We start from the raw sequence: 114302 nt of genomic DNA, 5'->3' as shown, positions 1-114302 counted from the left end.
ATACGATGTGTGCCGGGGTGCCCTCCGCGTCGGCGCGGACGACAAGGTCCTCCTGCAGCGTCGGAGTCCGGTACTCCCACCCCTGCGGCAACTTCAGGCGCTCCCCGAGTGTTGCCAGCCGGTCCACGGTGTTGGCCGGGTCGACGTGCTGGGAGGCGCTCTGCATGATGTAAACGCTGCCGGCCGGGGAGACCAGCTGGTAGACCTGCCGGCCGGCGTTGAAGAACCATTCCGTGGTCCGGCCGACCGTTATCTCGGTGTACGGCGGCCGCTCGCTGGCGACGAAGGCGTCCAGGTCGGGGACGCTCACGGTGGCGACCGTGCGCATCGGGATCGGGCCGACCATGCTGACCTTGGCGTCCTCGAAGACCACCAGTGTCATCCGGTCCATCAAGGCACGGCGTGGGCCGTTCAACCAAACCACGTCCCCGCCGAAATCCTTCTTCAGCTCTTCCGGATCAAGGGCCCGGAACCGGGCATCTAACTCCTCGTCTGACACGTCATCGGCCAGCCCCAGGGTGTTGTAGATCATCCCGAACGCTCCCGGTCCGTCCGGGTCCCGGGTAAACACGACGATCTCGGCGTGATGCTGCCCGTGGAGGTTCTCGGCGGAGACATGAACGGCTCCCCCTAGCTGGCTGGTCGACATGGGAAAGCCTTTAGCGTCAGGCGACTTGCACACGGCTTTTGCCCCGCGGACGAGCCTCCGCGTACTAACGATGGATGATTCCAGCGTCGCAAGATCTTCCCGCCGCTTCATCACCCCCGGAGGATGACCTGTTGGGTCCCTCGGACATGGGCTAGATCCCGCCTCACCAAGCCTCCTGTGGGAAGTATCTGGTCAGAACGCCCGGTACATGGTCCGCTGCGGGCCGGCGTCGCCGCCGAGGTACCGGCCGCGGTCCTCGAACCCGGCCTTCCGGTAGGCGGCCTGCCCGGCGGGATTCTGCTCGTTGACCGAGAGCACGACGCCGGCCTGGCCGCCGCCGAGGGCTGCCGTCAGCTTCTCCGCGGCGCGCACGGCGGCATCCGCGGCCAGCGTGCCCAGGCCTTTGCCCTGGTGCCGGCGGTCAATCAGGAAACCGCGCAGGAGCCAGACCGAGCCGTCGTCCGGCCAGCCGGCCAGCGTCGCGGCCCCCGCCTGCAGCGTCAGCACTCCCACCGCCGACCCGCCCGCGTCAATGGCGAAGGGGTGCCGGGAATCTTCCTCCAACCCGATCAGCACCATCCGCAGCGGCTCGCCGACGAACCTGCGCTGGTCCCCGGTGACCTCAAGCCCGGCGATCTCCCCCAGCTTAATGGCGCGGGCGTCGTGGTCGAGGTTGTTCAGCGGCAGCAGCCACACGTGTTCAGCCATACACGAAGCCTACCGACGACGGCGGGTGCCCGCCGGGCGCTGCCTCAGCTCAGAGCGCGGCGTCCTTGGGTGGGCCCGCCGGGTCCATCCAGAACACTTCCCAGAGGTGGCCGTCCGGGTCCTGGAAGCTGTGGGTGTACATAAAGCCGTAGTCCTGGGCTTCCTCCGACGGCGTCCCGCCGGAGGTGAGTGCCTTCCGGACGAGGTCATCCACGGCCTCGCGGCTCTCCAGGGAAAACGACATGATGACCTCGGCGGCGCCCCTTGCATCGGCGACGGATTTCGACGTGAAGGTCTTGAAGTACCCCTCGACCAGCAGCATCACGAACGCGCCGTCATTGACGATCATGCAGGTGGCATTCTCGTCGGTGAAGTCGGGATTGAAGGAGAACCCCAGCGCGGTGAAGAATTCCACCGTTTTGTCGAGGTCCTTGACGGGCAGGTTCACAAACAGTTGTCTGGCCATGCGGCCAACCTAGCACCGCACTCCCGGGGTGTCAGCCCCGGACAGGAGCGCGGCCGGCGGCAGCACCCGGGGACCACACCGCACTCACTGGCCGTAAAACACCCGCTCAAACACGCCCCGCGCCCGCCGGCTCAGCCGCAGGTAGTCTTCCTCGAGCTCCGCGGCGTTGCCCTGCCCGTAGCCGCACCAGCGGGCCACCGCTTCCAGGTCGCGGCGGGAGGACGGCAGGAGATCGGAGGCCCGGCCGGTCCAGATCACGTTGGCGGAGCGGATCCGGCTCGCCAGGCGCCACGCCCGGAGCAGGATGTCCACGTCGTCGTGCTCCAGCAGCTCCAGTTCGGCTGCGGCTTCCAGCGCCTCCACCGTGGAGGTGGTCCGGAGTTCCGGGTGCCGTCCGGCGTGCCGCAGCTGCAGCAGCTGGGCCAGCCACTCGACGTCGCTGAGCCCGCCGCGGCCCAGCTTGAGGTGGCGGGCGGGATCGGCTCCGCGCGGCAGTCGCTCGGACTCCACCCGGGCCTTGACCCGGCGGACTTCCCGCACGTCCTGCTCGGAGAGGGCATCGGGGTAGCGGATGGGGCCGATCAGGGCCACGAAGTCGGCGGCCAGCCCGTCGTCGCCCGCCATGGGCCGGGCCCGCAGCAGCGCCTGCGCCTCCCAGACCAGCGACCAGCGGCGGTAGTACTCGGCATAGGATTCCAGCGACCGCACCATCGGCCCGTTCTTGCCTTCGGGCCGCAGGTCGGCGTCGACCATCAGGACGCGTTCGGCGAGGATGGCGGGTTTCAGGGGCTGGGTCAGGAGGGTGGAGAGCCGGCCCACGATCTGCAGCGCCTGCTGCTGTGCCTCGTCCTCCGGGACGCCGGGAAGCCCGCGGTGCACGTACATTACGTCGGCGTCCGAGCCGTACCCGATCTCCCGGCCGCCCTGCCGCCCCATCGCGACCACCAGCACGTGGGTCTTGAGCGGTTCCTCGGCGGTGACGACGTTTTCGGCCACGCGCAGGGCGCCCAGCACCGCGGCGCGGTCCGTGTCGGCCAGCGCCGCGCCGACCTGGTCCTGGTCCAGGAGCCCCGCGCTGTCCGCGATGGCGATGCGCAGGATCTCGCGGCGCCGGATCAGCCGGATCAGGCGCATGGCGCTCTCCGGGTCCGCGTGGCGGGACATCTTGGAGACGATCTCCAGCCATTGCGCCTCGAACGTCAGGGGCACCAGGTCCTTGTCCGAACCGAGCCAGGCCACGGATTCGGGCGATACCTCCAGCAGGTCGGCGATCAGCCGTGAGTTGGACAGGACGTGGCAGAGCCGCTCGGCCGCCGCCGTCGAGTCCCGGAGCAGGCCGAGGTACCAATGGGTGGTGCCGAGCGCTTCGCTGACCCGGCGGAAGGCCAGCAGGCCGGCGTCGGGGTCCACGCCCTCGGCGAGCCAGCCGAGGAGGATCGGCAGGAGCTGGCGCTGGAGCGCGGCGCGCCGGCTCACGCCGGCGGTCAGCGCCTCGATGTGCCGCATCGCGCCGCTCGGATCGAGGTAGCCCAGCGCGGCGAGGCGCCCTTGGGCCGCTTCCGGGCTGAGCCGTGCCTCCTCGCTGCTGAGCGCCGCTGCGGTGTTCAGCAGCGGGCGGTAGAAGATGCGTTCGTGCAGCTCGCGGACGGAGCGTTTGGTCTTGCGCCAGGCCTCCACCAGGGCGTCGGGCTTTGGCCGTTCGCTGGAAAAGGGCCCGAGCACGGCCTTGGCGAGGGACCGCAGCGACTCCTCCCGGACGGGCATCAGATGCGTGCGGCGCAGCTGGTAGAGCTGGATCCGGTGTTCGAGGAGCCGGAGGTAGCGGTAGTCCCGGTCAAACTCGGCGGCGTCGGAGCGGCCGATGTAGCCGCCGGCGGACAGCGCGGCGATCGCGGAGGTGGTGTCGCGGCAGCGCAGGCTTTCATCGGACTTGCCGTGCACCAGCTGCAGCAGCTGGACGGTGAACTCGACGTCGCGCAGCCCGCCGCGGCCCAGCTTGATCTGCCGCTGCTCCTCGTCGGCGGGGATGTGTTCGGTGACGCGGCGGCGCATGGAGCGGACGGACTCCACAAAGCCCTCCCGGCCGGCGGACGACCAGATCAGCGGCGCGACGGCGGCCTCGTACCGGGCGCCCAGCTCGGCGTCCCCGGCGATGGTGCGGGCCTTGAGGAGGGCCTGGAACTCCCAGCTCTCGGCCCAGCGGGCGTAGTAGCTCTCGTGCGAGGCGAGGGTCCTCACCAGCGGCCCCGACTTGCCCTCCGGTCGCAGGTTGGCGTCCACCTCCCAGAGTCCGGGTTCGCGGCCTACGGACATGATCGCCCGGGAAATGCCCGAGGCGAGGGCGGTGCCGATCGTGTTGGCGCGCGGGTCGTCGAGTTCGCCGGATTCGATCACATAGATGACGTCGACGTCGGAGATGTAGTTGAGTTCGCGGGCACCGCACTTGCCCATGCCGATCACGGCCAGCCCGACGGCGGCCACCTCGGCGGCGCTGAACTGTTCGGCAGCCTCGGCGCGGGAGACGGCCAGGGCCGCCTCGATCGCGGCACCGGCGAGGTCCGCGAGTTCAGCACCGGCGGCGGGCATAAAGTCCAGCGGGTCCGCGGCGCAGAGGTCCTTGACGGCGAGCTCCACCAGTCCGCGCCGGTATTCCGTGCGGAGCGCCGCGTAGCCGTCCGGGCCGGCCAGGGCGGCCACCGGCCGGGCGGATTTCGGGTCCGCCTGCACGGACTGCAGCAGCCGGGCCCGCAGCTCGGCGGCATCCGCGGCGCGCGGTTCCGGGCTGGCTGTCACCTCGAAGGCATCCAGGTGCTCGGGGTGGCGGATCAGGAACTCACCGAGGGCCTCCGAGGCGCCGAGCACGCGGTACAGCGGCTCACTGCGCTCAGGCTCGGCGGCCGCGAGCGTCCGCAGGTCGGGATGCTTCTCGATCAGCCGGACCAGGGACTGCAGTGCAGTGTCCGGGTTCGCGGCCAGCTGCAGCCCCGCGAACAGGACGTCCTGGTCCAGGCCCTCCAGTTCGGGGGCCGCGAGGAACCGTTCGCCCTTCTCGAGGTCGCTGAAGCCGGCGGCAATGAGGCGGCGTGCCAGGCTCATGCGGGACGCCTAGAGGATGCCGAGGTTGCGCTGCAGCTCGTAGGGCGTGACCTGCAGGCGGTAGTCCTGCCACTCGGCCCGCTTGTTGCGCAGGAAGTGCTCGAAGACCTGCTCGCCGAGGATCTGCGGCATCAGCTCCGAGTCCTCCATGGTGCGGATGGCGTCGTGCAGGCTGGCCGGCAGCGGGTCGTGGCCCATGGCGCGGCGCTCGGCCGAGCTCAGCGACCAGATGTCGTCCTCGGCGGCGGCGGGCAGCTGGTAGCCCTCCTCGATGCCCTTGAGCCCGGCACCAAGGAGCACGGCGTAGGCCAGGTACGGGTTGGCGGCCGAGTCGATGCCGCGGTACTCGATCCGTGCGGACTGGCCCTTGCCCGGCTTGTACAGCGGGACACGGACCAGCGCGGAGCGGTTGTTGTGGCCCCAGCTGAGGTAGCTGGGCGCCTCCCCGCCGCCCCAGAGCCGCTTGTAGGAGTTCACGAACTGGTTGGTGACCGCGGTGAATTCCGGGGCGTGCTTGAGGATGCCCGCGATGAACTGCCGGGCGGTTTCGGAGAGCTGGAACTCGGCGCCGGCTTCGTAGAAGGCGTTGGTGTCGCCCTCGAAGAGGGAGAAGTGTGTGTGCATCCCGGAGCCCGGGTGGGCCGTGAACGGCTTCGGCATAAACGTCGCGTACGTGCCCTGCTGGAGCGCGACCTCCTTGATCACGGTGCGGAACGTCATGATGTTGTCAGCGGTCTGCAGCGCGTCCGCGTAGCGCAGGTCGATCTCGTTCTGGCCGGGGCCCGCCTCGTGGTGGCTGAACTCGACGGAGATGCCCACCGATTCGAGCATGGTCACGGCGGTGCGGCGGAAGTCCTGGGCGACGCCGCCGGGCACGTGGTCAAAGTAGCCGCCTTCGTCCACGGGCACCGGAGAGCCGTCGGGGCCGGGGTGCTGGGACTTCAGCAGGTAGAACTCGATCTCGGGGTGGGTGTAGCAGGTGAAGCCCATGTCCGCGGCCTTGGCGAGGTTCCGTTTGAGGACGTTGCGGGGGTCCGCGGCGGAGGGTTCGCCGTCGGGCGTCAGAACGTCGCAGAACATCCGGGACGTCGCTTCCGTCTCGCCGCGCCACGGCAGGATCTGGAAGGTGGCGGGGTCAGGCTGGGCCAGCATGTCGGATTCGAAGACACGGGCGAGACCCTCGATCGAGGAGCCGTCAAACCCGAGGCCCTCCTCGAACGCTCCCTCGACCTCGGCCGGGGCAAGCGCCACAGACTTCAGCGACCCCACGACGTCGGTAAACCACAGCCGCACAAACCGCACGTCGCGCTCCTCGATTGTCCGCAGGACAAACTCTTGCTGGCGGTCCATACTGGCCTCTTTCCGGTTCTTTCGTCCGTGCTCCGGGCCGCGCCGACTCCCGTCAGGCATGATCCCGCAACTGCTCAGGGTTCACTTTACTAATCATTGCGGGCGATTGCTGGCGGGGCCGACTCACGTAACGCAGCGTTAACACAAAGTCCCCCGCCCCGCCTCCCGGGAGCGGCAGCTGCGGACCTGCCCCGACGTCCGCCGCGGACGGCGCACGCACCCGGGGTGTGACGTGTTTCACCGGACCGCCGGCCGGGGCCCGGTAGCTAGTACGCGCGGTATCGCACTACGCTCGTGGCATGGCCATGAGCAAAAGCCCCGATTCCAGCACGCCCGCAGACGAAGTGCCGGCTCCCTACGGCACCGGACCGTCCGCGGCCGGTTCCGCGCAGCCGGGTGCCCCGGCCGCGGGCCCCGAGGCACGGAAGCCGGTGGCAAAAATCCGTACGCACCACCTGCGCCAGGCGAAGCTCAACGGCGAGCGCTTCGCCATGCTGACCGCCTACGACCAGTACACGGCGGAGATCTTCGACCAGGCCGGCATCGAGGTGCTCCTTGTGGGCGACTCGGCCTCGAACAACGTGTTCGGCAACGAAACCAGCCTGCCCGTCACCGTGGATGAACTGCTCCCCCTGTGCCGCGCCGTCACCCGCTCGGCCAAACGCGCCCTGGTGGTGGCGGACCTGCCCTTCGGCAGCTACGAGGTCTCCGCGCAGCAGGCCGTGGCCACCGGGGTGCGCTTCCTCAAGGAAGGGCTCGCCCACGCGGTCAAGATCGAGGGCGGCAAGTTCTACGCCGACACCGTCCGGGCCATGGTCCAGGCCGGGATTCCGGTCATGGCGCATATCGGCTTCACCCCGCAGAGCGAGCACGCCCTCGGCGGCTACCGCGTCCAGGGCCGGGGCGACGATGCCCGGCGGCTGGTCGAGGACGCCGTGGCCCTGGCCGACGCGGGCGCGTTTTGTGTGCTGATGGAAATGGTTCCGGCGGACACAGCGGCTGCCGTGGACGCCGCCGTCGACGTCCCCACCGTCGGCATCGGCGCAGGCAACGCCACCACCGGCCAGGTGCTGGTGTGGCAGGACATGGCGGGCCTCCGCGGCGGCAGGATGGCAAAGTTCGTCCGGCAGTACGCGGATCTGCGCTCCTCCCTCAGTGATGCCGCGAAGGCCTACGGTGACGACGTGCGGTCCGGCCAGTTTCCCGGTCCCGAACACTCCTTCTAGGGCGCTGGCTCTCCGGGCGCTGCGGCCCCGTGACCTCCCGCAGCTCCGGCGACTCATCCTTCACGAAGGATGCGTCACCTTCCCGGTCCGGGCAGGCTGACCACTAGAGACCCGCACCAGGGGCTCGGCAAATGCTCCGCCGTTCCGGACGGTCCCGCGCCTGACGCGACGGTCCGGCCGACGGCGGACACTAGTGGAGGAGTAGCGATGGACTCACTTACGACTGACTTCTGGGATATCCTCCTGTGGAGTTTTTGGTTCTTCATCTGGATCTCCGCGCTGATGATCTGGTTCCGCTGCCTGTTTGACCTGTTCGGCGACCCCGAGCTCAGCGGCTGGGGCAAGGCCGGCTGGGCGATACTGCTGATCTTCCTCCCCTGGCTCGGCGCGCTGATCTACCTGATCGCCCGGGGCCGCAGCATGGGCCGCCGGCAGATGGCCGCCGTGGCGGAGCAGCAGGCCGCCCAGCAGGAATACATCCAGCAGGTCGCCGGGAAGGCGTCGTCCCCGGCCACCCAGATCGCCGATGCCAAGGCCCTGCTCGATTCCGGGGCCATCAACCAGGCCGAGTTCGACTCGCTCAAGGCGAAGGCGATGGCCTGACCTGGTTCCTGCCAGGCCAAGCCCGCCATACACCCGTTCATGAGATTCACCTGGCTGGGCCACTCGTCCGTGGTCCTGGACCTGGACGGGGTCCGGGTCCTCACCGACCCGTTGCTCCGTTCCCATGCCGGGCTGCTGCGGCGGCTGGCACCCCGGCCGGACCCCGCCTCGTGGAGCCGTCCCGACGTCGTGCTCCTCTCCCACCTGCACCACGACCACGCCGAGCTCCGCTCCCTCCGCATGCTGGAGGGGGCGGCGCTCATGAGCGCTGCGGCGAACGTCGCCTGGCTGCGCCGCCGCGGGCTGGCGGACACGGTCCCCCTCGATGACGGCTGGACGCCGGCACGCAACCCGTCCGGCAGTCCCGTACGCGCCGGGGTCGAGGTCCGCCAGGTACCGGCCGAACACCGCCACCGCCCCATGCCCCACCGTCCCAACGCCGCCCATGGCCACCTGGTGCGTGGGCCGTCCGGCACCGTGTGGTTCGCCGGCGACACAGGGCTGTTTCCGGAGATGGCGGCGATGCCCGCCCTGGCCGGTGGCCCCATCGACGTCGCCGTGGTTCCCGTGTGGGGGTGGGGGCCCAGGCTCTCGGCGGGACACCTGAACCCCGAAACCGCCGCCCGGGCCGCAGCCCTGAGCGGCGCGCGCTTCGCCATCCCGGTGCACTGGGGAACGCTGCACCCTCCGCTGGTGACGCGCTTTGCCCGGAGCTGGCTGGAGCTGCCCGGGGAGCGGTTCGCCAGGGCGGTGGCGGAACAGGCGCCCGGCTGCACGGCAGTTATCCTCGCCCCGGGCGGCTCGTGGGCGGCAGCCGCGGGCGAGCCCTGAACCGGCGCGGCGTTCCCGGTACTCCCGGGGTTCCCTAGGACGGGACGTCCCGCAGGGCGGCCCGCTGGCCGGACGCCTCAAGCATCTTCACCAGGACGCGGTGGAGCTGGTCCGCACCTTCGATCCGTTCGGGCAGGTCCGCCATCAGATCAGCGGGGCCCAGCAGGACCGCACGGTCCTGCCATCCGCCGAGGCCGCCGTGGGACCCCACCAGGCCCTCGAAGGCCGCAACATCGCCGGTCACCGGATCGAGGGTGCTGTTGACGTACAGGTCGGGCGCTTCGGGCAGCAGCAGCGCGCGCCCGAGCACCCGTGCCGCGTGCGGGCCGTAGGCGGCCAGCGGGTCCTCGCCCTCCACCGCGCCGCCGGCGATGTCGTGGCGGCCGCGGGCGCCGATTGCCCAGGCGCGGCCGCCGTCGTCGACGCCGGCAACGAACCCTATGCCGGGGTGGCCGGCCAGGCCGGGAATCAGGGCCGGCCACTCGCGGGCCAGGTCGTCGAGCGTCCAGCGCCGCTCCCCCCGGATGTACACCAGGCCCAGGTTGCCCGAGCCGAGCACGACGACGGGCTCCTCGGCCGTGTCCCCGGGCGCCGGGGTCCCTTGGGCACGGACCAGCCCCTGGTTGGCCCGGACAGCCAGTTTGCCGGTCATCCCGTCAGAAGCGAGGTCGCCGGCCAGGGAATCCGCTCGCCCCAGCCCTTCGACGGAGGCGTCCAGGTTCTGCACGTGCTCATCCATAAGCCCGGCACACAGGTCCCCGAGCGTGACGCCGTACCGGTCGGCAAACGGGGTGCCCTGGGACTGGCCATGGTCCGAGAGCACCACCAGCCGGTAACGGCGCGGAGCGGATGCCGCGAGCTGGGCCAGGGAGCCCAGGGTGCGGTCCAGGCCGTCCAGGGACGCGAGAGCCTCGGGCCGGAACATGCCGGCATGGTGGGCGATCTCGTCGTAGTCGACGTAGTCGACATAGATGCTCTTCGTGCCGCGGCGCAGCTCCTCCGCCACCAGGGCCGTGTTCAGGTCCCGCAGAAGGCTGTTGGTCACCGCCCGCAGCAGGGCGAACGTCCAGTCCCGGTGCACCCGCGGGTTAAGGTCCCGCCGCACCTGGCGCCGTGCCTGCCACCGCTCCTTGAGGATTTCCCCGACCGTCCGGCTAAAGCTGCGCATGAACCCCGACGGCGAGTTGAAGAACCAGGCGAACGCCCGGCGGGTCTCGGTGGAGCCGCGGCTGACCTCCGCCCGGCTCATGGTGAGGAGGGAACGGGCAGCGTCCCCGCTGAACAGGTTGGAAATGGAGACCCCGTCGTCGCAGAGCAGGCCCCGGCCGGTGCTGTGCCGGTCCTCGATCACCCGGGCGTCCGCCGGGCGGTTGGCCACCAGGACCCGGTTGAGCTCCCGGTCGTACCACCGGAACGCCGGGATGCCCTCCACGGTGCCGTTCAGGATCCCCAGCTGGCTGGCCGGCGTGGTGCACGGCAGCTGCGGCGTCCATTCGCGCAGCCGGTAGTCCCCCGATGCCAGCCAGTGCCGGAGGTGCGGCACGGCCCCGGACTGGAGGGCCCACTGCAGCACCGGGAAAGGGAGGCCGTCGAGCTGCACGAACAGAACGCCGTCGACCTCCGGGTCGGCAACTGTGGCCTTCCGGCGCGCCCTTCCGGCCAGCGAGGTGATAAGGCCGTCATCGGTGCCCGCCGTGAAAGCCCACGAAATGATGGTGCCGGCGGCGGCGCTGACCCACGTGGCGGCCAGGGCGGTCCACCCCGTTGACTCGATGCCGGGCACCAGGCGGATCGCGGCATACATGATCACGGCCTGGCCGAGGAGAGCGGTGAGAAGCACCGCCACCCAGCCCACCCTGGCCGAGACCTCCACCAGCGCCGGGCGCAGGGCCAGGCCGACGATGCCGGCCGCTGCTGCCACCGCGGCATAGGACCACCAGCTCGCCGCCGAAAATCCCGGCAACAGCGCACCCGTGATGATGAGGGCCACGGTCGAGCCGGCCCAGGCCGCGGCGAGCCGGGCCAGGTCGGTGATTCTGACGCCGCGGGTGCGGGGAACGCTCGTCGGCATTTTCCCAGTATGTCCGGCTGCGGCAGCCGGGCACTCATCCTCACCGGGTGAGAATAATCAGGGTGAGAAAGTCAGCCCCGGGCGGCGTCCACCCGGCGGGGCTAATCGTCCTCGTCGCCCTTTTCCCAGGACTCGTTGCGGGCCTTGACCTTTTCGAGGGCGTGTTCGGCTTCTTCCCGCGTCTTATACGGCCCGATCAGCTGGCTCCAGTCGGACATCGCGTCCTCTTCCACCTCGTGGGTGTTGACGTTGTACCAGTACTCCGGCATCGATGCTCCTTGCGCTGATGTTTTGGCGTTTGTTTAATTGCCTTCGGCATCGCCTTATATGATCAATCTATGCCTTCCATCGCCTCGACTGCACCCATCGGCACCCTCGTCCCGGGAACAGTCAGTCCACAGCTTTCCGTTCCGGCGTCCATCCCGCGCCCCGAATACGTGGGCAAACCCGGACCGGCCAAGTTCACCGGCTCCGAGGTCAAGACGGCGGACACCGTCGAACGGATCCGCATCGCCTCGAAGATCGCCGCGCAGGCCATCGTCGAGGTCGGCAAGCACATCCAGCCCGGGGTCACCACGGACCAGCTGGACCGGGTGGGCCATGAGTTCCTGCTTGACCACAACGCGTACCCCTCCACCCTCGGCTACCGCGGCTTTCCCAAGTCGCTGTGTTCGTCCCTGAACGAGGTCATCTGCCACGGTATCCCGGACAGCACCGTGGTCCAGGACGGCGACATCCTCAACATCGACATCACGGCGTTCATCGGCGGCGTGCACGGCGACACCAACTACACGTTCCTCGTCGGCGACGTCGACGAGGAGTCCCGGCTGCTCGTCGAGCGTACGCAGGAGTCCCTCAACCGTGCCATCCGCGCGGTGGCCCCCGGCCGCGAGATCAACGTGATCGGCCGCACCATCGAGTCCTACGCCAGGCGCTTCGGCTACGGGGTGGTCCGCGACTTCACCGGCCACGGCGTGGGCGAGGCCTTCCATACCGGCCTGATCATCCCGCACTATGATGCGGCGCCCGCCTACAGCACGGTGATGGAGACCGGGATGGTCTTCACCATCGAGCCCATGCTGACGCTCGGCACCGTGGACTGGGACATGTGGTCCGACGACTGGACAGTGGTCACCCGTGACCGCAAACGCACCGCGCAGTTTGAACACACCCTCCTGGTCACCGAGTCCGGCGCCGAAGTCCTGACCCTCCCCTGATTCCCGCTTTACCCGAAGATCTTAGGTCTTCACCCGCCGGCCCTGGGCCGCACCCTGCCAGCCCCGCCCCCTGCCACGAACGGAACCACATTGGCCAAGAAGGACGAGAAGTTGAAGAAGAACGCCCCGCTGATCGGCATTGACGTCGGCGGCACAGGCATCAAGGGCGGGATCGTGGACCTGAAAAAGGGCAAGCTGATCGGGGACCGGCTGCGCATCCCTACCCCGCAGCCCTCCACGCCTGAATCCGTGGCCGAGGTTGTGGCACAGGTGGTTGCCGAGCTGGACCGCCGCCCGGACGCACCCGCCCCTGACTCGCCTGTGGGGGTCACCTTCCCCGGCATCATCCAGCACGGCGTGGTCCACTCCGCCGCCAACGTCGACAAGTCCTGGCTGGAAATGGACATCGACGCCCTGCTCACCGCGCGGCTGGGCCGCCCGGTGGAGGTCATCAACGACGCCGACGCCGCCGGCCTCGCCGAAGCCCGCTTCGGCGCCGGCGAATTCGTCGAAGGCACCGTCCTGGTCATCACGCTCGGCACCGGAATCGGTTCCGCGTTCATCTTCGACGGCAAGCTTGTCCCCAACGCCGAGCTGGGCCACCTGGAGATTGACGGATTCGACGCCGAAACGAAGGCCTCGGCCGTGGCCCGCGAACGGGACGGCCTCAGCTGGGAAGAGTACAGCGTCCTGCTCCAGCGGTACTTCTCCCATGTGGAGTTCCTCTTCTCCCCCGAACTGTTCATCGTCGGCGGCGGCATCTCCAAGCGCGCCGACGAGTACCTGCCGCGCCTGAAGCTGCGCACGCCGATCGTTCCGGCCGAACTGAAGAACGACGCCGGCATCGTCGGCGCCGCGCTGGAGATCGCGCTGAAGCACAAACTGGCGAAGTAACCCATGGCTGCAGCGGGGCCCGCGGTAGTCATCGTCACCGGCGCAAGCCGCGGGATCGGCGCTGCCGTGGCGCTCCGGGCAGCCCGTGCCGGGTACGCCGTGGTGGTGAACTATGCCAGAGACGCATCCGGCGCCGCCGCCACGGTGGAGGGGATCACCGCCGACGGCGGCACCGCGGTGGCCGTCCAGGCGGACGTCAGCGACCCGGCCGCCGTCGGACGGCTGTTCGATGCTGCGGCCGCGCTGGGAAGGCTCACCGCCGTCGTGAACAACGCCGGCATCACGGGGAACCTGATCGGCCCCCTGGTGGAGGTCCCGCCCGCAACCCTCCGGCGCGTCCTGGACGTCAATGTGGCCGGGCTCGCCTTCGTTTGCCAGGAGGCCGTCCGGAGGCTCAGCACCCGCCATGGCGGGGGCGGCGGCTGCATCATCAACATCTCCTCGACCGCCACCAAGGCCGGCTCACCGGACACTTGGGTGCACTATGCGGCGTCCAAGGGTGCGGTGGATGTGCTGACTGTGGGCCTTGCGGCCGAGGTCGCGGCGCAGGGCATCCGGGTGAACGGTGTGGCGCCGGGCAGCACCAGGACGGGACTGCACGCCGCCGCCGGCATGCCGGACCGGGTGGAGAGACTGAACCCCACCATTCCGATGGGCCGCGGCGCGGAACCGGACGAGGTGGCTGCAGCGGTGCTCTGGCTGCTCTCCGACGAGGCGGGGTACATCACAGGGGCGGTGCTGCCCGTCTCGGGCGGCCGCTGACTGGAGGCCAGGTGTGGTGCCGGTGGTGGCTTCGGCTTCCCCTCCGCTGCCACCACCGGAGTCTGTGCGCCTGAAGGCTAGAGCGGGCTCTTCTGCTGGCTGGTGCCCTCGCGCCCCTTGGTCTCGGCCTCATGGCGGAGCAGGGAAATCGCGGATTCAAAGTCCTCAAGGGACTCAAAGGCCTGGTAGACGCTCGCGAAGCGCAGGTACGCCACCTCGTCCAGCTTCTGCAGCGGGTTGAGGATGGCCAGGCCCACCTCGTGCGCATCGATTTCAGCAGCTCCCGCGGCCCGGATGGCCTCCTCGACTTCCTGGGCCAGCAGGGCCAGGTCGTCCTCGGTGACGGGGCGGCCCTGGCAGGCCTTGCGGACGCCGTTGATGACCTTGCTGCGGCTGAAGGGCTCGCCCACGCCGGACCGCTTGATCACGGTGAGGCTGGTGGTTTCGACGGTGGTGAAGCGGCGCCCGCACTCGGGGCACTGCCGGCGGCGCCGGATGGCCGAGCCGTCGTCGGCTATCCTGCTGTCGACGACGCGGGAGTCAGGGTTGCGGCAAAACGGGCAGTACACGTCGTTTTTCCTTCCCTGTCCCAAGTAAGCGGCACCGCATATATCTCGGCATCGCAAATTCCGGCATTGGCTAATACCGGCCGAGCGCTGATCGGCTCTGCCCTCAGTTTACGACTAGATGTAGCTGAATAACAAGCCTGTAATTACTACATGTTGTGGTCCGGGTCCCCGGAGAACCGGGCGGTGACTGCCTCGCCGTGGGCCGGCAGGTCCTCTGCCCCGGACAGGCTGACGATGTGCCCGCTGACTTCCGCCAGGGCGGCCCGGGTGTAGTTGACCACCTGGATGGCACGAAGGAACGTGGTGACGTTCAGCCCGGAGGAAAACGCCGCCGTGCCGCTGGTCGGCAGCACGTGGTTGGAGCCGGCGCAGTAGTCGCCCAGGCTGACCGGGCTGTAGTCCCCGACAAAGATCGCACCCGCGCTGCGGATCCGGCCCGCCACGGCCGCGGCGTCCGCCGTCATGATTTCCAGGTGCTCCGCAGCGTAGGCGTTGCAGGCCGCGATGCCCTGCTCCAGGTCATCCACCATCACAGTGCCGGACTGCGGCCCGGACAGCGCCTCGCGGACCCGTCCGCTGTGCTTGGTCGCGGCCGCCTGCCGGTCCAGTTCAGTCCGGACGGCGGCGGCGAGGTCCTCGGAGTCCGTGATGAGCACGGACGCTGCCTTGGGGTCGTGCTCGGCCTGGCTGATCAGATCGGCGGCGACCAGGTCCGGCTGTGCGGTGCCGTCGGCCAGGATGGCAATTTCGGTGGTGCCCGCCTCGGAGTCGATGCCGACGACGCCCTTGACCAGGCGTTTGGCCGTGGCGACGAAGACGTTCCCCGGGCCGGTGACAACGTCCACCGGGTCCAGCCCGGTGTGGTCCCCCGTCGCCGGGATGCCGTAGGCGAAGGCCGCGATGGCCTGCGCCCCGCCGATCGCGTACACCTCGTCGATCCCCAGCAGGCACGCTGCGGCCAGGATCGTGGGGTGCGGCATCCCGCCAAAGCCCTTCTGCGGCGGAGAGGCCAGCGCGATCGACTCAACGCCGGCCGCGAGGGCAGGGACGACGTTCATGATCACTGAGGACGGGTAGACGGCCAGGCCGCCGGGGACGTAGAGGCCCACGCGCGCCACGGGCACCCAGTTCTGGCTGACCACGGCCCCAACACCCAGTTCCACGTCGGTGTCGGCCGGGCGCTGCGCGTCGGCAAATTGCCGGGCACGCCGGATGGACTCCTCGAGTGCCGCCCGCACGGAGGGATCGAGGCCTGCCAGGGCCGCCGTCAGGGCTTCCGCGGGAACCCTCGGGTGCACCTGCTCCACACCATCGAAGGTCCGGGCCAGTTCGCTGAGCGCCTCAAAGCCGCGGGCGCGGACCGCACCGATGATGTCCAGGACTTTCTGCTCGGCATCCGCGATGGTGCCGGGCTGCGCCCGGGGCACGGCGGCCCGGAGCTCTGCGAGGGACAACCTCCGGCCGCGCAGGTCGACGGTGCGGAAGTGCACGCCGGCGGGAGCCGGGGGCGCGGCGGCGGAAGCGGTGCTGTCTGCTGTTGGGGTCACCCGTCCATTTTACGTGCCGCCCGGGGGTGCCCCGCGCCTGTTACTCCGGCCTGCATTTGTCCAGCCCGCATTTGTCCGGCCCGCATTTGTCCGGCCCGCACTTATCCGGCCTGCGGCCGGGGTGTTGCGAACACCGTGTTCAGGAAGATGGCCAGCGCGGTGGCAGCCGGCCAGATCGCGAGGACGGCCAGGGACCGCAGCGAAAAGGCGATGCTGGCACTGGCCGAGGTGTCCTCCGGCGTGCCCCAGACCAGGCCGCAGAGCACACCTGTTCCCCAGGCCGCCAGGGCCCCCAGCACCCCGGCGCCGACGGCGAGGAACACGTCCCGCCCGGAGGGTTCGGAGTGCTTGCTGCCGGAGGCCACCGCGCCGGAAATGCAGCCGGCGAGCAGGAACAGGGCGGCGAGCACAAGGTCGCGCGGCAGCCACCCTTCCGTGTTGCCGCCGCTGCGCAGGTCCGGATTCCCCGAGAGCAGGTTCAGCCCCGACGGCGCCAGGATCCACCACAGCAGCCCCACCACAATCCCGGCGGCGGCAATGACGGCGGCCTTCCGCCAGGACACCACAGGGTTCGCCGGCAGGCCCGTGCCCCCGTCCGGCCCGGCCCCGCGGCCCTCGTCGGGGCCGGAATGCGGAGCCCCGTCCAGCCCGGCTTCGCGGCCCTCGTCATGGCCGGGGTGCGGGACGCCGTCCCGGCCGTGCGGCCGGATGGCGTCCTGCGGGCCGTTGTGCCGGAACTGGCCGTGAACTGCTGGCTGTGTCATGACTCAAACCTTAACAACCTTTGTGCCCGGAGCACGACGCCGCGCGTCGGCAGGTGTCAGCCCGCACCACCGTCCGCGTGACGGCGTGCGGCACAGAAATTCGGCCGGCCGCCTCCGGCGGAATACGCTGGCAGGATAGGAACAACACACACCGGCAACAGGGAGTTGGATCGCAGTGGCCACAGAGGACCAAGCCTTCGAGGGGACCTTCCGGGAGATGTTCCGCCGGCACGCGGCCGGAGTGGCGATCATCACCGCCAACTACAACGGTGTTCCCTACGGCTTCACCGCAACATCCGTGGCCTCCCTTTCTGCGAAGCCGCCGCGGTTCACCTTCAACATGGCCCGCACCTCCAGCTCCTGGCCGGCCGTGGCCAACACCACCTACATCGGCGTGCACATGCTGGGACTGGAGAACCAGGCACTGGCCGACCGCTTTGCGCGGACGCGCGACCGGTTCGAGGGCGACCACTGGGCGCTGGGGCCCCACGAGGTGCCGATCCTCAAAGACGTGGCCGGCTGGCTGATCGGCAAGGTCCAGATGCGGCTCTCGTTCGAGAACAACGCCGTGGTGGTGGTTGAGGTCGTGGAAGGCGAGGTAGGCCCCGACGGCGCTCCCCTGCTCTACCACGCCGGCTCCTACGGCCAGCCCGCACCCCTCGACTACGAGATCTGAGGCCCTTTCCCCCGGGCGGGGTCAGTTGTCCAGGCAGGTAGGGCCGAGGAGGACCTTCAGGTCACCGAACAGCGACGGGCTGGGATTGACCCGCAGATGCACGGGCAGCCCCATGACCTCCACCCGGGAGTCGCCCTGCAGGTGCAGGCGCACCTCGGACTTGCCGCGGTGGGTCCGGAGCACGTCGCCGAGCTCGGTCACCACGGCCTCGGTGGCTTTGTGCGTCGCCATGGTGATCACCAGCGGGCCGCTCAGGCCCTCGCTAAGGTCCGGGACGGACAGTTCCATGCAGTTCAGGGCGACGGCGCCGTCGTCGCGGCGCTGCAGCCGGCCCTTGACCACAACAATCAGGTCCTCCGCGAGCACGGAGGCGATGGGGCCGTAGACCTGCCCGAAGAACATGACCTCGACGGAACCGCCCAGGTCTTCGATTTCCGCGCGGGCGTAGGCGTTCCCGCTGGCTTTCGCGATCCGGCGGCTGAGCGAGGTGATCATGCCGGCGATGGTGACAATCGCGCCGTCGTGCGGGCCGTCCTCGGCGATCAGCGACGTGATGGACTGGTCGGCGTGCTGGCTCAGCAGGCCTTCCAGCCCCTGGAGGGGGTGGTCCGAGACATAGAGCCCCAGCATGTCCCGTTCGAAGGAGAGCTTGTCCTTCTTCTCCCATTCGGGAAGGTCCGGGATTTCGATGCTCAGGGACGCCTGGGATTCCTCCTCGTCGAACCCGGCGAACAGATCGAACTGGCCGATCGCCTCGTTGCGCTTGAGGGTGATGACGGAGTCGATTGCTTCTTCGTGGATCATGGCGAGGGCGCGCCGGTGGTGGTTCAGCGAGTCGAAGGCGCCGGCCTTGATCAGTGACTCGATGGTGCGCTTGTTGCAGACGACGGCGGGGACCTTCATCAGGTAGTCCTTGAAGGACGTGTACGCGCCTTCCTTCTCGCGTGCGGCCACCATGGCTTCGACGGCGTTCACGCCGACGTTGCGGATGGCGCCCATGCCGAAGCGGATGTCGTTGCCCACCGGGGTGAAGTTCAGCGCGGATTCGTTGACGTCCGGCGGCAGCACGGTGATGCCCATGCGGCGGCATTCGTTGAGGTAGATCGCCGACTTGTCCTTGTCGTCGCCGACGCTGGTGAGCAGGGCCGCCATGTACTCCGGGGCGTAGTGCGCCTTGAGGTAGGCCGTCCAGTAGGAGATCACGCCGTAGGCGGCCGAGTGCGCCTTGTTGAAGGCGTAGTCGGAGAAGGGCAGCAGGATGTCCCAGAGGGTCTTGACCGCCTCCATGGAGTAGCCGTTGTCCTGCATGCCTTGGGAGAAGCCGGCGAACTGCTTGTCCAGCTCGGATTTCTTCTTCTTGCCCATGGCACGGCGCAGGATGTCGGCCTGGCCCAGGGTGTAGCCGGCGAGCTTCTGCGCCACCGCCATCACCTGCTCCTGGTACACGATCAGGCCGTAGGTGCCGCCCAGGATCTCGGCGAGCGGCTCCTCGAGTTCCGGGTGGATCGGAATGACTTCCTGGATGCCGTTTTTCCGCAGCGCGTAGTCAGTGTGGGCGTTGGCGCCCATGGGCCCGGGCCGGTACAGGGCCAGGACGGCGGAGATGTCCTCGAAGTTGTCAGGCTTCATGAGCTTGAGCAGGGACCGCATGGGCCCGCCGTCGAGCTGGAACACCCCGAGGGTGTCGCCGCGGGCCAGCAGCTCGTAGGAGGCGGCGTCGTCGAGGGCCAGGGACTCGAGGTCCAGGTCCACGCCGCGGTTCATTTTAATGTTCTCCAGGGCGTCGGAGATGATCGTCAGGTTCCGCAGGCCCAGGAAGTCCATCTTGATCAGGCCGAGGCCCTCGGAGGTCGGGTAGTCGAACTGCGTGATGACCTGGCCGTCCTGGAACCGGCGCATGATCGGGATGACGTCGATGATGGGGTCCGAGGACATGATGACGCCGGCCGCGTGGACACCCCACTGGCGCTTCAGGCCCTCAATGCCGAGGGCTGTTTCGAAGACCTTCGCGGCTTCCGGGTCGGTACTGATCAGCTGCCGGAAGTCCGCGGCCTCGCTGTAGCGCTTGGAGTCCTTGTTCTGGATGTCCGCCAGCGGGATGTCCTTGGCCATCACGGCCGGCGGCAGGGCCTTGGTGAGCTGCTCGCCCATGCTGAACGGATAGCCCAGTACGCGCGAGGAGTCCTTCAGCGCCTGCTTGGTCTTGATGGTGCCGTAGGTGACGATCATGGCCACGCGCTCGTCGCCGTACTTGCGGGTGACGTAGTCGATCACCTCGGACCGGCGCCGGTCATCGAAGTCGACGTCGAAGTCGGGCATGGACACACGGTCCGGGTTGAGGAAGCGCTCGAAAATCAGGCCGTGGTGCAGCGGATCAAGGTCGGTGATGCGCATGGCGTACGCCACCATGGAGCCGGCGCCCGAGCCTCGTCCGGGACCCACCCGGATGCCGTTGTTCTTGGCCCAGTTGATGAAGTCGGCCACCACCAGGAAGTAGCCGGGGAACCCCATGGAATTGATAACGCCGAGCTCGTAGTCGGCCTGGGTGCGGACTTTGTCCGGAATGCCCTGGGGATAGCGGTAACGGAGGCCCTTGTCGACTTCCTTGACCAGCCAGGACGTCTCATCCTCCCCCTCCGGGCAGGGGAACCGGGGCATGTAGTTGGCGCCGGTGTTGAAGGAGACTTCGCAGCGCTCGGCGATCAGGAGGGTGTTGTCGCACGCGTCGGGGTGGTCGCGGAAGAGTTCGCGCATTTCCTGCGGGGACTTCAGGTAGTAGCCGCTGCCGGAGAACGCGAACCGGGATCCGCCGTTGTCGTAGGTGGGTTCCAGCAGGGTGGAGCCGGACTGGATGGCCAGCAGGGCCTCGTGGGCCTTGGCGTCGTGCTCGTGGGTGTAGTGGAGGTCGTTGGTGGCCACCAGCGGCAGGTTCAGTTCCTTGGCCAGGCGCAGCAGGTCGCCGGTGACGCGCCGCTCGATGTCCAGGCCGTGGTCCATGAGTTCGCAGAAGTAGTTTTCGGCGCCGAAGATGTCACGGAACTCGGCGGCCGCCTCAAGGGCTTCCCGGTACTGCCCCAGCCGGAGCCGGGTCTGGACTTCACCGGACGGGCAGCCGGTGGTGGCAATGAGCCCCTCCGAGTAGGTGTTGAGCAGTTCCCGGTCCAGCCGGGGCCATTTGCCGAAGACCGAATCCAGCGAGGCGATCGAGGAGGCACGGAACAGGTTCCGCATGCCCACGTTGTTGTAGCTCAGGAGCGTCATGTGGGTGTACGAGCCGCCGCCGGAGATGTCGTCCTTGCGCTGGTGCTCCTCGCCCCAGCGGACGCGGGTCTTGTCCCCGCGGGCCGTGCCTGGGGTGACATAGGCCTCGACGCCAATGATGGGCTTGATGCCCTTGTCGGTGGCCCGCTTCCAGAAGTCGAAGGCTCCGAAGAGGTACCCGTGGTCCGTGGTGGCCAGGGCCGGCATGCCCAGGCGTTCCGTTTCGTCGAACAGCTCCCCCAGCCGGGCGGCACCGTCCAACATGGAGTATTCGGTGTGGTTGTGGAGATGCACGAACGATGCGTTGCTGGAAGTCACCGAACCATTCTAGTGCCGCGCACCGACAGATCAGGCCTGCCCGGACTCCAGCACGTCGAGGGCGTAGCGGAGGTCCTGCGGGTACTCGCTGGTGACGGTGACCGGCTCCCCGGTCCGGGGGTGGGCGAAGGACAGCTTCCGGGCGTGCAGCCACTGGCGGGTGAGGCCCAGGGTGGCGGCAAGCCGGGGGTCGGCGCCGTACGTCAGGTCACCGGCGCACGGGTGGCGCAGCGCCGAGAAGTGGACCCGGATCTGGTGCGTACGGCCGGTCTCAAGGTGGACCTCCACTAGCGAGGCCTTCCCGAACGCCTCAAGAACCTCGTAGTGCGTGATCGAGTCCCGGCCGTCCTCAATGACCGCGAAACGCCAGTCGTGGCCCGGGTGGCGGCCGATGGGCGCGTCGATGGTGCCCGCCAGCGGGTCCGGCAGGCCCTGGACGACGGCGTGATAGACCTTGTCCACGGTGCGCTCCTTGAAGGCGCGCTTGAGGGCCGTGTAAGCCTCCTCCGTCTTGGCCACCACCATGACCCCGGAGGTGCCGACGTCGAGCCGGTGGACGATGCCCGCGCGCTCGGGCGAGCCGGAGGTGGAGATCCGGTAGCCGAGGCCGGCGAGGCCGCCCACGACCGTGGGGCCCACCCACCCGGGTGAGGGATGCGCGGCCACACCGACGGGTTTGTCGATGACAACGAAGTCGTCATCGTCCAGCAGGACGGACAGGTCCTCCACTACTTCCTCCACAACTTCCAGGGGGTCCCGGCGGGCCGGGACAACGACGTCGAGCACGGCGCCGGGGACGAGCTTGAGCGACTTTCCCACGGCCTTGTTGTTGCTGCTGACGTTGCCTTCGGCGATCAGCGTGGCGGCCTGGGAACGGGAAACGCCCATGAGCTTCGCCAGCCCCGCGTCCACCCTGGTGCCCGCGAGCTCCTCGGGCACCACATAGCGGTCCGGCGCAGGGTCCGGCACGGTGTCCTCATGAGTCATGCTTCACCGGGTCCTTCGTCAGGTGCGAGCCGTCCAGGGCGATGCCGCGCAGCGTCAGCAGGCAGATGATCACCACGGAGGACACCACGGCCGAGTCCGCGATGTTGAAGATGGCAAAGTTGGGCAGCTGGATGAAATCCACCACGTGGCCCATGGCGAACGAGGGTTCGCGGAAGAGCCGGTCGGTGAGGTTGCCCAGCGCGCCGCCGAGGAGCAGCCCCAGCGCCAGCGCCCACCAGACCGACCCGAGCTTGCGCAGCTGCAGCAGGATCGCGATCGAGACAGCGGCCATGATGATGGTGAACACCCAGGTGATGTTCTCGCCGATGGAGAAGGCGGCGCCGGAGTTGCGGATGTAGTACCAGTGCAGCAGCGGGGGCAGCACGGGGATCCGCTCCCCCTCGGTCATGGTGGCGGTCACCCACAGTTTGGTGAGCTGGTCGAAGGTGTAGGCGAACACGGCCAGGCCGAAGAATACGGAGAGCAGCAGGACCCGCTTCGGCCGTGGCGTCAGGGGGCCCGTCTCGGCGGTCCCGGCGGGCCGGGCGGCGTCGGGTGAGGGTGCGTCAGTCATAGGGCTTTCGTTCACGGGCCAGTGCGGGGACTGGGGGCTGGATGCTTGGGCGCGGCCGCCGGCGGAACCTGCGGTTAATGCCGAAAGCCGGCGGCCGAGGAATCCTCAGCCACCGGCTATCAGAATACTTGCTTTGGGGCTTAGCTGTTCGCTTCGACCTCAGGGGCTGCCACGGAGCCGCGGGCGTCCAGGTCACGCAGCTGGCCTTCGATGTAGGCCTTCAGGCGCGAGCGGTAGTCGCGTTCGAAGCCGCGGAGCTGCTCCACCTTGCGTTCCAGGACGGAACGCTGCTGCTCGAGGGCACCGAGGATCTTGCGGGACTTTTCCTGCGCGTCGTTGACGAGGCTGCTGGCTTCGATCTGCGCTTCGGCGATGATCTTGTCGCGCTGCTTCTCGCCGTCGGCGACGTGCTTGTCGTGCATCTGCTGGGCCATGGCGAGCAGGCCTGCAGCCGATTCGGCGGCCGGGGTGGCGGAGGCGCGTGCCGGGGCAGCTGCTGCCTGCTCGGCTTCCTTCTTCTTCGCAGCCTCGGCGGCCTTGGCTTCCTCAGCGGCCTTCGCCTCGGCTTCGGCCTTGGCACGGTCTTCCTTCTCGGCCTTGACGGGTGCCGGAACCTTTTCCACGACGGGGGCCGCGGCGGCGGAGCTGGCAGGCGTGCCGGCGCCGGATTCGGCGAGCTTCTTGCGCAGCTCGTCGTTCTCCTGGTTCAGGCGTCGAAGTTCGACGACGATCTCGTCCAGGAAGTCATCAACTTCGTCCTGGTCGTAGCCTTCGCGGAACTTGGTCGGCTGAAAGCGCTTGTTGACAACGTCTTCTGGCGTCAAAGCCATCTGGTCACCTCGTTGGTCTAGTTAGTCAGGAGGCCTTCCGGCCGTCAAAACTACGGTACCTAAATATGGTCTGGTTCCTCTAATTCAACACCGCAGTGTCAAACCGGAGTTTCTTTCTGTGCGGCGGCGGACCCGGTCCGCTGCCTCGTTACGCCGTGATCGGCTGGGAGAACACCATGAACTTGGCGACTGCCATGGCGATCGTTACTGCCACGAACAAGAGCAGGAAGCCGAGGTCCAGCGACATGCCCCCCAGCCGCAGCGGCGGAATGAGCCGCCGCAGCAGGTTGACGGGCTTGTCTGTGACCGAATACACGGTGTGGGCGGTGACCAGCGCCACACCGCGCGGCCGCCAGCTCCGTGCGAACATCTGCACCCAGTCGAAGACCAGGCGGATGATGAGGGCAACCAGGAACAACAGCAGGGCGATATAGACGAGTCCGAAAACAATTCCCATGAGTTAACTCATATCTCCATGTTCATTCCGGATACCGCAGTGTCCTCTTGATGGTTACGCCTCTATTTCAACACGGATAATTCAGCAGTGATGCCAGGCAGGGTGTCCCTGCCTGGCATCACGCAAAAAATCCCGGCCTAGCTCTGGTTGAAGAAGCTCGCCGTTGTCTCGCTGGCCTTCTTGTCATCGCCAATGACTTCGACGTACGACGGCGAGAGCAGGAAGACCTTGTTCGTTACGCGCTCGATGCTGCCGCGCAGTCCGAAGACCAGCCCGGCGGAGAAGTCGACCAGGCGCTTGGCGTCTGCCTCGCCCATGTCGGTGACATTCATGATGACGGGGATGCCGTCACGGAAGCTTTCGCCGATGAGCTTGGCATCGTTGTAGGACCGCGGGTGGATCGTGGTGATCTGGCGGAGTCCGGTCTGCTCGTCGCGGCTCGATGCCGCTCGCTTGATGGGTGTCACAGGTGCGCGGTATTCCTCTTCAGCGGCGGAGGGCTCTTCCTTGGGGGCCTCGCGGACAGGCGCCGGTGCACGGCGCTCCTCGCGGTCATGCTCCATGGGATCGTCCTCATCCTTGTGCGATGTTTGGTGCTCGGACTCATAGTGTTCGTCGCCGTCGGCGAGCCCAAGATAGATCATTGTCTTGCGCAGAGCGCCGGCCATGGTCGACTCCTAATCGTGTCCGTGGGCGGGCCGATCAATGCCTTCACAGCCTTGGAATCCCCGCCATTACCTTCCAATACGTTGAACCTACCCCAACGCCGGACGCGGACCGAGAATATCGGAACCAACACGAAGGTGTGTCGCCCCGAACCGGATGGCCTGTTCCAGGTCCTGGCTCATGCCCGCGGAAATGCCCGTGGCGCCGGGATGGACGGCGGTCAGCCGGGCCGACAGGCCGGCGAGTTTCTCGAAGGCGGGGGCGGGATCCGCGCCCAGGGGCGCCACGGCCATCAGCCCGGCCAGGCGGAGCCCAGCGGAACCGGCCAGCTGGTCCGCCAGTCCGGGGATGGCGTCCGGTGCGGCGCCGCCCCGGTGGCCGGCGGCGCCGTCGTCAGCGTCGTTTAGGTTTACCTGGATGAAACAGTCCAGCGGCGGGCGTCCGGTGCGCTCCTGCTCGGCGGCCATGGCCTTCTCCAGCGCAGCGGCCAGCTGCGGGCGGTCCACGGAGTGCACGGCGTGGGCGTACTTCACCACGGATTTCGCTTTGTTGCTCTGGAGCTGGCCAATGAAGTGCCAGCGGAGATCCAGCCCGGGGAGCGCGGCGGCCTTCGCCGCGGCTTCCTGGTCCCGGTTCTCCCCCACGTCGGTGACGCCGAGTGCGGCGAGCCGCCGGACGTCCTCGGCGGGGTGGAACTTGGTGACCACAATCAGCCGGGGCGGACGTTCCTGCCGGCCCGCGGCGCCGGCGGCACGGTCAATGCGCGCCCGGACCGCGGCAAGGGCGTCCCGGAGCTGGTCCAGCCGGGGGTCCGGCCGTGCGCCGGCGGGCTGCTCCTCAGGCACTGGTGGCTCCGTCCGGCCGTCCGGCGCGGCCTGGCTGAGCCGCTGTCCACACCAGCCCGGCGAAGCGCCCGGTGCCCGGGTCCCGGCGGTACGAGAAGAGCCGGGGGTCCTCCAGCGTGCAGCCCCCGGTGTATTCAATCCGCACCCCGGCGTCCTGCAGCTGGCTGCGGACGGCCGCGGGCAGGTCCAGTCCGGGGGTGCCGCGGGAGGTGGTGCACCAGGCCGCGGGCACGCGGGCGGCCACGTCGTCGCGCATGGCGCCGGGGACCTCGTAACATTGCCCGCAGACCGACGGGCCGATCCAGGCGCTCAGGCCGGTGGCGCCCAGTTCACGCATCCGTGCCACGGCTGCCGGAACCACACCGGATGCGACGCCGGGGCGTCCGGCGTGGGCCACCGCCAGGACCGGGGCTTCATCCCCGGCCCGGTCCCCGACCAGCACCACGGGAACACAGTCGGCCACCATGACGGCGAGGGGCTCGCCCAGGGAGACCATGGCGTCGGCGGTGGGGACGTCCGTGCCGCCCCCGGCAACAGCGGCCGCGCCAACGCCGGCCACCTCGTTGCCGTGGACCTGGTTCATGTACCGGAAGGGCCTGCCGCCGAGCCCCAGGTCCGCTTCGATGCCGGCCCGCCGGTGCCGCACCGCCACCGGGTCGTCGCCGACATGGAGCGCCAGGTTTCCGGCCGCGGCGTCGGTGAAGGCCACCCAGACGCCGGGCCGGACTTCCGCCCGCCACGAAAACACTTATAACCCCACCACATCGTTGCCGGACTTGTTTGCAGAACTTAAATCGTACGAGAAAGCACCATGGCACTGCCATCCGGCAGTGCCATGGTGCTTTTCGGGCCTACTTGAGGAAGTCGGGGACGTCCAGGTCGTCGGAGTGGCGGCCGGACAGGTCCGGCTCCACAACCGTGGGCAGGTCGACGTCGAATCCGGAGTCAGCCGGGACGGCCGACGGGCGCTGCTGGCCCCATCCGCCATAGCCGGAGGCACCGACCGTTGCGTGCAGGGGCTGGACCTGGGCCGAGGACGGCGCCTGGGCCGGGGCAGGGGCCGCCGCCGGCGCTGCGGGGCGCTGCGGTGCCGCCTGCGGGAGGGACTGGTCCATGGACGGGGACGTGGCCTTGACGTCGTCGAAGCCGGCAGCGATGACAGTGACGCGGGCCTCGTCGCCGAGGGCGTCGTCGATGACTGCACCAAAGATGATGTTGGCCTCGGGGTGGGCGACTTCCTGGACCAGGCGCGCGGCCTCGTTGATCTCGAAGAGCCCGAGGTCCGAGCCGCCCTGGATGGACAGCAGGACGCCGTGGGCGCCGTCAATCGACGCTTCCAGCAGCGGGGAGGCGATGGCCAGCTCCGCGGCCTTCACGGCACGGTCCTCGCCGCGGGCCGAGCCGATGCCCATCAGGGCCGACCCTGCGCCCTGCATAACGGACTTGACGTCGGCGAAGTCGAGGTTGATCAGGCCCGGGGTGGTGATCAGGTCGGTGATGCCCTGGACGCCGGACAGCAGGACCTGATCGGCGGAGCGGAACGCGTCCAGTACGGAGACGTTGCGGTCGCTGATGGACAGGAGCCTGTCGTTCGGGATGACGATGAGCGTGTCGACTTCATCGCGCAGGGCGTCGATGCCGGCCTCGGCGGAACCGGCGCGGCGGCGGCCCTCGAAGGTGAACGGGCGGGTGACGACGCCGATGGTGAGCGCTCCCAGGGAGCGGGCGATGCGCGCAACGACGGGGGCGCCGCCGGTACCCGTGCCGCCGCCCTCGCCAGCGGTGACGAAGACCATGTCGGCGCCGCGGATGACCTCTTCGATTTCGTCAGCGTGGTCCTCGGCGGCCTGGCGGCCCACCTCAGGATTCGCACCGGCTCCCAGGCCGCGGGTCAGCTCGCGCCCGACGTCGAGCTTGACGTCGGCATCGCTCATCAGCAGCGCCTGTGCGTCGGTGTTGATGGCGATGAATTCAACGCCGCGGAGTCCCACCTCAATCATGCGGTTGACTGCGTTCACGCCACCGCCGCCGATGCCGACGACCTTGATGACGGCCAAGTAATTCTGCGGAGCTGCCACGTTACGTGTCCCTTGTTCGTGTACTAATGCGAAAACTGATGGAGTCGGGCTTGAAGCTTTGAACCTTAACCTTCGACTTGAAGGTTATAGTTATGTCAAGTAACTCATGCTGTGACGCTATTTCCTTGTGTGATGACATTCAATAACCGAGTGCGCGTGTCGCGGTAATACCGCGAAAATAGCCGATGTTTCGCACGGCTGGATGCCTGGGCAAGCCGCCGCCGCTACCGGGTGACGGGGTGCCGCGGGACACTCACGTCGTAGATCCGGACCGGGTTCTTTGGGTCCGCGGGAGCCTTCAGCAGCGCCTCCAGGACCTTGGCTTTGAGCTCCTTCTCCCCCGCATTCCCCCAGACGATCGTCTGCCCATCAACGAGCTTAAGCTCCACGGCATCCACCGATTTCGCCGAGGCGTTGGAGAGCCGGGCGAGCACGTCGGCCGGCAGTGCCCCCAGCACCCCGGTGATGGCATGGAACAGGTCCTTGGGCAGGGTGCCGCCGCCGCCGTCGATGACCGGCAGCTGGGTCGAGGCCGGGTCGGCGTTGTCGCTGAGCTTGACGCCGTCGACGTCGACCAGCTGGTGCGCCTCCCCCTGCTTGACCAGGGCCACCGGCACGCGCTCAGTCACCTTGACCGCAAGGGTCGACGGCGGCCGGGCCTGCGTGGTGACGTCCCTGACCTGGACCAGGGGCTGCAGGAGGGCTGCCACGTCGCCATCGCCGATCTGCGGCAGGGGTTTGCCCTGCAGCGGCGCCAGGGCCTGCTGGACCTGTTCCTGGGTCAGGAGCTTCGTCCCCTCCACGGTGACGGTCTGCACCGCGAGGACCGGCGAGTACACGGCTGCGGCGATGAGTGCGGCGACCACCGCCACCAGGGCGCCGACGGTGCCCTGGAGGATGCGCTTGCGGCGCTTGGCCTTCGGTTCGGGGAAGGACAGCACATTGTCGCGGGTACCGGCGGCTGGCCCGGCCGCCGGTACCCGGGAACCGCTGTCCTTGGACGCCGTGATGACGTCGGACGGCGTATTCCCGGCCTGCTGGTTCCCGGGAGCGGGGCTTCCCGGAGCGGGGCTTCCCGTCAGCTGGTTTCCCGGCGGGGGCAACGGGCGGCGCGCGCCGGGCGTGTAGCTGGGGCGGCGGGTACTAGGCACCGGCGGACCCTTCATCGAGTGATGCACCGTTCAGTGCGGCGACGATCAGGGGCCCGTAGGCCGTGACGTCGCCGGCGCCCACCGTGAGCACAATGTCCCCCGGTCCGGCCGCGGACACGATGGACTGCACGGCGTCCGCCCCTTCCCCGACCAGGCGGCCGCCGGCGCCGAGGTGCGCGGCGATCAGCCCGCTGGTGACCCCGGGGATGGGGTCCTCGCGGGCAGGATAGATGTCCAGCACCAGCGCCGTGTCGGCGGTGTTGAGTGCAGCGGCGAACTCTTCGGCGAATTCCCGGGTCCGGGAAAACAGGTGCGGCTGGAAAAGCACGTGCAGCTTGTGCCCGCCGGCCACGGTCCGTGCCGCGGAGAGGGCGGCGCGCACTTCCGTGGGGTGGTGGGCGTAGTCGTCGTAGACGCGGACGCCGCGGCCCTCGCCTTTGAATTCGAAGCGCCGGGAGGCCCCGGTGAAATTGGCCAGGGCGCCGGCGGCCAGGGCCGGTTCGACCCCCAGCTCCAGGGCGACGGCGAACGCCGCCGCCGCGTTGAGGGCGTTGTGCCGGCCTGGGACGTGGAGGTCGAGGGGGAAGCGGCCCGCGGGCGTGGAGATCGAGACGTCCCCCGGCCCGCCGTCGTGCAGCACGAACTCGGCGTCCGCACCGGTGCCGTAGAGCACAACACGTGTGGCGCCCCGCTCCTGCGTCCGCTGGGCCAGCGCCTTGGCCCCGGGATCGTCCGCGCAGGCCACCAGCACGCCGTCGGCCGGGAGCAGCTCCGTAAACCGGTCGAAGGACGCGTACACGGCCTCGGCGGTGCCGTAGAAGTCGAGGTGGTCCGGTTCCACGTTGGTCACCACGGCGATCTTCGGCCGGTAGTTCAGGAAGGAGCCGTCGGACTCGTCGGCTTCGGCGACGAAGACCGGTGAGCTGCCGCTGGCGGCGTTGACGCCCAGCGCGGGAACATTGGCGCCGATGGCGAACGACGGGTCCAGGCCGGCGCCCTGCAGGAGGACAGCGATCATGGACGTGGTGGTGGACTTGCCGTGCGTGCCGGCCACGGTCACCGCAGTGTCTTCGGCCATCACGGCGGCGAGGGCCTCGGAGCGGTGGAGCACCGGCAGCCCGGCAGCCCGTGCCGCGGCCAGTTCCGGGTTGTCGGGGCGGATGGCGGAGCCGGCCACCACGGTCTGCGCGTCGCCGAGGTGTGCCGCGTCATAGCCGACACAGATCCGGGCCCCGGCCGCGGCCAGGTCTGCCATGACCGGCAGGTCTTTGGCGTCGGAGCCGCTGACCGGCAGGCCGCGGGCCACCATGATTCGGGCCACGGCGGACATGCCGACGCCGCCGATGCCGATGAAATGCACCCGGCCCAGGGCTTCTGCGGTGGGCCCTGCGGCGGGAGTGTGCTGTTGTTCGGTCCGGGTCATTCCTCTACCGCTTCCTGCCTTGTGGGGTGTTCCGGCCGGCGCCGGCCGTGCCCCGTCGGAGGCCGCCGCCCCAAGGACAAGATCGGCCATCCGCCGGTCGGCGTCGCGGATGCCGAGGTGTTCGGCGCTGGCCGCCATGCGGGCGAGCCGGCCTGGGTCCTGCAGCAAGGGGATGATATTCGCCCGGACCCAGTCCGGGGAGAACATGCGGTCCTCCACGAGCAGGGCGGCACCGGCGTCGACGAGTCCGGCGGCGTTGAGCGCCTGTTCGCCGTTGCCGATGGGGAGCGGCACGAAGACGGCGGGAAGGCCGACGGCGGCCACCTCGCAGACCGTCGCGGCGCCGGAACGGGCCAGCAGCAGATCGGCGGCGGCGTACACGGTTTCCATGCCGTCGACGTACTCGCGCTGCTGGTAGCCGGGGGCGGTGAGCGGCTTGCCGTCGGCGTCGTGGACGGCTTTGCCGCGTCCGGTGATGTGCAGCGTCTGGATGCCGGCCTCCGCGAGGAGGCCAACGGACGCGGCGATGGTGCGGTTGATGCTCTGGGCGCCGGAGGATCCGCCGGTCACTATGAGGGCAGGGCGGTCCGGATCCAGTCCAAGGGCAGCCCGCGCGGCGGACCGTGCGGCGGCCCGGTCCAGGCCGGAGATTTCCTTGCGCATCGGCATTCCGACGTGGCGGGAGTCGCCCAGCCTGGTGGCCGCGAAGGCCACGGCCACCCGTCCGCCGAGGAGTGCCCCCACCCGGTTCGCCAGCCCCGGGCGGGTGTTCGCCTCGTGGATGACAATCGGGATCTTGCGGCGCCGGGCGGCGAGATACATCGGCGTGCACACGTAGCCGCCGACGCCGACCAGGACGTCGGCATGGGCGTCGTCAAGGATCACGCCGGCTTGCTTCACCGCACCGGCCAGGCGCCCGGGCAACCGGAGCAGGTCAATGGAAGGGCGCCGCGGAAAAGGAACCCGGCTGATGGTGGCAAGGTCAACCCCGGCGGCCGGGACCAGCCGCGCTTCCATGCCTCCCGGGGTTCCCACGGCCAGCAGACGCACTCCGGGGCGGGCCTCCCGGACGGCGTTGGCGATGGCCAGGAGGGGGCTGATGTGCCCGGCTGTTCCGCCGCCGGCAAGGACGACGGACAAGGACGACTCGGTGTTCATGGAGGGCTATCTGCGCTTTCGTGCGGGATTGCTGGGGGCGGGTGTTCTGGTTCCGGGCTTGCGGGGAGCCGATGTTCCGGGGGCCGCCGGACTGGCTGCGGCCTTGCTGGTTCCGGCAGTACCCGCTGCAGCCTTGCTGGTTCCGGCTGTCTGGCTGTTGGTCCTGCTGGTTCCGGCCTTGCCGGCTGTCTGGCTGCTGGTCTTGCCGACGCTCCCGGCCGGGTTCCCTGCTGCGGAACGGGCCCGGTTCCGCTTCCGCAGGGATGCCGCCAGTCCGGCCGGGCCGAACCTGAACAGCCGCTTCGGCTGGAGTCCGGGTGCCATCTGGGCCCGAGCCAGCGAAAGGACCACGCCGATCGCGCACAGCGACATCAGCAGGGCGGAGCCGCCGTAGGAAATGAACGGCAGCGGGATTCCCACCACGGGGGCGAGGCCCGTGACCACCGCCATGTTGACGGTGGCCTGGCCCAGCAGCCAGACCATGATGGTGCCGGCGAGGACACGGTGGAACATGTCCTTCTGGGCCACCACCACCCGGTAGATGGCGGTGCCCAGGATGGCGAACAGCACCAGCACCACGAACGTGCCAACGAGCCCGAGCTCCTCGCCGATGATGGCGAAGATGAAGTCGTTGTGGGCTTCCGGAATCCAGCTGTACTTCTGCCGGCTCTGGCCCAGGCCGACGCCGAACCATCCGCCCGAGGCCAGGCCGTACAGGCCGTTGGTGGACTGGTAGTTCAAATCGGAGCCGTCGGCACACGTCTGGCCGGTCCAGGACAGGATGCGGCAGACGCGGTTGGGGCTGGTGATGGCCAGGACGGCTGTGCCCGCCGCGAGGACAATGCCGGCGATCCCGAACAGGTACAGCCGTACGCCGGCGAAGAACAGGGCGGCCGCCGTGATCATCATGACGATCATGGCGGTGCCGAGGTCGTTGCCCATCAGGATGAGCCCGATCACGCCGGCGGCGCCCGGGAGCACCACGGGAACCAGGGCGTGCCAGGTGTGGGACAGCAGCCTGGCCTTCCGGTCCAGGACCGTGGCCATCCACAGGGCAAGCGCAAGCTTGGCCGCTTCGGACGGCTGGAACGTGAAGGGTCCGACGTCGATCCAGTTCTGGTTGCCGAGGGCGCTGCGGCCGACCAGCAGCACCAGCACCAGCAGGACGAACGCGGCGATGATCGCGACCCAGGCGCCGCGCTTGAGCCACACCACGTTGACCCGCGAGAGCAGGAACATGCCGAACAGGCCGATCCCGGCGAACAACCCCTGCTTCAGGGCGGCCGTGTACGGCGATTCGCCGGCGGCGATGGCCTCGACGCTGGAGGCAGAGAGCACCATCATGATGCCGATCGCCGTCAGGGCAAGCGTGGAACCCAGGATCAGGTAGTAGGTGGAGCCGTTGCGGGACTTGCCCGTCCCCTCGAGGGCGGACCAGAAGCCCCGGTACCAGCTCCGGACCTTGCGGCCGGCAGCCTGCGGGCCGCGGGCTGCCGGGGACTGTGTTTTGCTCGACGGCGGTTTGCCCGACGCCGTTTTCACCGGAGGTGTTTTGCCTGACGGCGTTGACGACCCTGATCGTGCCCGTGCCGGGCCTGTGGACGCGGCGGTACGTGTGGGCGTGCTGACCATTGTTACTCCTTGCTGGTCGAAGCCTGCCCTTCCACGAGCTCGCGGACCGCTTCGATGAAGGCGTCGCCACGGTGAGCGTAGGAAGAGAACTGGTCCATGGATGCAGCCGCCGGGGCCAGGAGCACAGTGTCCCCGGAGGCGGCTAGCTGCGCCGCCGCGGCAACGGCCTGGGCCATCACAGTCTCTCCGAAAATCGGTGAGGGTCCTGCGCCGGCGTCGGCCGTCCCGGCAGTCTGTACCTGTCCAGTTTCGCCTTTACCTTCCCCGATCACGGGGACATCGGGCGCGTGTCGCTGCAGTGCGGCCCGCAGGTCCCCGGAGTCCGCGCCGATCAGCACCACGGCCTTCAGGCGTTGCGCATGGTCCTGGACGAGGGCGTCGTAGTTGACGCCCTTGGACAGGCCGCCGGCGATCCACACGACGTTCTCGAAGGCGGAGAGGGACGCTGCGGCCGCATGCGGGTTGGTGGCTTTGGAGTCGTTGACCCAGAGGACGCCGTTATGCCGGGCGACCAGCTGGATGCGGTGGTCCCCCGGCAGGTGGTTCAGGAGGCCCTTCCGGACGTCGGCCGGCTCGACGCCGTAGGCCCGGACCAGGGCCGCCGCAGCCAAGGCGTTGGCCACCATGTGGCGCGGAGCCACCGGGCCGAGGTCGGAAACGGACGCCAGTTCGGCGGCACTGTCCTTGCGCTCGGCGATAAAGGCACGGTCCACCAGCAGCCCCTCCACGACGCCGAGCATGCTGACGGCGGGCGTGAGCGTGGTGAAGGCCACCGCGCGGCAGCCCTCGACGACGTCGGCTTCCTCGACCATGCGTTCGGTTTCGATCTGCTCCGCGTTGTAGATGCAGGCTTTCTGGGTGCGTTCGTAGACCTTGGCCTTGTCCGCGAGGTAGGACGCGTAGGAGCCGTGCCAGTCGACATGGTCCTCGGCGACGTTGAGGCAGACGCTCGCCACCGGGGAGACGGAGTCGCTCCAGTGCAGCTGGAAGCTGGAGAGCTCGACGGCGAAGACGTCGTAGTCCACCGGGTCCCGCAGGGCGTCGAGGATCGGAGTGCCGACGTTGCCGACCGCGATGGCTTTGAGCCCCGCCGCCTGCAGCATCGATTCGGTCAGCCCCACGGTGGTGGTTTTTCCGTTGGTCCCGGTGATGGTGAGCCAGTCGGCGGTCTTGCGTCCTGCCCGCCGCCGGACCCGCCAGGCAAGTTCGACATCGCCCCAGATGGGAATGTGGGCCCTGGCCGCGCCGGCCAGCAGGGACTGGTCCGGACGCCAGCCCGGGGACGTGACGATCAGGTCGGGCTTTCCGCCGTCGACCGTGGGAACGGTTTCCACGGCGTCCTCGCCCAGCAGGACGTCAGCGGCCCCGACGATCCGCAGGGTGTCCGCCTGGGCCTGCGCCCTGGAACCCGTGGCCGCGTCCACGACGACCACCCGGGCGCCGAGTTCGATCAGCGTGTCCGCGGCGGCGAAGCCGGAGACCCCGATGCCGGTGACCACCACGCGGAGCCCGGCCCAGTCGGAATCCCACGTGGTCAGGTCGCGGAGCCGGGGTGAGGTGGTGAGGGGCGCGGGAATCGGACCAGTCACAGGAGTACCACCCATTCGGCGTAGAAGATGCCCAGTCCGGCGGCGACGAAGAGGCCGCAGAGGATCCAGAAGCGGACCACGACCGTGACCTCGGCCCAGCCCTTGAGTTCGAAGTGGTGCTGGAGCGGGGCCATCTTGAAGAAGCGTTTGCCCTTGGTGAGCTTGAAGTAGCCGACCTGGATGATCACCGAGAGGGTGATCAGGACGAAGAGTCCGCCGATGAAGGCCAGCAGCAGTTCGGTGCGGGACAGGATCGCGAAGCCGGCGACGGCACCGCCGATGGCGAGGGACCCGGTGTCGCCCATGAAGATCTTGGCCGGCGAGGTGTTCCACCACAGGAAGCCGACCAGCGCCGCGCTGAGGATGGCGGCGAGCAGGGCCAGGTCCAGCGGGTCACGGACGGTGTAGCAGCCGGCGCCGGCCTGCCGCGGCGAACCGCAGGACTGGTTGGACTGCCAGATGCCCATCAGGGTGTAGGCGCCGAAGACCATGATCGAGGCGCCCGCGGCGAGGCCGTCGAGGCCGTCGGTGAGGTTCACGCCGTTGGTGGCGGCGGTGATGATCAGGTTCGACCACAGCACGAAGAGGATGGCACCGAGGAGGGTACCCGCGAAGGCGAGGTTCAGCCACGGGATGTCGCGCACCAGGGAGATCTGGTAGGAGGCGGGCGTCACCTGGTTTTCGTCCGGGAACTGCAGGGCCAGGACCGCGAAGATGATGCCCACCGCGGCCTGCAGGATCAGCTTTGCCTTGGCGTTCAGGCCGAGGCTCCGCTGCCGGGAGATCTTGATGAAATCATCCAGGAAGCCGACGAGCCCCATGCCGACCATCAGGAACAGCAGCAGCAGGGCCGAGGCGGACGGGCCCGGCGAGGATGGATTGATCATCCACATGACCAGGTGCGTGAGGCCGTAGCTCGCGAGCACAGCCAGGACGACGACGGTGCCTCCCATGGTGGGGGTGCCGCGTTTGGTGTGGTGCGTGGTGGGTCCGTCGTCCCGGATGAACTGGCCGTAGCCCTTCCGGACCAGAAAACGGATAAAGAGGGGGGTGCCCAGGAAGGCGAACAGCAGGGCAAGGCCCGCGCCCATCAGCAGTGCAATCACAGCAGCGCACTCCCTTCAGTGGCGGTCCGGCCGGGGGCCTGTGGGGGTAATGCTATCCGATCGCCCAGATGGCGCAGGCCGATGCCGTTGGAAGACTTGAACAGCACCAGGTCCCCGGGCTGCAGCTCTGCCTGCAGCAGGTCGTAGGCATCCTCCACGGTCTCGGCGAACACGCATTCGTTGCCCCAGGACCCCTCGTTGACGGCGGAGACGTAGAGCGAACGCGCCTCCCTGCCCACAACCACCAGCCGGGAGATGTTGAGCCGGACCACCTGGGTGCCGACCGCCATGTGTTCGCGGATGGAGTCCTCGCCCAGTTCGAGCATGGCTCCGAGCACGGCCCAGGTCCGGCGGCCCCTGCCAAGGTCGGCGAGGGTCCGCAGCGCGGCCCGCATGGACTCCGGGTTGGCGTTGTACGCGTCGTTGATGATGGTGACGCCGTCGGCCCGCTCGGTGCGTTCCATCCGCCATCGGCTGGCCGCCGCCTGGGCGCTGAGGGACTCGGCGATGCGGCCGGCGGGGACGCCGGCGGCGTGGGCCGCACCCGCCGCTGCCAGCAGGTTGGTGATGTGGTGGGCGCCGATCAGCTTGGCTGAGACGTGATGCCCGTTGGGGTCGCCGGGCAGGAAGAGGTCGAATTCGGGGCTGCCGCCGGGGGTCAGTCCGACCTGCCCGGCGCGGACCTGCGCGTCCCCCGCGCTCTGCGCCGTGCAGCCGAGCACGGTGGCCCGGGTGCGCCCGGCCATGGCGGCGACCCGGGCGTCGTCGAGGTTGAGGACGGCGGTGCCGGTGGCCGGGAGCGCCTCGACGAGTTCGCCCTTGGCCAGGGCAATGTTCTCGACGCCGCCGAATTCGCCGGCGTGGGCCGTGCCGACGCACAGGACCACGCCGATGTCCGGCCGGACCATGTCCGCAAGGTAACTGATGTGTCCCACGCCCGTGGCGCCCATCTCGATGACGAGGTAGCGGGTGTGGGCGTCGGCCTTGAAGACGGTCAGCGGCACGCCGACTTCGCCGTTGTAGGACCCCTGCGGCGCGACCGTCGGGCCCTCCGCCGCGAGGATGCCGGCCAGCAGGTCCTTGGTGGTGGTCTTGCCGGCGGACCCGGTGATGCCGATCACCGTCAACGGCTGGCCGTCGGCTTCCCGGGCCGCGCGGATGCGCCGGACGGTTTCCGCGGCGAGGGCGCCCATCGCCAGGACGGAGTCCTGGACGACGACGGCGGGATAGTTGTGCCCTGCGGCGTCGGCGACGTCGTGTTCGACAAGTGCCAGCACGGCTCCGCGGTCGAAGGCTGCCGCGACGAAGTCATGGCCGTCGGCCGTCTCCCCCGGCTTGGCGACGTAGAGGGATCCCGGGGTCGCTTCCCGGGAGTCGGTCACCACGGAACCGGGGATGATCCCCGGTTCGGCGGCCAGCCGGCCGTTGGTTATATCGGCGATTTCCGCCGCGGTAAATGCAATCATGTCGGTTTAGGACTCTATCCGCTGGTCTTCGAGAACGGTGAATCCCCGAGCTGTCAAGGCAGAGCGGAGCTCCACCCTGTCGTCAAGGGCGAGATTGACGCCCTTGACCTCCTGCCAAACTTCGTGCCCCCGGCCCGCGACCAGGATGGTGTCTGCCGGGCCGGCGAGTTCCACGGCTTTCCGGATGGCCGCGTCGCGGGGGAAGACCTCGAGGATGCTGCAGGCCAGGTGCTCACGCTCACGGGCCTCAACCGCGCCGGCCATCACGTCCGCGCGGATGGCCGCGGCGTCCTCGTCGTGCGGGTCGTCGTCGCTGACGATGACGGTGTCAGCGAGGCGTGCAGCGATCGCGCCCATCGCGGGCCGCTTGAGCTGGTCCCGCTGCCCGGTGGCGCCAAAGACGATGATCACCCGGGATCCTGCCTCCGGCGACCGGACCGCTTCGAGGGCCCGGGCCAGGGCGTCCGGGTTGTGGGCGAAATCGACCACGGCCGCGGGGGCGGTGGCCACGAGCTGCATGCGGCCCGGGACGGCGACCGTGAAGGGATCCCGCGCGTCGAGGGCGGTCTGGACGGCGGCGGGATCGTGGCCTGCGGCGAGCACCATGACGGTGGCCAGCGCTGCGTTGGCCACGTTGAAGCTGCCGGGCAGCCCGGTGTGGGCGCGGAGTTCGGTGCCGTCGCGGTGGCGGAGGGTGAAGTCCGTGCCGAGCCCGCGCGCGGCCGTGCCGGTGACCGTCCAGTCAGCCGCTGCAGCCGTCCCGCCGGTGCCGTGAGTGGCCAGCGTGGTGACCGGGATGCCGGCTGCGGCGGCGAGCCTGACGCCCCAGTCGTCGTCGACCGTCACAACGGCACGGCGGGCCCGTCCGGGGGTAAAGAGCTGCGCCTTGGTCTGGAAATACTCGTCCATGCTCCCGTGCAGGTCCAGGTGGTCCTGCGTCAGGTTGGTGAAGCCGGCGACGTCGAACTCGACCCCGTCCACACGGTGGAACGAGATGGCGTGCGAGGAGACCTCCATGGACGCGGCGTCGAGGCCGCGTTCGCGCATCAGGGCCAGCAGGGCGTGGACGTCCGTCGATTCCGGCGTGGTGAGGAGGCTCGGGATCGGCGCACCGCCGGCCAGGATCTCGATGGTGCCGATCAGCCCCGTCGTCTGCCCCAGGGCCTGCAGCAGGGCGTTGATGAAGTAGGTGGTGGTGGTCTTGCCGTTGGTGCCGGTGACCCCGTACAGGGCAGGCGCCGGGGCGTCCTGGGGCCGGCTCCGGTAGATGAGCGCGGACAGCCCGCCCACCAGGCTGCGGGGCTCCCCGGCCACCAGTACCGGGACCGCAATATCGTGGGAGAACGCCAGCAGGCGTGCCCCGGCCTCGTCGGTCAGCACGGCGGACGCGCCGGCCTCCACGGCCTGCGGGACAAAGTCCGCGCCGTGGCGGGCCGCGCCGGGCAGGGCGACGTACAGGTCCCCGGCCTGCACGGTGCGGGAGTTGAGGGAGATTCCGGTGACGGTCACGGAGCCGGAGGCGCCGGGCACCACGACGCCGATCGACTCGCCGATGGTTGCGAGCGGCACGGCCTCGACAGCAGCGGGCCGGAAGCCCGGGGTGGATCCGGTCCCGGACGGCGCGGCTGGACTGCCGGGGGCATTCTGATCTGACACGTGGATCTCCGTTGGTGGTGCTGGTGGATCTGGCGCCGCGCGCGGAGGAGTGCTCCGGCCGGCAGGCTCAGCTTCCGGGTACAGGGTTCTGGGTGGACGGGCTGGTGCTGGGTGGTTCTGGCGCTGGTGCTACTTGGCGTACTGCGGCAGCCGGACGGGCTCACCGGTGGACGGCGGAACGTTGTACGTCCGCAGCGCCTGGCTCATCACCGACCGGAAAACCGGCCCGTTCGAGATTCCGTAGATATCGCCTTTGGGCCGTTGCAGGACCACTTCAACAATAAACCGCGGATCGTCCATCGGCGCCATCCCCACCATCGAGGCGGTAAAGCCGCAGAACCCGGCAGTGCCGTCGTCGCAGGGCGACTGTGACGTACCGGTCTTCGCTCCCACCCGGTAGCCGTCGAGCCCGGCTTCCTTGATCTGGCCTTCCGTGACGGCGCTCTCGAGGATGTCCCGGACCTGGCGGGCGGTTTCCGGGGAAACGATCTCGCGGGGCTCCTTCGCCGGGACCTTCTCCTCCGTGCCGTCGGGGTTGATGTAGCTGTCGATCAGCCGGGGCTGGAGCATCACGCCGTTGTTGCCGATGCTTTGGAAGGCCCGGACGGTCTGCAGGGTGGACTGCGAGACGCCCTGGCCGAACAGCACGGTGTACTCCTGCCGGCCGTCCCATTGGTCGTACGGGGTGAGAATGCCCTTGGCCTGGGCCGGCAGGCCGACGTCGGGCGCCTCGCCGATGCCGAACTTCCGCAGCCAGTTGTAGCGCTGCTCCTTGGTGAGCCGCTGGCCGGCCATCACCGTGCCGGTGTTCATCGACCAGCCGAGGATGCCGGCCAGGGTCCGGTCCTCTGTCCCGTGCGCGAAGGCGTCGTTGAACGTCTGCCCGTCCACCGTGTACGACGACGGGATGGTGAACTTCTCCAGCGGGTGCGACTTGCCTTCTTCGATCAGGGCCGCGGCCGTGATCATCTTCTCCACGGAGCCGGGTTCATACGCTGCGGTCACGGCGCGCACGCCGCGGTCCTTGGCGTCGGACTTGCCGGGATCGTTGGGGTCCGGGGAGTTGGTGTCCGCCATGGCGACGATGTCGCCGGTCTTGATGTCCTGGACAATGACCACGCCCCACTCGGCGCTGAGTTTGTCCCGCTGGCTCTGGATGGCCTGCTGGGCGAAGTACTGGAGGTCGGAGTTCAGGGTGAGCTTGATGTCCTTGCCGTTGACGGCGGGCGTCAGCTGGTCCACGCCGACCGGGATGCGGAGGCCGTCGGCCCCGATTTCGAACAGCCGTTTGCCCGGGGTTCCCTTGAGGATTTCGTCCTGGGTCTGCTCGAGTCCGGCCTGGCCGGTGGTGCCGTCGACCAGGAACCCGACAATCCCGCCGGCCACCGAGCCGTTGGGGTACACCCGCTTGCTGGTGCCCACCGTGACGATGCCCGGAATCTGCAGCTTGGAGATGCGGTCCTCGACGTCGGGCTTCAGGTCCTTCGCCACGATGTAGTAGGGCTTGTCCCCGGTGAGGGCCTTCTTGACCTCGGCCGGTTCCATGCCGAGCAGCGGGGCGAGCTCGGAGATGCCCTGGTCCCGGGTGACCTGGACCAGTTCCTCCGTGCTCTCGTCGAAACGGCGGAACGTGTCGGTCTTGGTGTTGACCCGCTGGTCGACCACCACGTTGTAGCGGATGACGCTGCTGGCCAGTACGGCGCCGTTGGCGTCGAGGATGCTGCCGCGTTCTGCCGGCAGTTCGATCGGGGTGAGCCTGTTCTGCAGGGCGGCCTCGGCCATCCCGCCGACGTCGAGGCCCTGGACGAGGAACAGCTTTCCGCCGACGACGAGCAGAAGCGTCAGCATGAGTCCAAGGCCGAGGCGCAGACGCCGGGTCGCGTTCGGCTCTTTCGCCTTGCGTGCCTTGCCGGTGTTCTGCGCCACGATGTTTCCTTGCTGCTTGCCTGGCTGGTGGTCCGTCCTGCTTACTGTCCCGGGACTTTTTGCGCGGGGGCCGGGACGGAGCCGCCGTGGAGTTCGACGGCGGGTGCCGCGGGCGCGGCCGGGGCGGGCACGGCGTCGGCGGGTTCCGCAGCGGCGGCAGCTGCCGGTGCGGCGGCTCCACTTGCCGGCCCGGCGGTGTCGGCCGGCTTGCGGTTGGCGAGGGGCTCGTTGACGGTGGCCGGCGGAACGACCGTGAGCTGCCCGGCAACGGCCGGGGCGGCGATGATGGCGCCCGGGGCGTCACCCTTGACCGCAGGCTTGGCCTTGCCGGTGACAGTCAGGGTGGACAGGTCAATCTGGCCCTTGGTGGTGGAGGTAACCATGCCCAGCTCGGTGGCTTTCGCCGCGAGGTTCTGCGGGGCGTCGAAATTCTGCACCTGCTGGGTGAGGTCCTGGTTCTGCTTCGTCAGGGTGGAGTGCTCGGCCCGCAGCTGCACCAGCTGGTACTGCGCGGTGGAAACCGAGATGTTGAGGACCAGTACAGCCATGAGGGCGACCGCGAGGATGCCGAAGCAGAGCACAACGAACGGGGCGCGCCGCTTCCGCGGGGCCGACTGGACCAGCGAGAGCGGAGTGCGCGTTTTCCGGGAGGGGCCCGTGCCGGGGGTGGCCCCGGGCAGGGCGTGGGCAGTCGCCCCGGTGGCAATGGGGAAACTGCTGACAGCAGCGGTGCTCATGCGGCCCTCCTGGCTTTGATGCGTTCCACTGCGCGTAGTCTGGCGGAAGCTGCGCGTGGATTCTCGGCGATTTCGGCGGCGGTGGGCACTTCCGTGCCCTTCGTCAGGGTTTTCAGTTCGGCCTTGTGCTCCTCGAGCTCCACCGGGAAGCCCAGGGGGGCGGAGGACTTGGACCCGGCCTGGAAGAAGCCCTTGACGATCTTGTCTTCGAGTGAGTGGTAGGACATCACCACCACGCGGCCGCCGACGGCGATGGCGTTGATGGCGGCGGGGATGGCGCGTTCCAGGACGTCGAGTTCTTCGTTGACCTCGATCCGGAGGGCCTGGAAGGTCCGCTTGGCGGGATGCCCGCCGGACTTTGCGGCACCCGCGGGGACCACACGGCGGATCTGCTCCACCAGCTCCCCGGTCGTGGCGAACGGCTTCTCGGCGCGGGCTGCGACGATCCGGTTGGCGATGCGCCCGGCGAACTTTTCCTCGCCCCACTTCCGGATGATCCGGACCAGGTCCTCTTCGCTGTAGGTGTTGACGACGTCGGCGGCGGTCTGGCCGCGGCTCGTGTCCATGCGCATGTCCAGCGGGGCGTCGAAGGAGTACGCGAAGCCGCGTTCCCGTTCATCCAGCTGCAGCGAGGAGACCCCGAGGTCCATCAGGACCCCATGGACCTCAGCGAAGCCGAGGTCGTCCAGGACCTCGGGAATCTCGTCGTACACGGCGTGCACCAGGTCGGTTCGCGCGGCGAACGGCTTGAGCCGCTCCCCCGCCAGGGCCAGGGCTTCCTCGTCGCGGTCAATGCCGATCAGGTGGAGGTCCGGGAAGCGCTGCAGCATTGCCTCGGAGTGGCCCCCCATGCCCAGGGTGGCGTCGATGACCACGGGGGTCTCGCCGCGGCTGCGGGCCACTTCGAATCCGGGGGCCAACAAATTGATGCACCGGTCCCTGAGGACCGGTACATGCCGTTCGGACGTGGGCTTCGCCTGGTCAGGGTCAGTCATGCCTGCGTCCTCTCGTTGTCCGGCTGGGTCCTGGGGTGCCGTTGCCGGCGGGGATGCCCGCTTCTTGATCCAGATCCCCATCCGCGCCTACCCGTCGCAGGCCTGGCTCCGGGGAAGTGAGCCAGGACAACAACCGGTGGGCGGCTGGAGATCTCGGTCAAGAATCGTGCGGTACTGCGTGGTGCGGACGGGGATTCAGAGAATCCCCGGTATGGCGTCGTCGGTCTCCGAGAAGGCCGTCTCCTTTTCGGCGAGGTATTCGTTCCAGGCCTGGGCGTCCCAGATCTCCGCACGGGTTCCTGCACCGATGACGGCGAGTTCCCGGCCGAGCCCTGCGTACTCCCGGAGCGCCGGCGGAATCGTCACGCGCCCCTGCTTGTCAGGTACCTCGTCGGAGGCCCCAGAGAGGAAGACGCGGATGTAGTCGCGAGCCTGTTTGTTGGAGATGGGAGCCTCCCGCATTTGCTCGTGAACACGGCCGAATTCCGCCTCACTGAAGACGTAGATGCAACGTTCCTGGCCCCTTGTGAGAACCAGGCCGCCGGCAAGTTCCTCGCGGAACTTGGCGGGAAGGATGATTCGACCTTTTTCGTCAAGACGCGGCGAATGTGTGCCGAGAAACACGGCTCACCGCCCGTCTGTTCGTAGGAAGTCCAACGTCCCCTGTGCTGCCACTACCCTCTTACGTCCTCCACATTACTCCACATCCCTCCACAGTCAACGACACGCCGAGCGTTTCCGCGTCTATTTGTGGGACTTCCTGCCGCCCCGATCCTTGGTGTTGCAGGGGAACAGGCGCCGTGGTGCGAAGTGGAGGGAACGGGGAGGATCCGGCGCGGCTACCGGCAGGCGGTTGGCCGGCAACCGGCGGCGGACCAGCCGCTTAACGGCAAAAGACCCGCCGGAGCGGGTCTTTTGTGCCACCTGGTGTGTCCCGGTGGTGGGGAATGGAGGATCAGGGATCAGAACAGAGTTCAAGGTCCAGGTATTTCCAAACAGGGGGCCGGGGGTGCCCCGGCCGCAGGTCAGGGTTCGCCGCGGTGCCGTTCGTCCCAGCGTTCTTCCAGATTGCTCATGAATGAGCTTCTGGGCTTGCCCGGCTTCCTCGAGGTGCCGGCGTTCTTGGCTTTCCCGGCGGCGGAGCCCCGCATGGTGGCATAGTAGACCCCCGCCCCCATGACGACGAAGCCAAGCACCCCAACGAAAATGTTCTGGATCGTCACGCCCAGGAGCAGGAGGACGACGCCGGCCAGTGTGGTCAGAACGCCGATCACCAAATGGCGGGTTGACCATGAACGTCCCGCGTCCGAGCCCATCGAGCTGGCGAACTTGGGATCGTCCTCATGCAGCTGCTTCTCAAGTTGCTCCAGCAACTTCTGTTCGTGCTCCGAGAGCGGCACCACGACCTCCTTAAGTCGGCCAACGTCCAGACTGACGCGGCCAGTGTCCCTAAACCCACAACGTGCGGGATTCCCGCGTGGTTCCCGTTCGCCGCCATTGGTCGAAGCCGGATTTCCACGCCCCCTTGCGGGGTGATCAGCTGGTCCTGCATGAGTCCGAACGCTCGATCCGGTCGTTCCAAACTTACGTATAAATAAGGATAGTTTGTTACGCCCTGTTCTGAAAGATGCCGAACGTCCCCTTGACTTCGCCTGCGGGGCGGCGTCCAGGCCGCGGGTCAGCCCGCCGTGTTCCCGGGGTCCAGAAGCCGGGCCGGCAGCACCGATTTGGTGCCGAATTTCCGGGTCACCTGATCGAGCGCCTGCTCGGCGGCGCGCCAGTTGTCATCCCGGCGGTCAAGGCTCAACTGGAGGGGCGCCTGGGCCGCCTCCTCAAGCTGTTCGGCCCGGATGCCGACGAGCCGGACCGTCATGGGCCGGCTGCCCAGCGACTCCAGCAGTTGGACGGCGACCGCATAAAGCAGCTGGGCGCTGTCGATGGGAGTGCTGACCGTGCGGCTGCGGGTCACGGTTGAGAAGTCTGCATAGCGGAGCTTGAGGGCCACGGTACGGGCGTGCATCCCGGCGCTGCGGAGCCGCGACGCTGTCCGGTGCGAGAGCCGCAGCAGTTCCCGGTGCAGCAGCGCCTCGTCCGCCGTGTCCACTGCGAAGGTCTCCTCCGCGCCGATGCTCTTTTCGAGCCGGACGGGCGTCACCGGGCGGGGGTCGATCCCCCACGACAGGCGGTAGACGTGTTCCCCGGAGGCACCGAGCACTTTCCGGAGGGACGGCAGCGGGGACGCCGCGACGTCCGCGACGGTGCGGATGCCCATCCGGGCCAGGACCTCTACTGTTTTGGCGCCGACGCCCCACAGTGCACTGACCGGGAGGCTGTGCAGGTAGGGGACCGTCTCCTCCGGACTGATGAGAAGCAGCCCGTTCGGCTTGCACCGGGTGGAGGCGATCTTCGCCACGAACTTGCTGGCGGCGATGCCCACGGACGCCGTGATGCCCAGTTCACTGCGGACCTGGGTGCGGATGAGTTCGCCGATGACCCGGGGCGGGCCAAGCCGCCGGATCGCTCCCCCGACGTCGAGGAACGCCTCATCCACACTGAGGGGCTCCACGAGATCGGTGGTTGCACCGAAGATTTCCATGATCTGCCCGGACACCTCGTAGTACAGCTTGTGCCGGGGCTCAATGACTACTGCCGAGGGGCACATCCGCATGGCCACCGCCATCGGCATGGCGGACCGGACGCCGAAGCGCCGGGCCTCGTAGGAGGCGGACAGCACCACGGAACGGTCGGCCGGGTAGCCCACAATGACGGGCTTTCCCACGAGTTCCGGACGGCTGCGCAGTTCGACGGAGACAAAGAAGGCATCCATGTCGACGTGCATGATGCTGCTCCGCCGAAGGTCGCTTACCTGCGCTTCGCTGAGCCGCCCCGCCGCGTGCCCGGGAGCGAGCTCCCGCTGTTGTTTATCCTGGTCCGGCCGCACGACTTCAATCCTATGCCCCGGGACTGACTAAACTGGAGGCTGCATCCGGCGTCAACACCAGGAGGAATGTCCCTGTGAAGGTATTTGGACAGCACAAACGTGCTGCGGCAGCGGTTATGGCGGCGGGCACGCTGTTTGCCCTGGCCGCGTGCGCACCCGGCACGCCCGACGCCGCTTCCTCGGACTCCTCGACGGCTGCAGCGCCGTCCCCGGCCCAGCCCTCCACTACCGCGCCGGCCAGCCCCTCCGCCGAACCCGGCACGTCGGCCACCGTCGGTGCCATGGTCCCCGGGTTCCCGGAGACGCTCCTGCCCGTGATGCCCGGGGCGAAGGTGGTCTCCAGCAGCTTCGACAAGACCACGGCGCCCGCCACCGTGGCGCTGGTGGGCAGCATCTCCGCGCCGTCCGCCGAGGTGCTCGCCTACTACACCAAGGAACTCGAGGCGCAGGGCTTTAAAGCCGTTCCCGGCGAAACCGTGGGCGCCGTCCCCTCGAAGGACTTCCTCCGCGGCGACAGCGAAACGGTCAACATCTCGGTGCTGGAAACCGCCGGCGTTTCCACGTTCACCATCGGCGCGAACGTCGCCCCCGAGTCAGTCAAGTGACCCTCGCGGAGCAGCTGCGGATTGAGCAGGCGGCCTATGTTGCCGACGTCGCCGGCAAGCTCACCGACTTCCTGACCAGCCGCCAGGCGGTGATGTCCTCGATCTCCCCTGACATCGATCCGCTGATGGGATCCATCTCCAACCTGGTCACCGGCGGGAAACGCCTGCGGGCTCTGATGTGCTACTGGGGCTGGCGCGGCGCCGGCGGTGAGGCCGGAGCCAGCGAAGTGGTGACAGCCGGCTCGGCCCTGGAGCTCTTCCAGGCCGCCGCCTTGATCCACGATGACATCATTGACCGCTCTGACACGCGCCGGGGCGGCCCCAGTGTGCACCGGCGCTTCAGTGAACTGCACGAGACGCAGGGCTGGGCCCTGGACAGTGAACGGTTCGGCCACGCTGCCGCCATCCTGACCGGCGACCTCTGCCTGTCGTTCAGCGAGGAGTCCTTCACCGAAATCGGGGACAGTGCCGCGTCGGGGAGCCGGGCACGGCTGATCTTCAACCTCATGCGGGCCGAGGTCATGGCGGGACAGTACCTGGACATCCTCGAGGAAGTTGCCGGCCCCCGGCGGGACCGGGCAGGAGCCGTCAGCCGGGCCCAGTCCATCATCCGGTTCAAGTCCGCCAAGTACTCGACGGAACACCCGCTGGCGTTGGGCGGCGCCCTGGCCGGCGCGCACGACGAGCTGCTGCGGGGCTATTCAGCCTTCGCACTCCCCCTCGGCGAGGCCTTCCAGCTCCGTGACGATGTGCTGGGCGTTTTCGGCGATCCGGTGACCACCGGCAAACCCGCCGGGGATGATCTGCGTGAAGGCAAGCGCACGGTCCTGATCGCCTTTGCCCTTGACCTGGCCAGCCCGGCCGAGTCGGCCTTCATCGATGCGAAGCTGGGCAGCCCCCAGCTGGACGAGGCCGATGTGGACGAAATCCGCCGCATCATCATGGAGTGCGGCGCGTTGCAGGCCACCGAAACCCTCATCGAGGAGTTCGGACGGGCAGCCTATGCCGCTTTGGACCTTCTGCCGCTGGACGAACTGCCCAAGACGGCGCTCCGAAAGCTGGCCGAGGCGACGGTCAGCCGCGCGGCCTGACCCGCCGGCCAGCCACCGCAGTTAAACGGCCACGGCAGTTGGCAGGCACAACAGATAACAGCCACTGCAGCTCACAAAGCAGGCCCTGTACCTCCTCAACGAGGGACAGGGCCTGCTTTGTGGTTAGTAGCTGATGGCGGGGAACTCCGCGGCGCCTACCAGGCCAGGGACTGGGCGCGGCGACGGATTTCCGTTTTCCGGCCCTCCCGCAGGGCGTCAATAGGCCGGCCGCGGAGGGATTCATCCGCCGTAAACAGCCAGACAATCAGCTCTTCGTCGGAATAGCCGGCGTCCGCGAGGACCACAATTGTCCCCTTCAGGCTTTCAACCGCGTGGCCGTCCTGGATGAATTCCGCAGGAACGCAGCGGATCCGGCGCTCGCCCACCCGCAAGGCAGCCAACGCGCGTTCGTCAAGGAGCGCATGGACCTTGGTAATCGGAACGTCCAGGAGTTGTGCGACATCGGGCAGGGGCAGCCATTCGCCCACCAGGCTTTCTACATTGCTCACGGATCAAGATTGCCATGCCGGCGGGCTTTGCGCCTAGTTTGACGGCATCCCACCAGCGGACTTTCCCCGCTTTCCCCGAGTCTGCCCGGACGGTGTTCCGGCGATTCCGGCGGGCACCCCGCATTACTCCCGGTAAGCGGCCCTTCCCCGGTAAATCACAGACTTCTTGTGCTGGCAGGCAATTCGTGAGAGATTCTCATAGATCACATTTGTAACAGTGATAACTTTAATCACACTGTTACCAGCAGTAACAGGAATAACTTAAGTAACAGCGTTACCACAGGCCAGCCCCGCAGCGTTCGCCGCTGAGAAGAGGATCTTCCCCATGACGACGTTCCGTTCGCCAAAGCCCAACCCCAGGCCCAGCCTGCCGATGCTTGCGGCCACGACGGCAGCCCTTCCCGCCGTCGTTCTTTCCTCTCTGGCGATCGCGGAGCCGGCATCTGCTGTTGCGCCCCGCGCGCTGCCTGCCACGCTGGCGGCCGCCATCCAGGCCCAGGCTGCCACTACGCAGGCCCCGGCACTCATCCCGTCCGGGTCTGTCCCGGCGACTGTTCCTTCCGCGTTCCGCCCCGCCGAGGTCGCCGCTCCGGCGGAATACACCATTGCCCGCGGCGACACCATCAGCGCCATTGCCGGCAGGTTCGGCCTGGACACGCACCAGGTCCTCGCCCTGAACGGGCTGCAGGCGAACACCATTATCTACCCCGGCCAGAAGATCAAGCTCGGCGGAGAAGCATCCGCCCCCGCTCCGGCCGCCCCGGAAACACCCGCTGCGGCTGCAGCCGGCGGGGTCTACACCGTCAAGTCCGGTGACACCCTGGGCGCGATCGCAGACCGCCACGGCGTCAAGCTCTCCGAGGTCTTCAGCTGGAACGGGCTCTCCATGAGCTCCATCATCTACCCCGGCCAGCAGATCAAGATCGGCGGCGGCACCGCCGCCCCGGCACCGTCCGCCCCCGCACCGGCACCTGCCCCGGCAGCACCCACCGCTTCCGCCCCGGCGGGCTCGTACACCATCAAGTCCGGCGACACGCTCTCCGGCATTGCCGCGAAAAACGGCGTCAAGCTCGCCGACGTCCTCTCGGCCAACGGCCTGACCATGAGCAGCATCATCTACCCCGGCCAGAAGCTGGCCCTGTCCGGCGGATCCGTGGCACCGGCTTCGACTCCGCCCGCTGCTCCCGTGACACCGCTGGTCCCCAACAGCTTCCTTGGCTTCACCTACCCGGACGCCGTGGTCAGTTCCGCCAACCAGAACAAGGCCCTGCTGAACGCCGCCCCGGTGCCCAGCCGCGAAGAAATGAAGTCGATCGTGGCGGACACCGCCCGCCGCATGGGCGTCGATCCCTCGCTGGCTTTGGCCTTCGCCTTCCAGGAGTCCAGCTTCAACCACCGCTCGGTCTCCCCCGCGAACGCGATCGGCACCATGCAGGTCATCCCGTCCTCGGGCGAATGGGCCTCGGACCTGGTGGGCCGCCAGCTGAACCTCCTGGACCCCTACGACAACGCCACGGCCGGCGTCGCCATCATCCGCCAGCTGATCCGCACCAGCCCGGACCTCGACACCGCGATCGCCGGCTACTACCAGGGCCAGTACTCAGTCAGCAAGTACGGCATGTACGACGACACCAAGGCCTATGTCGCGTCCATCAAGGCGCACCAGAAGAACTTCGGCTAACAGTCCAGGCCGCCCCGGCGCCAGCCGACCCGCCGGCGCCCTGCCCACGCCCCGTCGGATAACAATACGGGTCCGGATCACACGTTGGTTCGGACCCGTTTCCGTGCAGCGATTAGGATCGTATAGTGCAGGAATACTCGTCGGACCCCCTCGTCGGCACCCTGGTGGATGGCCGGTACCTGATCCAGTCCAGGCTCGCCAGCGGCGGGATGTCCACTGTCTATGTGGCCACGGACCGCCGGCTGGAGCGCGATGTAGCCCTCAAGGTGCTGCACCCCCACATGGCCGGCGACCCGCAGTTCCTCGACCGGCTGGGCCGCGAGGCGAAAGCCGCCGCCCGTTTGTCACACCCGCACGTCGTCGGCGTCCTGGACCAGGGCGAGGACGACCGGGTGGCCTACCTGGTGATGGAATACATCAAGGGCCACACCCTGCGCGATGTCCTCAAAGACAAGGGCGCGCTGCCCCCACGGCTGGCGCTGGCCCTGATCGACCCGGTGGTTGAAGGGCTGGGCGCCGCCCACGACGCCGGCCTCATCCACCGGGACATCAAACCGGAGAACGTCCTGATTGCCGACGACGGCCGGATCAAGCTCGGCGACTTCGGGCTGGCCCGGGCCATTTCCACGTCCACCAGCACCGGTGCCCTGATCGGCACCGTCGCGTATCTCTCGCCCGAACTGGTGCTGGGCAAGCAGGCCGACGCCCGCAGTGACATCTATTCGGTGGGGATCATGCTGTACGAGATGATCACCGGCCGGCAGCCGTTCGAGGGCGAGGTTCCGATCCAGGTGGCCTACCAGCACGTCAACTCGGCTGTCGGCGCCCCCTCGGAACTGGTCCCCGGGCTGGCCGGCGAAATCGACGAACTGGTGCAGTGGTGCACCGCCAACGACCCGGACAAACGCCCCGTCGACGGAAACGCCCTGCTGTCCGAGCTCCGGCACATCCGGCGGAACCTCAGCGACGCCGATCTCGACCTGCAGCCCCCGGCGGCCCGTCCGGTCCTTCCCCCGGTGCCTCCCGCGCCTGCCCCGCCGGCCCGGCGCCCCGGCGGCACCGCCGAATCCCGTCCTGAGGCTGGCGCCACCGAGGTGATCGGCGTCCGGCAGCAGACCACCGAATTTATCGCCCGCGGCAGCAACCCCACCACGGTGATGTCCGCAGCCCCGCGGCATCCGGGCTACGGTCCGCTGTCCGCGCCGGACGAGGTGCCGTACCCGGACGGTTACGACGACGTTGAGGAGCCTGCCGCTCCGGCCAGCAAGAGGGCGCAACGCAAGTACGACCGGGACGAGGAAAAAGCCCGCCAGCGTGCCGCGGCCACACCGGTCCGGAGCCTGCGCGAGGGCAACCCGCGGCGCCGCGGACTGCTTTGGATCCTGGTGCTGGTCATTGCCGCGCTGCTGGCCGGCGGCGCCGGCTGGTTCTTCGGCATGGGGCCGGGTTCCCCCGGCACCATTCCCGAGCTCGCGAACAAGACCGTGGCCGAGGCCCAACAGCTGCTCCGCGCGGCAGGGTTCCAGTCGACCACCAAGGACGTCTTCGACGACGACGTCGCCGCCGGCCTGGTGGTGGCATCCGAGCCTGCCGCAGGCGAGGTCATCCGGAAATTCCAGCCCGTGTCCCTTGCCGTCTCCAAGGGCCCCGAGCTGTTCCCGCTGCCCGAGCTCACCGGGAAGTCACTGGACGAGGCCAAGAACGCCCTCAACGGCGCGGGTATGGCGCTGGGTAACATCTCCGAGACGTTCGACGAAACCGCGCCGGCCGGCACGGTGCTGGCCCAGGCGCCCCGCAGCGGCAACCCGGTGCGGCACGGCACACCCGTGGATCTCACCGTGTCCAAGGGCCCGCAGCCGATTCCGGTGCCCGACGTGCGTGGCCAGGAGCAGGGGGCCGCGGTCAAGGCCATTGAAGCTGCCGGCCTCAAGGCCGTGATCTCGCCGGAAACCGTCTTTGACCGGAACGTGGCCAAGGGCGGCGTGGTGGCTCAGGATCCGGCCTCCGGGAACCTCTCCCGGGGCGGGGCCGTGACGCTGACCATCTCCAAGGGGCCCCGGCTTGTTGACGTTCCGAGCTTCGTCGGTAAGCAGGTCGACGAAGCCCGCAAGGCACTGGAGGACCTGGGCTTTGAGGTCCAGGTGGAGGAGATCCTGGGCGGATTTTTCGGTACGGTCCGGTACCAGGACCCGGTGAACAAGCAGGTCCCGGAGGGCTCCGTCATCACCCTGACGGTGGTCTGACCGGACCAGGCCGGACCGGACCTCACCGGGACTGACCGGTCACGCTCCCTTAAACAGGCTCCGCCCGGCTGAAACCAGCCGGGCGGAGCCTGTCGTCATTTGATTCGTAGTTCCTGCCCTTAGCGCTTGGCCAGGGCGCCGGCCACCAGGAAGGCCATCTCCAGGGACTGCATGTGGTTCAGGCGCGGGTCGCAGACCGATTCGTAGCGGTCCAGGAATGCTTCCTGGTCCACGGGGTCCGCGCCGCCAAGGCACTCGGCGACGTCGTCGCCGGTCATCTCGACATGCAGGCCGCCGGGAACCGTACCGAGGGTGTGGTGGACCTCGAAGAAGCCGCGGACCTCGTCGATCACGTCGTCGAAGTTCCTGGTCTTGTACCCGTTGGGTGAGGTGACCGTGTTGCCGTGCATGGGGTCGGTTACCCACAGCACCTGGGCCCCGGACGCGGTGACGCGCTCCACGATCGGGGGCAGCTTCTCGCGGATATTGCCCGCGCCCATGCGGGAGATGAACGTCAGGCGGCCCGGTTCGCGGTCCGGGTCCAGCTTGTCGATCAGGCGCAGCGCGTCATCGCCGCTGGTGCCCGGCCCCAGCTTCACGCCGATCGGGTTGCGCACCCGCGAGAGGAAGTCGACGTGCGCGTGGTCCAGTTCGCGCGTGCGCTCACCGATCCAGAGGAAGTGCGCGGAGGTGTCGTAAGGGAAGCCGGTGCGGGAGTCGATGCGCGTCAGGGCGCGTTCGTAATCGAGCAGCAGCGCCTCGTGGCTGGCGTAGAACTCCACGCGCTTGAGCGCTTCGAAGTCGGCACCGCAGGAGGCCATGAACTTGATGGCACGGTCGATGTCGCGGGCCAGGGATTCGTAGCGCGCATGGGCCGGGTTTTCGGTGAAGCCTTTGTTCCACTGGTGCACCAGCCGCAGGTCGGCGAAGCCGCCCTGCGTGAACGCGCGGATCAGGTTCAGGGTGGAGGCGGAGGTGTGGTACGCCTTGAGCATCCGGCTGGCGTCGTGGGCGCGGGACTCCGGTGTGAAGTCGTAGCCGTTGACGATGTCGCCCCGGTAGGCCGGCAGCGTGACGCCTTCGCGCGTCTCATCGTTGGAGGACCGCGGCTTGGCGAACTGCCCGGCCATGCGCCCCATCTTGATGACCGGCATGGCGGCGCCGTAGGTGAGCACCACGGCCATCTGCAGGATGGTCCGGACGCGGGCGCTGATCTTGTCCGCCGTGGCGGCTTCAAAGGTTTCCGCGCAGTCCCCGCCCTGGAGCAGGAAAGCCTTCCCCTGCGCGGCGGCAGCGAGCCGTTCGCGCAGGATGTCCACCTCGCCCGCGAACACGAGCGGCGGCAGGACGGACAGTTCCTTGACGGAAGCTTCGAAGACGGCCTTGTCGGACCAGTCCGGCTGCTGGGAGGCGGGCAGCTCCCGCCAGTGATCCAGTCCCGGATAGTTTGCCGCACCGCTCTGGGCGGTGCTGGTCAACGCGGAACCCGCAAAAGGCGAGCCGCTCAGGGAACTGTTCAGGGGGAAGGCCGAAGGCGCAGATAGCTCAGTCACCCTCTAAGGATAGTTGCCCCGGCATCGATCGTCGGCCCCCGGCCGTCATTGACCGCGCCGGGTCCGTCACACGCCCGGCTTATGCACTTTCCGGTGCCGCGCCGCCGCCCGCCGCGCCATCGCCCGCCGTACCGTCGCCGGGAACCTCGGTGGCTTTTCCGGCGAGCCGGAGCTTAACGACGGCGGCGTACTCGTCGACGTATTCCTGGCCGGAGAGCCGCATCAGTTCGTACATGATTTCGTCAGTCACGGAGCGCTGGATGAGGCGGTCATCCTCCATGCCGTAGTACCGGCTGAAGTCGAGCGGCTCGCCGAAGATCATACCGATCCGCCGGATGTTGGGCATCCGTTTGCCGATCGGCTGGACCTTGTCGGTGCCGATCATTGCGACCGGGATCACGGGCACGCGGGCCTGCAGCGCCAGCCGGGCCACCCCGACTTTGCCCCGGTACAGGCGCGAATCCGGGCTGCGGGTTCCCTCGGGGTAGATGCCCAGGAGGGAACCGTTTTTCAGCACGTCCATGCCGGCGTCGAGTGAGCGGGCGGAAGCGGCCCCGCCGGAGCGGTCCATCGGCAGCTGGTTGGTGAGCCGGAAGAACGTTGCGGTCAGCCTGCCCTTGATGCCCCTGCCGGTGAAGTACTCCGACTTGGCAAGGAACACCACGGGGCGGGGCACCATCAGCGGCATAAAAATGGAATCGGAGAAGGAGAGGTGGTTGGAGGCCAGAATGGCGGCGCCCTCGGCGGGTACGTTGTCCAGGCCCTTGACCCAGGGCCTGAAAAGCGTCTTCAGCACCGGTCCGAGAACGAACGTCTTCATGAACCAATAAAACACGTGGTGAACCTCTCCCGAAGGCGTCTGGCCGGCCCTGCAGGGGAACCGGCCAGGACTTCAATGACACCCTACTCTAGTGAGTTTTGTCCGGAACAGTGACACGATGGGCACATGAGCCCAAGCACTCCCCTGGCGCCCGCAGCGTTCAGTTATTCCGGCCACGGCGAGAATGCGGGCATCGGCGTGGCCATCTGCCACGGCTTCACCGGCAGCCCCCACAGCGTGCTTCCCTGGGCCGACCATCTGGCCCGGCAGGGCTTCGCCGTGTCCGTCCCGCTGCTTCCCGGACACGGCACGGACTGGCGCGACCTCGCCCGGCACGGCTGGCGCGACTGGTATCAGGCCTTCGAGGACGCCTACCTCGACCTCGCCGCGGGATCCCGGAGCTGCTTCGTGGCGGGACTCTCCATGGGAGGGGCCATCGCGCTGCGCGCCGCGGCCCGCCACCCGGTCGCCGGCGTCGCCGTCGTCAATCCGGGGCTGAGCTTCTATGACCGCCGGGTGCGCTACGTCGGCCTGCTGAAGCACGTCCGGCGCACCACGGTTCCAGTCCAGGAACCGAATCCGGCGCCCGTCACCACCGAGGACGGCGACTACTCGCTCACGCCGCTGGAGGCCGTGCACCAGCTGAGCCGGCTCTTCAGGGCGGCGCGGCGCGGGCTGCCCGACGTCACGGCCCCGGCGCTCGTCTTCAAGTCGGCGTCCGACGTCGTGGTTCCGCCAACCTCGCTGGAACTGCTGCGGAAGCGGCTGGGGTCGAGGGAGCTGGAAGTGGTGGGTCTCCCGGACAGCGGGCATGTGGCCACGCTCGACGTCGACGCTCCCCTAATTTTCGACCGCTCTGCCCGGTTTTTCCTCCGCCACGCGGCTGCCGCGCCGCACGGGGCCCCGGACCCGGCACCAGCACCAGCACCAGCACCAGCACCAGCACCAGCACCAGGCCAGCCCGCCACCCGAGACCCGGAGACCCCATGACCGCTCTGCCGGACCACACCCCGTTCAGCAGCCCGTTCACCGGAACCGGCCCCCGGACCGGCGTCGTGGTGTCGCACGGCTTCACGGGCAGCCCGCACGGCGTCCGGGACTGGGCCCGCTCCCTGGCGGACGCCGGCTTCGCCGTGCGCATGCCGCTGCTGCCCGGGCACGGCACCAGCTGGCAGGAACTGGCCCGCACGCACTGGCGGGACTGGGCCGCGGCCATCGACGCCGCCTACGTGGAGCTCGCCGGCGAATGCGAGCACGTCGCCGTGGCCGGGCTGTCCATGGGCGGGGCGCTGGCGCTGCGGGTCGCGGCCACCCGCCCGGTGGCCGGGGCCGTGCTGGTCAATCCCGGCCTCGTCATCGACGATCCCCGGGCGCCGCTGGCCGGGATCCTCCGGTACGTGCTCAAGAGCACCCCTGCAATCGCCAACGACATCCTTAAGGAAGGAATCGACGAGGGTGCCTACCCGCGGACGCCGGTCGCCGCGGCGTACGAGCTGAACAAGCTCTTCAAGGACACGCGCCGGCTGCTCCCCCGGATCTCGGCCCCGGTACGGGTCTACCGTTCGACGGTGGACCATGTGGTCTCGGAGACCAGCATGGAGGCCTTACGGCGCGGACTGACCCGCGCCCCGCTGGAGGTGATCCGGCTGGAAAACAGCTACCACGTAGCTACGATGGACAACGATGCGCCGGAAATCTTCCGCGGCTCGGCCGAGTTCATCCGGTCGCTGGTCGCGGGAGGCACTCCGGGCGCCGCCCACGCTAGCCAGAAGGACACGGCAGATGACTAGACCGGACCCCGCTTCCCCTGACCCCGATTCCCCGGATCCGCGCGCCAACCAGGACGACGCGGTCTGGTTGGACCTGGTGGCGCGGCTGGAAGGCAAGGTTCCGGACGCCGGCCCCGGAACTGCGGAAGCCCTCGACGGCGGGAGCGGACCGGGTCGTCCTGCTGGATCCGGCACGGATGCCCCGGGCCCCGCGGCGCCCCGGCCCTTCAGCGACTTCGACCCCCTGGGCCTGTCCGTCGGGGCACCGGTTGAGCTGTCCGCCGAGGAGCGGCAGGCGCAGGCCCGGGCAGGCGCGGGAGTCCCCGACAGCGCAGCCGCCGGGGAGGACCGGCCGGCGGCATCCGGCCCGCGGGACTCCGAGGCCGGGGACGATGACCTGCAGCTCCCGGGCGACTTTGTGCCCGAGGAGCCGCCCAGCCTCGCCGGGGCCGACCCGATGACCGTGCTGGCCTGGCTGGGGGCCGTGGGCGGTCCCGTGGCGCTGGTCATGTCTGCCATGTTCTGGCGGTCCGCCCCGCTGATGGCCATCCTCGGCATGGTGGCCGCCTTCGCGGCGTCGGTGGTTTTCCTGATCATGAAGCTGCCGGGCGAAAAGGACGAATACGACGACGGCGCACGCCTCTAGGCTTGCCGACTGTCCGGCTGGCCAGTCCGCGGCTAGCCGTGCATGCGGCTGGTGACCCGGGACAGGTCCGCGGCACCGATGAGGCCGGCGTTCGGTCCCAGCGCAGCCAGCTCGATCTCCGCAGCGGGCCGGAAGCCGCGGCCGGTGAGGTTCCGGGCAAACGCCTTCCGCGCCGGGCCAACGAGGAGCTCGCCGGCGTCACAGAGTCCCCCGCCGATGACGAACTTGCCCGGATCCAGCGCGGCGGCAAGGTTGGCGAGGCCCAGTCCGAGCCATTCCCCGACGTCCTCGAGCAGCTCCCGCGAGGTGGGATCGCCCGCCTTGGCCAGCTCGGTGACCACCACGCCCGTGATGCGGTCGACGTCGCCGTCCACCGCCTTGAGCAGTTCCTGGGCCACCGGGGAATTGGCGGCGGCGAGTTCACGGGCTTCGCGTCCCAGCGCGTTGCCGGAGGCGTACTGCTCCCAGCAGCCCCGGTTGCCGCACTCGCACCGGTGGCCTCCCGGCATGATGATCTGGTGGCCGAACTCCCCCGCCACGCCGAAGCGTCCGCGTTCCAGCCGCCCGTCCATGACCATGGCACCGCCGATTCCGGTGCCGAGCGTGATGCAGACCAGGCGGTTTTGGCCCTGCCCGGCGCCGAAGCGCCACTCCGCCCAAGCCGCGGCGTCGGCGTCGTTGGTCAGCAGCACCGGACGGCGGAGCAGGCGCTGCAGGTTGTCCCGGAGGGGTTCGTTGCGCCAGGCCAGGTGGGGGCTGAACAGCACGGTGCCGCCGTCGAGGTCCATCCAGCCGGCCGCGCCGATGCCCACGGACCAGATCCGGTGGCCTGCGCCGAGTTCCTCGACCAGTTCGACGATCACACGCTCCACCGCGCGGGGGTCGTTGCCCGGGGTGGATCGCCGGGCCTGGGCCAGGATCCGGCCCTCGGCGTCGACCACGCCGGCCGCAACCTTGGTGCCTCCGATGTCGACGCCGATGGCCAAGCCTTTCCGGCCCAGCCGCAGATGCTCGCGGAACCCCTGTCCGGCCGGTGCCCCGGCCGCTCCGATGGCCCCTCCGCCAAGTGCCCGGCGCCGCCAGGCGGCCCTCCTGCGGTACGGGCCGGGCTGCTGGCCGGGCATAGGTGTGTGCATGGTTCCCCATCCTATTCTCCGGAGCGCTCCGGCTCGGCCGCGGGGCTGCCAAAATGGTAAGTTACTCGCCAGTACGTGTTGTAGAACACACATGCCTTGGGCCACATACTAGTGTTAGTCGTACCCCTTGCGGGTCTATGGATATCAAAGGAGCTACCGTGCGAGAAATCAGTGTCCCGCCCCTGGTCACCGTCCCCCCGGAATCGAACGTCACGGACTTGGTCCTGCGCCAGGCCGCCAAGGGATCGAACCCTGCCCTGTTCTCCCGCCTGGACGACGCCGGCCAGTGGCAGGACATCAGCGCCACCGAATTCCTGGCCGATGTCTCACTGCTCGCCAAAGGCCTGATGGCCAGCGGCGTCGGCGCCGGCGACAGGGTGGGCATCATGTCCCGCACCCGGTACGAGTGGGCACTGGTCGACTTCGCCATCTGGTTCGCGGGCGCGGTCTCTGTGCCGATCTACGAGACGTCCTCCCCCTCCCAGGTCGCCTGGAACCTCGGCGACTCCGGCGCCGTCGCCGCCTTCGGCGAGTCCGCCCACCACGAGAACATCATCCGGCAGGCCGCCACGTCCGAAGGCCTCACTGACCTCGCCCACGTCTGGCAGCTCGAAGGAACCGGCCTCGACGAGGTCCGTGCCGCCGGCGCGGCCGTCAGTGACGAGGACCTCGAGGCCCGTCGCAGCCTGGCATCCCTGACGGACCTCGCAACCATCATCTACACCTCGGGCACCACCGGCCGGCCGAAGGGCTGCGAACTGACCCACGGCAACTTCGTTGAACTCTCCGAAAACGCCCTGGCCACGTCGCTGAACACCATCGTCCACGAGCACGCGCGGACCATCATGTTCCTGCCCTTGGCCCACGTGTTCGCCCGCTTCATTTCGGTGCTGGCAGTCGCCGCCGGCGTCACCGTGGCGCACACGCCCGACATCAAGAACCTCCTGCCGGACCTGCAGAGCTACAAGCCGACGTTCATCCTGGCGGTACCGCGGGTCTTCGAGAAGGTCTACAACTCGGCGCTGACCAAGGCCGAGGACGGCGGCAAGGGCGCCATCTTCCACCGCGCCGCGGACACGGCGATCGAGTTCTCCCGGGCCCGCCAGGCCGGGAAGGTCGGCCTGGGCCTGAAGCTCAAGCACACCGTCTTCGACAAGCTCGTCTACAGCAAGCTCCGCGCCGCCATGGGCGGCGAGGTGGCCCACGCGGTGTCCGGCGGCGGCCCGCTGGGCGAACGGCTGGGGCACTTCTTCCAGGGCATCGGCCTTCAGATCCTCGAAGGCTACGGGCTGACGGAGACCACGGCCCCCGTCACCGTGAACACGCCCGACCTGATCAAGATCGGCACGGTCGGCGCCCCGATTCCCGGCAACGCGGTAAAGATCGCCGACGACGGCGAGATCCTCGCCAAGGGCGTGTGCGTCATGCGCGGCTACTACAAGCGCGAGGACCTCTCCGCCGAGTCCTTCGACGACGGCTGGCTCCGCACGGGCGACATCGGCCAGCTCGATGAGCAGGGATTCCTGACCATCACGGGCCGCAAGAAGGAGATCATCGTCACGGCCGGCGGCAAGAACGTGGTCCCCGCCCTCCTGGAGGACCAGATCCGCGCCGACGCGCTGGTCTCCCAGGTACTGGTGGTGGGCGACAACCGCCCCTTCATCGGCGCGCTGGTCACGCTCGACGAGGAGGCGCTGCCCGGCTGGCTGCACCGCCACGGGCTGCCCGCCTCGACCACCCTCGCCGAAGCCACCGAGCACCCCGTCGTCAAAGCCGCGGTGCAGGAGCTCATCAACAGCGCCAACCAGTCCGTGTCCCAGGCCGAGGCGATCAAGTCCTTCCGGATCGTCGCCGCCGACTTTACGGAGGCCTCCGGGCACCTGACGCCGTCAATGAAGGTCAAGCGGGCCCAGGTGATGAAGGACTTCGAGAACGTCATCGAGGAAATGTACGGCACACCGCGTCCCACGCAGGTCTAGCGCCCGCCACGCACCACACCAACGCGGGGTCACTTACCGCCCATCCGGAGTCCTTCGATGGGCGATATCTGACCCCGCGTTGCGGTTAAACCGGAAGGGCTCCCCCCTGCCGTGGTTCACGGCCGGGGGGAGCCCTTCTGCTTGTGCGCTACCGCTACTCGACGACCAGCAGCAGGTCCCCGCCCTGGACCTGTTCGATCGCGCCGACGGCGAGCCGCGAAACGGTGCCGGCCACCGGCGTCGTGATGGACGCCTCCATCTTCATGGCCTCGATGGTAGCGACCGTGTCGCCGGCCTTGACCGTTTCCCCGGCCTTGACGGTCAGGGTGACGGCACCGGCGAACGGTGCGGCCACCTGGCCCGGCTGGGACGTGTCCGCGCGTTCGGCGGCCTTGACGTTGCTGACTACGGAACGGTCGCGCACCACCACCGGCCGGGACTGGCCGTTGAGGGTGCACATCACGGTGCGCATGCCCTTTTCGTCCGGCTCGGACACGGCCTCGAGCGAGGCGATCAGGCGGACGCCCTTCTCCAGCTCGATCTCGTGCTCGGCCCCGCGCTGCAGCCCGAAGAGGTAGTCGCGGGTGTCCAGGACCGAGAGGTTGCCGTAGGTCTCCACGCTCTTCTGGTAGTCCTTCGTGGGACCGGCGAAGAGCAGCCGGTTGAGGGTCTGCTGCACGGTCTTGGAGTCGGACTTCAGTGCGGCGCTGTCCTCGGCGCTCAGCTCGACGTCGCGGACCTTGGTTTTGCGGCCCTGCAGCGCCTTGGTGCGGAACGGTTCCGGCCAGCCGCCGGGGGGATCCCCCAGTTCGCCGGACAGGAAGCCGATGACCGAGTCCGGGATGTCGTACTTCTGCGGGTTCTCGTTGAAGTCCGCGGGATCGGCGTTGAGGCCCACCAGGTGCAGCGCGAGGTCGCCCACCACCTTGGAGGACGGGGTGACTTTCACCAGCCGGCCCAGGATGCGGTCCGCGGCGGTGTACATGTCCTCGATCGCTTCGAACCGCTCCCCCAGGCCCAGGGCCATGGCCTGCTGGCGCAGGTTGGAGAGCTGGCCGCCGGGGATCTCGTGCTGGTAGACCCGGCCGGTGGGGCCCGGCAGCCCGGATTCGAAGGGGGCATAGACCCGGCGCACGGCTTCCCAGTACGGCTCCAGCGCGCAGACGCTGGCCAGGCTCAGCCCGGTATCCCGGGGCGTGTGGGCCAGGGACGCGACCAGTGCCGACGCCGAGACCTGGCTGGTGGTGCCGGCCAGGGATGCGGAGGCCACGTCCACGGCGTCCACGCCGGCCTCGACGGCCGCGAGCAGGGTGGCGAGCTGGCCGCCCGCGGTGTCGTGCGTGTGCAGGTGCACCGGGAGGTCGAAACGTTCGCGCAGTGCCGCCACCAGGCGGGCGGCGGCGGCGGGGCGCAACAGGCCGGCCATGTCCTTGATCGCCAGGATGTGGGCGCCGGCGTCGACGATTTTCTGCGCCAGCTCCAGGTAGTAGTCAAGGGTGTAGAGCGTCTCCTCCGGATCCAGCATGTCGGCGGTGTAGCACAGCGCCACTTCCGCGACGGCCGTTCCGGTTTCGCGGACGGCGCGGATGGCCGGGGCCATCTGGTTGACGTCGTTGAGGGCGTCGAAAATGCGGAAGATGTCGATGCCGGTCTTGGCGGCCTCGTTGACGAACGCAACCGTAACCTCCTCCGGGTACGGGGTGTAGCCCACCGTGTTGCGGCCGCGCAGGAGCATCTGCAGGCACACGTTCGGCAGCGCCTTGCGCAGCGCCGCGAGCCGGTCCCAGGGGTCCTCGCCGAGGAAGCGCAGCGCGACGTCATAGGTCGCCCCGCCCCAGGCCTCCACCGAAAGCAGTTCGGGCAGCAGCTTGGACACGGCGGGCGCGGCGGCGGCCAGGTCACGGGTGCGGACGCGGGTGGCGAGCAGCGACTGGTGCGCATCGCGGAAGGTGGTGTCAGTGACGGCGACGGCGTTCTGCTCGCGCAGGGCCCGGGCAAAGCCCTCGGGGCCGAGCTCCTGCAGCCGCTGGCGTGATCCGGGCCGGGCCTGCTCATCCTTGACGTCCGGGAGCTTGTCGGCGGGGTCGGTGTGCACAGTCAGCTCGCCGTTGGGCTTGTTGACGGTGACATCGGCCAGCCAGGTCAGCAGCTTGGTGCCGCGGTCCGCGGAGACCCGGGCCTTGAGCAGTTCCGGCCGCTCGTCGATGAAGGACGTCGCGACGTTGCCGGCGATGAAGTCCGGATCGTCCAGGACGGCCTGGAGGAAGGAGATGTTGGTGGAGACGCCGCGGATGCGGAACTCGGCGAGGGCACGGCGTGCCCGGGCGACGGCGGTGGCGTAGTCGCGTCCGCGGCAGGTGAGCTTGACCAGCATCGAGTCGAAGTGCGGGCTGATCTCGGCGCCGGAGTACACGGTGCCGCCGTCGAGCCGGACCCCGGCGCCGCCGGCCGAACGGTAGCCGGTGATCTTTCCGACGTCGGGCCGGAAGCCGTTGGCCGGGTCCTCGGTGGTGATGCGGGACTGCAGGGCGGCCCCGCGCAGCCGGACAGTGTCCTGGGACAGCCCCAGGTCCGCGAGGGTTTCGCCGGCGGCGATGCGCATCTGGGCCTGGACGAGGTCGACGTCGGTGACTTCCTCGGTGACGGTGTGCTCCACCTGGATGCGCGGGTTCATTTCGATGAAGACGTGCTGGCCGGCCCGCTCCCCCACGGTGTCGACAAGGAACTCCACAGTCCCCGCGTTGACGTAGTTCAGCGCCTTCGCGAACTTCACGGCGTCGCGGTACAAAGCCTGCCGGATGCCCTCGTCGAGGTTCGGCGCCGGGGCGATCTCAATGACCTTCTGGTGGCGGCGCTGGATGGAGCAATCGCGTTCGAAGAGGTGCATCACGTTGCCCTCCGCGTCAGCCAGGATCTGGACCTCGATGTGGCGGGGCCGGAGGACCGCCTGCTCCAGGAACATGGTGGGGTCGCCGAAGGCTGCGTCGGCTTCGCGCATGGCAGCCTGCAGCGCCTCCGGGAGGGCCTCGCGCGTGTCGACGCGGCGCATGCCGCGCCCGCCACCGCCGGCGACGGCCTTGGCAAAGATGGGGAAACCGATCTCGTCGGCCGCCGCGATGAGCTCGTCGACGTCCTTCGACGGGCGGCTGGACTTCAGCACGGGTACACCGGCCTTGCGGGCCGCCTCCAGCGCCGCGACCTTGTTGCCCGCGAGTTCGAGGACCTCCGCGGGCGGGCCCACAAAGGTGATGCCTGCCGCGGCCGCGGAGCGGGCCAGCTGCGGGTTCTCGGACAGGAAGCCGTACCCGGGATAGATGGCGTCGGCGCCGGCTTCCTTGGCCACCCGGACCACTTCGTCCACGTCGAGGTAGGCCCGGACAGGGTGGCCCTCGTCGCCAATCAGATAGGCCTCGTCGGCCTTCTGGCGGTGGATGGAATTGCGGTCCTCATGCGGGAAGACCGCCACGGTCTTGGCGCCGAGTTCGTAGCCCGCACGGAAGGCACGGATCGCGATTTCGCCGCGGTTGGCCACCAGAATTTTCGAAAACATACTTCTCCTGCATCATCGCGGGTGTATCGGTAATTGGTGACAGTGTCCAAGACCATCACGGGCAAACACAAACTATTGTGGCGACCATCACAGCGACGTGCGTCACGTACGCCGGATCAGGCAACCGCCACCGGCAGGGCCGGGCGCGGCCTTGGGGAAAGCTTATCCATGTTCTGCCGCCCCGGCACCCGATGAGACAGGTTTCGGCAGGGCGGCAACATATGATGAGGAGGTGGGTGGCGCACGTACGCCCCGGCTCCGGAGAACGCAGGAGCCGGCAGGACCCCGTCCCGGCAACCGGCGTTAGGTATTGGTTTTTCAAGTGCAAGTAGTCAGCATCAGCAGCCTCAAGGGCGGTGTCGGCAAGACATCGGTGACCACCGGATTGGCGTCCGCGGCGTTGGCCGCCGGCATCCCCACCCTCGTCGTCGATCTTGATCCGCACGCGGATGCGAGCACGGCCCTTGGAGTCCGGCCGGGCGACCAGCAGGACATCGGCCGGATGCTGAAGGCTCCCCGGCGGGCCCGGCTTGCCGAGAACGTGGTTCCCAGCGGCTGGGTGGAACGCGCCGCCCAGGGCGGCGCCCCCGCCGGTTCCGCGAAGCCCGTGCTGGATGTGGCCGTCGGCTCCGCCTACACCGGCATCTACGACCGCCCGGACCTCGGCCGCCGCGACCTGCGCCGACTCTCTGCAGTGCTTGCCGGCGCGCAGGGGTACGAGCTGGTCCTCGTCGACTGCCCGCCGTCCCTGAACGGGCTGACCAGGATGGCCTGGTCCGCCAGCGACAAGGTTGCCCTCGTCGCCGAACCGGGCCTGTTTTCGGTCGCGGGCACGGAGCGCACCATGCGTGCCATCCAGCTGTTCCGGCAGGAATTCGCCCCGAAGCTGGCCCCCGCCGGCATCGTCGCCAACCGGGTGCGCACGGGGTCCGCGGAGCACACCTTCCGGCTGGCCGAGATGGAGTCCATGTTCGGCGGCCTGCTCCTGTCCCCGCACATCCCCGAGCAGGCCAACTGGCAGCAGATCCAGGGCGCCGCCCACTCCATCCACCACTGGCCCGGGGAATCGGCCAAGAACGCCGCGGCACTGTTCGACGCCCTGCTCGAGAACCTGCTGCATCCGCAGGGCCTGGCCGCCGCCGGCAGCGTCCGCGACCGCAGCCAGCGCTGACCCCCTGGCCCTACAGCCGCCCGCCCGGCATGTCCGGCAACAGCAACGCGGGGTCACTTTGCGCCCATCCCGAAGGGATTAATGGGCGGGAAGTGACCCCGCGTTGTGTGGTGGCACAAACCTAGCCGGTTTTGCGTGCAGCGCGCCGCTTGCTCAGTTCGTCGTCGGGAAAGGACTGGTCGCTCGCGTGTTCGCTGGGCAGCGCCGCGAGGCTGCCTTCCACCTCGCGCCAGACCCGGCCGACGGCGATCCCGAACACACCCTGCCCGCCCTGGACAAGGTCGATAACTTCATCCGCGGACGTGCACTCGTACACGCTGGCGCCGTCGCTCATCAGGGTGATCTGCGCGAGATCCTCGACGCCGCGCTCCCGGAGGTGCTCGACGGCGGAGCGGATCTGCTGCAGGGAGACACCCGTGTCCAGGAGGCGCTTGACGACTTTGAGGACAAGGATGTCGCGGAAGCCGTAGAGGCGCTGGGAGCCTGAACCGGCGGCTCCGCGGACGGCGGGTTCCACCAGTCCGGTGCGGGCCCAGTAGTCCAGCTGGCGGTAGGTGATCCCGGCCGCTTTGCATGCGGTGGGGCCACGGTAACCCGCGTCCTCGTCCAGGACAGGGAGATCCTCGGTGAACAGCAGGCCCTGGGCACCGCTGGCGGGCACGGCAACGCCGGCCGTCGGGGTGTGCTTCAGCTCTCCCGCTTCGCCTTTCGGACTCACGTGGATCCTCCTTGTCTGGGCTCCCTGCGGAGATTGCAGCAATGACTGCTCATCCTTGGCGGTGCAGTCCACGGGCGGATAACATCATCCGTGTCATTCTGCCGGGGCTGCACCTTCCAGTGTGACCTGAGCGGTGCCTTGCGTGCAATGGGAACTTGTACTTCTGACGTTAGGCCCGCCGGGGCCCCAGGTCAAAGACGTTGGGGGTATTGCAGGGGCGTGTCGAAACTTTCATCCTCGGCTTTAACCTTTGCGGAACGTCAGCCGGCAAAATCCTCCGGCTCGACGTCGTCGAGGAACTCGCGGAACCGGCGCATTTCCCCTTCTTCGTCGACGGCAGGGCCCGGGTGGGTGTCTTCACCCTCGTCGTGTTCGGTGATGCGGACTCCGGCCTCGTCCATGACGGCGTCGGCGCACCAGATCCGGCATTTGGCGCGGAGGGCCAGGGCCAGCGCGTCGGAGGCGCGGGAACTCACGGTGGTCCCGTTGTCGAACTGCAGCTGGCCGTAGAAGATGTTGTCTTCGACGGCCACGATGTTCACGCTGACAATCGTGTGCCCCAGGGATTCGACGACGTCCACCAGCAGGTCGTGCGTCATGGGCCGCGGAGGCACCACCCCCTGCTGGGCCAGGGCGATGGCGCTGGCTTCGGGGGTCCCGATCCAGATCGGCACATGCCGTTCCCCATGGATCTCCTTGAGCAGCACCAGCGGCTGGTTGGAGGGAAGCTCAATCCGCACGCCTACAATCTCCACCTCAATCATCAGATGTCCATCCTCGATATGCGGTCCTGCACCAAAGCCCGGTGCAGCGTCAGGCACAGCTCGCTGATCTCCCGGGCGGCCTCGGCGGCACGGGCATGGGAGGCGGCGTCCTTGCGGGAGGTCAGCGTGGCCACCGCGCGTTCCACCAGCCCGAACTCGCGGTCGGCGGCTGCCTGGAACGGGCGCAGGTGCCGCGGCTCCAGCCCGTGGTTTTCCAGCTGGACGCAGGCGCGTGCCACCTGGAGCGCGTTCTCGTCGAATTTTCCGTTGACGTGGCCGATCAGCCCGAAACTGAGGAGCGATTCAACCAGCGGCACGCTGGCGCCGGACTCGGCCCGGAGCTGTTCCTCACTAAGCCGGCGGACCCGGTTCTGCAGCTCGGACGCCAGTTCCTCGGACACGATCCGCGGCGAGACGGTGACGCCCGGAGGCAAGGTGTCCGGGCGTTCCCCGCGGTCGATCGCGTCGAGGTAGTCCTTGATGACTTTCAGCGGCAAATACTGGTCCCGCTGCAGGGACAGCACAAAGCGCAGCCGCTCGACGTCGCTCTCGGCGTACTGCCGGTAGCCGGCGGGCGTCCGCTGGGGGTTGATGAGTCCCTTTTCCTCAAGGAACCGGATTTTCGACGCGGTCATGCTCGGGAAGTCATCGCTCAACTGAGCCAGGACTTCCCCGATGTTCAGAACCTGGGGTCCGCGCCGTTCCGCTTGTGCCATGGCCACAGGCAGCTACCCCGGAATCAGACGCTGCCTGCTGCGCGGGCAGGGCTCAGGTAGAAGGTGAGGCGGAACTTCCCGATCTGCACTTCGTTGCCGGACTTCAGCTCCACACTGTCGACGCGGTCGTGGTTCACGTAGGTGCCGTTGAGGCTGCCCGTGTCCACGACCTCAAAGCTCCGTGCCGTGCGGCGGAACTCGACGTGGCGGCGCGAGACCGTGACGTCGTCAAGGAAGATGTCGGCGTCCGGGTGCCGGCCCGCCGTCGTGATGTCCGAGTCCAGCAGGAAACGGGCGCCGGTGTTGGGCCCGCTGTGTGCGACCAGCAGCGCCGAGCCGTACGGCAGGGCCTCCACCGCGGACCGCTCCTCCGCCGAGAGCTTCGGGGTGATGGTCGGCTCATCGCGGACCGGGGTGAGGTTGATCGACGTGGTCTCCGAAGCCTTCACTCCACCCGTGCCAAAACCGTCACCGGTGTTGTTGCGTTCGCGCCCAAACATTGATTCCTCCATTCGCTGCAGGTGTCCCCCCTGCAAACAACGCTGCCGTCCGGAAAAGCCTGGCGATTCCGGCATTCAGCCAACCGGGGGGCGTGGTCCCGGCTGGTTTCCCAACCCATGTCCCAGCGCCCCAACCCGAAAAGGCTTTGCTTTAGCCTACCTGCTGTTCGTACTCCGATGCACTGAGGAGCGACTCGATCGCGTCGGCCTCCGCCAGCTTGATTTCCATCAGCCATCCCTCGCCGTAGGGATCTGAATTGATCAGGGCGGAATCCGTGTCCAGGGCCTCGTTCCGCGACACCACTTCACCGGACACCGGTGCGTAAATGTCGCTGACGCTCTTGGTGGACTCCACCTCCCCGATGACGTCGTTGGCCTTGACGGTGGTACCGGCCTCCGGCATCTGGGCATAGACGACGTCCCCAAGGGCGTCCTGGGCAAAATCGGTGATGCCCACGCGCACGACACCGTCGGCGTTCGGGGCGGAAACCCACTCGTGTTCTGCGGTGTAGGACAGCTCTTCGGGAATGATGCTCATGACGGGCCTTTCCTCGGGTCAATCGCCAGGGTCTTCGGCGGTCCGGTGAACGGGCCGCCGGTGAAAGTATAGGCATAACCCGCGGTGCCCGGGGAGGACTCTGGCATGATGAAGCGATGACGGAAAACGCCGGAATCGCCTAGGCCATGCCCGAACTTCCGGAAGTGGCTGCCCTCGCGGACTTTCTGGACCGGCACCTGCAGGGCGCCGTCGTCACGAAGGTCCAGATCGCCTCCTTCGCGGTGCTGAAAACCGCTGACCCGCCCTACACGGCGCTGGAGGGCCAGACGGTGACCGGTGTGCGCCGCTTCGGAAAATTCATCAGCCTGGAGGCCGGCGGACTGTCCTTTGTCTTCCATCTGGCACGGGCGGGCTGGGTCCGCTTTACGGAAACGCCGGCAGAGGGCCAATTGAAACCCGGCAAGGGCTACCTGGCGGCGCGGCTGTCCTTCTCCGGCGGTTCCGGGCCGCTGGCCCTCGATCTCACCGAAGCCGGCACAAAAAAGAGCCTGGCAGTCTATGTGGTCCGGGATCCCGCGGACGTTCCCGGAATCGCCGCCCTCGGCCCCGATCCGTTCAGCCCCGGATTCGACGCCGACGCCCTGGCCGGCATCCTCGCCGCCAGCCAGCACCAGATCAAGGGTGTCCTGCGGAGCCAGAGCGTTATGGCCGGCATCGGGAACGCCTACAGCGACGAGATCCTGCATGCGGCCCGGCTCTCGCCCTTCGCCCTCGCCGCCTCCCTGGACCCGGCCGCGGTCCGGCGGCTCTATGACGCCATCCACAGCGTTCTCGGGACAGCCCTCGACGAAGCCCGCGGCAAGGCGCCCCATGAACTCAAGGACACCAAGCGCAGCCACATGCGGGTCCACGGCCGGGCCGGCGAAGCGTGCCCGGTGTGTGGCGACACGGTCCGCGAGGTGTCCTTCGCGGACACGGCCCTGCAGTACTGCCCGGGTTGCCAGACCCAGGGCAAGATCCTGGCCGACCGGCGGACGTCGCGGTTCTTGAAATAGGCGCGGCCGGATACGGACCAGCCGGGTACGGGCATTCCGGCGCGTGCAGCCGGTACACCCCTTAAAGCAGAAAACCCCGCCATTCCCTGAGGGGGAATGACGGGGTACTTTCTGTTGGTCGGGCTGACAGGATTTGAACCTGCGACCCCTTGACCCCCAGTCAAGTGCGCTACCAAGCTGCGCTACAGCCCGCTGGTTCCGCCGTTCTCCGCTTGCGATTACTTCACTTGGTATCCCAAGCAGTTCATCGAAGCAGTCCGGCCGAACCACCTTGAAAAGCTTACACGACTCCGGAGGGTGCCCGTGACATTTTCCGGCTGTCACGGGAAGGTGTGTCGGAATTAACGCTTCTTGCCGCGCTTTTCCCGCACCCGCATGTTGACCTCGATCGGCGTGCCCTCGAAACCAAAGGTCTCACGGAGCCGGCGGGTGATGAAGCGGCGGTAGCCCGGGTCCAGGAATCCGGTGGTGAAAAGCACGAACTTCGGCGGGCGGCTGGAGGCCTGGGTGCCGAAGAGGATGCGGGGCTGCTTGCCGCCGCGGACCGGGTGCGGGTGGGCTGCCACGAGCTCGCCCAGGAAGGCGTTGAGCCGTCCGGTGGGGATGCGCTTGTCCCAGCTTTCCAGGGCGGTGTCCAGGGCCGGGACCAGCCGGTCCTTGTGCCAGCCGGTCTTGGCCGAAATGTTGACGCGCGGCGCCCAGGCGACGTGGGCCAGGTCTTGCTCGATTTCGCGCTCCAGGTAGGTGCGGCGTTCGTCGTCGAGCAGGTCCCACTTGTTGAACGCGAGGACCAGGGCGCGGCCGGACTCGATGGCCAACTGCAGGATGCGGACGTCCTGTTCGCTGAGCACCTCGTCCACGGCGAGGAGCACGACGGCGACCTCGGCCTTTTCCAGGGCGCTCTGGGTCCGGAGGGAGGCGTAGAAGTCGGCGCCCTGGGCCATGTGCTGGCGGCGGCGGATGCCGGCGGTGTCCACGAAACGCCACGTGCGGCCGCCGAGTTCGATGAACTCGTCCACCGGGTCGCGGGTGGTGCCGGCGGTGTTGTCGACCACGACGCGCTCGGAGCCGGCCAGCTTGTTCAGCAGGGAGGACTTGCCGACGTTCGGGCGCCCGATCAGGGCGATGCGGCGCGGCCCGCCGGAGCGTTCCAGGCCTTCGATGGTGGAGTACTCGGGCAGGGTGTCCATCACGTGGTCCAGGAGGTCGGCGACGCCACGGCCGTGCAGTGCCGACACCGGGTACGGCTCGCCGAAGCCGAGGCCCCAGAGCGTGGCCGAGTCGGCTTCCTGCACAAAGTCGTCCACCTTGTTGGCCACCATGATGACCGGCTTCTTGGACCGGCGGAGCATCTTGACAACGGCTTCGTCCGTGGCGGTGGCGCCGACGGCGGAGTCCACGACGAACAGGACGGCGTCGGCGAGCTCTACGGCCATCTCGGCCTGTTCGGCGACGCGGGCGTGGATGCCGCGGGCATCGTGCTCCCAGCCGCCGGTGTCCACCACGGTGAAGTTCCGCCCGTTCCAGGTGGCCGAGTACATCACGCGGTCACGCGTGACGCCGGGGGTGTCCTCCACCACGGCTTCGCGGCGGCCGAGGATCCGGTTCACCAGGGTCGACTTGCCCACGTTGGGCCGGCCGATGATGGCCAGGACCGGATCCAGCTTGACGGGACCGTCGAAGTCCTCGTCGCTGTACTCGCCGCTGAGGAGGGCGGCGTCGTCCTCATCGAGTTCGTAGTCGTCCAGGCCGGCCCGGAGGGAGGCCGCGCGGAGCTCTGCTTCCTCATCGTCCAGGGCGGCAAGGTGCTCAGCCACCTGGTCCGTGCCGGTGGGCGTGTATTCGTCTTCGCCGGCGCCGAACTGGCCGGAGGTTTGAGTCGTATCGCTCATTGCACATTCCTTAGGGGGTGATCTGCCGGCGTCCCGGCTACTGCTTCATGACGTTCTTGCGGGGAATCCGCGTCGGGCAGGGGCTGCCCGGTTCTTTGGATCGAGTCCTGGACGTGGCGGGCCAGCGCGGCGCGGATCTCGGTGCCGGCCCTGTCCATTGAAACACGCCCGGTCTCGCCGGGCCTGCGGCTGACATTGAGGGCTCCGCCGAAGCTGACGTGCAGCCGCCGGCGCAGCCGCGGCACGGCGTCGCGGTGTTCGGAGCCGGTCCGGGTGCCGAGGATGGCGACGGGCACCACTGTCGCACCGGAGTTCAGTGCGAGCCAGGCCACCCCCTTGTTGATGGCGGCGGCTTCGCCGTTCCCCCGCGTGCCCTCGGGCAGGATGCCGACGCAACGGCCGGCGTCGAGGATGCCCTTGGCCGCGAGGAGGGCGCCCCGGTCGCCGGTGCGGTCCACCGCCAGCTGGCCGGAGGCCTGGAGGACTTTGCCGAGGAAGCCGGAGAACATCTCCTTCTTCACCAGGATGTGCATGGCACGCGGGGATGCGCCGAACATCACCGGCCCGTCCAGGAAGCTGATGTGGTTTCCGGCGAAGATCACCGGGCCGGTTGCGGGGACGTTGGACCGCCCCGTGACCGAGGTCCGGTAGAGGACGTGGTCCAGGGCCCACCCCACGGGCCGGCTCCAGAGGGTGGTCCACCGGGCCGGCACCTCGACGTCAGCCTGGGACCGGGCGGCCGGCTGCTGCCTGGGATCAGTCACGGCTGAAGTCCTGGTGGTTGACCACCCGGTCCACGATGTTCAGTGCCGCGTCGACAGTCTCGGCGAAGTCCAGGTCCGAGGAGTCCAGCGTCACCACCCCGTCCGCGGCGCGGGTGAAGTTCACCACGGTGGAGTCTTTCGCGTCGCGCTGCGTGACCTGGGCGGCGAGCTGCTCGGCGCTCTGGCTGCCGCCGAGCTGGATGCCCCGGCGGCGGAGCCGCGCCTCTTCACTGGCGGTCAGCAGCATCCGGACTTCGGCGTGGGGCACGACGACGGTGGTGATGTCCCGTCCTTCCACCACCATCCGGCGGTGGTGCTGTTCGATCAGTGCTCGCTGCCGGCGGATCAGCTCCGTGCGGGCGCCGAGGGTGGTGGCGACGGCGCTGACGGCGGCAGAGATCGAAGGCTCGCGGATCGCGAGGGTGACGTCGGCGCCACCGACGCGCACGTACTCCTCCAGCGGGCTGGTGCTGATGTCCAGCTGGAGGCCCTCGGCGGCGGCCTCGACGGCGGCGGCGTCGGCCAGGTCGGTGCCGCTGTCCAGGCAGAACCAGGTCAGGGCACGGTACATGGCGCCGGTGTCGAGGTAGGCCAGCCTGAGCCGGCGTGCCACCTCTTTGCTGACGCTGGACTTGCCCGAACCGGATGGCCCGTCGATTGCGACGACAAGGCTTTTTCCGGGACGGAGGATGTCCACGGTTTCAAGAAGTTCCTGGGTCATTACTGGAGTACCCGCCATCCACGGTCATTGAGGGCTTCGATTAGCATTTCGTGTTTGTTGGGCAGCACGGAGATTTCCACCATGCCCACGTTCTGTCCGGAGGAATGGTCCAGCCGGAGGTCTTCGAGGTTGACGCCGATTTCGCCGATCTCGGTCAGGAGCCGGGCGATCTGGCCGGGGGTGTCATCCACCAGCACCGTCAGCCAGGAGTATGCCTGCGGGGGCCCGCCGTGCTTGCCCGGGATGCGGGACTGCCCGGCGTTGCCTTCGCTGATGAGCTGGGCGAGGTCGAGCCGCGCGCCGGGCGCGGCCGGGTCCTCCAGCGTGCCGATGAGCCGGTTGAGGTCCTCGCGGACCCCGTGCAGGATCTCCACCACCTTGCCGGCGTTGGCGCCGAGGATCTGCACCCACAGGGTCGGGTCGCTCGCCGCGATCCGGGTGACGTCGCGCAGCCCGTTGCCGGCCAGGGACAGCGCGTGCAGGGGCGTGCCCTGCAGCCGGCTGGCCACGAGGGAGGACACCACCTGGGGAAGGTGCGAGACGAGCGCTACCGCCTCGTCGTGTTCCTCGGCTCCGAATTCGGAGACAACGGCGCCCAGGTCCGCGGCGAGTGAGCGTGCGGCCTGCAGGGCGTGCGGCCCGGTCTCCTCCGAGGGGCAGATGACCCACGGCATCGACGTGAAGAGCTCGCCGCGGGCAGCGACGGGCCCGGACTTTTCGCGGCCCGCCATCGGATGGGTGCCCACGTAGCGGACCAGGTCGGCGCCGCGCGCGCGGAGGTCGGCCTGGATGCCGGCTTTGACGCTGGCAATGTCCACGACGGTGGCCTCCGGGTAGTCGGCAAGGGCCTTCGCCACCACATCGGCGGTGACGTCCGGCGGCGCGGCAACCACCACAAGTTCGGGCTGCTCGCCGTGAAGGCGCGCCAACGGCAGGCCGGCGCCGATATCGACGGCGACGGCCTGGTTGGTGGGCGACGGGTCGGACAGGAAGACTGCCACCCCGCGGCCCCGCAGCCCCAGCCCGATGCTGGTACCCAGGAGGCCGGTCCCCAGGACCACCACCGGGCCGTTGAGGTGGCCGCGGCCGTGGGTGCGAAAGGCGGACATGCCTACAGCCCTACGGATGCCAGCAGGTGGCCGACTTCCTGCTTGCCGAGGTTGCGGATGCTGCCCTGGCGCTGGTCGCCCAGGCCGATGGGGCCGACCTTCACGCGGACCAGGCGCAGCACCGGGAATCCGACTGCGTCGAACAGGCGGCGGACAATCCGGTTCTTGCCCGAGTGCAGCACAACCTCGATCAGCACGTGGCCCGGGGTGGAGTCCACCAGCCTGAAGGAGTCCACCGAGGCGATGCCGTCTTCGAGTTCGACGCCGGCCTTCAGTTCCGCGCCGATACCCTGCGGGAACGGCCCACGGACCTGCACCAGGTAGGTCTTGGGGACCTCGTAGGACGGGTGCGTCAGGCGGTTGGCGAGTTCGCCGTCGTTCGTCAGCAGCAGCAGCCCTTCGGTGGCGACGTCGAGGCGTCCGACGTGGAACAGGCGTTCGCCGTGGTTGTTGCGCACGAAGTCGCTGATGCACGGGCGGCCGTCCGGGTCCTCCATGGTGGAGACAACGCCCTTGGGCTTGTTGAACACCATGTAGACCATGTTCTCGTCGAGCTGGATGCGGAGCCCGTCGACGTGGATCACGGCGGTCTTGGGGTCGACGCGGACGCCGAGTTCGGTGACCACTTGGCCGTCGACCTCGACCCGGCCCTCTGCGATCATTTCCTCGCAGACACGCCGTGAGGCGACGCCGGCCGAGGCCATGACCTTCTGCAGGCGGATGCCGTCCTGGTCGTGCAGGTCGGACTGGGGCACCTCGGCGCGGGGGCCGCGCTTGCGGCCGGGCTTGCGCACGGGCCCGAGGTTCTGGCCGAAGCGTTCGCTGCCGAAGACACGTGAACCGGTGGCCTTGGCCGCTCCGGCGCCGACGCGGGGCTTGGGCTTGAGTGCTCCCGGTGTGCCGGGGGCCTTGCCGGCGCCGGGCTTGCGGGCGGCGGCTTTGCGGGCTGCTTCCTTGCCGGAGGGCGCCTTGGACTTCCAGTCGCCGGCGGATTTCTTTCCAGCCGACGCTGCAGAGGACTCGGGCCCCTGGAGGTCCGGATCGATGAAGGCTTCTTCGCGCGGCTTGGGGCGCTTGAACGGGCGGTCTCCGCCCGCGTAGCCTGCTCCCCCGCTGCGGCCGCCCTGGCCCTGGGTTCCGCGCGGCGCGCCGCCCTGTGCAGGGCGTCCTGCCCTGTTGTGTCCGGCACTGCCCTGTCCGGAGTTGGTGTGTCCGGCGCTGTTGCGTCCCGAACCGTTACGTGGTGAACCCTGGCGTCCCGCCTGTGTCATGACCCGTCCTTCGTTTGGTGGCCGGCGGCGGCTGTCTCCCGACAGCATCCGCCGGCCGGGGCGAAACGTTTCCGCCCCGGTGGATACTTGCGCGCAGGCCGTTGTGCCTGCATCTGTCCTGCCTACATTCGTCCTGCGTCGTAAAACTCTTCGATGCCTTCCAGCCCCGGCAGATGGGGGGAAAGTTGCGGCAGTTCCGCCACCGAGCCGATTCCCATCCGCTCGAGGAAATACGACGTCGTGCGGTACAGGATGGCCCCGGACTCGGGATCGGTTCCCGAATCCTCGATCAGCCCCCGCTGCGTCAGCGTCCGCACGACAGAGTCAACATTGACTCCTCGAATTGCAGACACCCGCGCCCTGGAAACGGGCTGGCGGTAAGCGATCACGGCGAGCGTTTCGAGCGCCGCCTGCGTCAGCCTGGCTGTCTGTCCCTCGAGCACGAACCCGGCGACAATGTCGGCGAACTCCGCGCGCGAATAGATCCGCCAGCCTCCGGCGATATTCCGCAATTCAAAACCCCGGGGGGTGGCCGTCGCGCCTTGGGAACTGGCGCTGTCCACATCCGGGGCCTTTCCAGTATAGCCGTTGTACTCCCGCTGCAGATCCGCGAGCAGCTCCTCGACGACGTCGACCGTCAGGTTGAGCCCGGCAGCGAGCCCGGCTGCCGTGGCCGGCTGATCGATCACCATCAGCACCGCCTCCAGCGCGGCGCGGGCTCCTCCGGGGAGGCTGCCGACGTCGGGGCCGTCGCCGGCGGCGGGGCCGGGGGAACCCGCCGCCGCCCCCTGGCCGGATGTCTGGCCGGCTGCCTGTCCGGGTCCGGTCTGGTTCACGGCTGCTCCTCGTACTCTTCGCTCAGGTGGTCACTGCTCCAGCCCTCGGCGCCGGCTATCCAGCGGACCGTCAGGTCCCCCAGCGGAAGCAATTGTTCGAAGGCTACCGCCTTGTCCCGGAACAGCTCCAGCAGCGCCAGGAAGCGGGCCACGACAACGAGGGTGGATTCGGCGTCGGCAGTCAGTGCCCGGAAGGTGAGCGGGGTGCCGCGCTGCAGCCGCCTGCCCAGGAGTTCCGCCTGTTCCTTGACGCTGACGGGGGTGCCGTGAAGGTGGGCCAGGCCAACCTCGGTGGGCGCGGCCTCCTTGGGCTTCAGCGCGGACTCCGCCAGGCGGGCGAACTGCTCCGGCGTGTGCCGCCAGAGCAGCTCCGGCAGCAGCGCGGCGAAGTGGCCCTCCAGCGCGACCTGCCGCGGATACCGGCCGGCCTCGAGGTCCAGGGTGTCACCCATCATGCCGGCTACCTGCTTGAACGCCTTGTACTGCAGGAGCCGCGCGAAGAGCAGGTCGCGGGCTTCCAGCAGCGCGATGTCTTCCTCGTCCTCGACCGCGCCGGCGGGCAGGAGCCGCGCTGCCTTGAGATCCAGGAGGGTGGCGGCGATGACGAGGAACTCGCTGGCCTCGTCAAGGGCCCATTCCTCCCCCAGCTGCTGCAGGCCCTTGATGTATTTGATGAACTCATCCGTGACGGTGGACAGCGCCACCTCCGTGATGTCCAGCTGGTGTTTGGAGATCAGGCCCAGCAGCAGGTCGAACGGGCCGGTGAAGTTGGCGAGCCGGACCTCAAAGCCCGGCTTCTTTCCGGCCGGCGGGAGCTCTGCCCCCGGCGGGAGCTCCGGCATGCCGGCGGCCTGGGTCACTGTCCCCTGGATGGCTGTCCCTTGGATGGCTGTGCCTTGAATAACTGCGCCTTGGATGGCTGTCCCGGGCAGGGCCCCGGCTAGGGCGCGCCGCCGCGCGAAATGAGCTCTTTGGCCAGGTTGCGGTAGGCGTCGGCGCCGACGTGGTTGCCGGCGTAGCTGGTGATGGGCTCGGCGGCGACCGTGGCATCGGCGAACTTGATGGACCGCTTGATGACCGTCTCGAAGACCTTGTCCCCAAAGGCTTCCACCAGGCGGGAGATCACCTCGCGGCTGTGCAGGGTGCGGGCGTCGTACATGGTGGCGAGGACGCCGTCCACCTGCAGCCGCGGGTTCAGCCGGTCCTGGACCTTGTCGATGGTCTCCACCAGCAGGGCGACGGCACGCAGGGCGAAGAACTCGCAGATGAGCGGGATGATGACGCCGTGGGCGGCGGTCAGCGCGTTGACGGTGAGCAGGCCCAGGGAGGGCTGGCAGTCGATCAGGACGACGTCGTAGTCGTCCTCGACCTTCTTGAGCGCGCGGTCCAGCACCTGTTCGCGGGCGACCTCGTTGACCAGCTGGACTTCCGCGGCGGAGAGGTCGATGTTGGCCGGGAGCAGGTCCACGTTCTCGACGCCGGTCTTGTGGATGGCGTCGCGGATGTTGACCTTGCGGTCCATCAGGACGTTGTAGACCGTCAGGTCCAGCTCGTGGGGATTGATGCCAAGGCCCGCGGAGAGGGCGCCCTGCGGATCGAAGTCGACCAGCAGCACGCGGCGGCCGTATTCGGCCAGCGCGGCGGCCAGGTTGATGGTGGAGGTGGTTTTACCCACTCCGCCCTTCTGGTTGACCATGGCGATGACCCGGGCGGGGCCGTGGGAGGACAGCGGCGCGGGCTCCGGAAAGTCGCGTTGAGGGCGCCCGGTGGGGCCCATAACGGCGTCTTCCAGATCGAGTTCGGTGCCTTCCAGAGTTGCTGAACCCTGTTCGCTGCTCACGTATCTATCCACACTTTCGATGACGGTGATGGTGGTGGTGGCTATTGGTGCTGCCTTGAAAAGGGTGCCCATATGCTGCCGCCGCTGGGCCCCCAGCCGGTTCTGTTCCTCCCAAGGTTACAGGGAACAGTGCGCAACTCCGCGGACCTGTACACCGGCCGTCCCGGGCGAGCCTCAACCTTCTGGTAGAACCCGAAGGTTGCCGGCGCCGCACCAAAAACCGCCCGGATGCTGGGCTGCATCCGGGCGGTTCCAGAGGGTTATGCGGCGGCGGGCAGCTGCGGCGGGACTACTCCCGCGCCGCAGCGCCGCTGCGGGTCAGGCGTTGGCGAGCACCGGGCGCGCGGGCTCCGGGGCGGCGTCCACCGCAGCATCGTCCGCGGCGTGGCCGGCGATCATGGTCTGCTCGTCGAACGGTTCGTTGCCGGCGAGGACCCGCTCCACCCGTCCGCCGTCGATCTCCTTGACCCAGGTGCCGATCAGGACCGTGGCAACGGCGTTGCCGGTGAAGTTGGTCAGTGCGCGGGCCTCGGACATAAAGCGGTCGATGCCGACGATCATGCCGACGCCGCCCAGCAGTTCCGGCTTGTGGGCCTGGAGCCCGGCAGCGAGGGTGGCCAGGCCGGCGCCGGTGACACCGGCAGCGCCCTTGGAAGCGATGATCATGAAGATCAGCAGGGAGACCTGGGCGCCGAGGTCCAGCGGGGTGCCCATGGCGTTGGCGACGAAGAGCGAGGCCATGGTCAGGTAGATGGCGGTGCCGTCGAGGTTGAAGGAGTAGCCGGTGGGGACCGTGACGCCGACAACCGGCTTGGACACGCCGAGGTGTTCCATCTTTGCGATCAGGCGCGGCAGGGCGGCCTCGGAGGATGAGGTGGAGAAGATCAGCAGGTATTCGCGGCCGAGGTACTTCATCAGCCGGAAGATGTTGACGCCGGCGACGACCTTGAGCAGGCCGCCGAGGATCACGGCGATGAACAGGGCGCAGGTGATGTAGAAGGCGCCCATCAGGGTTGCCATGCTGACGATGGCCTGGAATCCGGTGGCGCCGACGACGGCGGCAATCGCACCGAAGGCTCCTACCGGGGCGAGCCACATGATCATCACGAGGATGCGGAACACGAGGGCCTGGCCGTGGCCGACGGCCTTGAGGATCGGGGCACCCTGGGCACCCATCTGCTGGAGGGCGAAGCCAACCAGCAGTGCGGCGAGGAGGGTCGGCAGGACCGGGATGTCACCCGGGATGATGCCCAGCAGGAAGGCGACCGTGCTGTCGGTGTCCGCCTTCTTGTTCGGGTCATAGGGCGCCAGCTTGAGGCCCTCGCCCGGGTGGATCAGGTTGCCGACCACCAGGCCGATGGCCAGCGCGAACGTGGACATCACCATGAAGTAGCCCAGCGCCAGGCCGCCCACTTTGCCCACCGTGGCCGCCTTGGCGATCGAGCCGATGCCGAGGACGATGGTGCAGAAGATGACCGGGGCGATCATCATCTTGATGAGTTTGATGAACCCGTCACCGAGGGGCTTCATGGACTTGCCGACCTCGGGGAACATCAGGCCCACCAGGGCACCGAGGATCACGGCGGCGATGACCGCAATGTAAAGATAGTGGGACTTGTCGATGCGCCTGCGCTTCTTGACCGGCGCCGCGGCGGGTGCCGCCGACTCTCCTCGTTGAGAGGCCATGGTGTTCTCCTTGGATAGGCTGGGACGTCGGTGCGGCACGAGCTGTGGGCCCATCGCGTCCGTTCTGCGTGTTCCACCATCATTGGCGATGGAGTGACGCGCATCACCGTTGCGTTCATATTGGTCATGGGAGGTGCTGATGACCCACCGCTGGAGCATCGCCCGCAGGCTGTTCGTGGCCCACCTGCTGTTTATGCTGACCCTGACGGCCATCGTGGGCACGGCGACGTTCGTGGACGCACGCGACCAGGCCTACGACGAAGCGGGCCGCCGGATGGCCGCCGTCGCGACCACCATGGCGGACAACCCGCTGGTGCTGGACGCGGCGGGCGCCGCGGACCCCACTTCCCTGCTCCAGCCCTATGCGCTGAGGGTCATGGCCGACGCGGACGCGGACTTCATCACCATCATGGCGCCGGACCGCACCCGCTGGACCCACCCCCGGGACGAGGAGCTGGGCAAGCCGTACATCGGCTCCATCGAGGCCGCCCTGGACGGCAAGGTCTTCACCGAGATCACCGCCGGCACGCTCGGCCCGTCCGTGCGCACCATTGCCCCGGTCAAGGATGCGGACGGCAGGGTGTTGGCGCTGGTCGCGGCCGGCGTGACGGTCCGCACCGTGGACATCGCCGTCTCCGGCCGGCTGCCGGCCCTGGCCGCCATCGGGCTGGCCCTCCTGGCCGGCGGGTCCGCCGCGTCGTGGCTGCTTGGGCGGTACCTCAAACAGGTCACCCGCGGCTGGGGGCCGGAGCAGCTGGCCCAGCTCTTCGCCTACTACGAATCCGTCCTCCATTCGGTCCGGGAAGGCGTCATCCTCATCGACCCCAAGGGCAAGGTGGTGATGTACAACGACCAGGCCGCCGACCTCCTGGGTCTCGCGCCCCGGACGCCCGACGGCGGGGGCGCCTCGGGAGCCGGCTCAGCGTCCGACGGCGGGCGGCAGGACGCGCCGTCGCTCGCGGAACTCCCCCTGGCCCCCAGCCTCCGGGAACTCTTCGAATCGGGCCGGACCGCGCTGGACGAGATCCACCTGACCGGCTCGCGGATCCTGGTGGTGAACCAGGGACCCGCCGTCGGCCCCGGTCCCGCCACCGCCCGGGCCCGGGGCGCCGTCTACGGGACCGTGGCCACCATTCGCGACCGGACCGAGATCGAGTCGCTCGGCAGCGAGCTGGAGACCATGCGGACACTCTCCGACGCCCTGCGGGCCCAGACCCACGAGCACGCCAACCGGCTGCACACCATCGTCTCGCTCCTGGAGCTGGGGCGCGGCGCCGAAGCACTGGACTTCGCCACGGAGGACCTGGAACTCAGCCAGCGGCTCACCGATGATGTGGTGAGCTCCATCGAGGAGCCCGTGCTCGGGGCCCTCATCATGGGCAAGGCCGCCGAGGCGCACGAACGGGGCGTTGAGCTGACCCTCGTCACCGGCGGAACCCGGCCGACGGCGGCTGCCGGGCTGGCCGTGCAGGACCTCGTGGCGGTGCTTGGCAACCTGCTGGACAACGCCATCGACGCCGCGGCGGAGGCGCCGGCCCCGAAACTCGTGGAACTCACGGTGGAAGCGACCGACGCCGCGCTGGTGATCACCGTGGAGGACAGCGGGCCCGGTATCGATCCCGAAGCGGTGGAGGCCATTTTCCGGCACGGCTTCAGCACCAAGTCCCCGGGACCCTTCGGGCGGGGCCTGGGACTGGCGCTGGTGCGCCAGGCGGTGCAGCGGCTCGGCGGTACCATGACAATCGAGAGCCCGGCCGGTGCGCTGTTCCGCGTCACGCTGCCGACCTCACCGGCGGCGCCGGCGCAGGTTCCGTCCGCGGCAGCACCGGCGTCATCACCGACCAGCGAGGGACAGCAATGAGCGAGATCCGTGTACTCGTCGTCGAGGACGAGCCGATTGCCGCGGCGGCCCACGCCGCCTACATCGGCCGGCTGGAGGGTTTCACCCTGGCCGGCTCCGCCCCGGACGGGCAGTCCGCGCTGCGCCTCATGACCGAGTTCGCGGCCGGGGGCACACCGGTGGACCTGGTGCTGCTGGACATGAACCTCCCGGACCTGCACGGACTAGACATCGCCCGCCGCATGCGGGCCGCGGGCCTGTTCACGGACATCATTGCCATCACCGCCGTCCGGGAACTGAACATCGTCCGCAGCGCGGTGGCCACCGGCGTGGTCCAGTACCTGATCAAGCCCTTCACCTTTGCCACGTTCGCGGACAAGCTCACCAGCTACCGGCAGTTCCGCGACCAGCTGGCCTCCCCCGCTGCAGGGCACGCCGGCCCCGGGGCCTCGCAGAGCGACGTCGACCAGGCCTTCGCCAGCCTCCGGGCCCCCTCCGAGCTGCCGCTGCCCAAGGGCCTGGCAGCGTCCACGCTGGATTCGGTGCAGGAGTTCATGAAGCAGCAGGTGGGCGCCGTGTCCGCCAGTGAGGTGATGGACGCCCTGGGCATGTCCCGCGTGACCGCCCGGCGCTACCTGGAATACCTCGCCGACGCCGGCACGGTCTCCCGGACGGCACGCTACGGCGCGCCGGGCCGTCCGGAGAACGAGTACCGCTGGAGGCAAAACTAAGCGGAGGCCCCTCCGCTGACGACGGGTAGCGCCACATTGACTGCCTGCCATTTTCAGCACTCCCCTGCCCTCCTCGCCGCCCCCGCTCAGCACTTCCCGCTTTTAGGGACGTTTTGGTTCGGCCGCCCTGCGTTTCCCACGTTCGATCGCCCGGTAAACCGTGGAGCGACCGACGCTAAACAGCGCGGCGAGCTCTGCCTTGGTGTATTCCCCCGCCGCGTGTAGCTCGAGCAGGTGGTTTTCCTGTTTGACGGTAAGTTTCGGTTGTTTTCCGCGTAGCCGGCCCTTGGCCTTGGCAATCTTCATTCCCTCACGGGTGCGCATGCGGATGAGGTCGCCTTCGAACTCGGAGATCATCGCCAACACGTTGAACAACAATTTGCCCATCGGGTCAACGGGGTCATGAACGGATCCACCAATGCTGAGTTTGATTCCGCGTCTAGCGAGGTCATCTGAAATTTCGTGGGCATCCCGGACGGAACGCGCCAAGCGGTCAAGTTTCGTGACGACGAAGGTATCCCCCGCCCGACACGCGGCCAGGGCTTCGCGAAGTCCGGCGCGGTTCTTGTTTGTGCCGGTAAAGCCGTGGTCAACATAAATTCGATCGGGCTCAACGCCAAGGGCAGCCAGGGCATCCCGCTGCGCAGTGAGGTCTTGCGCCTCGGTGGACACTCGCGCGTAACCGACCAATATTTCGGACATGGGGAAAGTGTGCCATATCATGCCCCGTCACCGGTCGGTTCAGCGGACGTATCTTACGGGACGCCGATGTCGCCGGGTTCGTATTCCTGCAGTTCAGCGGCGGGTGCGACCGGTGGAGGACCCGCTTTCGGGACGACTTTGAGACGAGTCTTTTTGAGGATGGTCATCCCAAATGCGATCCGAGATGGCGTGGTTAGACTTTGGCATGAGTAAGAGAGAGATCCGCACCATCGTTCTGCTCATCGTTATCTCGTTGATGGCGGCCTCCTTCTCCGTCCTCCTCCCCGGCCCAGAACTATGGACGTTGGCCGTCCTCGGGATAGCCGTCCTCGCTTCAGTCATCATGCTCGTGGTGCTGTGGAAGGCTGTGCTCAGACAGCGCTCAGACTCCTCGCGAGGGGGACGACCTCCCACACGGGGTAAAGCTGAGTCCTGATCCGCATTCCAGGAGACAACGGGTCCGATGAGGGTTCGGTCTGGCCTAACACCTAGGTGCCATAACCCCGATGGCCGGACTCCGTCCGGTGGACCAGCAGGTCGATAAACAAGCTCAGATCACTGCCACTTTGACCGTAATCGAAAAGCGTTGTGGAGACTCGAGGCCGGCACATCGCGTTGACTTCGGTGCCGTCTGCCGTCTCGGTGAACATGACCTCGATGACCTCACCCCAGGTCCAGAAATTGCCGCGGACAAAAATATTTATGCGGCCCGGAGCCTCTTCAATTCTTGAAAACCTCCTCTCGCTTTGCACGACGGAGCGAATCTTTCACGCAACATTTCGGATGAGACTCCCAATTTCAGATCCTTGGATGCCGTTACACCTTCAACGCGGATTCCGTCGGTTTGAGCGGTTGCCCTCTCACGCTGAGTGCGGAGCATCGCCATCGGAATCAGCACAACTAGGATCAAAAGGCACACTCCAAGAGTTGCCAGGATTGGAAATGCCCACTCCGGAATGAATGGCTCTTGCCCCAAATTGGCCTCCTTCGCGAGGACCTCATGCTACGTCTGCAGCGGCCGTTCGCGCCTCCAATGCCCAACATTCTCCCCGCCAAGTGGTCAAACGTCCCGTTCACGGATCGGTTTAGGGACGCGCCGATCCCTTTCAAGTGCTAAGAATTTTCCGAGCAAGTTCGATGAGGACCGCCATTTTTCGCTGTGATTCCTCTTTGAAAACCTGGTTAGTCTTTGCATCGAGATACCAGCCGAGCCGGTCATAGGCATGAACAACCGCCTCAGTACCCGTGGTCGTCTCGTTCAACGTGATGGTCATTCCCACCGGAATACTCCTTCGGCCCCACGGCAGCCACGTTCCCCATAAACGAACAGGAAAGTTCGATCCCTCACGCACGGAGACCGACTCGCCTTCGTTGCGCGGAATGTAGCCGGCAGCCTTCAAGCCCGCCATCAGCACCGCAATCGATTCTGGCGCTGTCGTTCGAACGGGAAATGATTCGCGTAGCTCATAAATGCTCTCCATCGGGATCCCCTTGTCTCGGCACAGTCACATTGCTCGGCTCGACACATCCCTAAACCGTAGTCGTACTGGGAATCCTATGGTGGCGTGCAAAGAAACGATCAGCTTCTGTTCGTGCCCATCAAAAGCCGTCCGCTTAGGGTTCGTGTTTCGGGCAACTTCAGCACGGCTTACCCATGGTGATGCTCAGGACGGGTTTGCAGTTTGAGCTTAACGCCGGGCAGGAACGATGCGGTGTCCTCCGGCTTGAGAGACCACTTGCCGGCTGAGTCGTTGTCGACAACCAAATCCCAGGCCGAGCCAAGGTTGGGAATCAAATCAGTACCCAACAGCGAAGAGGCTCGTTCCGCAGAAGTCTGCGACGACAGAGCCGCAGCAGGATCCTGCACCGGGCAATCTGCAGGGCCCGTTTGGCGTGCCCTGGTCACGCTATCCAAGAATCCAGGCGACGCGGATAATGACTGACACCATCGCAATAGATCGATAGCCGCTACCTAGAGTTCTTCGGTCTGGAACGGCCGGCAGCCCGGCTAATGGAGGCAAGGTGGCAACAAGGGAAGAACTGCAGCGGAGGCTTCAACGCATCTTGAGCTGGTTCCTTCCAGTAACGATCATCATGCTGATCTCCACCGTTCTAAGTCTTGTTGGTGTCGATTCGGAGCCGTGGTTCTGGACTCGGAGCATTCTCTTCGGCATCGCCGCCGTCGTATTCTGCGTCCAAGTCACCAGATTCTCGCTGTGGCAGCGGGACGAGTACTGGCGGGAAAAAGGACGGGATCCTAAGCACCCGGACCGCTTCCCCTCGCGTGGCACTGCTGATTAACCGAATGCTTGAATAGCCCTCAGAAAGCGCCCGGTGAAGGTTCCCGCCCGGACATCACAATCACCCTCGCTACCGCCGTGCTGGAAGCGGGATTGGCGGCCGTAGATCGATCGTTCATCGGGCACCACGGCCGAGAGCTCTTCCGATCGCCTGCAGGGCTACTGCCCTGGGAGGTAAAGGCATGCATTGCAGGGATGACATTGCAGCCGATCATCAAAATCCGCACATGCGCGGAGAGCGATCCCGATCGTCATACTAGATTGCCAGGCAAACTAGACGATGTTACCTTCTAGCCATGAGTGATGATCCAAAGTGGCCCAGCGATTGGATCCGGGCTGTCCTGGCACCGTGCATCCTGCAGCAGGTCCAGGCCCGGAACGAGTCCTACGGCTACCAGATTGTGCAGGATCTGGGCGCGCGGGGCCTGCCCGGCCTCGGCGGCGGCACCGTCTACCCGGCACTCAACAGACTCGAGGCCGACGGACGCGTCCGTTCCGAATGGCGCGAAGGCAACGGAGGTCCCGGCCGCAAGTTTTACAGGATCACCCCCGAAGGGGAGACCTGGCTACGCGAGACCTCCGGTGCTTGGCAAGAGTTCACGGCAAAAGTAGCGGCGATACTGATAATCGAAGGGAACCCGGCATGACCACCCTGGAGTACTTTAGAGCCCTTGCGCTGGGACTCCGTCAGCGAAAGCTCAGCGAGGACCAGGTCGCCGATTTGCTCCGGGAACTCCAGAGCCACCTGCAGGAGACGGGTGCGCGTCCTGAAGATGCTTTCGGCAGCCCCAAGGAGTACGCGGAGCGGTTTCCGAAGGGGAGCACGGTTTCCCGCGGTTCCAAGGTTGGCTACCTTGCTGCCGCCGTGCTGATGGTCCTGATCGGCGCGAAGGTTTTCACAGGCCAGGTCCTAGGCATCTCCCTCGGTTTCCCCGGGACATTGATCTATCTTGGGGCGACTGCCCTTCTGACATTCTCCCTGGTCGCGTGGAGCAATGTGCTGCAGCGGCGGCTTCCCGAACGGATAGCTGAGGATCTCAGCCGGCAGGACACGTGAAAACGGGGGATGGAAAATGATCCACAACAACATCCTGGCGGGTCCGTCAACCCGGCCTTAGACGCCCGGTACCGGATGGCTAAGCGGAACGCCAGGAAGCTTTCGCCACATCCCTGACAATACCCGGAGCGAACGAAGCCCAAGTCCGGGGGCGCGCCGCTGCGAAACGCAGCGAGGGCACACACGCCCGTGCGGCCGTCATCAAGGGCAAGAGCGCAGCCAAGGCCAAGAAGACCCACACAGGGGCACTAGGCGCGGAACGGGCCAAGAGCGGCCCCGCTCGCTAAGCCGTTGCCCGGTAGGGTTGCCGGGAAGACTAGTGAACAGAGCACCTCCCGATATTGGGGAGCTGGAGGAGACCTGTGGTGAGAGACCCAAAGTTTGGGGACGTCTTTGTCATGCCCACGGGGGACGGCCGGGCCGGGGTCGGACAGGTGGTTGCGACCTACGGCAAAGACGCATACTTCTTCGCGATCTTCGACTTTGTGCTGCCTCTGGACGAGGTGGCCGAGCGAGCCGTTGAGGGTCTCTCGGCGCCAGTGCTGTTTCTCGCCCTGTCGATGGACGCCAAGCTTTACGCTGGCCACTGGACTGTGGTGGCTCAAGCGCCCGTCAATCCAGCCATCCCGATGCCGGCCTACAAGGAGGCGGTGGACTCAGCCACAAACATCGAGGTTGTCGATTTCTCGGGAAAGCGCAGGCGGCCAGCGACTGCGGCAGAGGCAGCGTCATTGCCGAATCGAAAGATCGTTGCGCCCGTGCGGCTCGAACGGGCGCTGCGGGCCGCGCTCGGCCTGGAGCCATGGCTCGCGCCGTTCGATGAACTCAGGGTCGAGAACATCGTGCCGAGCGCTTCTGTATTCGGCTGAGCCGCCGGCTTAGACGGTGATGAGCCGGAGTTTGGGTTTTCATCACAAGTGCGTCGATGGACGTTGGTGATCCCTTACCGGACGGTGTCTCGAGCTCGTCATCAAGGCTTGGGTGCCTCGATGGAGTTCGACGCCCCTCATCTTCCCGTCTTCCGTGCCCGGAGAAACGGAGTTCCAGCACCATCGCGATCGAGCCCATCAGACTTTGAGTCTCCCGGTCATCCATTCCTCGAGATAGCGCATGACCGTCGGCGCGACCCATGTCCGACTGTCGTCCTCGTGGTTCCAAGCGTAGACCTCGTGGTTTCCGCTGAGAGAAACGGCAAATTGGTCACCGTTGCCGGCGTCAGCAAAGAAGACGAGTCCGGCGAACGGCATGAAGGATGCCCGGACGTCAGCGTCGTTTCGGAAGTAGGCGTTATCGCTAGCGATCCGCTGCGTGCTCCAAAGCAGGCCAAGTCCGTACTCACCGTCGATGCCATTCGTCTCAATCAGGAGTTGCCGAAGGTGTTCAGGGAGTTTGTGCCCGAGTTGGGCTTCGCACGCTTGGATAGCGTCCGCTGATGCTGGGGCGCCAAGGGTGACATTTCCCCAGCGCTGAATCTCGTCCACGAGCATGGCACCATCATGCCGGACCGGCGTCTCGCTCGCGTGCCAATGCCGCCCGGACACCCAAGGAGCGGGCATTGACCCCCTTAGAGGATCGGCTTACGGGGCGTCAGATCTGATCGGACGCCGCGATTAGGCGTTCAACCTCATCCGCTAGTTCTGGGACCGGTCGACGGCCATCGAGTTCGAGGGTCGCCCCGTTTCGAAGCAGCGGTTCGACGTCGAGAACGTGTTGGCGGATCGCGGACTGGTCAGCCGCTGAGCTGCCGTAGGTATTCTTCGTACGAACCGAGACTCGCTCGATGAGGACTTCTACAGGCGCGCTTAGGAGAACAACAACGGAGAAGCGGTCATAGAAGCGACCTTGATTCTCGACAGTCCCCGAGACAACTAGGGACGAATCCGACGCGAGAAGTGCCGACATGCGCGGTTCGTCCCATGTTCCGTCAGGAAGCACCCAGGCGTAGTAGTCGGTGTCGATCGTCCGGTATCCCCGCCGGGACAACTCATGCAGCACAGTCGACTTTCCCGCCCCTGACATGCCGGTGATCAGAATTCGAGACATGAGAGCCAGCGTAACCGGTGCGCCAGGGTGGCCGTAAGCCGATTCTTCGCTGGACGTCGCTGCCGATCACCCCGAGGTCGATGAAGGAGGCTGGTGCAAGGGTCCTGCACGTTCCGCGCGGTCGATCCTTAGGTTGTTGACGGCCGTCAGGAGGATTGCTAGCAGCAAGATTGCGGGTGGCCAATAGCCAAATCGGCTGTGATCTGCGGCGATAAACACGCCGACATCCACGATCCCGAACAGGATGAACGTAACAGTCGGCGTTTTCTTGTCCCAAAACCTAGCCACTGATCCCCAACTTGCTCGGCCATCAGAAGAGCGTCGATTCCGCGATCCCCGCTCGTGGCCAAGTCTCCACGGCCCGAGCCTAGATGTCGATGGGGACATCATCGCCGGCGGAGTGCCCGGAACGGGTTCCCCACTGGACATTTTGGGATCGCGCAGGCGACGGCGGAAACTGGCACTGCCCTTGGTGCCTCCGGAAATTAGGCGTCGCTCAATGCAGAAATTCGCCGCTAACGCCCGGCCCCGGCAACGCAATGACGCCGTCGGAGTTATGGGGCTCCCAGAGCCCGCTCAGCGTGCCATGGAACACCGCTTCTCCGCCGCTACTCCCCCGCGGCTGCGGGGCGCAAGGTCCCGATGAGCTGGTCGATCACGCCGGCATCCTCGATGGTCGAGGGCACCACATAGTCGTCGCCGTCGGCGATCTGGCGCATGGTCTTGCGCAGGATCTTTCCGGAGCGGGTTTTCGGCAGGGCCTCCACTACGGTGACGTGCTTGAAATCGGCCACCGCGCCGATGTCGCGCCGGACCAGGGCGATGAGGTCCTTCACCAGGATCTCCTCGGGCACGTCCACCCCGGATTTGAGGACCACGTAGCCGCTGGGCCGCTGGCCTTTCAGCGGGTCAGCGAGACCGATCACGGCGCATTCGGCGACGGCCGGGTGCTGGCCGATCACCTGCTCCATGGCGCCGGTGGACAGCCGGTGGCCGGCGACGTTGATGATGTCGTCGGTGCGGCCCATCACGAACAGGTAGCCGTCCTCGTCCCGGTAGCCGGAGTCGCCGGTGGCGTAAAAACCCTCGAAGGCCTGCAGGTAGGAGGAAATGTAGCGTTCGTCGTTGCCCCAAAGCGTGGTCAGCGTGCCGGGCGGCAGCGGGAGGGCCAGGACGATGTTGCCCTCGGTCCCCGCCTCGACCTCCATGCCCGCCCCGTCGACGATCTCCAGCTTGAAGCCGGGCATCGGCACACTGGGCGAGCCGGCCTTGATCGGCAGCCCGTCCAGCCCGCGGGGGTTGGCGCAGATGGCCCAGCCGGTCTCGGTCTGCCACCAGTGGTCCACCACGGGGACGCCCAGGACCCGCGAGGCCCAGTGGAAGGTGTCCGTGTCCAGCCGCTCGCCCGCGGCAAACAGGGTGCGCAGGGTGGAGATGTCGTACTTCTCGGCCAGCGCCGCCTCGGGGTCCGCCTTCCGGATGGCCCGGAGGGCGGTGGGCGCGGTGAACAGCACGTTAACCTTGTGGTCCTCGATCACGCGCCAGAAGGCGCCGGCGTCGGGCGTTCCCACGGGCTTGCCCTCATAGAGGACGGTGGTGGCGCCGGCCAGCAGCGGCCCGTAGACGATGTAGGAGTGGCCCACCACCCAGCCGACGTCGGAGGCGGTCCACATCACATCCCCTGGCCCGACGTCGTAGATGTTCTCCAGCGTCCAGCTGAGCGCCACGGCGTGGCCCCCGTTGTCCCGCACCACGCCTTTGGGCGCGCCGGTGGTTCCCGACGTGTAGAGGATGTAGAGCGGATCCGTGGCCTTGACGTCCACCGGCGCGGCCGGCACGGCGGTGGCCACCTCGGTGTCCCAGTCCAGCCAGCCGGCGTAGTCGGCGGATGAGGAGGCGAAGCCGTCACGGGCCTTGACCAGCACGGGGGTGTCCGGCGCACCGGCCAGGCTGAGCGCCTCCTCGACGGCGGGAAGGTACTCGATCCGCCGGGAGGGTTCGATGCCGCCGGAGGCCGTGACCACGGCGGAGGGGGCGGCGTCGCGGATGCGGGCGGCAAGTTCCTTGGGCGCGAAGCCGCCGAAGACCACCGAGTGCACCGCGCCGAGGCGGGCCGTGGCGAGCATGGCGATGGCTGCTTCCGGGATCATGGGCATGTAGATCACGACGCGGTCGCCCTTGCCGACGCCCTGGCTGCGCAGGACGCCGGCGAAGCGGGCCACCAGGTCCGTCAGTTCGGCGTAGCTGTAGCGCCGCTGCGTGCCGAGCATCGCGGAGTCGTAGACCAGGGCGTCCTGCGCACCGCGGCCCTCCGCCACATGGCGGTCCAGCGCGTTGTAGGACGTGTTGAGGACACCGTCCGGGAACCAGCTGTAAAGGGGCGCCCGGCCGGCATCAAGGGCGCGCTGCGGAGGTATGGTCCAGGAGATCTTCGCCGCGGCGTCCAGCCAGAATTCCTCCGGCGCCTCAAGGCTGCGTGCGTAAGTGTCCCGGTAGTTGTTGGTGCCCATGAATCCGTCCCGTCCACGACGTTGTGATGGAGCCCATGGTAGCCCTGCGCGGCTGCCGTGCACAAGAGTTATGTATACACAGGACCCTCCCTATCTGAAGATTGGCGGAAAATGCTGGGCAAATGACCGATGCGTGTATACACTGGAGGCTGTCAGTCAACGAAGGAGTCGGGATGCGCGCCAGCGACAAGGCCTATGCGGCCCTGCGCGAGGACATCATTGAGTGGCGCTTGGCGCCCGGAACGGTCCTGGCCGAAGTGGAGCAGTCCGAGCGGCTAGGCATCTCCCGCACCCCGTTGCGGGAGGCCCTCAGCCGGCTGACCGCCGAAGGCCTGACGACGGCGGCAGGCGGCCGCGGCGTCGTCGTCACCGGCATCTCGCTGGAGGACATCGACGAACTCTTCGAACTGCGCGAAACCCTCGAGGGCAAAGCCGCAGCCCTGGCCGCCGAACGCGGCGACGCCGCCACCTTCGAGCGGCTCCGCGACGAACTCCGCAAGGCCCCGGCGCTGATCAGCGGCGAGGATCCGGCCCGGCACGCCTACTACGGGCTGGTGGGCCGGCTGGATGCGGCCATCGACGCCGCGATCCACAACTCCTACCTTGCCCAGGCGATGCGCAGCCTGCGCGTCCACCTGGTCCGGGTCCGCCGGCTGGCGGCCGACGACGCCGAACGGCTCACCGCCGCCGCCGCCGAGCACGCGGCCATCGCCGAGGCGATCGCCGCCGGAAACCCCCGGCTGGCCGAGGCCGCCACCACGCTTCACCTGCACCGCAGCCTTACCCACGTCAAAGCAACCCACGTACCTCACTAACCAAGGAGCATCATGGTCAAGGAACACCACGTCCGCGTCTACAAGAGCGAAGAGAACCTGCCCCGCGAGGACCAGCTCGCCTACAAGATCGCGACCGTCGCCGCGGATCCCGTCGCCGTCACCGACGAGGTCACGGACATGGTGATCAACCGCGTCATCGACAACGCCTCGGTGGCCATCGCTTCGCTGAACCGCGCCCCGATCGTCGCGGCCCGCGCCCAAGCGCTGACCCACGGCCCCACCACCGGCGGCAAGGGCTCGAAGGTCTTCGGCATCGAAGAACGCGTGGCCCCGGAGTGGGCGGCGTGGGCCAACGGCGTCGCCGTCCGCGAGCTCGACTACCACGACACCTTCCTCGCCGCGGATTACTCCCACCCGGGCGACAACATCCCGCCGATCCTCGCGGTCGCCCAGCACGTAGGCTCCAGCGGAGCGGACCTGATCCGCGGCATCGCCACCGGCTATGAAATCCAGGTCAACCTGGTCAAGGCCATCTGCCTGCACAAGCACAAGATCGACCACGTCGCACACCTCGGCCCCTCTGCCGCCGCCGGCATCGGCACCCTGCTGGGCCTCGACGTCGAGACGATCTTCCAGTCGGTCGGCCAGGCGCTGCACACCACCACCGCCACCCGGCAGTCCCGCAAGGGCGAGATCTCCACCTGGAAGGCGCACGCCCCCGCGTTCGCCGGCAAGATGGCCGTGGAGTCCGCGGACCGCGCCATGCGCGGCCAGACCTCCCCCGTGCCGATCTACGAGGGCGAGGACGGCGTCATCGCCTGGATGCTGGACGGCCCGGATGCCTCCTACATGGTGCCGCTGCCCACGCCCGGCGAGGCCAAGCGCGCCATCATGGACACCTACACCAAGGAGCACTCGGCCGAATACCAGGCGCAGGCGTGGATCGACCTGGCCCGGAAGCTCCACGGCGAGCACCCGGAGGTCACCGACCCGGCCAACGTGGAGTCCGTGCTGATCAAGACCAGCCACCACACCCACTACGTGATCGGCTCCGGCGCCAACGATCCGCAGAAGTACAGCCCCACGGCCAGCCGCGAGACCCTGGACCACTCCATCCCCTACATCTTCACGGTGGCGCTGCAGGACGGCGCCTGGCACCACGTGGACTCCTACGCCCCGGAGCGCGCCGCGCGCCCGGACACGGTGGATCTCTGGCACAAGGTCACCACGGTGGAGGACGCGGAATGGACCCGCCGCTACCACTCGCTCGACATCGCCGAGAAGGCTTTCGGCGGCTCGGTGGTTATCACGCTCAAGGACGGCACGGTCATCACCGATGAGATCGCCGTCGCGGATGCGCACCCGCTGGGCGCCCGGCCGTTCGCCCGGGAACAGTACGTGAACAAGTTCCGCACGCTGGCCGCCGGATTGGTCGCTGAAGAGGAAATCGAACGCTTCCTGGCCGCCGCTGCACGCCTTCCCGAACTGGCCGCCGGTGAGCTGGACCAGCTCAACATCAAGGCCGCCGACGGCGTCATCGACCTCACCGCCGCACCGAAGGGGCTCTTCTAAATGCTGTACTCGAAGGTCACGCCGGAGCAGAAGCGGATCCGGTTCCGCGAGCTCCTGGCCTCCGGCACCATCCAGCAGTTCCCGGGCGCGTTCAACCCGCTCTCGGCCCGCCTGATCGAGGAGAAGGGCTTCGCCGGTGTGTACATTTCCGGCGCCGTCCTGGCCAACGACCTGGGCCTGCCGGACATCGGGCTGACCACGCTCACCGAGGTGGCCACCCGCGCCGGGCAGATCGCCCGGATGACCGACCTGCCGTCAATCGTCGACGCCGACACCGGCTTCGGCGAGCCGATGAACGTGGCCCGCTCGGTCCAGGAACTCGAGAACGCGGGCCTCGCCGGCCTGCACATCGAGGACCAGTTCAACCCGAAGCGCTGCGGCCACCTCGACGGCAAGAACGTGGTGGACCTGGACACGGCCACCAAGCGCATCCGGGCGGCGGCCGATGCCCGGCGCGACCCGAACTTCCTGATCATGGCCCGGACCGACATCCGGGCCACGGAGGGGCTGAAGGCCGCGCAGGACCGTGCGCAGGCCCTGGTGGAGGCCGGCGCCGATGCCATCTTCCCGGAAGCCATGAAGGACCTCAGCGAGTTCCAGGCCATCCGGGACGCCGTCGACGTGCCGATCCTGGCCAACATGACCGAGTTCGGCCAGAGCGCGCTGTTCACGGTCGAGGAGCTGGCCGGCGTCGGGGTCAACATGATCATCTACCCGGTGACCCTGCTCCGTAGTGCCATGGGTGCTGCGGAGCGTACGCTGGAATCGATTAAGGCTGACGGCACCCAGGAAGCCCAGGTCGGGAACATGCTGACCCGGGCCCGTTTGTATGACTTGGTGGACTATGAGGCCTACAACCGCTTCGACACCGGGGTTTTCAATTTCCAGATCCCGGGACAGTAGACCCCGCATCGGGATTCCGGCTCCGGCCGGTCCAACACAGGCGACAGGAACAAAGGAGTTTCAGCATGGCTGAACAAGAGATCAAAAAGGGCCTCGCCGGCGTCGTGGTGGATTACACCGCGGTCTCGAAGGTGAACCCGGATACCAATTCGCTGCTGTACCGCGGATACCCCGTGCAGGAGCTGGCTGCGAACTGCAGCTTCGAGGAAGTCGCCTACCTGCTGTGGAACGGCGAGCTGCCCACCCCCGAGCAGCTGGCGGAGTTTACGGCGCGGGAACGCGCGGGGCGGGCGCTGGACCCCGTCGTGAAGCAGGTGGTGGACGCGCTGCCCACCACCTCGCACCCGATGGACGTCTGCCGCACGGCGGCGTCTGTGATGGGCGCCCGGCATCCGCTCGCGGAGGATTCCTCGCGGGAGGCCAACATGGCCAAGGCGGTGGACCTCTTCGCGGCAATGCCCGCCGTCGTGGCCTACGACCAGCGGCGCCGGCACGGCCAGGACGTGGTGGAGCCCCGCGACGATCTGGGCTACTCCGCCAACTTCCTCTGGATGGCCTTTGGCGAGGAGCCGGTCCAGGAGGTCGTCGAGGCGTTCAACGTCTCCATGATCCTGTACGCCGAGCACTCCTTCAACGCCTCGACCTTCACCGCCCGGGTAATCACCTCGACGCTCTCGGACCTGCATTCGGCCGTGACCGGGGCGATCGGCGCGCTGAAGGGCCCGCTGCACGGCGGCGCCAACGAGGCTGTGATGCACACCTTCGACGAGATCGGCATCCGGCCGGAGGAGTCTTTGGAGGAGGCCCACACCCGCGCAAAGGCGTGGATGGAGGACGCCCTGGCCCAGAAGAAGAAGGTCATGGGCTTCGGCCACCGTGTCTACAAGCACGGCGACTCCCGGGTGCCCACCATGAAGGCCGCCCTCGACAAGATGATCGCGCACTACGGCCGGCCTGAACTGCTGGGCCTCTACAACGGCCTGGAGACGGCGATGGATGAGGCGAAGGCCATCAAGCCGAACCTCGACTACCCTGCCGGACCCACGTACCACCTCATGGGCTTCGACACCCAGACGTTCACTCCACTGTTCGTCGCCAGCCGCATCACCGGCTGGACCGCCCACATCATGGAGCAGCTTGATTCGAACTCCCTGATCCGTCCCCTGAGCGAATACAACGGCGTCGAGGAACGGCACCTGCCGTAGCCTCACTTCCTGCAGTATGAACGACGGCGGGCCGGTCACCTTGAGAGGGGGCCGGCCCGCTGTGCTGTCCGCGGCTGTTCCGCTACCCCGCGGTGAGTTTCAGCGAGGTGATCATGCGCTTCGCGTTGAGGTACTCCGGGGTCTCCATGTAGGCCCGGGCGGCGTCCATCGACGGGAAGGCTTTGGCGCCCTTCCGGCCCGGGGTTTGCTCCGGGTCCCCGGCACGGACCTGGAAGGCGTCAGCAAAGGTGTAGATCGGCGTTTCGGCCGTGCCATTGACCATGTTGTAGAACATGCAGGTGGTGCCGTTTTGCCCGGCCGGAACGCTGGTCAGTCCATAGGAAGCCGTGACGCGGTCTGCTTCCTGCAATGCCCGGAAAGTAAACCGCGGCGTGACGGAACCCTTCGACGGCTGGTACGGAAGGTCGACCTCCACCGAGTCCAGCACCGAATAGGGAACCTGCCCCTGGCACGCGCCGCCGAAGCCGCCGGCCGGCCCCAGGTGCAGGGACGCCACCACCACGCCGGCCTCGTCCGAAACGTCAACGTCAACGTCCCCGTCCCCGAAGGCGCCCGGCGGTGTCGCCACGGACCAGCTCCCCGGATGCTCGAAGCTGACCCTGCCGTTGGAGCTCGTGAAGGTCCGCCACTCATCCGGCGGTGGTGCCGGCGTCGACGACGGCGTGGCAGCCGCCGTCGTGGGCGCCGCCGGCGTCGCTGACGGCGGCGCTGGGCTCGGCGTCACATCGGTCGTCCCGGTAGCAACCGGCGCCACCACACCGCCTGCTGTGCCGGCCGGCGTGGGGTCCGACGTCAGGTTGCCGGCCAGCAGCACCCCGGCGGTGACGGCGGCCCCGGCAATGACGGCAATCCCGGCCACCCACGGCCACCGCCGGCGGCCAGCCTGCGCGGCGGGACCCGGCGGCACGCCGTCGTCGCTGAAGACGGATGTCTCCTTGTTGGTGTTGTTGATCGAATCCATGTCTCCCCCTGGGGCCGGCCGCTACCTACCCGTTGACCTTCAGCGACATCACAATGCGCTTGAGCGTAGCGAACTCTGCGGTTTCCATGTACCGGCGCGCCTCATCCATGGACTGGAACTTCAGGTCATTCTCGCCGCCGGTGTTGTAGTTCTGCGCGAAGAAGTATTCGCCGGAGGCCAGGCCGCTCACCACATTCTGCGGATCGCACGTGGTGCCGTCGGTTCCCCAGCTTTCGTCCGCGATGCCGAGGTTCCCGACGAAGGGAACTGCCGGCTGGCCGAGCTGGCTGACGTCCCACACCCGGAAAATGAACTGCGGCGGTATGGCTCGCTCCCCCTGCCGGTTCGACGGGAAGTCCATGGCGGCGCTGTCCAGGACGGTGTAGGGGGTGCAGGGCGAAATGAGGTTCGGACGGTTTCGCGTCTGGTTGAAGCCCAGGGTCAGCAGCACGCGTCCGGACTGGTCGAACACATCCGTGTAGCGGCCATATTCGCGGCTGGACACGTTCCAGTTGCCCGGGTAGTCAAAAGTGGCGAGCCCGTTGGCGGTGGTGTGTTTCTTCCAGACCGGCGCTTTCTGGATGGACCGCAGTTCCAGTGAAATCAGCATCCGCTTGATGTCCTGGTATTCCTGCGAGGACATATAGGCTTTCGCTTCCGCTACCGACGCGAACTTCAGCTGCGGGTCCCGGCCGTCCGCGGCCAGCACCTGGCCTGTGCCGAAGGTGATGGCGGGGACGCCGTCCGGAGTCCGGATCGAGGACGGCAGCATGCCTGCCCTTCCCGAGGCCGGCAGGCCGCTCGAGTCGATGGTCAGGGCGCCCTGGACTGCCGCCGCGCCGAGGACACGGAATTTGAACTGCGTGGGCCCGGTGGGGGCGCCGACAGACTGCGGAATGTCCAGGGTCACGGCGTCGAGCGTCTGGTACGGCACAGCCGCCGGGGCAGGCCCGGACGCGTGCGGGGCCGCCTGCAGCCTGGCCATGACCTTTCCGGCCGCGTTCGTAACGGTGATGTCGCTTGGCCAGACGTCCGTGCCGCCCTGGGCGCCCGAAGGGGTTTCGGTGACTGTCCAGTCCGCCGGGTGCTCGAAGGTGGCCTGCCCGCTGGAAGCCTTGAACGCGGTCCAGACGGCAGCGGCTGCCGGCGGCGCCGTGGTGGCGCTGGGGGTGGCGGACGGCGTGGGTGCGGGCGCACTTGTGCTTGTGCTCGGGGCCTGCGTGGCTGACACACTGCTGGCCGGTTCCGGCGCGGGGGCGGGCGATCCGAGGTTGGTGGCAATCAGGACGCCTGCCGCCACGGCAGCCACGGCAACAGTCATGGCGCCGGCCAGCCGGGCACGCCGGCGCCGGCGGACTTCGTCGAGGGACGCGACGCCGGGAAGGCCGTCGTCGCTGAAGGCTTCCGGCTCGGCAAACATCCGGTGCAGCGCCGCCTCGCCATCCGGCACAGGCCGGGCATCATGAGTCAACGGATCGGTGTCCGCGACGAGCTTTTTAATCCGGTCCATGTCATGCCTCCAAAGTCTGGTTGATCGGGGTGGCGAAGGCAGGCATCTGCTTCCGGAGCGCGGCGCGTGCGCGGTGCAGCCTGACTTTGGCCGCGGAATCACTGCACTGCAGGACCACAGCGATTTCCGCCGTCCCCAGTTCGTCCCAGTAGGCCAGTTGGAGGATCTCCCGGTCTTTGTCGCGCAGCTGCGCCATGGCGTCCTGGACGGCGGTGTTTTCGGAGTCGCCCCCGTAGCTGAGGAGCGCTGTGGCCCTGAGCTTGTCCTGCAGAGCCTGCTGGCGATCACGGCTCCGGTAGGCGTTGCCCACCAGGTTCCGCGCCACCGTCAGCAGCCAGGCCGGGTCCGTCCGGGCATTGTCGTCCCATTTCTGCCACACCACCCGGAATACATCGGCCGCGAGTTCCTCCGCCATCTCGGCGGACTCCACCCGGCGTCGAACAAAGCGGTAAACCCGCGGATAGCAGTCTTTGTGAATGGCGACAAACGCCAGTTCGCGCTCCGAAAGCACGATTCCCCCTGAAAAATGTTCTGTCCTGACGTGCAGGCTACCTGGTTAGTTTCCGGCGCAGCCGCCGCGGTTACATCCGCGGCGGAATTTTCTCGACCGACGCGACGGTTTCGTTGTCCTCGTTCAGGACGACGACGATGTTGTGCACCTCGCCGGCCAGCGCGGGCGGCAGCCAATGCTCGGCGTCCTGCCACATAAGCTGTAACGGGAGCGCCCCGACGTCGAACCATTCCGGGGTGATCTCCGGGCTCTCGGCCGGTTCACCTCCCCAGCGCCGCGCGGTGAACAGTTTGCAGGACATGTTCCATTCGGGGCGGGAGGGAAAGATGAACTCGACGACGCCGGCATGGGCCAGGTCCTCCTGGCGGACCACCACCCCGGCTTCCTCCCAGACTTCCCGGACCACGGCCTCGGCGTTGGTCTCCCCTGCCTCCACGTGGCCGCCGATGCCCACGATCTTGCCCCGGCCGAACCCCGTCCGCTTCAGCCCCAAGAGCACCTCGGTGCCACTCGCCGCGTCGCGGAGCAGGAAGCAGAGGGTGACTGGCGTGGACATCATGTGCTCCACCTTATAGCTGGCGCAGGACGCCGAAGCTATCCGGCGGCGGGGCCTTCCCCAACGAGCTGCGGCCGCAGTTCGACCGGGATCCCCTTGTCCGCAAACTCCTTGTCCATGGCCTGCTGCGGCGTGAGGCCCTGGTTGTTCAGCGCCTGGAACTTCCAGTTGAAGACGCTGGACCATTCCTGCTGGAAGTCAGCGAGGAAACGCCCGTTCTGAAGCTTGGCGATCTGGTACCACGCGTTGCCGCCGTCGAGCTGGAGCGCCTGGACACCTTCATCGGAGATGGAGTAGGCGAGCCAGCCGTCTGCGCAGCCCAGGACGGTGTAGTAGGCCTGCTCATTGGCGGGAATGGGCCTGATGGCGCGCACCTGGTCGTTCCATTGCTGGTCGATGTTGGCAGGAGTGCACTCGACTCCGCCTGTGCTGAGGACACCGGACGCGGGCTCCGAAGAGGACGTGGGTGTGGCTGTGGTTGAATCCGGCGCGCTTGGCGAGGGACCGGCGGTCTCTGTCGCAGCGGGGTTGGCGCTCTGGGCGGGCCCGGGCGCCGGTTCCGGCATGAAGTTCCCTCCAACAATTACTGCGCCGACAACGACTGCGGCGGCCAGGACAACTGCACCCGCAGCCCGCAAGGCAGTGCGACGCCCCTGGGCGTGCGGTATCCGGCGGACGACGTCGGGATGCGCGGAAAATACGAGCGAAGCTGCGGAAGCGGCCCCCGGCCGGACGCCCGGTGGTGCCCCCACGTCTGGTTTGGCATCTTTCATGAGCCGTTCGATGCGGTCCATAGCTAGTCCTTCCGTTCGGTCATGAGATGTGAAGGCGCAGCTTTTGCGAAGGCCCGGCGGGCACGGTGGAGCCGGACCGCGGCGGCCGACGGGGAGCACCCCAGCGCCTCGCCCAGTTCCGCGGTGGTCAGGTCGTCCCAGTAGCTGAGCATGAGGACCTCGCGGTCCCGTTCCCGGAGCCGAACCAGCACCTCTGCCACGGCTGCGCGCTCCTCGGAGTTCGTTGCCGGCCCGCTGCGGACCTCATCCTTCAGCCGTTCGACAAGTTCCAGGCCGCGGCGGCGTCCCTTGTACTCATTGCTGATGACATTCCGGGCGGTGGCCAGCAGCCAGCCGATGCCGGGCGGCTCCGACAGTTGCTTCTGCCAGGCAATCCTGAAGACATCCGCCGCCAGCTCTTCTGCGCGGTGCCGGTCATTGATCCGGCAGGCAATGTAGCCGTAGACCCGCGCGGAATGCTGGGTGTGCAGATCGATGAACGCTTGCTCTTTGGCAGCCAGCATGATGTTTCCCCCGGACATCGGATAACAACTTCTTCCTGATAAGTAAGTGTCCTGTGAAGAGTTCTTCCTTACACACGGGGCGAGGAAACTTGGCGGAGTCGGCATTCTGGCAGGATGTGGTGACGTCATTCGCACTGCACGAAGCCACACTCCCGGACGCACCGCATATCGCTGAACTTCACGTAGCCAGCTGACGGGAGGGTAGTGCCCATCCTAGATCTTGCGGGTCCGTTTCCGGTTCAGGTTCCTGGCCATCGGTGAACTGAAACCAATCCGCGAACGGGTCCGGAGGCGGTTCCATGTCGGCGCCCCATCCGGGGTCGAGTGGTGGTCCCAGATCAAACAGGTCGCCAGGTTCCAGGCCAGGGAACCCAGTCGCGAACTGATCCCAGTCCGCGCCAGAATCCGGGCACCAGCCCTGGTCCAGCGGCGCGCCGGGTTCCGGGCACCAGCCCTGCATCAGGGGCGTGCCGGGGAACGGGCTTCTGCCGGTGCGCGGGATGGTGTCCGGCCAGTGGGGTGGTTCCCAGTCCTGGTGTTCGCTGGGGTAGGTCCGTCCGGTCGGTGAGGTCCAGCCGGGCGGGCTGGTCTTGGTGGCTCCGGTGGGTGTCCAGGCTGTGGTGTGTTTGAGGCGGTGGTGTTTGCGGCACGGCTGGCCAAGGTTGGCGATCCCGGTGGTCCCTCCGTCAGCCCAGGCCAACAGATGGTCGGCGTCGGTGTCGAGCGAGGCGTTGTTACAGTTCGGGAAGGAGCATTTGGCGTCGCGCAGGCGCAGCCATTGCCGCAGGGCCTTGGTGACCCGGTAACTGGTCCGCCCTATCTCCAGCGGCGCCCCGTCCCGCGGATCCACCAGGACCCGGTGGAACGAATCCGCGCCATCAGCCACCAGACGCCGGGCCATGGACGGCGGAATCGGCCCGTACCCATCCAGCATCGCCGGTTCCTCCGTCACCCCCAGAAGCGACATCACCGGCACAGTAACCAGAACCTGCGCCCGCGGCACCGGCACACCACTGTTCCAATCCCGGCCGTCAAGATGCCCGCTGCCAGCCGTCCCGCGCTCAGCTGCACCCCCGCCCGGCCCATCCATCATGCTCCCGGTGCCAGCCCGGGCGGTGCCGGCCCGGGCGGTGCCTGCGCCGCCGGCCGTCCCTAAATCTGCGCTGTCTCCGCTGCCGTTGCCGGTGTTGGCTCCGAGGAGGAGGGTGGCGGCGATGTCGGCGCGGAGCTGGGTCAGGGTCCGGGACTCCTCCGGGCCCTGCAACGCCCTCGCCCCGGCGGTGGTCCGGTTCCAGATCCCTGCCGCGGTCTCCGCCGGAAGGTACGCGTTGAACCAGGCCATCCCGTCGTTGTCCGGAACGAACTCCACCCGCCGGTCCGCCGCGCACTTTCTGTGGCGGGTTTCGATGCTCACCGGGTGGTGGCGTTCGCGCCACGTGCGGGCCTTGGCCCGGAACCGTCCCGGGACCAGTTCCCCGGCCGGGCACCCCCGGGCCGGGTCCGGTGCGGCCGGGCCCAGGAAATGCGCCTCCAAGGCCGCGGCGCCGGCGGCGTCCAGATTCGCCGTCTCGTCCACCATCACCCGGGCGTGCTGCCACGAGAGCGTCCCGTCCCCCAACGCCGCCAGCGTCAGCGGCAGGCGCGCGGTCAACGCCACACACTCACCCAGAAATACCCCGGCGGACCGCTCCGAGACGGTCAGCACACCGGCGACCTCGGCGACCTCCGCCATCTCCTGCGCCGTGCCGGACGCCTCGGGTGCTGCCAACGCCTCGGAAGCCTCCAGATACTCCCCCGCGACCAGGACCTTCAACGCCGCGGTCTGCGCCTCCACCCGAGCAAGCCCCGCCAAACCGTCCAGGCACGCATCCGCCAGATCCCGCAACGGATCCCCACCCTCCAACAGCCCAGAACGGCCATCGGGAGGGCCATCGTCAGGAAGACCGGACGGACCCGCGCCCATCGAGGCAGCCAGCGCCGCAGCTGACGCGGCCAAAGCCCGCGCTGCCTCCCGAGACTCCGCACTGAAAACCACCCTGTTTTCCATACCCATATCGTCCCGCGAGGCACTGACATTAAAGCGGCCCCCGCCGCCGTCAGGCAGAACAGAGCGCTCTCTGAGGAAGCCGGTGACTCAACCCGACGCAGCAGACGCCGGCGGCTCGGCGGCACCGACCTCAATGCGGAAGGTGCGCTTACCCCGCCGTCGTCGGGCAGAAACGGGCACTCCATGAAGGAGTCGGTGACTCAACCCTGCGCAACAGACGCGGGCGGCCGGGCGGCCCGGCGGCACCGGTCTCAATGCAAAAGGTGCGCTTAGCCCAGCGCCCTCGGGTGTGCGGCGGCGTAGACTTCCCGCAGGGTGTCCGCGGTGACCAGGGTGTAGACCTGAGTGGTGGTCACTGAAGCGTGGCCCAGCAATTCCTGCACCACACGGACGTCTGCCCCGCCTTCCAGCAGGTGCGTTGCGAAGGAGTGGCGCAGGGTGTGCGGCGAGACGTCCTTGGTGATGTTGGCTTTCTCGGCGGCGGTCTTGAGGATGGTCCAGGCGCTCTGCCTGCTGATCCGTCCTCCGCGGGCGTTCAGGAACAGCGCCGGCGTACCTTTGCCCTTAGCAGCCAGCAGCGGACGGCCGCGGACGAGGTAGGCGTCCAGCGCGCGGGCACCGAACGAACCGAGCGGGACCAGCCGTTCCTTGGACCCCTTGCCGAAGAGCCGCACAATCGCCGGGCCGGGCTCCCCTTGGTCGGGCGCGGGCAGGGAGATGTCGTCGACGTCGAGGCCCACGGCCTCGCTGATGCGCGCGCCCGTGGAGTAAAGGAACTCCAGCAGTGCCCGGTCCCGCAACCCCGTCGCCGTGTCCGTCCCGGCCGCTTCCAGGATCCGGGTGACTTCATCGACACTGATGGCTTTGGGCAGGCGTTTGCCGGGCATAGGCGGGTGGACGTCGCTGGCCGGGTCGGTGGGAGTGACGCCTTCGAGGGCCCAGAACTTGTGCAGTCCGCGCACAGCCACCACCGTCCGGGCGGCCGACCTGATGCCCAGGGCCGATCCGCCGTCGGACCCGTCCGACAGCGCCTGCACGAACCCGGTGACGTCGTGCCGGGTGATGTCCTCAGGCCGACGGCGCCCTGCCCCGTCAAGGTGCCGGGCGTAACGGGCCAGGTCCCGCCGGTAGGCGGAAAGGGTGTTGGCCGCCAGTCCCCGTTCCACCCCCATGTGCTGCAGGTAGTCCGTGATGGCACGGTCAATTGCTGTCAGCGGCCGCACCGGCGGCTGTGCGCGGGCGGCGGCCTGCGCGGGCGCCTCGGCAGCCGGCGGCTCGGCGGCCTGCGCGGGCACCCCGGCAACCTGCGGCTCGGCAGTCAGCGGCTCCGTCATCAGCGCTGGCTGGGATGCGCGGGCCACGGCGCGCTGCCCGGGCGGAGGCCCTTGAAGTCGTTATCGCGGGCAGCGGCGGCGGCAAGGACCCCGACGACGGCGGACGGGTTATGCAGGCGGCCCTCCAGCACGGCGGCCACGGCATCATCGAGCGGAATCCAGTGCAGCTCGATTTCGGCTTCCTCGTCGGTGCGGACGTGGAGCTCGTGGCCGGGCACGTCGCTCAGGTCCCGGGCCAGATAGATGCGGATGGCCTCGCTGGAGGAACCGGGCGAGTTGAAGAAGTCGGCCAGCACGTTCCAGGTCCCGGCGATGAGGTCTGCTTCCTCGGCGAGCTCGCGTGCCGCGCCGGCCACGAAGTCCTCGCCCTCCACGTCGAGGAGACCGGCCGGGATCTCCCACAGGTCCATCCCGACGGGGTGCCGGTACTGCTTGATCAGCAGCACCTCGCCGCGGTCGTTCATGGGCAGGACGGCCACCGCACCGGGATGGTCGATATAGTCGCGGACCAGCGCATCGCCGTCGTCGTTGAGCTGGAAACTGTCACTGACAACATCCCAGATCCGGCCTTCGTAGACCGTCCGGGACGACAAAAGACGGCGCGGGCTCGGTTCGTCCGAAACCTGCCGTGCAGCATTGGGGGTCTCAGGGGTACCGGGCATCGCGCCGTCCTTTGATTCAGTTGGGGTTACTTCGACGCTGCCGGGGAAGCCTTGGCTGCGGCGGGCTTGGCCTCGGCAGCGGCCGGCTGGCCGGCGCCGTGCTGGTGCTCCAGGGCGGCCTTCACCAGACCCGAGAACAGCGCGTGCGGCCGGGTGGGGCGTGAGCTGAGCTCCGGGTGCGCCTGCGTGGCGACGTAGTACGGGTGGACTTCGCGGGGAAGCTCGACATACTCCACAAGCTTGCCGTCGGGTGACGTTCCGGAGAACACCAGCCCCTTGGCGGCAATCTGGTCGCGGTACTTGTTGTTAACCTCGTAGCGGTGGCGGTGCCGTTCGCTGACGGTGGTGGTGCCGTAGGTCTCCGCGACCACGGAACCCGCGTCGAGCTTGGCCTCGTACAGCCCCAGGCGCATGGTGCCGCCCAGGTCGCCCTTGCCGTCCACGAAGTCCAGCTGCTCTTCCATGGTGGCGATCACGGGGTACCTGGAGTCCGGCTCGAACTCCGACGAGGAGGCACCCTCGAGGCCGACCACGTTGCGGGCGTATTCGATCACCATGCACTGCAGGCCCAGGCACAGGCCCAGGACGGGAAGCTTGCTTTCGCGGGCGTACTTCAGTGCGCCCAGCTTGCCTTCGAGGCCGCGGATGCCGAAGCCGCCCGGTACGCAGATCGCGTCGGCGCCTTCCAGGGACTTGAGTGCGCCCTCGGGGGTGGCGCACTCGTCCGAGGGGACCCAGCGGATCTTGACCTTGGTGTCGTTGGCGAAGCCGCCGGCGCGCAGCGCCTCGGTGACGGAGAGGTACGCGTCCGGCAGGTCGATGTACTTGCCGACCAGGGCGATCTCGACCTCGTGCTTGGGGTTGTGGACCGCGTCGAGGAGCTTGTCCCAGCTGGTCCAGTCGACGTCCTTGAAGGGAAGGTCGAGGGCGCGCACGATGTACGAATCCAGGCCCTGGGTGTGCAGGGTCTTGGGGATGTCGTAGATGCTCGGTGCGTCCGGGCAGCCGATGACGGCGTCGATGTCGACGTCGCACATCCGGCCGATCTTGTCGCGCATGGCCTGCGGGACGTCACGGTCCGAACGGATCACGATCGCCTCGGGCTGGATACCGATGGAGCGCAGCGCGGCGACGGAGTGCTGCGTCGGCTTGGTCTTCAGCTCCTGCGAGGGGCCGATGTACGGCACCAGGGAGACGTGCAGGAAGAACACGTTGTTCCGGCCGATGTCCTGGCGGACCTGGCGGGCGGATTCGAGGAACGGCTGGGACTCGATGTCGCCCACGGTGCCGCCGATTTCGGTGATGATCACGTCGGGGGCGTGCTTGCCCTCGGCGGGAAGCCGCATGCGCCGCTTGATTTCATCGGTGATGTGCGGGATGACCTGGACGGTGTCGCCGAGGTATTCGCCGCGGCGTTCCTTGGCGATCACGGTGGAGTACACCTGGCCGGTGGTCACGTTGGCCGAGCCTTCGAGGTTCTCATCGAGGAAGCGCTCGTAGTGTCCGATGTCGAGGTCCGTTTCGGCGCCGTCGTCAGTGACGAAGACTTCGCCGTGCTGGAAGGGGTTCATCGTGCCCGGATCCACGTTCAGATAGGGATCGAGCTTTTGCATTGTTACAGACAAACCGCGTGCCCGCAGGAGGTGACCGAGGCTCGAAGCCGTCAGTCCCTTACCGAGCGAGGACGCCACACCACCGGTGACGAAGATGTGTTTGGTCGTCTTGGACGAGTCCGGGAACCGGGAATTTACACGGGAATTTGATCGCTGCACCACGGGGTTCGAGCCTATCATCAATTCGTCCTTCAGGGGGTCTGTTCGCGGGAAGCCGCTGTGATTGTCATCCCAGCTGTGGCCTGCCGCACTGATCGTGCCTGCGCTGATCGTGCCTGCGGCGGTCAGGACTGCTGCGGCAGGAGCCTGGCGTCGTCGAGCAGTTCCTGGGCATGGGCCTGGGCGGATTCAGAGTCCTCCTGGCCGGCGAGCATGCGCGCCAGCTCCCGCACCCGCTCCGCGGCGTCGAGGAGCTGGACGTCGCTGGAGGTGAAGCCGCTGGCCGTGGCCCCGTCGGCGCCGCGCACGGACGTCTTGGTGACCCGGATGTGCTGGTCAGCGAAGGCCGCCACCTGCGGCAGGTGGGTCACCACGAGGACCTGGACGTGCCGGGCCAGCATCGCCAGCCGGCGGCCGATCTCGACGGCGGCGCGGCCGCCCACACCGGCGTCCACCTCGTCGAAGACGAACGTGGGGACGGGATCGACGGCGGCGAGGACCACTTCGATGGCGAGCATTACGCGGGACAGTTCACCTCCGGAGGCGCCCTTGCCCAGCGGACGGGCGGGGGCCCCGGAGTGCGGCTGGAGCAGGAAGGCAATCTCGTCCGCGCCGAACGGGCCCAGCGGACCGTCGGTTTCGACGTTGATGACCAGGGTGGCGTCCGCCATCGCCAGGGCCTTGAGTTCGGCGCTGACACGGGCGGAGAGGTCCTTGGCGGCCTTCTTCCGCAGCTTGCCGAGGGCGGTGGCCTGCTTGCGCAGCTCCGCCTCGCTGCGGACCACCTCGGCGTCCAGCGCCTCGATCCGGGTGGAGTCGTCCTGCAGCTCCAGGAACCGCGCCCGGGCCTGCTCCGCCCAGGCCAGGACTTCGTCGATGCTCGGCGCGTACTTGCGCACCAGCTTCGCGAGGGCCGCGCGGCGCTCCTCGATCTCTGCGAGCCGTTCCGGGCCCTCGGTGTCGAGGGAGGCCTGGTAGCTGGCCAGTTCGGTGGCGATGTCGTTGAGCAGGAAACCCACCTCGGCGAGGCGGGCGGCCGCCGACCCCAGTTCCTCGTCGTGTTCGGCGACGTGCTCCAGGGTTCGTTTGGCGGCGTCCACCAGGGCCGTGGCGTCGTTGCCCTCGCCGAAGTCCTCGGCGATGAGCGCCTGGTGTGCCGTGGTGGCCGCGATCCGGAGTTCCTCGACGTTGGCGAGTTTGACGGCCTCGGCCTTGAGGGATTCGTCCTCCCCGGGCTGCGGGTCGATCGCGTCGATTTCGGCCAGCGCGGCTTCCAGGGATTCTGCCTCGCGGAGGCGCTCCCGCGCGGCGCTGCGGAGCTCGTCCAGCTCGGCCTGGCTGGACTTCCAGCGGGCATGGAGCTCCTGGTAGCTGGCAAGCGCGGCTGCGAAACCCTCCCCCGCAAACTTGTCGAGGGCGGCGCGCTGCGCCACCGGGCTCTTCAGCCGGATCTGCTCGGACTGGCCGTGGACCACCACGAGGGTCCCGCCGATTTCCGCCAGCACGCCCACGGGTGCGGAGCGCCCGCCGAGGTAGGCACGGCTGCGCCCGTCCGCGCTGACGCTGCGGGCGAGCAGCAGCTCCGCGCCGCCGTCGAACTCCTCGACCTCCGCGCCAGCTTCACCGGCCCGCTCCAAGGCCGGGTGCCCGGCGTCGAGCCTGACGGTCGCCTCGGCGGAGGCGCTTTTCGCGCCGCTGCGGACAGCACCGGCGTCGGACCGTGCGCCGAGCAGCAGCCCGACGGCGGTCACCACCATGGTCTTGCCGGCACCTGTTTCACCGGTCACAACGCTCAGCCCGGGGCCCAGCGGCAGCGTGGCGTCGGTGATGACGCCCAGGTCGCGGATTCTCAGTTCTTCAAGCATGGGTCACTTCGCAGTCGATGGATCGGGCGTGTCGTCCGGCCCGGCGGAAGCTGGGCCGGCCTGCGGCGGAGTTGGAAGCGGGGGCATCGGCCGGGGCGTGCGGATCACCGGAACCGGGCCCGTATGGATGGTGGCCGCCTGCGGCATGGGTCCGCGCCAGCCTTGGATCGGGAGCTCGAACTTGCGAACCAGGCGGCCGGAGAAGGGGGTCTGGTGTGTCCGGGCGAGCCGCACCGGCGTGGCGGAGCGGGTCACCTCCACCCGGGCGCCGGGCGGCAGGTCCACCGAGCGCCGGCCGTCGCACCAAAGGACGCCCTGCGCGTCTGTCCGGCTCAGGATTTCCACGGCGAGCCGGGAACGGGGCGAGACCACCAGCGGCTTGGCGAAGAGCGCGTGGGCGCTGATGGGCACGATCAGCAGCGCCTCGACCTCGGGCCACACCACCGGGCCTCCGGCGGAGAAGGCGTACGCGGTGGAGCCGGTGGGGGTGGCCAGGACAACCCCGTCGCAGCCGAAGGAAGTGAGCGGCCGTTCGTCGACTTCGGTGACCACCTCGAGCATCCGCTCCCGGTTGCCCTTTTCGATCGCGGCCTCGTTAAGTGCCCACGTGTGCCAGATTTTCTGTCCGCGGACCCAGACCTGGACGTCGATGGTCATCCGCTCTTCCACCGTGTATTCGCGGCTTGCGATCCACTCGACGGTCTGGGCGAGGTCCGCCCGCTCGCTTTCGGCCAGGAAGCCGACGTGGCCAAGGTTGACGCCGAGCAGCGGCACGTCCACCTCGCGCACCAGCTCTGCCGCGCGGAGGATGGTCCCGTCGCCGCCGAGCACCATCACGAGCTCGACGTCGGGCAGCATCACGTGGTCGTGGAGGATCTCGACGGGCTGGTCGAGGCGTCCGAAGAAGCGGACCATGTCGCCAAGCTCGGTCTTGAGCATCACCGGGATGATGCCGGAATCGTGGAGCCGTGCGCACGCTTCCCAGGCAGCTTTGAGGGACTCCTCACGGCCTGTGTGGGCAAGGATGAGGACGCGCCTGCTCATCGGGTTCCGCCTTCTAATGCTTCTCGTGCTGGGGCCAGATCGTTCCGAGTAACGCAGCAACGGCCGCGTCCCGCTCTTCGATCTTAGGCAGGTCTGTGCCAATACCGCGCTTTATCCACAGGAAGTACTCGACGTTTCCGTCCTGGCCGGGCAGCGGGCTGGACGCGAGGCCCTGCAATTCCAGCCCGGCGTCCATGGCCGCTGCCGCGACTTTGCCGACGGCGAGCCGGCGTTCCCGCTCCGAGGTGACCACGCCGGTGCGGCCCAGCCGGTCCTTGCCGATCTCAAACTGCGGCTTGACCATCAGCACCAGGTCCCCGCCCGGATCGGTGCACGCGGCGAGCGGTGCCACCACCAGGGTCAGGGAGATGAAAGACAGGTCAGCCACCGTCAGGGCCACCGGTCCGCCGATCTGCTCCGGGGTCATATAGCGGACGTTGAGGCCCTCGTGGACGGAAACCCGGGGGTCGTTCCGGATGACCGGGACCAGCTGGTCATGCCCGACGTCGACAGCCACCACATGGTCCGCGCCGCGGCGCAGCAGCACTTCGGTGAATCCGCCCGTGGACGCGCCGGCGTCGAGGCACCGCTTGCCCGCGACGGCGACGGCGGGAAAGGCGTCCAGCGCACCGGCCAATTTGTGCCCGGCCCGGCTGACGTAGTTGTCCTCGCCGGAGGCGGCCACGTCAAGGCTCGTGTCGTCGCCGACCTGGAGGGACGCCTTAGCCAGCACGTTGCCGCCGGAGCTGACTTTTCCCTCGGCAATCAGCCGCGCTGCGTGGGTTCGGGACCTCGCCAGTCCGCGGCTGACGAGGGCCTGGTCAAGCCTGCTCATTCGTGCTGTCCCCCGGATGGCGTGGTGGTGGCCGACTCGTTCAGCGCTTCCAGCAGGTCGTCGTGGAGCCCTGCGTAGACCTCCCCGTGCCGGGCTACCGGCAGCTCCGGGAGTTCCCCGAGGCGGTCCAGCAGGACGTCGACGGCGGAGTCCCGGGTGCCGGTGCCCGCGTCGGCTCCAGCCGGAGCCTCGGGCCAGGTGGCGCGGGCTGCTCCCCCGGCGTCCGGCTCGGCAGGGTCCGGCCCGGCAGGGTCCGTCTCGGCTGGGTGGTGCGGCTCGGTCATGGTCCCCAGTCTAGTGATCCAGCCATTCAAGGACCGGCGCCAGAGCGGTGCCGGTCTCGGGGTTGGCCGTCCACCAGGCCGCACACGCGGCCCGCCACGCGTCAAGGTCGGCGGGATCGCCGCTGATCCGGACTGTCTGCCCGTCCACGGCGGCGGAGGCGGCGCCGCAGCGGTGCTGCCCGGCGTCGGACACCACGGCCGGGTAAGGGCGGTAGAGGTCCGTGAGGTCGTTGATGATGTAGCGGGGCCGTTCCAGCGTGCGGGCGGCGAGGATGGACTCCCTGGTGTCGACGCCGGTCAGCACGGCGACTGTGGCGAAGCCGGCGTTGTTGCCGCCGAGGATGTCAGTGTCCAGGCGGTCGCCGACCACCAGCGGCCGGTCTGCGGCCAGCCGCTTCGCGGCGGCATGGAACAACGGAGCTTCCGGTTTCCCGGCGACACGGGGCCGCTGCCCGGTGGCGGCCGCCACGGCGGCCACGAGGGTTCCGTTTCCCGGCGCGATGCCCCGGGCCTGCGGAATGGACATGTCCGTGTTGGTGGCCACCCACAGGGCCCCGCCGGCAACGACATACGCCGCTTCCGCCAGGTCCTTCCACCCAAGGTCCGGGTGGAACCCCTGCACGACGGCGACGGGCTGCTCCGATTCGCTGCGGACCGGCACCAGCCCGGCGAGTTCGATCTCCTGGGCCAGGGAGTCCCCGCCCGTGATCAGGACGCGTGACCCCGGCGGCAGCAGCGAAGCCAGAAGTTCGCCCGCCGCCTGCGAGGAGCTGACGACCTGCTGGTCCTCTGCCGGGGCGCCCAGGTCGCGCAGGTGTTGCGCCACCTGGGCGGGTGTCCGGGAGGCGTTGTTCGTGACGTAGCCCAGGCCGACGCCGATCCCGGCGAGGCGGCGCAGGGATTCCACGGCGCCCGGGATGGCGTGGGCGCCGGCGTACACCACGCCGTCCAAGTCAGCGAGGAGGGCGTCAAAGGTCGAGATCAGCTCCGGTGCGGCCACGTCCGGTCAGCCCTCGGAGCGTTCCTGGCTGCGGAAATCGTCGCCGTGGGAGTCGTGGTCGTGGGACTCGTGGCCGTCCAGTCCGGTGTCGCCGGAATCCTCGCCGCCCAGCACCTCAGAGCGGTCCAGTGCGTCCTTTTCCACGGAGTCCTCATCGGACTCGGCGTCGTCAGACTCCCAGAAGTCGGACTCGACGTCGTCGGTGCCGTCGTCCAGGGCGCTCACCGCGGTGGCCTGCGTTTCCGGCAGACCGGCAACAGCCTCGGCGCTGGCGCTGGCGGGAGCCTGCTCCTGCTCAGCCGCGGCGGACCGCTGGGCCGCCTGCTCGGCCAGGACCCGGCGCTGCTGCTCGGCCTCGCGGGCTTCCTCTTCCTCGTCCCAGCCGAGGTCGATGATGTCGGGGTCCTCTTGAACGTCGAGGCCAAGGGCGTGCTCGGCAACAACGGCCTGGCGCTGCCACTTCTCCGCTTCGGCCGTGCGGCCCACCGCTGCCAGGGCCTCAGCGTAGGCGCGGAAGAGGCGCGGGCTGTAGGAGAACGCGCGGTTGATGTCCAGCTGCGTGATTTCCAGTTCGGAGACGGCCGCGTCCAGCTGGCCCAGGTCCGTGCGGGCGCCGGCGGCCACCATGGCCAGTTCAGCCTTGCCGGGGGCGTCGAGGTCCTTGGCTTCCTCGGAGCGTGCCATTTCCAGAGCGCGGTCCGGACGGCCGAGCCCGCGTTCGCAGTCCGCCATGACCGGCAGGTGCATGTTGGAGCCGCTGATCCGGCGGTAGGTGCGGAACTCGCGGAGAGCTTCGCCGTAGTGGCCGGCAGCGTAGGCGGTGAGGCCCACGGCTTCGCGGACGGCGGCGAGGCGGCCGCCGCGGCGGCTGGCTGCGAGGGCATGCTGGAAGGCAAGCTCCGGTTCGTCGTCGATCAGGCGTCCGGCCATCACCAGGTGGCGGGCCACCCACTCGGCACTATTGTCCTCCAGGGTCTTGATCTGGTGCTGCGTGGCGCGGTCCAGCTCCTTGCCCGTAACGTCGTCGTCGATCTGCGGCGAACGCTCACGGTCCGGTCGGTTGGCGCTGCGGAGGTCCCGGGCGTTCGGGACTCGGACCGGGCGGTCTTCTGCCCGGTCGCGGCCGAATTGGCGGGGGCCGGAGTCGCCACGGTCAAAGCTGCGGGCCGGACGGTCATCGCGGTTGCCGAACGGTTTGCGGTTGTCGCCGCCGCTGTACGGCTTGCGGTCACGGTCGCCTCCACCGCTGTAGGGCTTGCGGTCGCTGGTACCGCCGGCACCAAAGCTGCGACGCTCCCCGCCACCCTCACGCGGACCACGGTCACCATACGGCTTACGATCACGATCGCCACCACCGCCATACGGCTTACGGTCACTGGTACCGCCGGCACCAAAGCTGCGACGCTCCCCGCCACCCTCACGCGGACCACGGTCACCATACGGCTTACGATCACGATCGCCACCACCGCCATACGGCTTACGGTCACGGTCGCCGCCACCGCTGTACGGCTTGTCACCTTCCCGCGCCGGACGGTCACCATACGGCTTCCGGTCACGATTGTCGGAGGAACCCCGGAATCCGCCGGTGCCGCGGTCGTCGCGGGCACGGTAGCCACGGGGGTCGCCGCCGGAGTTGTTGGTGCCGCGGAAACCGCCGCCGCCGGATGTGCGGCCGCCGCCAAAGTTACCGCGATCGTTGCCGCCGCGATGTCCGTCGTTGTGCTCAGCCATGCTGGATTCCTCCTGTTGCGAGCCCCCGACTGGCACGCTGGCAGCCGTACTACTCCTAGTTGCTTCTTGCCTGACGAGCGCATACCCGTGGTGAACGGGAAGCCTCGAGGCCAGCCTCTATTGTAGTCGAGTCCGGCGGCCTAGATTTTGGCAGACTCCGCCAGCTTCTTCATGACCGCCAGCCCTTCGGCAGGCTCCCAGGTGGGCGTGTTCGTGGGCTGCGAGACCAGGAATCTCCAGACCTGGGTTCCCTTGGCAACGGCCAGGACATGTTCGGTCGATTCGCTGAGGCGGTTGGTGGCGTAGCGCGCCTCACCCCAGAGGCCGGTCACTTCTGTGGGCGACATCATGGCCTCCCACGGGTCCGCACCCGCCCGGCTGGCCTCGTCCGGATACGTCACGACTTCCAGGATGACTGCGTGCGTTGTGGCCCCGGATGCATCGAGCGGATAGATGCAGTTTTCATTCCGGACGCCTTCCGGCGTCACGGTCCCGGCAACCTCACCGGTCTGGATCTCCTGCGCGGCATCGCCGAGGGCTTGCCGGATCTGGTCGGCACCCAGGAGGGAGCACGCCCCCACCTCGGTGGTGGGAAGTAGCGACGATCCGTCCCGGGCGGTGGCGGGTCCGGAGCTGGACGGGGCCGCCGTCGTCGTAGTTTCAGACGTCGCCGTCGCACCGGCGTCGGGGGACGGCGAGGATCCGCTGCACCCGGACAGCCCCAGGACGACGGTCAGCGCGAGGCCCGTAAGCGCCGCCTTGTCTTTAGCTGAAAACATCATCTCCAACTCCCATGATGATCCGGTCGCCCCGTACGGCACCCTGCTGGAACCTCACAACATCTGCCTCTGAAAGGGAAATGCAGCCCCACGTGGGGACGCGGTTTGCGTGCAGGAAGATCGCGAAGCCGGCGTTCATCTGGATGGCGGAGTCCGGAGGCCGGTTGTAGTTGATAACAACCCCTTGCCGGTAATCATGCGACGGACGCGTTGCGTAGTACCACATGTTCTCGTCCGGGAAGATGTCGGCGCTGGATTCAAAGTACTTGTTGTAGTTCGAGTTCAGCCGGCCGCCCCAGCGGGAGTAAGGGTTCAGCTGGCGGTAGGACAGCGAGGTGCCCGGGTTCCCGAGGCCGAATGCTTCAGTCACCGTGAAGGAGCCGGTGGGAGAAAACTTGTTGATGGTGGGTCCGGAGGCGACGCCGGGACGGGCGAATCCGCTCTCGCCGGCGTAGCCGGGTACCGTCCACTCGACCTGGTAGGCGCCGTTGACCCGGACACAGGTGGTGAACGTAACAGGGGTAGCGGGGTAGCTTTCGGCAATGGCGAACGATACCCGGGCCGAGCCTCCACCCGTGTAGCGCACGGCGTTCCGGTTCAATGACTCGCAGTAGCCGGCGGACCTGAGGTGGTACTTCACGCCCAGGCCGGCTGTCCAGGTGAACCGGCCGTACTGGAACTCCTGCGAGCACACCGTGGAGCTGGAGCAGGACTCGGCTGCCACCGGATACCCCAGCGATCCTGCTTCCCAGGACCTTCCGCCGTAGCTGGCGAGGATGGCTCCCCACATGGGCTGGGCGCCGCCGAAGGGCGACCAGTAGAAGACGCCCCCTTCGAAGCGCTGGACACAGCCGTCATTGCGAAGACCGCAGGTCTCGCTACTGACGGGATAACCCATGCGGCCGGACTCCCAATTCATCGTGGCCCACCGCGCGGCGATGGCTGCCCAGGTTGCGTGCGCACCGGTTCCGCTGGACCAGTGCACGGCCCCGCCTTCGAAGCGCTGGACACATCCGCCATTCCGCAGGCCGCAGACCTCATCGCTGACGGGATAGCCGAGCCGGCCGGACTCCCAGTTCAGGGCGGCCCATTTGGCGGCGATCGCTGCCCACGTGGCGAAGGCTCCGGTGGGCTTGGACCAGTGCACGGCCCCGCCCTCAAACCGCTGGACGCAGCCGGCGTTCTTCAGCGTGCAGACCTGTTCGCTGACGGGATAGCCGAGGCGGCCGGACTCCCAGTTCAGCGCTGCCCATTTGGCGGCGATGGCCGCCTGGGTGGCGTGGGCACCTGTCGCCTCGGACCAGTGAATCGCTCCCTTTTCGAAGCGCTGGACGCAGCCACTGTTCCGCAATTCGCAATACACCGTTGATGCCACGGGACCCAGCGAACCGCTGGCGCCGCCCAAAGCTGTCCAGTGCGCCTGGATTGCTGCTTCGCCGTCTCCGACTGCAGCCGCGCCCGACGGCGGCTCCGCGGCAGCTGACTTGCTGTCCGATTCCGGCGATGCCGGGGGTGTTGGCGTTTCCGTGGGGGCAGGGCTTGTCACGGAGCCCGGTGCGGCCGTTGTCGGCACGGAAGGCTCCGTTGGCGCAGCAGGCGCCGGCGCAGTCGGGGCCGCAGATGTGGGCGGGGTGGAACCCTCCGGGTCTGCCGCAGGCGACGTTTGGACGCTTGCAGCGACGGATGGCGTGGTGGTGGGCAATTCATCGGCATAGGCCGGCACGATTGACGTCGCCGTTGCCGCGGCCAAAATCGCCACCACGGCAACCAGTTTCGGAATCTTCACTAGTCAACTCCCCCAATATCGAATAGTGGAAGCTTCCGTTCCACCCTGGCCCGCAATCGACGAACCACACCAAATCCTAACCGGGGCATGTAGTGCCGGGGCAAGGGCGCACCGGAATGGACTTTAGATGTCGCGGCCCGCGGAATCATACGGGATTGCCCAACACGATGTGAGGGGGCGTCCTGGCGTGGTGGGTGTTTTAAATGCGGGAGGACCCCAACCTGGTGGTTGGGGTCCTCGACCTAATGATGTTCCGGCGGTGACCTACTCTCCCACACCCTCCCGGGTGCAGTACCATCGGCGCTGTGGGTCTTAGCTT

Annotated in this window: 100 protein-coding genes, 1 tRNA gene and 3 pseudogenes (1 of these 104 running past the window's edge); 27 read left to right on the top strand and 77 right to left on the bottom strand. The window is 68.0% G+C overall.

Annotated elements, in window-relative coordinates; translation table 11 throughout:
* The 5 genes from ACTWQD_RS13895 to glnA all read right to left on the bottom strand — a co-directional run.
* On the bottom strand, nucleotides 1-649 hold the 5' portion of the coding sequence (locus ACTWQD_RS13895; RefSeq protein ID WP_443196703.1) for a hypothetical protein. Its footprint begins 44 nt before the window's first position; 649 of the gene's 693 nt are visible here — the first part of the coding sequence; the start codon lies at nucleotides 647-649; the stop codon falls past the left edge of the window.
* 192 nt (nucleotides 650-841) lie between these two features.
* Complete coding sequence (locus ACTWQD_RS13890) at nucleotides 842-1357, bottom strand: GNAT family N-acetyltransferase (protein WP_443196702.1); 516 nt, start codon at nucleotides 1355-1357, stop codon at nucleotides 842-844.
* Nucleotides 1358-1406: 49 nt separating this feature from the next.
* Nucleotides 1407-1823, bottom strand: a complete 417-nt coding sequence (locus ACTWQD_RS13885) for a VOC family protein (RefSeq protein WP_443196701.1) — start codon at nucleotides 1821-1823, stop codon at nucleotides 1407-1409.
* 84 nt (nucleotides 1824-1907) lie between these two features.
* The gene (locus ACTWQD_RS13880; RefSeq protein ID WP_443196700.1) at nucleotides 1908-4919 is read right to left on the bottom strand and encodes a bifunctional [glutamine synthetase] adenylyltransferase/[glutamine synthetase]-adenylyl-L-tyrosine phosphorylase; all 3012 of its coding nucleotides are present in this window, start codon (nucleotides 4917-4919) and stop codon (nucleotides 1908-1910) included.
* A 9-nt stretch (nucleotides 4920-4928) separates the two neighbouring features.
* Complete coding sequence (gene glnA / locus ACTWQD_RS13875; RefSeq protein ID WP_066435667.1) at nucleotides 4929-6269, bottom strand: type I glutamate--ammonia ligase; 1341 nt, start codon at nucleotides 6267-6269, stop codon at nucleotides 4929-4931.
* 299 nt (nucleotides 6270-6568) lie between these two features.
* Between glnA and panB the strand changes: the two genes are divergently transcribed.
* The 3 genes from panB to ACTWQD_RS13860 all read left to right on the top strand — a co-directional run bounded on the left by panB (nucleotide 6569) and on the right by ACTWQD_RS13860 (nucleotide 8929).
* Nucleotides 6569-7495 carry a 3-methyl-2-oxobutanoate hydroxymethyltransferase gene (gene panB / locus ACTWQD_RS13870; RefSeq protein WP_443196699.1) on the top strand — a complete coding sequence of 309 codons (927 nt, stop codon included), beginning with the start codon at nucleotides 6569-6571 and terminating at the stop codon, nucleotides 7493-7495.
* A gap of 207 nt (nucleotides 7496-7702) precedes the next feature.
* Nucleotides 7703-8098 (top strand): SHOCT domain-containing protein, encoded by a 396-nt coding sequence (locus tag ACTWQD_RS13865; protein ID WP_443196698.1) that lies wholly within the window; start codon nucleotides 7703-7705, stop codon nucleotides 8096-8098.
* A 39-nt stretch (nucleotides 8099-8137) separates the two neighbouring features.
* The gene (locus tag ACTWQD_RS13860; RefSeq protein ID WP_443196697.1) at nucleotides 8138-8929 is read left to right on the top strand and encodes an MBL fold metallo-hydrolase; all 792 of its coding nucleotides are present in this window, start codon (nucleotides 8138-8140) and stop codon (nucleotides 8927-8929) included.
* A gap of 34 nt (nucleotides 8930-8963) precedes the next feature.
* On the opposite strand, the gene ACTWQD_RS13855 is transcribed toward ACTWQD_RS13860, so the two are convergent.
* Nucleotides 8964-11000, bottom strand: coding sequence for an alkaline phosphatase family protein (locus ACTWQD_RS13855; protein WP_443196696.1), 2037 nt, complete (start codon nucleotides 10998-11000; stop codon nucleotides 8964-8966).
* A 101-nt stretch (nucleotides 11001-11101) separates the two neighbouring features.
* Nucleotides 11102-11269 (bottom strand): SPOR domain-containing protein, encoded by a 168-nt coding sequence (locus ACTWQD_RS13850; RefSeq protein ID WP_128081649.1) that lies wholly within the window; start codon nucleotides 11267-11269, stop codon nucleotides 11102-11104.
* Nucleotides 11270-11338: 69 nt separating this feature from the next.
* Here ACTWQD_RS13850 and map point away from each other — a divergent pair, with 69 nt between their 5' ends.
* From map to ACTWQD_RS13835, 3 genes are all read left to right on the top strand, one after another.
* A complete protein-coding gene (gene map / locus ACTWQD_RS13845; RefSeq protein WP_443196695.1) occupies nucleotides 11339-12217 on the top strand; it encodes a type I methionyl aminopeptidase in 879 nt (292 codons plus the stop codon).
* A gap of 90 nt (nucleotides 12218-12307) precedes the next feature.
* Nucleotides 12308-13111 (top strand): polyphosphate--glucose phosphotransferase, encoded by an 804-nt coding sequence (gene ppgK / locus ACTWQD_RS13840; protein WP_443196694.1) that lies wholly within the window; start codon nucleotides 12308-12310, stop codon nucleotides 13109-13111.
* Between the two features lie 3 nt (nucleotides 13112-13114).
* On the top strand, nucleotides 13115-13873 hold the full coding sequence (locus ACTWQD_RS13835) for an SDR family oxidoreductase (protein WP_443196693.1): 759 nt from the start codon (nucleotides 13115-13117) through the stop codon (nucleotides 13871-13873).
* Between the two features lie 77 nt (nucleotides 13874-13950).
* Here the strand turns inward: ACTWQD_RS13835 and nrdR are convergent, their stop codons facing one another.
* The 3 genes from nrdR to ACTWQD_RS13820 form a co-directional block, all read right to left on the bottom strand.
* Nucleotides 13951-14442: a transcriptional regulator NrdR gene (nrdR, locus tag ACTWQD_RS13830; protein ID WP_066435645.1), complete on the bottom strand. Its 492-nt coding sequence runs from the start codon at nucleotides 14440-14442 to the stop codon at nucleotides 13951-13953.
* A gap of 146 nt (nucleotides 14443-14588) precedes the next feature.
* Entirely contained in the window at nucleotides 14589-15989 is a 1401-nt protein-coding gene (hisD, locus tag ACTWQD_RS13825; RefSeq protein WP_443196692.1) for a histidinol dehydrogenase, read from the bottom strand.
* Between the two features lie 101 nt (nucleotides 15990-16090).
* The gene (locus tag ACTWQD_RS13820) at nucleotides 16091-16753 is read right to left on the bottom strand and encodes a hypothetical protein (protein ID WP_443196691.1); all 663 of its coding nucleotides are present in this window, start codon (nucleotides 16751-16753) and stop codon (nucleotides 16091-16093) included.
* 217 nt (nucleotides 16754-16970) lie between these two features.
* Here ACTWQD_RS13820 and ACTWQD_RS13815 point away from each other — a divergent pair, with 217 nt between their 5' ends.
* Nucleotides 16971-17429 (top strand): flavin reductase family protein, encoded by a 459-nt coding sequence (locus ACTWQD_RS13815; protein WP_443196779.1) that lies wholly within the window; start codon nucleotides 16971-16973, stop codon nucleotides 17427-17429.
* 21 nt (nucleotides 17430-17450) lie between these two features.
* On the opposite strand, the gene dnaE is transcribed toward ACTWQD_RS13815, so the two are convergent.
* The 23 genes and pseudogenes from dnaE to dinB all read right to left on the bottom strand — a co-directional run bounded on the left by dnaE (nucleotide 17451) and on the right by dinB (nucleotide 45123).
* On the bottom strand, nucleotides 17451-21008 hold the full coding sequence (gene dnaE, locus ACTWQD_RS13810) for a DNA polymerase III subunit alpha (RefSeq protein WP_443196690.1): 3558 nt from the start codon (nucleotides 21006-21008) through the stop codon (nucleotides 17451-17453).
* A 30-nt stretch (nucleotides 21009-21038) separates the two neighbouring features.
* The gene (locus tag ACTWQD_RS13805) at nucleotides 21039-21995 is read right to left on the bottom strand and encodes an RluA family pseudouridine synthase (protein ID WP_443196689.1); all 957 of its coding nucleotides are present in this window, start codon (nucleotides 21993-21995) and stop codon (nucleotides 21039-21041) included.
* The gene (gene lspA, locus ACTWQD_RS13800) at nucleotides 21985-22569 is read right to left on the bottom strand and encodes a signal peptidase II (protein WP_443196688.1); all 585 of its coding nucleotides are present in this window, start codon (nucleotides 22567-22569) and stop codon (nucleotides 21985-21987) included. Before lspA ends, ACTWQD_RS13805 begins: the two co-directional genes overlap by 11 nt.
* Nucleotides 22570-22709: 140 nt before the next feature.
* A complete protein-coding gene (locus ACTWQD_RS13795; RefSeq protein ID WP_443196687.1) occupies nucleotides 22710-23399 on the bottom strand; it encodes a DivIVA domain-containing protein in 690 nt (229 codons plus the stop codon).
* Between the two features lie 148 nt (nucleotides 23400-23547).
* Nucleotides 23548-23856, bottom strand: a complete 309-nt coding sequence (locus ACTWQD_RS13790; protein ID WP_443196686.1) for a YggT family protein — start codon at nucleotides 23854-23856, stop codon at nucleotides 23548-23550.
* Nucleotides 23857-23993: 137 nt separating this feature from the next.
* A complete protein-coding gene (locus ACTWQD_RS13785) occupies nucleotides 23994-24524 on the bottom strand; it encodes a cell division protein SepF (protein ID WP_443196685.1) in 531 nt (176 codons plus the stop codon).
* 87 nt (nucleotides 24525-24611) lie between these two features.
* Nucleotides 24612-25367, bottom strand: a complete 756-nt coding sequence (locus ACTWQD_RS13780) for a YggS family pyridoxal phosphate-dependent enzyme (protein ID WP_443196684.1) — start codon at nucleotides 25365-25367, stop codon at nucleotides 24612-24614.
* Nucleotides 25360-26115: a polyphenol oxidase family protein gene (locus ACTWQD_RS13775; protein WP_443196683.1), complete on the bottom strand. Its 756-nt coding sequence runs from the start codon at nucleotides 26113-26115 to the stop codon at nucleotides 25360-25362. The genes ACTWQD_RS13780 and ACTWQD_RS13775 overlap by 8 nt, the downstream gene beginning before the upstream one ends.
* A gap of 103 nt (nucleotides 26116-26218) precedes the next feature.
* The gene (gene ftsZ, locus ACTWQD_RS13770) at nucleotides 26219-27445 is read right to left on the bottom strand and encodes a cell division protein FtsZ (RefSeq protein ID WP_443196682.1); all 1227 of its coding nucleotides are present in this window, start codon (nucleotides 27443-27445) and stop codon (nucleotides 26219-26221) included.
* Between the two features lie 224 nt (nucleotides 27446-27669).
* On the bottom strand, nucleotides 27670-28596 hold the full coding sequence (locus tag ACTWQD_RS13765; protein WP_443196681.1) for a cell division protein FtsQ/DivIB: 927 nt from the start codon (nucleotides 28594-28596) through the stop codon (nucleotides 27670-27672).
* Nucleotides 28589-30019, bottom strand: a complete 1431-nt coding sequence (murC, locus tag ACTWQD_RS13760; protein WP_443196778.1) for a UDP-N-acetylmuramate--L-alanine ligase — start codon at nucleotides 30017-30019, stop codon at nucleotides 28589-28591. Before murC ends, ACTWQD_RS13765 begins: the two co-directional genes overlap by 8 nt.
* 57 nt (nucleotides 30020-30076) lie before the next feature.
* Nucleotides 30077-31177: pseudogene (murG, locus tag ACTWQD_RS13755) on the bottom strand (undecaprenyldiphospho-muramoylpentapeptide beta-N-acetylglucosaminyltransferase); the annotation flags it as partial.
* A gap of 246 nt (nucleotides 31178-31423) precedes the next feature.
* Nucleotides 31424-32809 (bottom strand): annotated as a pseudogene (ftsW, locus tag ACTWQD_RS13750) (putative lipid II flippase FtsW); the annotation flags it as partial.
* Nucleotides 32810-32811: 2 nt separating this feature from the next.
* Nucleotides 32812-34413 (bottom strand): UDP-N-acetylmuramoyl-L-alanine--D-glutamate ligase, encoded by a 1602-nt coding sequence (gene murD, locus ACTWQD_RS13745; RefSeq protein ID WP_443196680.1) that lies wholly within the window; start codon nucleotides 34411-34413, stop codon nucleotides 32812-32814.
* Nucleotides 34395-35504 carry a phospho-N-acetylmuramoyl-pentapeptide-transferase gene (gene mraY / locus ACTWQD_RS13740; RefSeq protein ID WP_443196679.1) on the bottom strand — a complete coding sequence of 370 codons (1110 nt, stop codon included), beginning with the start codon at nucleotides 35502-35504 and terminating at the stop codon, nucleotides 34395-34397. The genes murD and mraY overlap by 19 nt, the downstream gene beginning before the upstream one ends.
* A complete protein-coding gene (locus ACTWQD_RS13735; protein WP_443196678.1) occupies nucleotides 35501-36970 on the bottom strand; it encodes a UDP-N-acetylmuramoyl-tripeptide--D-alanyl-D-alanine ligase in 1470 nt (489 codons plus the stop codon). The genes mraY and ACTWQD_RS13735 overlap by 4 nt, the downstream gene beginning before the upstream one ends.
* A 6-nt stretch (nucleotides 36971-36976) precedes the next feature.
* Nucleotides 36977-38626, bottom strand: coding sequence for a UDP-N-acetylmuramoyl-L-alanyl-D-glutamate--2,6-diaminopimelate ligase (locus ACTWQD_RS13730; protein WP_443196677.1), 1650 nt, complete (start codon nucleotides 38624-38626; stop codon nucleotides 36977-36979).
* Between the two features lie 129 nt (nucleotides 38627-38755).
* Complete coding sequence (locus tag ACTWQD_RS13725; protein ID WP_443196676.1) at nucleotides 38756-40552, bottom strand: peptidoglycan D,D-transpeptidase FtsI family protein; 1797 nt, start codon at nucleotides 40550-40552, stop codon at nucleotides 38756-38758.
* A 41-nt stretch (nucleotides 40553-40593) separates the two neighbouring features.
* Entirely contained in the window at nucleotides 40594-41289 is a 696-nt protein-coding gene (locus ACTWQD_RS13720) for a hypothetical protein (RefSeq protein ID WP_443196675.1), read from the bottom strand.
* Complete coding sequence (gene rsmH, locus ACTWQD_RS13715) at nucleotides 41286-42284, bottom strand: 16S rRNA (cytosine(1402)-N(4))-methyltransferase RsmH (RefSeq protein ID WP_443196674.1); 999 nt, start codon at nucleotides 42282-42284, stop codon at nucleotides 41286-41288. Before rsmH ends, ACTWQD_RS13720 begins: the two co-directional genes overlap by 4 nt.
* Nucleotides 42285-42479: 195 nt before the next feature.
* The gene (gene mraZ / locus ACTWQD_RS13710; protein WP_056431195.1) at nucleotides 42480-42908 is read right to left on the bottom strand and encodes a division/cell wall cluster transcriptional repressor MraZ; all 429 of its coding nucleotides are present in this window, start codon (nucleotides 42906-42908) and stop codon (nucleotides 42480-42482) included.
* 401 nt (nucleotides 42909-43309) lie between these two features.
* Nucleotides 43310-43684: a DUF3040 domain-containing protein gene (locus tag ACTWQD_RS13705; RefSeq protein ID WP_443196673.1), complete on the bottom strand. Its 375-nt coding sequence runs from the start codon at nucleotides 43682-43684 to the stop codon at nucleotides 43310-43312.
* Between the two features lie 278 nt (nucleotides 43685-43962).
* Complete coding sequence (gene dinB, locus ACTWQD_RS13700) at nucleotides 43963-45123, bottom strand: DNA polymerase IV (protein WP_066436447.1); 1161 nt, start codon at nucleotides 45121-45123, stop codon at nucleotides 43963-43965.
* Between the two features lie 176 nt (nucleotides 45124-45299).
* On the opposite strand from dinB, the gene ACTWQD_RS13695 reads away from it, so the two are divergent.
* Both ACTWQD_RS13695 and ACTWQD_RS13690 read left to right on the top strand, forming a co-directional pair.
* Nucleotides 45300-45830 (top strand): hypothetical protein, encoded by a 531-nt coding sequence (locus ACTWQD_RS13695; RefSeq protein WP_443196672.1) that lies wholly within the window; start codon nucleotides 45300-45302, stop codon nucleotides 45828-45830.
* Entirely contained in the window at nucleotides 45827-46921 is a 1095-nt protein-coding gene (locus ACTWQD_RS13690; RefSeq protein ID WP_443196671.1) for a polyprenyl synthetase family protein, read from the top strand. The genes ACTWQD_RS13695 and ACTWQD_RS13690 overlap by 4 nt, the downstream gene beginning before the upstream one ends.
* A gap of 155 nt (nucleotides 46922-47076) precedes the next feature.
* On the opposite strand, the gene ACTWQD_RS13685 is transcribed toward ACTWQD_RS13690, so the two are convergent.
* The gene (locus ACTWQD_RS13685; RefSeq protein ID WP_443196670.1) at nucleotides 47077-47430 is read right to left on the bottom strand and encodes an Rv2175c family DNA-binding protein; all 354 of its coding nucleotides are present in this window, start codon (nucleotides 47428-47430) and stop codon (nucleotides 47077-47079) included.
* A 325-nt stretch (nucleotides 47431-47755) separates the two neighbouring features.
* Here ACTWQD_RS13685 and ACTWQD_RS13680 point away from each other — a divergent pair, with 325 nt between their 5' ends.
* Both ACTWQD_RS13680 and ACTWQD_RS13675 read left to right on the top strand, forming a co-directional pair.
* A complete protein-coding gene (locus ACTWQD_RS13680; RefSeq protein ID WP_443196669.1) occupies nucleotides 47756-49111 on the top strand; it encodes a LysM peptidoglycan-binding domain-containing protein in 1356 nt (451 codons plus the stop codon).
* Nucleotides 49112-49233: 122 nt separating this feature from the next.
* The gene (locus tag ACTWQD_RS13675) at nucleotides 49234-51354 is read left to right on the top strand and encodes a protein kinase domain-containing protein (protein WP_443196777.1); all 2121 of its coding nucleotides are present in this window, start codon (nucleotides 49234-49236) and stop codon (nucleotides 51352-51354) included.
* A gap of 119 nt (nucleotides 51355-51473) precedes the next feature.
* Here the strand turns inward: ACTWQD_RS13675 and ACTWQD_RS13670 are convergent, their stop codons facing one another.
* Entirely contained in the window at nucleotides 51474-52907 is a 1434-nt protein-coding gene (locus ACTWQD_RS13670) for a class II 3-deoxy-7-phosphoheptulonate synthase (RefSeq protein ID WP_443196668.1), read from the bottom strand.
* A gap of 79 nt (nucleotides 52908-52986) precedes the next feature.
* Complete coding sequence (locus tag ACTWQD_RS13665) at nucleotides 52987-53742, bottom strand: lysophospholipid acyltransferase family protein (protein WP_443196667.1); 756 nt, start codon at nucleotides 53740-53742, stop codon at nucleotides 52987-52989.
* A 111-nt stretch (nucleotides 53743-53853) separates the two neighbouring features.
* Between ACTWQD_RS13665 and ACTWQD_RS13660 the strand changes: the two genes are divergently transcribed.
* The 3 genes from ACTWQD_RS13660 to ACTWQD_RS13650 are packed head-to-tail and all read left to right on the top strand — an operon-like array spanning nucleotide 53854 to nucleotide 56142.
* A complete protein-coding gene (locus ACTWQD_RS13660) occupies nucleotides 53854-54717 on the top strand; it encodes an alpha/beta hydrolase (RefSeq protein WP_443196666.1) in 864 nt (287 codons plus the stop codon).
* Nucleotides 54714-55517, top strand: coding sequence for an alpha/beta hydrolase (locus ACTWQD_RS13655; protein ID WP_443196665.1), 804 nt, complete (start codon nucleotides 54714-54716; stop codon nucleotides 55515-55517). Before ACTWQD_RS13660 ends, ACTWQD_RS13655 begins: the two co-directional genes overlap by 4 nt.
* The gene (locus ACTWQD_RS13650) at nucleotides 55510-56142 is read left to right on the top strand and encodes a hypothetical protein (RefSeq protein ID WP_443196664.1); all 633 of its coding nucleotides are present in this window, start codon (nucleotides 55510-55512) and stop codon (nucleotides 56140-56142) included. The genes ACTWQD_RS13655 and ACTWQD_RS13650 overlap by 8 nt, the downstream gene beginning before the upstream one ends.
* A gap of 32 nt (nucleotides 56143-56174) precedes the next feature.
* Here the strand turns inward: ACTWQD_RS13650 and ACTWQD_RS13645 are convergent, their stop codons facing one another.
* Nucleotides 56175-57278, bottom strand: coding sequence for an ROK family glucokinase (locus tag ACTWQD_RS13645; protein WP_443196663.1), 1104 nt, complete (start codon nucleotides 57276-57278; stop codon nucleotides 56175-56177).
* 158 nt (nucleotides 57279-57436) lie between these two features.
* Here ACTWQD_RS13645 and ACTWQD_RS13640 point away from each other — a divergent pair, with 158 nt between their 5' ends.
* Nucleotides 57437-59257, top strand: a complete 1821-nt coding sequence (locus tag ACTWQD_RS13640) for an AMP-dependent synthetase/ligase (protein ID WP_443196662.1) — start codon at nucleotides 57437-57439, stop codon at nucleotides 59255-59257.
* A 154-nt stretch (nucleotides 59258-59411) separates the two neighbouring features.
* Here the strand turns inward: ACTWQD_RS13640 and ACTWQD_RS13635 are convergent, their stop codons facing one another.
* Complete coding sequence (locus ACTWQD_RS13635) at nucleotides 59412-62807, bottom strand: pyruvate carboxylase (RefSeq protein ID WP_443196661.1); 3396 nt, start codon at nucleotides 62805-62807, stop codon at nucleotides 59412-59414.
* Between the two features lie 322 nt (nucleotides 62808-63129).
* Here ACTWQD_RS13635 and ACTWQD_RS13630 point away from each other — a divergent pair, with 322 nt between their 5' ends.
* Nucleotides 63130-63978: a ParA family protein gene (locus ACTWQD_RS13630; RefSeq protein WP_443196660.1), complete on the top strand. Its 849-nt coding sequence runs from the start codon at nucleotides 63130-63132 to the stop codon at nucleotides 63976-63978.
* 121 nt (nucleotides 63979-64099) lie between these two features.
* Here the strand turns inward: ACTWQD_RS13630 and ACTWQD_RS13625 are convergent, their stop codons facing one another.
* The 5 genes from ACTWQD_RS13625 to gcvH form a co-directional block, all read right to left on the bottom strand.
* Nucleotides 64100-64696 (bottom strand): MerR family transcriptional regulator, encoded by a 597-nt coding sequence (locus ACTWQD_RS13625; RefSeq protein ID WP_443196659.1) that lies wholly within the window; start codon nucleotides 64694-64696, stop codon nucleotides 64100-64102.
* A gap of 260 nt (nucleotides 64697-64956) precedes the next feature.
* Nucleotides 64957-65460, bottom strand: coding sequence for a bifunctional nuclease family protein (locus ACTWQD_RS13620; RefSeq protein WP_443196658.1), 504 nt, complete (start codon nucleotides 65458-65460; stop codon nucleotides 64957-64959).
* Nucleotides 65460-66176, bottom strand: a complete 717-nt coding sequence (gene ftsR, locus ACTWQD_RS13615) for a transcriptional regulator FtsR (protein WP_443196657.1) — start codon at nucleotides 66174-66176, stop codon at nucleotides 65460-65462. The genes ACTWQD_RS13620 and ftsR overlap by 1 nt, the downstream gene beginning before the upstream one ends.
* A 23-nt stretch (nucleotides 66177-66199) precedes the next feature.
* On the bottom strand, nucleotides 66200-66676 hold the full coding sequence (locus ACTWQD_RS13610) for an FHA domain-containing protein (RefSeq protein ID WP_066435525.1): 477 nt from the start codon (nucleotides 66674-66676) through the stop codon (nucleotides 66200-66202).
* A gap of 151 nt (nucleotides 66677-66827) precedes the next feature.
* Entirely contained in the window at nucleotides 66828-67214 is a 387-nt protein-coding gene (gcvH, locus tag ACTWQD_RS13605) for a glycine cleavage system protein GcvH (RefSeq protein WP_066435522.1), read from the bottom strand.
* 146 nt (nucleotides 67215-67360) lie between these two features.
* On the opposite strand from gcvH, the gene ACTWQD_RS13600 reads away from it, so the two are divergent.
* The gene (locus ACTWQD_RS13600) at nucleotides 67361-68230 is read left to right on the top strand and encodes an Fpg/Nei family DNA glycosylase (RefSeq protein WP_443196656.1); all 870 of its coding nucleotides are present in this window, start codon (nucleotides 67361-67363) and stop codon (nucleotides 68228-68230) included.
* Nucleotides 68231-68345: 115 nt separating this feature from the next.
* On the opposite strand, the gene ACTWQD_RS13595 is transcribed toward ACTWQD_RS13600, so the two are convergent.
* The 10 genes from ACTWQD_RS13595 to ACTWQD_RS13550 all read right to left on the bottom strand — a co-directional run bounded on the left by ACTWQD_RS13595 (nucleotide 68346) and on the right by ACTWQD_RS13550 (nucleotide 78349).
* A tRNA-Pro gene (locus tag ACTWQD_RS13595) sits at nucleotides 68346-68422 on the bottom strand.
* 149 nt (nucleotides 68423-68571) lie between these two features.
* Nucleotides 68572-70122: a ribosome biogenesis GTPase Der gene (der, locus tag ACTWQD_RS13590; protein ID WP_443196655.1), complete on the bottom strand. Its 1551-nt coding sequence runs from the start codon at nucleotides 70120-70122 to the stop codon at nucleotides 68572-68574.
* Complete coding sequence (locus ACTWQD_RS13585) at nucleotides 70119-70799, bottom strand: lysophospholipid acyltransferase family protein (RefSeq protein WP_443196776.1); 681 nt, start codon at nucleotides 70797-70799, stop codon at nucleotides 70119-70121. The genes der and ACTWQD_RS13585 overlap by 4 nt, the downstream gene beginning before the upstream one ends.
* A gap of 79 nt (nucleotides 70800-70878) precedes the next feature.
* The gene (gene cmk / locus ACTWQD_RS13580) at nucleotides 70879-71607 is read right to left on the bottom strand and encodes a (d)CMP kinase (RefSeq protein ID WP_443196654.1); all 729 of its coding nucleotides are present in this window, start codon (nucleotides 71605-71607) and stop codon (nucleotides 70879-70881) included.
* Complete coding sequence (locus ACTWQD_RS13575; protein ID WP_443196653.1) at nucleotides 71607-72716, bottom strand: prephenate dehydrogenase; 1110 nt, start codon at nucleotides 72714-72716, stop codon at nucleotides 71607-71609. The genes cmk and ACTWQD_RS13575 overlap by 1 nt, the downstream gene beginning before the upstream one ends.
* A 2-nt stretch (nucleotides 72717-72718) precedes the next feature.
* On the bottom strand, nucleotides 72719-73987 hold the full coding sequence (locus tag ACTWQD_RS13570; protein ID WP_443196652.1) for a pseudouridine synthase: 1269 nt from the start codon (nucleotides 73985-73987) through the stop codon (nucleotides 72719-72721).
* 122 nt (nucleotides 73988-74109) lie between these two features.
* Entirely contained in the window at nucleotides 74110-74694 is a 585-nt protein-coding gene (gene scpB / locus ACTWQD_RS13565; protein WP_443196775.1) for an SMC-Scp complex subunit ScpB, read from the bottom strand.
* A 125-nt stretch (nucleotides 74695-74819) separates the two neighbouring features.
* The gene (locus ACTWQD_RS13560) at nucleotides 74820-75665 is read right to left on the bottom strand and encodes a segregation and condensation protein A (RefSeq protein ID WP_443196774.1); all 846 of its coding nucleotides are present in this window, start codon (nucleotides 75663-75665) and stop codon (nucleotides 74820-74822) included.
* A 98-nt stretch (nucleotides 75666-75763) separates the two neighbouring features.
* Nucleotides 75764-76663 carry a ParA family protein gene (locus tag ACTWQD_RS13555; RefSeq protein ID WP_066435500.1) on the bottom strand — a complete coding sequence of 300 codons (900 nt, stop codon included), beginning with the start codon at nucleotides 76661-76663 and terminating at the stop codon, nucleotides 75764-75766.
* A 318-nt stretch (nucleotides 76664-76981) separates the two neighbouring features.
* Nucleotides 76982-78349, bottom strand: a complete 1368-nt coding sequence (locus ACTWQD_RS13550; RefSeq protein ID WP_443196651.1) for a cation:dicarboxylate symporter family transporter — start codon at nucleotides 78347-78349, stop codon at nucleotides 76982-76984.
* 139 nt (nucleotides 78350-78488) lie between these two features.
* Between ACTWQD_RS13550 and ACTWQD_RS13545 the strand changes: the two genes are divergently transcribed.
* Both ACTWQD_RS13545 and ACTWQD_RS13540 read left to right on the top strand, forming a co-directional pair.
* Nucleotides 78489-80210: a sensor histidine kinase gene (locus ACTWQD_RS13545; RefSeq protein WP_443196650.1), complete on the top strand. Its 1722-nt coding sequence runs from the start codon at nucleotides 78489-78491 to the stop codon at nucleotides 80208-80210.
* On the top strand, nucleotides 80207-80920 hold the full coding sequence (locus ACTWQD_RS13540) for a response regulator (protein WP_443196649.1): 714 nt from the start codon (nucleotides 80207-80209) through the stop codon (nucleotides 80918-80920). The genes ACTWQD_RS13545 and ACTWQD_RS13540 overlap by 4 nt, the downstream gene beginning before the upstream one ends.
* Nucleotides 80921-81022: 102 nt before the next feature.
* Here the strand turns inward: ACTWQD_RS13540 and ACTWQD_RS13535 are convergent, their stop codons facing one another.
* The 3 genes from ACTWQD_RS13535 to ACTWQD_RS13525 all read right to left on the bottom strand — a co-directional run bounded on the left by ACTWQD_RS13535 (nucleotide 81023) and on the right by ACTWQD_RS13525 (nucleotide 83103).
* Nucleotides 81023-81622, bottom strand: coding sequence for a recombinase family protein (locus tag ACTWQD_RS13535; RefSeq protein ID WP_443196648.1), 600 nt, complete (start codon nucleotides 81620-81622; stop codon nucleotides 81023-81025).
* A gap of 488 nt (nucleotides 81623-82110) precedes the next feature.
* Complete coding sequence (locus tag ACTWQD_RS13530) at nucleotides 82111-82374, bottom strand: hypothetical protein (RefSeq protein WP_443196647.1); 264 nt, start codon at nucleotides 82372-82374, stop codon at nucleotides 82111-82113.
* Between the two features lie 354 nt (nucleotides 82375-82728).
* A complete protein-coding gene (locus tag ACTWQD_RS13525) occupies nucleotides 82729-83103 on the bottom strand; it encodes a hypothetical protein (RefSeq protein ID WP_443196646.1) in 375 nt (124 codons plus the stop codon).
* Nucleotides 83104-83644: 541 nt separating this feature from the next.
* Here ACTWQD_RS13525 and ACTWQD_RS13520 point away from each other — a divergent pair.
* The 4 genes from ACTWQD_RS13520 (at nucleotide 83645) to ACTWQD_RS13505 (ending at nucleotide 85848) form a co-directional block, all read left to right on the top strand.
* Complete coding sequence (locus ACTWQD_RS13520) at nucleotides 83645-83923, top strand: hypothetical protein (RefSeq protein ID WP_443196645.1); 279 nt, start codon at nucleotides 83645-83647, stop codon at nucleotides 83921-83923.
* Between the two features lie 295 nt (nucleotides 83924-84218).
* Nucleotides 84219-84569, top strand: coding sequence for a PadR family transcriptional regulator (locus ACTWQD_RS13515; RefSeq protein WP_443196644.1), 351 nt, complete (start codon nucleotides 84219-84221; stop codon nucleotides 84567-84569).
* On the top strand, nucleotides 84566-84979 hold the full coding sequence (locus ACTWQD_RS13510; RefSeq protein ID WP_443196643.1) for an HAAS signaling domain-containing protein: 414 nt from the start codon (nucleotides 84566-84568) through the stop codon (nucleotides 84977-84979). The genes ACTWQD_RS13515 and ACTWQD_RS13510 overlap by 4 nt, the downstream gene beginning before the upstream one ends.
* Nucleotides 84980-85413: 434 nt before the next feature.
* The gene (locus tag ACTWQD_RS13505; RefSeq protein ID WP_443196642.1) at nucleotides 85414-85848 is read left to right on the top strand and encodes a hypothetical protein; all 435 of its coding nucleotides are present in this window, start codon (nucleotides 85414-85416) and stop codon (nucleotides 85846-85848) included.
* A gap of 198 nt (nucleotides 85849-86046) precedes the next feature.
* Here ACTWQD_RS13505 and ACTWQD_RS13500 read toward each other — a convergent pair whose 3' ends face one another.
* From ACTWQD_RS13500 to ACTWQD_RS13490, 3 genes are all read right to left on the bottom strand, one after another.
* Nucleotides 86047-86466, bottom strand: a complete 420-nt coding sequence (locus ACTWQD_RS13500; protein WP_443196641.1) for an SMI1/KNR4 family protein — start codon at nucleotides 86464-86466, stop codon at nucleotides 86047-86049.
* A 100-nt stretch (nucleotides 86467-86566) separates the two neighbouring features.
* Nucleotides 86567-87022 carry an AAA family ATPase gene (locus tag ACTWQD_RS13495; RefSeq protein WP_443196640.1) on the bottom strand — a complete coding sequence of 152 codons (456 nt, stop codon included), beginning with the start codon at nucleotides 87020-87022 and terminating at the stop codon, nucleotides 86567-86569.
* 608 nt (nucleotides 87023-87630) lie between these two features.
* Nucleotides 87631-89532, bottom strand: a complete 1902-nt coding sequence (locus ACTWQD_RS13490) for an AMP-binding protein (RefSeq protein WP_443196639.1) — start codon at nucleotides 89530-89532, stop codon at nucleotides 87631-87633.
* 173 nt (nucleotides 89533-89705) lie between these two features.
* Here ACTWQD_RS13490 and ACTWQD_RS13485 point away from each other — a divergent pair.
* From ACTWQD_RS13485 to ACTWQD_RS13470, 4 genes and pseudogenes are all read left to right on the top strand, one after another.
* Nucleotides 89706-90364, top strand: a pseudogene (locus tag ACTWQD_RS13485) (GntR family transcriptional regulator); the annotation flags it as partial.
* On the top strand, nucleotides 90360-91880 hold the full coding sequence (locus ACTWQD_RS13480; protein WP_443196638.1) for an MmgE/PrpD family protein: 1521 nt from the start codon (nucleotides 90360-90362) through the stop codon (nucleotides 91878-91880). The pseudogene ACTWQD_RS13485 and the gene ACTWQD_RS13480, both read left to right, overlap by 5 nt.
* Entirely contained in the window at nucleotides 91881-92783 is a 903-nt protein-coding gene (gene prpB / locus ACTWQD_RS13475) for a methylisocitrate lyase (RefSeq protein ID WP_443196637.1), read from the top strand.
* A gap of 65 nt (nucleotides 92784-92848) precedes the next feature.
* Complete coding sequence (locus ACTWQD_RS13470; protein WP_443196636.1) at nucleotides 92849-93988, top strand: bifunctional 2-methylcitrate synthase/citrate synthase; 1140 nt, start codon at nucleotides 92849-92851, stop codon at nucleotides 93986-93988.
* 82 nt (nucleotides 93989-94070) lie between these two features.
* Here the strand turns inward: ACTWQD_RS13470 and ACTWQD_RS13465 are convergent, their stop codons facing one another.
* The 18 genes from ACTWQD_RS13465 to ACTWQD_RS13380 all read right to left on the bottom strand — a co-directional run bounded on the left by ACTWQD_RS13465 (nucleotide 94071) and on the right by ACTWQD_RS13380 (nucleotide 113770).
* Nucleotides 94071-94970, bottom strand: a complete 900-nt coding sequence (locus ACTWQD_RS13465) for a hypothetical protein (RefSeq protein WP_443196635.1) — start codon at nucleotides 94968-94970, stop codon at nucleotides 94071-94073.
* Nucleotides 94971-94995: 25 nt separating this feature from the next.
* Nucleotides 94996-96480, bottom strand: a complete 1485-nt coding sequence (locus tag ACTWQD_RS13460; protein WP_443196634.1) for a hypothetical protein — start codon at nucleotides 96478-96480, stop codon at nucleotides 94996-94998.
* Nucleotide 96481: 1 nt separating this feature from the next.
* Nucleotides 96482-96991, bottom strand: a complete 510-nt coding sequence (locus tag ACTWQD_RS13455; protein ID WP_443196633.1) for an RNA polymerase sigma factor — start codon at nucleotides 96989-96991, stop codon at nucleotides 96482-96484.
* Between the two features lie 70 nt (nucleotides 96992-97061).
* The gene (locus ACTWQD_RS13450) at nucleotides 97062-97550 is read right to left on the bottom strand and encodes an 8-oxo-dGTP diphosphatase (protein ID WP_443196632.1); all 489 of its coding nucleotides are present in this window, start codon (nucleotides 97548-97550) and stop codon (nucleotides 97062-97064) included.
* 35 nt (nucleotides 97551-97585) lie between these two features.
* Nucleotides 97586-98113, bottom strand: a complete 528-nt coding sequence (locus ACTWQD_RS13445; RefSeq protein ID WP_443196631.1) for a hypothetical protein — start codon at nucleotides 98111-98113, stop codon at nucleotides 97586-97588.
* Between the two features lie 230 nt (nucleotides 98114-98343).
* The gene (locus tag ACTWQD_RS13440; RefSeq protein WP_443196630.1) at nucleotides 98344-98844 is read right to left on the bottom strand and encodes an RNA polymerase sigma factor; all 501 of its coding nucleotides are present in this window, start codon (nucleotides 98842-98844) and stop codon (nucleotides 98344-98346) included.
* Between the two features lie 178 nt (nucleotides 98845-99022).
* Entirely contained in the window at nucleotides 99023-100891 is a 1869-nt protein-coding gene (locus ACTWQD_RS13435; protein WP_443196629.1) for a DUF222 domain-containing protein, read from the bottom strand.
* A 269-nt stretch (nucleotides 100892-101160) separates the two neighbouring features.
* Nucleotides 101161-102225, bottom strand: a complete 1065-nt coding sequence (gene xerD, locus ACTWQD_RS13430; protein WP_443196628.1) for a site-specific tyrosine recombinase XerD — start codon at nucleotides 102223-102225, stop codon at nucleotides 101161-101163.
* Nucleotides 102225-102887, bottom strand: coding sequence for an NUDIX domain-containing protein (locus tag ACTWQD_RS13425; RefSeq protein ID WP_443196627.1), 663 nt, complete (start codon nucleotides 102885-102887; stop codon nucleotides 102225-102227). Before ACTWQD_RS13425 ends, xerD begins: the two co-directional genes overlap by 1 nt.
* Before the next feature lie 26 nt (nucleotides 102888-102913).
* Nucleotides 102914-104680 carry a CTP synthase gene (locus tag ACTWQD_RS13420; RefSeq protein ID WP_443196626.1) on the bottom strand — a complete coding sequence of 589 codons (1767 nt, stop codon included), beginning with the start codon at nucleotides 104678-104680 and terminating at the stop codon, nucleotides 102914-102916.
* A gap of 104 nt (nucleotides 104681-104784) precedes the next feature.
* Nucleotides 104785-106524, bottom strand: coding sequence for a DNA repair protein RecN (gene recN, locus ACTWQD_RS13415; RefSeq protein ID WP_443196625.1), 1740 nt, complete (start codon nucleotides 106522-106524; stop codon nucleotides 104785-104787).
* A 3-nt stretch (nucleotides 106525-106527) separates the two neighbouring features.
* Nucleotides 106528-107568, bottom strand: coding sequence for an NAD kinase (locus ACTWQD_RS13410; RefSeq protein ID WP_443196624.1), 1041 nt, complete (start codon nucleotides 107566-107568; stop codon nucleotides 106528-106530).
* A gap of 13 nt (nucleotides 107569-107581) precedes the next feature.
* Nucleotides 107582-108403, bottom strand: a complete 822-nt coding sequence (locus ACTWQD_RS13405; RefSeq protein WP_443196623.1) for a TlyA family RNA methyltransferase — start codon at nucleotides 108401-108403, stop codon at nucleotides 107582-107584.
* Nucleotides 108400-108687, bottom strand: coding sequence for a hypothetical protein (locus tag ACTWQD_RS13400; protein ID WP_443196622.1), 288 nt, complete (start codon nucleotides 108685-108687; stop codon nucleotides 108400-108402). Before ACTWQD_RS13400 ends, ACTWQD_RS13405 begins: the two co-directional genes overlap by 4 nt.
* Nucleotides 108688-108697: 10 nt before the next feature.
* On the bottom strand, nucleotides 108698-109687 hold the full coding sequence (locus tag ACTWQD_RS13395; protein ID WP_443196621.1) for an HAD-IIA family hydrolase: 990 nt from the start codon (nucleotides 109685-109687) through the stop codon (nucleotides 108698-108700).
* A gap of 6 nt (nucleotides 109688-109693) precedes the next feature.
* Entirely contained in the window at nucleotides 109694-111418 is a 1725-nt protein-coding gene (locus ACTWQD_RS13390) for a hypothetical protein (RefSeq protein WP_443196620.1), read from the bottom strand.
* A gap of 140 nt (nucleotides 111419-111558) precedes the next feature.
* The gene (locus tag ACTWQD_RS13385; RefSeq protein ID WP_443196619.1) at nucleotides 111559-112200 is read right to left on the bottom strand and encodes a hypothetical protein; all 642 of its coding nucleotides are present in this window, start codon (nucleotides 112198-112200) and stop codon (nucleotides 111559-111561) included.
* Entirely contained in the window at nucleotides 112184-113770 is a 1587-nt protein-coding gene (locus ACTWQD_RS13380; protein WP_443196618.1) for a hypothetical protein, read from the bottom strand. Before ACTWQD_RS13380 ends, ACTWQD_RS13385 begins: the two co-directional genes overlap by 17 nt.
* Nucleotides 113771-114302: the final 532 nt, after the last annotated feature.

The sequence above is a fragment of the Pseudarthrobacter sp. 1C304 genome, from assembly GCF_052245515.1.
Taxonomy (GTDB): domain Bacteria; phylum Actinomycetota; class Actinomycetes; order Actinomycetales; family Micrococcaceae; genus Arthrobacter.
Note: the sequence above shows the minus strand (reverse complement) of the source record. Positions and strands in the feature narration are given on the sequence as shown.

Coding starts and splice junctions, on each gene's coding strand:
- ACTWQD_RS13890 (WP_443196702.1), bottom strand. CDS start 1,357: ATGGCTGAACACGTGTGGCTGCTGCCGCTGAACAACCTCGACCACGAC.
- ACTWQD_RS13885 (WP_443196701.1), bottom strand. CDS start 1,823: ATGGCCAGACAACTGTTTGTGAACCTGCCCGTCAAGGACCTCGACAAA.
- ACTWQD_RS13880 (WP_443196700.1), bottom strand. CDS start 4,919: ATGAGCCTGGCACGCCGCCTCATTGCCGCCGGCTTCAGCGACCTCGAG.
- glnA (WP_066435667.1), bottom strand. CDS start 6,269: ATGGACCGCCAGCAAGAGTTTGTCCTGCGGACAATCGAGGAGCGCGAC.
- panB (WP_443196699.1), top strand. CDS start 6,569: ATGGCCATGAGCAAAAGCCCCGATTCCAGCACGCCCGCAGACGAAGTG.
- ACTWQD_RS13865 (WP_443196698.1), top strand. CDS start 7,703: ATGGACTCACTTACGACTGACTTCTGGGATATCCTCCTGTGGAGTTTT.
- ACTWQD_RS13860 (WP_443196697.1), top strand. CDS start 8,138: ATGAGATTCACCTGGCTGGGCCACTCGTCCGTGGTCCTGGACCTGGAC.
- ACTWQD_RS13855 (WP_443196696.1), bottom strand. CDS start 11,000: ATGCCGACGAGCGTTCCCCGCACCCGCGGCGTCAGAATCACCGACCTG.
- ACTWQD_RS13850 (WP_128081649.1), bottom strand. CDS start 11,269: ATGCCGGAGTACTGGTACAACGTCAACACCCACGAGGTGGAAGAGGAC.
- map (WP_443196695.1), top strand. CDS start 11,339: ATGCCTTCCATCGCCTCGACTGCACCCATCGGCACCCTCGTCCCGGGA.
- ACTWQD_RS13835 (WP_443196693.1), top strand. CDS start 13,115: ATGGCTGCAGCGGGGCCCGCGGTAGTCATCGTCACCGGCGCAAGCCGC.
- ACTWQD_RS13820 (WP_443196691.1), bottom strand. CDS start 16,753: ATGACACAGCCAGCAGTTCACGGCCAGTTCCGGCACAACGGCCCGCAG.
- ACTWQD_RS13815 (WP_443196779.1), top strand. CDS start 16,971: ATGTTCCGCCGGCACGCGGCCGGAGTGGCGATCATCACCGCCAACTAC.
- ACTWQD_RS13805 (WP_443196689.1), bottom strand. CDS start 21,995: ATGACTCATGAGGACACCGTGCCGGACCCTGCGCCGGACCGCTATGTG.
- lspA (WP_443196688.1), bottom strand. CDS start 22,569: ATGACTGACGCACCCTCACCCGACGCCGCCCGGCCCGCCGGGACCGCC.
- ACTWQD_RS13795 (WP_443196687.1), bottom strand. CDS start 23,399: ATGGCTTTGACGCCAGAAGACGTTGTCAACAAGCGCTTTCAGCCGACC.
- ACTWQD_RS13790 (WP_443196686.1), bottom strand. CDS start 23,856: ATGGGAATTGTTTTCGGACTCGTCTATATCGCCCTGCTGTTGTTCCTG.
- ACTWQD_RS13785 (WP_443196685.1), bottom strand. CDS start 24,524: ATGGCCGGCGCTCTGCGCAAGACAATGATCTATCTTGGGCTCGCCGAC.
- murC (WP_443196778.1), bottom strand. CDS start 30,019: ATGACCCGGACCGAACAACAGCACACTCCCGCCGCAGGGCCCACCGCA.
- murD (WP_443196680.1), bottom strand. CDS start 34,413: ATGGGTGGTACTCCTGTGACTGGTCCGATTCCCGCGCCCCTCACCACC.
- ACTWQD_RS13735 (WP_443196678.1), bottom strand. CDS start 36,970: ATGATTGCATTTACCGCGGCGGAAATCGCCGATATAACCAACGGCCGG.
- ACTWQD_RS13720 (WP_443196675.1), bottom strand. CDS start 41,289: ATGAGCACCGCTGCTGTCAGCAGTTTCCCCATTGCCACCGGGGCGACT.
- rsmH (WP_443196674.1), bottom strand. CDS start 42,284: ATGACTGACCCTGACCAGGCGAAGCCCACGTCCGAACGGCATGTACCG.
- dinB (WP_066436447.1), bottom strand. CDS start 45,123: ATGCACGTCGACATGGATGCCTTCTTTGTCTCCGTCGAACTGCGCAGC.
- ACTWQD_RS13680 (WP_443196669.1), top strand. CDS start 47,756: ATGACGACGTTCCGTTCGCCAAAGCCCAACCCCAGGCCCAGCCTGCCG.
- ACTWQD_RS13660 (WP_443196666.1), top strand. CDS start 53,854: ATGAGCCCAAGCACTCCCCTGGCGCCCGCAGCGTTCAGTTATTCCGGC.
- ACTWQD_RS13655 (WP_443196665.1), top strand. CDS start 54,714: ATGACCGCTCTGCCGGACCACACCCCGTTCAGCAGCCCGTTCACCGGA.
- ACTWQD_RS13650 (WP_443196664.1), top strand. CDS start 55,510: ATGACTAGACCGGACCCCGCTTCCCCTGACCCCGATTCCCCGGATCCG.
- ACTWQD_RS13645 (WP_443196663.1), bottom strand. CDS start 57,278: ATGCACACACCTATGCCCGGCCAGCAGCCCGGCCCGTACCGCAGGAGG.
- ACTWQD_RS13635 (WP_443196661.1), bottom strand. CDS start 62,807: ATGTTTTCGAAAATTCTGGTGGCCAACCGCGGCGAAATCGCGATCCGT.
- ACTWQD_RS13620 (WP_443196658.1), bottom strand. CDS start 65,460: ATGATTGAGGTGGAGATTGTAGGCGTGCGGATTGAGCTTCCCTCCAAC.
- ftsR (WP_443196657.1), bottom strand. CDS start 66,176: ATGGCACAAGCGGAACGGCGCGGACCCCAGGTTCTGAACATCGGGGAA.
- ACTWQD_RS13610 (WP_066435525.1), bottom strand. CDS start 66,676: ATGTTTGGGCGCGAACGCAACAACACCGGTGACGGTTTTGGCACGGGT.
- gcvH (WP_066435522.1), bottom strand. CDS start 67,214: ATGAGCATCATTCCCGAAGAGCTGTCCTACACCGCAGAACACGAGTGG.
- ACTWQD_RS13600 (WP_443196656.1), top strand. CDS start 67,361: ATGCCCGAACTTCCGGAAGTGGCTGCCCTCGCGGACTTTCTGGACCGG.
- der (WP_443196655.1), bottom strand. CDS start 70,122: ATGAGCGATACGACTCAAACCTCCGGCCAGTTCGGCGCCGGCGAAGAC.
- cmk (WP_443196654.1), bottom strand. CDS start 71,607: ATGACCCAGGAACTTCTTGAAACCGTGGACATCCTCCGTCCCGGAAAA.
- ACTWQD_RS13575 (WP_443196653.1), bottom strand. CDS start 72,716: ATGTCCGCCTTTCGCACCCACGGCCGCGGCCACCTCAACGGCCCGGTG.
- ACTWQD_RS13570 (WP_443196652.1), bottom strand. CDS start 73,987: ATGACACAGGCGGGACGCCAGGGTTCACCACGTAACGGTTCGGGACGC.
- ACTWQD_RS13560 (WP_443196774.1), bottom strand. CDS start 75,665: ATGCCGGAGCTCCCGCCGGGGGCAGAGCTCCCGCCGGCCGGAAAGAAG.
- ACTWQD_RS13550 (WP_443196651.1), bottom strand. CDS start 78,349: ATGGCCTCTCAACGAGGAGAGTCGGCGGCACCCGCCGCGGCGCCGGTC.
- ACTWQD_RS13545 (WP_443196650.1), top strand. CDS start 78,489: ATGACCCACCGCTGGAGCATCGCCCGCAGGCTGTTCGTGGCCCACCTG.
- ACTWQD_RS13540 (WP_443196649.1), top strand. CDS start 80,207: ATGAGCGAGATCCGTGTACTCGTCGTCGAGGACGAGCCGATTGCCGCG.
- ACTWQD_RS13535 (WP_443196648.1), bottom strand. CDS start 81,622: ATGTCCGAAATATTGGTCGGTTACGCGCGAGTGTCCACCGAGGCGCAA.
- ACTWQD_RS13525 (WP_443196646.1), bottom strand. CDS start 83,103: ATGGAGAGCATTTATGAGCTACGCGAATCATTTCCCGTTCGAACGACA.
- ACTWQD_RS13515 (WP_443196644.1), top strand. CDS start 84,219: ATGAGTGATGATCCAAAGTGGCCCAGCGATTGGATCCGGGCTGTCCTG.
- ACTWQD_RS13510 (WP_443196643.1), top strand. CDS start 84,566: ATGACCACCCTGGAGTACTTTAGAGCCCTTGCGCTGGGACTCCGTCAG.
- ACTWQD_RS13500 (WP_443196641.1), bottom strand. CDS start 86,466: ATGCTCGTGGACGAGATTCAGCGCTGGGGAAATGTCACCCTTGGCGCC.
- ACTWQD_RS13495 (WP_443196640.1), bottom strand. CDS start 87,022: ATGTCTCGAATTCTGATCACCGGCATGTCAGGGGCGGGAAAGTCGACT.
- ACTWQD_RS13490 (WP_443196639.1), bottom strand. CDS start 89,532: ATGGGCACCAACAACTACCGGGACACTTACGCACGCAGCCTTGAGGCG.
- ACTWQD_RS13480 (WP_443196638.1), top strand. CDS start 90,360: ATGGTCAAGGAACACCACGTCCGCGTCTACAAGAGCGAAGAGAACCTG.
- prpB (WP_443196637.1), top strand. CDS start 91,881: ATGCTGTACTCGAAGGTCACGCCGGAGCAGAAGCGGATCCGGTTCCGC.
- ACTWQD_RS13470 (WP_443196636.1), top strand. CDS start 92,849: ATGGCTGAACAAGAGATCAAAAAGGGCCTCGCCGGCGTCGTGGTGGAT.
- ACTWQD_RS13465 (WP_443196635.1), bottom strand. CDS start 94,970: ATGGATTCGATCAACAACACCAACAAGGAGACATCCGTCTTCAGCGAC.
- ACTWQD_RS13460 (WP_443196634.1), bottom strand. CDS start 96,480: ATGGACCGGATTAAAAAGCTCGTCGCGGACACCGATCCGTTGACTCAT.
- ACTWQD_RS13450 (WP_443196632.1), bottom strand. CDS start 97,550: ATGATGTCCACGCCAGTCACCCTCTGCTTCCTGCTCCGCGACGCGGCG.
- ACTWQD_RS13445 (WP_443196631.1), bottom strand. CDS start 98,113: ATGCCGGAACCGGCGCCCGGGCCCGCCCAGAGCGCCAACCCCGCTGCG.
- ACTWQD_RS13440 (WP_443196630.1), bottom strand. CDS start 98,844: ATGCTGGCTGCCAAAGAGCAAGCGTTCATCGATCTGCACACCCAGCAT.
- ACTWQD_RS13435 (WP_443196629.1), bottom strand. CDS start 100,891: ATGGAAAACAGGGTGGTTTTCAGTGCGGAGTCTCGGGAGGCAGCGCGG.
- xerD (WP_443196628.1), bottom strand. CDS start 102,225: ATGACGGAGCCGCTGACTGCCGAGCCGCAGGTTGCCGGGGTGCCCGCG.
- ACTWQD_RS13425 (WP_443196627.1), bottom strand. CDS start 102,887: ATGCCCGGTACCCCTGAGACCCCCAATGCTGCACGGCAGGTTTCGGAC.
- ACTWQD_RS13420 (WP_443196626.1), bottom strand. CDS start 104,680: ATGATAGGCTCGAACCCCGTGGTGCAGCGATCAAATTCCCGTGTAAAT.
- recN (WP_443196625.1), bottom strand. CDS start 106,524: ATGCTTGAAGAACTGAGAATCCGCGACCTGGGCGTCATCACCGACGCC.
- ACTWQD_RS13410 (WP_443196624.1), bottom strand. CDS start 107,568: ATGAGCAGGCGCGTCCTCATCCTTGCCCACACAGGCCGTGAGGAGTCC.
- ACTWQD_RS13405 (WP_443196623.1), bottom strand. CDS start 108,403: ATGAGCAGGCTTGACCAGGCCCTCGTCAGCCGCGGACTGGCGAGGTCC.
- ACTWQD_RS13400 (WP_443196622.1), bottom strand. CDS start 108,687: ATGACCGAGCCGCACCACCCAGCCGAGACGGACCCTGCCGGGCCGGAC.
- ACTWQD_RS13390 (WP_443196620.1), bottom strand. CDS start 111,418: ATGGCTGAGCACAACGACGGACATCGCGGCGGCAACGATCGCGGTAAC.
- ACTWQD_RS13385 (WP_443196619.1), bottom strand. CDS start 112,200: ATGATGTTTTCAGCTAAAGACAAGGCGGCGCTTACGGGCCTCGCGCTG.